Source organism: Streptomyces sp. NPDC093221 (assembly GCF_044753885.1).
GTDB lineage: Bacteria > Actinomycetota > Actinomycetes > Streptomycetales > Streptomycetaceae > Actinacidiphila.
Genome location: NZ_JBIVOA010000002.1, coordinates 1,034,342 through 1,145,664, shown reverse-complemented (window position 1 = coordinate 1,145,664; position 111,323 = coordinate 1,034,342). Strand labels below are relative to the sequence as shown.

Sequence of the window (111,323 nt, the reverse complement as noted above, 5' to 3'; positions counted from 1 at the left end):
GACCGTAGAACTCCCGGCCGAGATCTTCGACGCCAAGGTCAGCATCCCGCTGATCCACCAGGTCGTCGTCGCGCAGCTCGCCGCCGCCCGCCAGGGCACGCACAAGGTGAAGACGCGTGGCGAGGTCCGCGGTGGTGGCCGCAAGCCGTACCGCCAGAAGGGCACCGGCCGCGCCCGTCAGGGCTCGACCCGCGCCCCGCAGTTCGCCGGCGGTGGCGTCGTCCACGGTCCCGTACCGCGTGACTACTCGCAGCGCACCCCCAAGAAGATGGTCAAGGCCGCCCTCCGCGGCGCCCTGACCGACCGTGCGCGGCACAACCGCATCCACGTCGTCTCCGGCGTCGTCGAGGGCTCCGCCCCGTCGACGAAGGCCGCCAAGAGCCTGCTCGGCAAGATCAGCGAGCGCAAGAACGTGCTCCTGGTCATCGAGCGCGCCGACGAGGCCGCGTGGCTTTCCGCCCGCAACCTGCCCCAGGTGCACATCCTGGACGCAGGCCAGCTCAACACGTACGACGTGCTCGTCTCCGACGACGTGGTCTTCACCAAGGACGCCTTCGAGCGTTTCGTGGCGGGATCCGGTCCTGAGTCGGCCTCCGGCAAGGCCGTCGCCTCCGAGGATGAGCTCGAAGGGAGCGAAGCCTGATGAGCGACGACACGACCACCACCGGACCCGTGATCACCAGCAAGACGTACACGGACCCCCGTGACCTCTTGATCAAGCCGGTGGTCTCGGAGAAGAGCTACGCGCTGCTGGACGAGAACAAGTACACGTTCGTCGTCGACCCGCGCGCGAACAAGACCCAGATCAAGCAGGCCGTCGAGGCGGTCTTCTCGGTCAAGGTCACCGGGGTCAACACGATCAACCGGCAGGGCAAGCGCAAGCGCACCCGCACCGGTTTCGGCAAGCGCGCCAACACCAAGCGCGCCATCGTGACCCTTGCCGAGGGCGACCGAATCGACATCTTCGGCGGCCCGGTCTCCTAACGGAGGCCGGATCGTGTCGAAGTCCTGAATTCATCCGAGGACTGAGAAATGGGTATCCGCAAGTACAAGCCGACGACTCCGGGCCGTCGTGGCTCCAGCGTCGCCGACTTTGTCGAGATCACGCGGTCCACGCCGGAGAAGTCGCTGGTCCGCCCGCTGCACAGCAAGGGCGGCCGTAACAACGCCGGTCGTGTGACCGTCCGCCACCAAGGCGGTGGCCACAAGCGCGCCTACCGTGTCATCGACTTCCGTCGCCATGACAAGGACGGCGTGCCCGCCAAGGTCGCGCACATCGAGTACGACCCCAACCGCACCGCGCGCATCGCGCTGCTGCACTACGCGGACGGCGAGAAGCGCTACATCCTCGCCCCCGCGAAGCTCCAGCAGGGTGACCGGATCGAGAACGGCCCCAACGCCGACATCAAGCCGGGCAACAACCTGCCGCTGCGCAACATCCCGGTGGGTACGACGATCCACGCGATCGAGCTGCGGCCCGGTGGCGGCGCGAAGATCTCCCGCTCCGCGGGCGCTTCCGTCCAGCTACTGGCGAAGGAAGGCACCATGGCCACCCTTCGCATGCCGTCCGGTGAAGTCCGCATGGTCGACGTCCGCTGCCGCGCCACGATCGGCGAGGTCGGCAACGCCGAGCAGTCGAACATCAACTGGGGCAAGGCCGGCCGCATGCGCTGGAAGGGCGTCCGCCCGACCGTCCGCGGTGTCGCCATGAACCCGGTGGACCACCCGCACGGTGGTGGTGAGGGCAAGACCTCCGGTGGTCGCCACCCGGTCTCCCCGTGGGGTCAGAAGGAAGGTCGTACTCGCTCGCCGAAGAAGGCATCGAGCAAGTACATCGTCCGCCGCCGCAAGACGAACAAGAAGCGCTAGGAGCGGGTTTAGATGCCGCGCAGTCTCAAGAAGGGGCCCTTCGTCGACGACCACCTGATCAAGAAGGTGGACGTACAGAACGAAGCAGGCACCAAGAACGTCATCAAGACCTGGTCCCGCCGCTCGATGATCATCCCGGCGATGCTGGGTCACACGATCGCGGTGCACGACGGCCGTAAGCACGTCCCGGTGTTCGTCACTGAGTCGATGGTCGGCCACAAGCTCGGCGAGTTCGCACCGACCCGCACCTTCCGCGGGCACGAGAAGGACGACCGCAAGTCGCGGCGTCGCTGAGCGGGCTGAACCGTGACGACGAAGACAGACACTGAAGGGACAACCATGGAAGCCAGGGCCCAGGCGCGGTACATCCGCGTCACGCCCATGAAGGCCCGCCGCGTGGTGGACCTCATCCGTGGCATGGACGCCACGGAGGCTCAGGCGGTCCTGCGTTTCACCCCGCAGGCCGCGAGCGTGCCGGTCGGCAAGGTGCTGGACAGCGCCATTGCCAACGCCGCGCACAACTACGACCACACCGACGCCGAGTCGCTGTTCATCAGCGAGGCGTATGTGGACGAGGGTCCGACCCTCAAGCGGTTCCGGCCGCGCGCCCAGGGCCGCGCCTACCGCATCCGCAAGCGGACCAGCCACATCACCGTGGTCGTCGCCAGCAAGGGAGAGACCCGGTAATGGGCCAGAAGGTAAACCCGTACGGGTTCCGCCTCGGCATCACCACGGACTTCAAGTCCCGCTGGTACGCCGACAAGCTGTACAAGGACTACGTCAAGGAAGACGTGGCCATCCGCAAGATGATGACGCAGGGCATGGAGCGCGCCGGTATCTCCAAGGTGGAGATCGAGCGCACCCGTGACCGCGTCCGCGTCGACATCCACACCGCCCGGCCGGGCATCGTCATCGGCCGTCGCGGCGCGGAGGCCGACCGCATCCGCGGTGACCTGGAGAAGCTGACCGGCAAGCAGGTCCAGCTCAACATCCTCGAGGTCAAGAACCCGGAGATGGACGCTCAGTTGGTGGCCCAGGCCGTCGCCGAGCAGCTCTCCTCGCGCGTCTCCTTCCGCCGTGCCATGCGCAAGAGCATGCAGGGCACCATGAAGGCCGGCGCCAAGGGCATCAAGATCCAGTGCGGTGGCCGCCTCGGCGGCGCCGAGATGTCCCGCTCCGAGTTCTACCGCGAGGGCCGTGTCCCGCTGCACACCCTGCGCGCCAACGTGGACTACGGCTTCTTCGAGGCCAAGACCACCTTCGGCCGTATCGGTGTCAAGGTGTGGATCTACAAGGGCGACGTCAAGAACATCGCCGAGGTCCGCGCCGACAACGCCGCGGCCCGTGCGGGCAACCGCCCGGCGCGTGGTGGCGGCAACGAGCGTCCGCAGCGCCGCGGTGGCGAGCGCGGTGGCCGCGGTGGCGGTGGCGGCCGTCGTCCTCAGACCGACGGCGCGTCCGGCTCCCCGGCCTCCAAGACGGATGTTCCTGCCGTCGAGGCCCCGGCAGCAGCCGCGGAGACCCCCGGAACGGAAGGCTAAGTACCATGCTGATCCCCCGTAGGGTCAAGCACCGCAAGCAGCACCACCCCGGGCGCGACGGAATGGCCAAGGGCGGCACGGAGCTGGCGTTCGGCGAGTACGGCCTTCAGGCCGTCACGCCCGCCTACGTGACCAACCGGCAGATCGAGTCCGCTCGTATCTCCATCACCCGTCACATCAAGCGCGGCGGCAAGGTCTGGATCAACATCTACCCGGACCGCCCGCTGACCAAGAAGCCCGCCGAGACCCGCATGGGTTCCGGTAAGGGTTCTCCCGAGTGGTGGATCGCGAACGTCAAGCCCGGTCGGGTGATGTTCGAGCTGTCATTCCCGAACGAGAAGGTTGCTCGTGAGGCGCTGACCCGCGCCGCGCACAAGCTTCCGATGAAGTGCCGCATCGTGCGGCGCGAGGCAGGTGAGTCGTGATGGCGGCCGGTACCAAGGCTTCCGAGCTGCGCCAGCTTGGTGACGAGGAGCTCGTCAACAAGCTGCGCGAGGCGAAGGAGGAGCTGTTCAACCTCCGCTTCCAAGGGGCCACCGGGCAGCTCGAGAACAACAGCCGGCTCAAGGTGGTCCGCAAGGACATCGCCCGGATCTACACGTTGATGCACGAGCGTGAGCTGGGCATCGAGACTGTGGAGACGGTGGAGAGCGCCTGATGAGCGAGAAGAATGTGACTGAGACGACCGACGAGCAGCGCGGCTTCCGCAAGACCCGCGAGGGCCTTGTGGTCAGCGACAAGATGGACAAGACCGTAGTGGTCGCCGTCGAGGACCGTGTGAAGCACGCCCTGTACGGCAAGGTCATCCGCCGCACCAACAAGCTCAAGGCGCACGACGAGCAGAACGCCGCGGGCATCGGCGACCGGGTCCTCCTCATGGAGACCCGGCCGACCTCCGCGACCAAGCGGTGGCGCGTCGTCGAGATCCTCGAGAAGGCCAAGTAATCCCTGAGGGCACTCCCTCAGGACCGTTCCGTCAGGCTCGGCGGTGGCCCGCTCCCCGTGAGTGGGCCCCGCCGGGAACCGACGCGACAAACAGGAGATAGACGTGATCCAGCAGGAGTCGCGACTTCGTGTCGCCGACAACACTGGTGCCAAGGAGATCCTTTGCATCCGTGTTCTCGGTGGCTCGGGTCGCCGCTACGCGGGAATCGGTGACGTCATCGTCGCCACCGTCAAGGACGCGATCCCCGGTGGCAACGTGAAGAAGGGCGAGGTCGTCAAGGCGGTCATCGTCCGGACCGTCAAGGAGCGCCGTCGCGCCGACGGCTCGTACATCCGGTTCGACGAGAACGCCGCCGTCATCCTCAAGAACGACGGCGACCCCCGCGGCACCCGTATCTTCGGCCCGGTGGGCCGTGAGCTGCGCGAGAAGAAGTTCATGAAGATCGTCTCGCTCGCGCCGGAGGTGCTGTAACCGATGAAGATCAAGAAGGGCGACCTGGTCCAGGTCATCACCGGTAAGGACAAGGGCAAGCAGGGCAAGGTCATCGTTGCCTACCCCGCGCTCGACCGTGTCCTCGTCGAGGGTGTCAACCGGGTCAAGAAGCACACCAAGGCCGGCCAGACCGACCGCGGTTCGAAGACCGGCGGCATCATCACCACCGAGGCGCCCATCCACGTCAGCAACGTGCAGCTCGTTGTTGAGAAGGACGGCAACAAGGTCGTGACCCGCGTCGGCTACCGGTTCGACGACGAGGGCAACAAGATCCGCGTTGCCAAGCGGACCGGTGAGGACATCTGATGACTGACACCGCTACGACGCACGCACAGCCGCGTCTCAAGACGCGCTACCGCGAGGAGATCGCGGGCAAGCTGCGCGACGAGTTCTCGTACGAGAACGTCATGCAGATTCCCGGTCTCACCAAGATCGTGGTCAACATGGGTGTGGGCGACGCCGCCCGCGACTCCAAGCTGATCGAGGGCGCCATCCGCGACCTCGCCACGATCACCGGCCAGAAGCCGCAGGTCACCAAGGCCCGGAAGTCCATCGCGCAGTTCAAGCTGCGTGAGGGTCAGCCGATCGGCGCCCACGTCACCCTCCGCGGTGACCGCATGTGGGAGTTCCTGGACCGCCTGCTGTCGCTCGCGCTCCCGCGTATCCGCGACTTCCGCGGTCTGTCGCCGAAGCAGTTCGACGGCCGGGGCAACTACACCTTCGGTCTCACGGAGCAGGTCATGTTCCACGAGATCGACCAGGACAAGATCGACCGCGTCCGGGGTATGGACATCACCGTGGTCACCACGGCGACCAACGACGATGAGGGCCGCGCCCTCCTTCGTCACCTCGGCTTCCCGTTCAAGGAGGCGTGAGCCGTGGCGAAGAAGGCTCTCATTGCCAAGGCCGCTCGTAAGCCGAAGTTCGCTGTGCGCGCGTACAACCGCTGCCAGCGCTGCGGCCGGCCGCACTCCGTCTACCGCAAGTTCGGCCTGTGCCGCGTGTGCCTTCGTGAGATGGCCCACCGTGGCGAGCTGCCGGGCGTGACCAAGAGCTCCTGGTAGTCCGGGCAATCCGGATCACCAGGAACTCTCGGTAAGCATCTGGACGGTCGGGGGCCCAACCTTTTTCCCGTAAGGTAGAAGGGTTGGGCGTCCGCCGCCCGATTCGACTTACTACGCCGTAGGTCCCCGTACCGCACCCGTCCCGACGTGTCCGCCACCGCGCGGCGCACCTCTCGGGGAGAGGGATGGCACAGATAGGAAACCCCGGCGAGAGAGGCCCAGGGCCAACTCATGACCATGACCGACCCCATCGCGGACATGCTGACCCGTCTGCGTAACGCCAACTCGGCGTACCACGACGACGTCGAGATGCCGTTCAGCAAGATCAAGTCGCACATCGCGGAGATCCTCCAGCAGGAGGGTTACATCACCGGCTGGAAGGTCGAGGACGCCGAGGTCGGCAAGAACCTCATCCTCGAGCTGAAGTTCGGTCCGGAGCGGCAGCGCTCCATCGCCGGGATCAAGCGGATCAGCAAGCCTGGTCTGCGGGTCTACGCGAAGTCCACCAACCTGCCGAAGGTGCTCGGCGGCCTGGGCGTGGCGATCATCTCCACGTCCCACGGGCTGCTCACCGGCCAGCAGGCGCAGAAGAAGGGCGTGGGTGGGGAAGTCCTCGCCTACGTCTGGTAACCGGGAAAGCGAGGTATAGCAATGTCGCGCATCGGCAAGCTGCCCATCTCGGTTCCCGCCGGAGTGGACGTCACCATCGACGGCCGCACGGTCGCTGTGAAGGGCCCCAAGGGTTCCCTTTCGCACACCGTTGCCGCGCCGATCGAGATCGCCAAGGGCGAGGACGGCACTCTGCTGGTCACCCGCCCCAACGACGAGCGTGTCTCGAAGGCCCTGCACGGCCTGTCCCGCACGCTGGTGGCGAACATGATCACCGGCGTGACCGCGGGCTACAGCAAGCAGCTCGAAATCAGCGGTGTCGGCTACCGCGTCCAGGCGAAGGGCTCCAACCTGGAGTTCGCCCTGGGCTACAGCCACCCGATTCTCGTCGAGGCCCCCGAGGGGATCTCCTTCAAGGTCGAGAACCCGACGAAGTTCTCCGTCGAGGGCATCGACAAGCAGAAGGTCGGCGAGGTGGCCGCCAACATCCGCAAGCTGCGGAAGCCCGACCCGTACAAGGCCAAGGGCGTCAAGTACGCCGGCGAGGTCATCCGCCGCAAGGTCGGAAAGGCTGGTAAGTAGCCATGGCATACGGTGTGAAGATCGCCAAGGGCAAGGCGTACAAGGGTGCGGCACTCAAGCGTCGCCACATCCGCGTCCGCAAGCGGGTCTCGGGCACGGAGGCGCGTCCGCGTCTGGTCGTGACCCGTTCCAACCGTGGCATCGTGGCGCAGGTCATCGACGATCTCGCGGGCCACACGCTCGCGTCCGCGTCGACCCTCGACGCGTCCATCCGCGGCGGCGAAGGCGACAAGAGCGCCAAGGCCAAGCAGGTCGGCCAGCTCGTGGCCGAGCGTGCGAAGGCCAAGGGCGTCGAGGCTGTCGTGTTCGACCGTGGCGGCAACCAGTACGCGGGGCGCATCGCCGCCCTGGCGGACGCCGCCCGCGAAGCCGGACTGAAGTTCTGATCCGGTTCCGTAGCTAGCGGAAAACGAAGAGAGGTAATTCCAATGGCTGGACCCCAGCGCCGCGGAAGCGGTGCCGGTGGCGGCGAGCGACGGGACCGTAAGGACCGGCGGGACGGCGGCCAGCAGGCCGAGAAGACCGCCTATGTCGAGCGTGTCGTCGCGATCAATCGCGTCGCCAAGGTTGTGAAGGGTGGTCGTCGCTTCAGCTTCACCGCGCTGGTCGTGGTGGGCGACGGTGACGGCACCGTGGGTGTCGGTTACGGCAAGGCCAAGGAGGTGCCGGCCGCCATCGCCAAGGGTGTGGAGGAGGCCAAGAAGCACTTCTTCAAGGTCCCCCGTATCCAGGGCACCATCCCGCACCCGATCCAGGGCGAGAAGGCCGCGGGCGTCGTCCTGCTCAAGCCCGCTTCCCCCGGTACCGGTGTGATCGCCGGTGGCCCGGTGCGCGCCGTCCTGGAGTGCGCCGGTATCCACGACGTGCTGTCCAAGAGCCTCGGCTCGGACAACGCGATCAACATCGTGCACGCCACGGTGGCCGCGCTCCAGGGGCTTCAGCGCCCCGAGGAGATCGCCGCCCGCCGCGGTCTGCCGATCGAGGACGTCGCGCCCGCCGCCCTGCTGCGTGCGCGTGCCGGGGTGGGTGCGTAATGGCTCGCCTCAAGGTCACCCAGACCAAGTCCTACATCGGCAGCAAGCAGAACCACCGTGACACCCTGCGGTCGCTCGGCCTGAAGCGGCTGAACGACGTGGTGGTCAAGGAGGACCGGCCGGAGATCCGCGGCATGGTCCAGACCGTCCGCCACCTCGTCACGGTCGAGGAGGTCGACTGATCATGGGTAACGAAAGCCCGATCAAGATCCACAACCTCCGTCCGGCCCCCGGCGCCAAGACCGCCAAGACCCGTGTGGGTCGTGGCGAGGCGTCGAAGGGCAAGACGGCCGGTCGTGGCACCAAGGGCACCAAGGCCCGCTACCAGGTTCCGGAGCGCTTCGAGGGCGGGCAGATGCCCCTCCACATGCGTCTCCCGAAGCTCAAGGGCTTCAAGAACCCGTTCCGCACCGAGTACCAGGTCGTCAACCTGGACAAGCTCGCGACCCTCTACCCCGAGGGTGGCGAGGTCACGGTGGCCGATCTGGTCGCCAAGGGCGCGGTACGCAAGAACCAGCTCGTCAAGGTGCTCGGCACCGGCGAGGTGACCGTGGCGCTCCAGGTGACCGTGGACGCGGTTTCCGGGTCCGCCCAGCAGAAGATCACCGCCGCCGGCGGTACCGTGACCGAACTCATCTGAGTCAGATGTCACACGACGACCGGGGATGCCCAGCACCTAGGGGCATCCCCGGTCGTTGTTTCCTTGTATTTCCTTGGCCGATTGGTCATTCCTAGGGAGCCCGCCTCGCGGGTAGGGTGACGTCGGTTGTTACTGTTCGCAGAGCCTGTGTGCTTTCGCGGGTGGTACAGCCGTATGGCCAGCGCCGTATCTGCCCGTATCAGTCAGTACCTCATCAGACCGTCCTTCCGCCGTGCGCGGGGGGTGCAGGAGGCACCGTGCTCACCGCGTTCGCACGGGCGTTCAGGACGCCCGACCTGCGGAAGAAGCTGCTGTTCACGTTGGGCATCGTGGTGATCTATCGCCTCGGTGCGCATGTTCCGGTGCCGGGGATCGACTACTCGGTGGTCAACCAGTGCATTAAGGACACGAAGAGCAGCAACAGCCTCTTCGGCCTGGTGAACATGTTCAGCGGCGGCGCTCTTCTCCAGCTCACGATCTTCGCGCTCGGGATCATGCCGTACATCACGGCGAGCATCATCCTGCAGCTCCTCACGGTGGTGATCCCACGCCTGGAGGCCCTCAAGAAGGAGGGCCAGGCGGGCACCACCAAGATCACGCAGTACACCCGGTACCTGACCGTCGCGCTCGCGGTCCTCCAGGGCACCGGCCTCGTCGCCACCGCCCGCTCCGGCAGCCTGTTCTCCAGTTGCCAGAACAAGTTCGACATCGTGCCGAACCAGTCGATCTTCACCACCGTGACCATGGTGACCACCATGACCGCGGGCACCGTGATGATCATGTGGCTCGGCGAGCTGATCACCGACAAGGGCATCGGCAACGGCATGTCGATCCTGATGTTCGTGGCCATCGCCGCCGGATTCCCCGGCTCGCTGTGGGCGATCAAGGTCTCCGGCAAGATCGCCGGCGGCTGGGTGGAGTTCCTCGCGGTGATCGCCGTCGGTCTCGCGATGGTCGGCCTGGTGGTCTTCGTCGAACAGGCCCAGCGCCGAATTCCGGTGCAGTACGCGAAGCGCATGATCGGCCGCCGCTCGTACGGCGGCACCTCCACGTACATCCCCCTGAAGGTCAATCAGGCGGGTGTGATCCCGGTCATCTTCGCGTCGTCGCTGCTCTACATCCCGGCGCTGATCGTGCAGTTCTCCGGGTCGACCGCGGGCTGGGCGCAGTGGATCAGCCGCAACATGACCAAGGGCGACCACCCGATCTACATGGCCGCCTACTTCCTGCTGATCGTGTTCTTCGCCTTCTTCTACGTCGCTATCTCGTTTAACCCCGAGGAAGTGGCGGATAATATGAAGAAGTACGGTGGCTTCATCCCCGGCATCCGGGCCGGCCGCCCCACCGCGGAGTACCTGAGTTACGTGCTGAATCGCATCACGTGGCCGGGATCGCTGTATCTGGGTCTCATCGCTCTCGTGCCAACGGTCGCCATCGCGGTCTTCAACGGGAGCAACGGCAGCTTCCCGCTGGGCGGCACCAGCATCCTGATCATCGTGGGTGTCGGTCTGGAGACGGTGAAGCAGATCGAGAGCCAGCTCCAGCAGCGTAACTACGAAGGGTTCCTCCGCTGATGCGAATCGTCCTGGTCGGTCCCCCCGGCGCGGGCAAGGGGACGCAGGCCGCGTTCCTCGCCAAGAACCTGTCGATCCCGCACATCTCCACGGGAGACCTGTTCCGCGCCAACATCAGTCAAGGGACCGACCTGGGCAAGCAGGCGAAGGCGTTCATGGACGCCGGTGACCTGGTACCTGACGAGATCACCATCGGCATGGCGGAGGACCGCCTGGAGCAGGCGGACGCGGCGGAGGGCTTCCTGCTCGACGGCTTTCCGCGCAATGAGTTCCAGGCCCGCGCGCTGGACGCGTACATGGCCGGGCACGGGATCGCGCTCGACGGTGTGCTCGACCTGGAGGTCCCCGAGGACGAGGTCGTCAAGCGGATCGCCGGCCGCCGGGTGTGCCGCAACAACAGCGCGCACGTCTTCCATGTCGAGTACAGCAAGCCCGCCACCGAGGGCGTCTGCGACGTCTGCGGCGGCGAGCTGTACCAGCGCAGCGACGACGCGGAGGACAAGGTCCGCAACCGGATCGAGGTCTACCACCGCGAGACCGAGCCGATCATCGACTACTACAAGCAGCAGGACCTTGTGGTGACGATCTCGGCGCTCGGCCCGGTGGCCGAGGTCACGCAGCGCGCGATGGACGCGCTGCGCGCGGGCGAGCGGCGGTAGCCGCCGCAGAGCACGGCATCGGCCGTGGTGCCCTGACGGGCGCCACGGCCGTATCGTTGAGTGGGCACATGCCGTCCCCGAGGGGGCGGGCGGTGCCCGAGCACTGACGTACACAAGGAAGGCGCCAGCCGTCATGGTGGAGATCAAGACCCCCGAGCAGATCGCCAAGATGCGCGAGGCCGGGTTGGTCGTGGCGGCGATCCACCGGGCGACGCGCGCCGCGGCGGTGCCCGGCGCCACCACCAAGGACCTGGACGAGGTCGCCGCGAAGGTGATCGCCGACCACGGCGCCAAGCCGAACTTCCTGGGGTACGGCGGCTTCCCCGGCAACATCTGCACGTCGGTCAACGACGTGGTGGTGCACGGCATCCCGGACCGCGAGACGGTGCTCAAGGACGGCGACATGATCGCCATCGACGCCGGCGCCATCGTGGACGGCTGGCACGGCGACGCGGCCTTCACGTGCTTCGTGGGCAGCGGGCACGCGCCGGAGCTGATCGAGCTGAGCCGGGTCACCGAGGAGTCCATGTGGGCGGGCATCGCCGCCTTCCGCAAGGGCAACCGGTTGGAGGACATCTCCAAGGCGATCGAGGGCTACATCCGCCGCCAGCCGCGGCCCGCCTCCGGCAAGTACGGCATCGTCGAGGACTACGGGGGCCACGGCATCGGCACCCAGATGCACATGGACCCGCACCTGCTGAACTACGTCACCAAGAAGCGCGGGCGCGGCATCAAGCTGATCCCCGGTGTCTGCCTCGCCATCGAGCCGATGGTCACCCTCGGCACCCCCCGCACCCACGTCCTCGCCGACGAGTGGACGGTCAAGTCCGACGACGGCTCCTGGTCCTCCCACTGGGAGCACTCCATCGCCCTCACCGAAGACGGCCCCCTCGTCCTGACCGCCGAGGACTGTGGCAAGGCCAAACTGGCCGAGTACGGCATCACGACCGCCCCAGACCCGCTTGCTTAAGGATCTTCGGGGCAGGGCATACATCCCTGATTCGTCTTTCCGGGTGGCGTGACGTAGACTGACACGTCGGCTCTCGCGTGTCTTTTGGCATGTCTGGGGCCGACCAAGGTAGCCGATCCCGAAAGCAGGACATGGCCAAAAAGCAAGGCGCCATCGAAATCGAGGGCACCGTGATCGAGTCTCTGCCGAACGCGATGTTCAAGGTGGAGCTGCAGAACGGTCACAAGGTCCTCGCGCACATCAGCGGCAAGATGCGGATGCACTACATCCGCATCCTCCCGGATGACCGGGTCGTTGTGGAGCTCTCTCCGTACGACCTGACGCGCGGACGGATCGTCTACCGATACAAGTAGCAACGAGTAGATCTCAAGACCCGGAGAACCTCACCTCATGAAGGTCAAGCCGAGCGTCAAGAAGATCTGCGACAAGTGCAAGGTGATCCGCCGTCACGGCCGGGTCATGGTCATCTGCGACAACCTGCGCCACAAGCAGCGCCAGGGCTGACGCACGCCGACCTACCTGCATCCGCAGAACTTCGCGCGACGCACACACGTACATACGCAGTGCCCATCTCCTGCCACAAGGGGATGACACCTCCGGCGGAGGCCGGGGACCTGGTCGTACCACCGTTCAGCACACGAGCGGTCGGCGGTCAGGAGCCGGTACTGCGGAAGACCTCCGAAACCATCAGGAGCCAAGAAAATGGCACGCCTTTCAGGCGTTGACCTCCCGCGTGAGAAGCGCGTGGAGATCGCCCTCACCTACGTCTTCGGCATCGGGCGCTCCCGCTCCCAGCAGGTGCTGAAGGAGACCGGTGTGAACCCCGACATCCGCGTCCGCGACCTGGCCGAGGAAGACCTCGTCAAGCTGCGCGAGTACGTCGATGCCAACTTCAAGACCGAGGGTGACCTCCGTCGCGAGGTGCAGGCCGACATCCGCCGCAAGGTGGAAATCGGCTGCTACCAGGGTCTGCGCCACCGTCGTGGCCTGCCGGTCCACGGTCAGCGCACTCACACCAACGCCCGTACCCGCAAGGGTCCGCGTCGCGCCATCGCCGGTAAGAAGAAGCCGGGCAAGAAGTAGTCCTCAGCGGACGCTCATCAGCGGTCTTCGCTGTAGGACCGACCACCTCCACCGGGAGAAGTTGACACATGCCTCCTAAGGGCCGTCAGGGCGCAGCCAAGAAGGTGCGCCGCAAGGAAAAGAAGAACGTCGCTCATGGGCACGCCCACATCAAGAGCACGTTCAACAACACGATCGTCTCGATCACCGACCCCGCGGGCAACGTGATCTCCTGGGCCTCCGCCGGCCACGTCGGCTTCAAGGGCTCGCGCAAGTCCACCCCCTTCGCCGCGCAGATGGCCGCCGAGTCGGCCGCCCGCCGGGCGCAGGAGCACGGCATGCGCAAGGTCGACGTCTTCGTGAAGGGTCCCGGCTCCGGCCGCGAGACCGCGATCCGCTCCCTCCAGGCCACGGGCCTCGAGGTCGGTTCGATCCAGGACGTCACCCCGACCCCGCACAACGGCTGCCGCCCGCCCAAGCGCCGCCGCGTCTGACAAGCTGATACAGGAGACACGAGACAATGGCGCGTTACACCGGGGCCGACTGCAAGCGTTGCCGTCGGGAGAAGCAGAAGCTCTTCCTCAAGGGGAGCAAGTGCGAGAGCGCGAAGTGCCCGATCGAGATCCGTCCTTACCCCCCGGGTGAGCACGGACGCGGGCGCACCAAGGACAGCGAGTACCTTCTCCAGCTTCGTGAGAAGCAGAAGTGCGCGCGCATCTACGGTGTCCTCGAGAAGCAGTTCGTGAACTACTACAAGGAAGCGAACCAGAAGTCCGGCAAGACCGGTGAGAACCTTCTGCGCATCCTTGAGACCCGCCTCGACAACGTGGTGTACCGGGCCGGCTTCGCCAAGTCCCGCGACCACGCGCGGCAGCTCGTCCGTCACGGACACATCACCGTCAACGGCCGCAAGACCGACATCCCGTCGGCCCGTGTGTCCGTGAGCGACATCGTCGAGGTCCGCGAGTCGTCCCGCAACCTGACCCCGTTCGCGGTGGCCCAGGGCGAGGCCGGCGACAAGACCGTGCCCGCGTGGCTCGAAGCCAACGCCGGCAAGCTGCGGATCCTCGTGCACAGCCTGCCCGAGCGCCAGGTGATCGACACCCAGGTGCAGGAGCAGCTCATCGTCGAGCTGTACTCGAAGTAAGCAATTACTTCGGCGTACGGACCGAGGCGATGCCGGGCGGTACGACGGGCGACCGTCGTACCGCCCGTATCCTCGTAGTACAGGGGGCGTCAAATAGCGGGCGCCCACGAATGAAGGACCGACACTCATGCTGATCGCTCAGCGTCCCTCGTTGACCGAAGAGGTCGTCGACGAATTCCGCTCCCGGTTCGTGATCGAGCCGCTGGAGCCGGGCTTCGGCTACACCCTCGGCAACTCGCTCCGCCGTACGCTCCTCTCCTCGATCCCCGGTGCCGCTGTCACCAGCATCCGGGTCGACGGTGTCCTGCACGAGTTCACCACCGTGCCGGGCGTCAAGGAGGACGTGACCGACGTCATCCTCAACATCAAGCAGCTCGTCGTCTCCTCGGAGCACGACGAGCCGGTCGTGATGTACCTGCGCAAGCAGGGCCCGGGTGTCGTCACCGCCGCCGACATCGCGCCCCCGGCCGGTGTCGAGGTGCACAACCCCGACCTGGTCCTGGCGACGCTGAACGCCAAGGGCAAGCTGGAGATGGAGCTGACCGTCGAGCGCGGTCGCGGCTACGTCTCCGCGGTGCAGAACAAGCAGCAGGGCCAGGAGATCGGCCGCATCCCGGTCGACTCCATCTACAGCCCGGTGCTCAAGGTCACCTACAAGGTCGAGGCGACCCGTGTCGAGCAGCGCACCGACTTCGACAAGCTGATCGTCGACGTCGAGACCAAGCAGGCCATGCGCCCCCGTGACGCCATGGCGTCCGCGGGCAAGACCCTGGTCGAGCTGTTCGGCCTGGCCCGCGAGCTGAACGTCGACGCCGAGGGCATCGACATGGGCCCGTCCCCCACGGACGCCGCCCTGGCCGCTGACCTGGCGCTGCCGATCGAGGAGCTGGAACTCACCGTCCGCTCCTACAACTGCCTCAAGCGCGAGGGCATCCACTCCGTGGGTGAGCTCGTGGCACGCTCCGAGGCCGACCTGCTCGACATCCGCAACTTCGGCGCGAAGTCGATCGACGAGGTCAAGGCGAAGCTGGCCGGCATGGGCCTGGCCCTCAAGGACAGCCCGCCCGGATTCGACCCCACCGCCGCCGCCGACGCCTTCGGCGCCGACGACGACGTGGACGCCGGTTTCGTGGAGACCGAGCAGTACTGATCGCCTCCGGCGCGGCCGGGACCCCTGGTCCCGGCCGTCGCCGGGCGCCTTCCCGGTTCGCACCGAACGGGGAGGGCACCGGGGCCCCGCCCCGGACCCCCATCGAGCTGGCAGCCGCCAGTTCGCACTGACATCGGTACCTCGTACGGCCGGTGCAGCGGAGAAGGAGAAAGACCATGCCTCAGCCCGCGAAGGGTGCCCGCCTCGGCGGCGGCGCCGCGCACGAGAAGCTGCTGCTCGCGAACCTCGCGAAGTCGCTGTTCGAGCACGGCAGGATCAAGACCACCGAGGCCAAGGCGCGCCGTCTGCGTCCGGTCGCGGAGCGGCTGATCACCAAGGCGAAGAAGGGCGACATGCACAACCGTCGCCAGGTGCTGCAGACGATCACGGACAAGAGCGTCGTCCACACGCTCTTCACCGAGATCGCGCCGCGGTACGAGAACCGCCCGGGTGGCTACACCCGGATCACCAAGGTCGGTAACCGCCGCGGCGACAACGCGCCGATGGCCGTCATCGAGCTGGTCGAGGCGCTGACCGTGGCGCAGGCCGCCACGGGCGAGGCCGAGGCCGCCACCAAGCGTTCCGCCAAGGACCGCGCCGGTGACGAGGCTCTGGCCGACCTCAAGAAGGACTCCGAGCCGGCGGACGCCACGCCCGAGACCGCGGACGACGCGGTCGAGGACGCCGCTCCGGCCGACGAGGAGCCCAAGGAGTCCAAGGACGCCTGAGCGTTCTGAGACCCCGGGAGCGACCCCGCGGGCCCGTACCCCTCTGCCGGAGGGGTACGGGCCCGTTCCGCTGGTCCCCGCGATCCCCGGCCCCCGAAGTCCCCAGAGTCCCCAGAGTCCCCTGATCCCGCTGAGAGGAATGCGCGCGTGAGCGACGAGGTGGCGCCCGGCGCCGTACGGGTGCGGCTGGATCTGGCCTACGACGGTACGGACTTCTCCGGGTGGGCCAAGCAGCGCACCCGGCGGACCGTGCAGGGGGAGTTGGAGGCGGCGATCCCGACGGTGCTGCGGATGGCCGAGCCGGTGGAGCTGACCGTCGCGGGGCGCACCGACGCCGGGGTGCACGCGCGCGGACAGGTGGCGCACGTGGACCTGCCCGCGGACGTGTGGGCGGCCGAGGGCGGCAATCTGCGCCGGCGGCTGGCCGGACGGCTGCCGTGGGACGTACGCGTCTGGGACGTCTCGGCGGCACCCGCCGGGTTCAACGCGCGGTTCTCGGCGGTCTGGCGGCGGTACGCCTACCGCGTCGGCGACCACCCCGGCGGTGTGGACCCGCTGCTGCGCGGCCACGTGCTGTGGCACGACCGTCCGGTGGACGTCGACCGGATGAACGCGGCGGCCGAACTCCTGCTCGGCGAGCACGACTTCGCCGCGTACTGCAAGAAGCGCGAGGGCGCCACGACCATCCGCACCCTGCTCGACCTGCGCTGGGAGCGTACGGCCGACGGTCTCGCGGTCGCCACGGTCCGCGCCGACGCCTTCTGCCACAACATGGTGCGCGCGCTGATCGGCGCGATGATCCTGGTCGGCGACGGCCACCGCCCGGTCGGCTTCCCCGGCGAGGTCCTGGCCGGGCGCGAGCGCCACTCCGCCGTCAAGGTCCTGCGCCCGCACGGCCTCACCCTGGAAGAGGTCGGCTACCCGGCGGACGACCAGCTGGCCGCCCGCTCGGTGGAGGCCCGCAACAGACGGACCCTGCCGTGCGCCCCCGCCGCGCCCGCCGCCGCCGTTACGGGGTAGCGGCGCTCGCGGCGTCGCGGCCGCGCTGGATGACGCGCTGGAAGGCGAAGTCGGAGGCGTCGTTGGCGGCCTGCCTGGCGGTGGTGTCGGCCTTGGTGAGGGTCTTGCCGGTCTTGAAGCCGGAGATGGTGAAGTAGGCGTAGCGGCCGACGGCGTTGGACGTCATCTGGCAGGCGACGGCGTGGCAGAAGTCCTTGATGCCGCCGCCGTTGAGCGGGCCGAGGTAGTGGGCGGTCTTCTGCACCTTCGCCGCGTGGGCGGTGTCGTCGAAGACGGCGACGCCGACGGTGACGGCCACGCCGCCGCGTACGTAGGTGGCGCGGATCAGCTTGCGGCAGCCGTTGGCGGTGAGGGCGGCGGCCAGCTCGCTGCGGGCGCCGTCGGCGCACTTGGCGGTGGTGGCGGCGGCGGTCTGGGAGTAGACGTTGCCGCCGATCCGGAACTGCTTGCCGGGGAAGAGGCCGCCCACGGTGATCGGGGCGGTGTCCTTGGCAGCGGTGGAGATGAAGTCCAGCGGGTTGGGCGGCGGCGGGGGAGCGACCGAGGAGAACGAGGGCGCGGGCGGCAGCGGCGACTGCGACGTGGCGCCGCTGGTGGCCGAGGACGGCCCGGCCACCGGCTCGTCGTCCGAGCCGCCCGACATGACGACGGCGGTGGCGACGCCGCCCGCTATCACCGCGACGGCGACGATCCCGCCGCCGAGCATCATCAGCTTGCGCCGCTTGGCGCCGCTGGCGGCCTGCTGCTCGGCGAGCGCGCCCCAGTCGGGTGTCCCGGCCGAGGGCGGGCCGCCCGGCCCTGAGGCGGGCGTGTGCGCCCCTTGCCGACGCTGTCCCGCGCCGCGCTGCTGGCGCGGGAAGGGCTGACGGTGGGTGCCCATGCCGGGCGCGCCCTGCGGGGCGCCCTGGGGGCTCTGCGACGGGCTTCGGGGTGCGCCCTGGGCGGGGGCCTGGGGCGTGCTCCGGGGCGCGGCCTGGGCGGCCGGCCGCGGGCCTGTCGGGCCGGTGGGCCGCGCGGGGGCGGGGCCGGGCGGCGGCGCGGGAGCCGCGGGGGTCTCGGCGGCACCCGGCGCCGCGGCGGCGGGCGGCAGCGAGGCGTGCGGGCGGGCCGCGCCCTGGCCGGGGACGCCGGGCCGTACCTGGTACGCGCCCGGCTGCTCGGCCTGCGGCGACCACGCGGGACCGGAGGACGGCGCCTGCGGCTGCGACTGTCCCGGCTCGTGGCGGAACCCGCGCCGCGGGTCGTCCGCGTAGCCCCCCGGCGGCCCGGCCGGCTGGTCGGCGGCCGGGCCCGACGGCGGCTGCGGGCCCTGCGGCGCCTGCGCGTCGTACGGCGACGGCTGCTGCGGGGGTGCCTGGGCGGCGGCGTGGCGCGGCTGGGGCCGAGAGGGGATGACGCGTCCCTCAAGGACCTCGCGCTCGCCCTCGGGGGCGCTCGTGGGGGGTTCCTGCGGAGGCTGCGGCTGCTGTCCGGGCCCATCAGTCATGCCGCGCATCATATTGCCGGTCAGGCCGCGCACATATTCCGGTGAACACACCGGAGAACGCACCGGTGAACGCGCCGGTGGAGACCTCACGAAAACGAGTTGGGGCGGATCGCGCCCCACAGGGAGAATCCAGGACATGGGACATGTGGAAGCAGCGCACTTGGAGTACTACCTGCCGGATGGGCGGGCGCTGCTCGGCGACGTCTCGTTCCGGGTGGGCGACGGCGCCGTGGTCGCGCTGGTCGGCGCCAACGGCGCGGGCAAGACCACGCTGCTGCGGCTGATCTCCGGCGAGATCAAGCCGCACGGCGGCACGGTCACGGTCAGCGGCGGCCTCGGCGTGATGCGGCAGTTCGTCGGCAGCGTCCGCGACGACCGCACCGTACGTGACCTGCTGGTCTCCGTCGCGCACCCGCGGATCCGGACCGCCGCCAAGGCGGTCGACGCGGCCGAGCTGGCGATCATGGCGCAGGACGACGAACCGGCGCAGATGGCGTACGCGCACGCCCTGGCCGAATGGGCCGAGGCGCGCGGCTACGAGGCCGAGACCCTGTGGGACATGTGCACGATGGCCGCGCTCGGCGTGCCGTACGAGCGGGCGCAGTGGCGCGAGGTGAAGACGCTCTCGGGCGGTGAGCAGAAACGGCTGGTTCTGGAGGCCCTGCTGCGCGGCCCCGACGAGACGCTGCTGCTCGACGAGCCGGACAACTACCTGGACGTACCGGGCAAGCGCTGGCTGGAGGAGCAGCTCGCCCTCACCAAGAAGACCGTGCTGTTCGTCAGCCACGACCGGGAGCTGCTGGCCCGCAGCGCGCAGAAGATCGTCGCCGTCGAGACCGGCCCCGCCGGGTCCACGGTGTGGGTGCACGGCGGCGGTTTCGACACCTTCCACGAGGCCCGCAAGGAGCGCTTCGCGCGCTTCGAGGAGCTGCGGCGGCGCTGGGAGGAGGAGCACGCCAAGCTCAAGGCGATGGTGCTGCGGCTGCGCCAGCAGGCGGCGAACAGCCCCGACATGGCGTCCCGCTACCACGCGGCGCAGACCCGGCTGAAGCGGTTCGAGGACGCGGGCGCCCCGCAGGAGCCGCCGCGCGAGCAGGACATCCGGATGCGGCTGCGCGGCGGACGTACCGGCGTACGGGCGGTGACCTGCGAGAAGCTGGAGCTGACCGGTCTGATGAAGCCGTTCGACCTGGAGGTCTACTACGGCGAGCGGGTCGCGGTGCTCGGCTCCAACGGCTCGGGGAAGTCGCACTTCCTGCGGCTGCTCGCCGGGGACGGGAGCGTCGCGCACACCGGGGCGTTCAAGCTCGGCGCGCGGGTGGTGCCCGGCCACTTCGCGCAGACCCACGCGCACCCGGAACTGCTCGGCCGCACCCTGGTCGACATCCTGTGGGGCGACCACGCGCACGACCGGGGCCGCGCCATGGGCGTCCTGCGGCGGTACGAGCTGGAGCGGCAGGGCGACCAGCCCTTCGACAAGCTCTCCGGCGGGCAGCAGGCCCGCTTCCAGATCCTGCTCATGGAGCTGGCCGGGACCACCGCGCTGCTGCTGGACGAGCCCACGGACAACCTCGACCTGGAGAGCGCCGAGGCCCTTCAGGAGGGCCTGGAGTCGTACGACGGCACGGTGCTCGCGGTGACGCACGACCGGTGGTTCGCGCGCAGTTTCGACCGCTATCTGGTCTTCGGGTCCGACGGTCTGGTCAGGGAGTCCACCGAGCCGGTCTGGGACGAGCGGCGGGTCGAGCGCAAGCGGTAGGGCCCGGCGGACGCCCGGTCCCCACGGGTCCCGAACGGCCCCTCCCGGCCCGGGAATCCGACGCGTTTTGACCCGTACGGGGGCGCGCGGGTATTCTTCGATGTCGTTATGCGTATTGGCTTGCTCTATCTCACGTGAGGGGCCCTTACGCCGGTCCACCGGGCCGATGACCAGCGGCAGGCAGACGGGTTGCGTCCCCGAATGCCGCCAGGGCTGGCCTGATCGTCCGGGTGGCCTTGTACAAGGACCCGTTTCCCCGGCCCCTCACGGGCTCGTGGAGACACCATCACTGAAGAAGCGAAGGCGACCGTGCGTACGTTCAGCCCCAAGCCCGGCGATGTCACCCGCCAGTGGCACGTAATCGACGCGCAGGACGTTGTCCTGGGCCGTCTGGCCACCCAGGCCGCGACCCTCCTGCGGGGCAAGCACAAGCCCATCTACGCCCCGCACGTCGACACCGGTGACTTCGTCATCATCATCAACGCCGACAAGGTGCACCTGTCGGGCAACAAGAAGACCCAGAAGATGGCGTACCGCCACTCCGGGTACCCGGGCGGCCTGCGCTCCGTGCGCTACGACGAGCTGCTCGACAAGAACCCGGAGAAGGCCGTGGAGAAGGCCATCAAGGGCATGCTCCCGAAGAACACCCTGGGCCGTCAGATGCTCTCGAAGCTGAAGGTCTACTCGGGCGACCAGCACCCGCACGCTGCCCAGCAGCCGGTGCCGTTCGAGATCACCCAGGTCGCGCAGTAGTACCGGCCACCAGCTACCAGAAAGAATCTGAGGAGAATCGTGGCTGAGACCACTGCCGAGACCGTCGTCGAGGGTGAAGAGACCTTCGAGGAGATCACGACCTTCGAGTCCGAGACCCCCGAGTCGGAGTACACCTCCGAGTCGCTCGCCTCGCGCTTCGGCGACCCGCAGCCGGCCGCCGGCACCGGCCGCCGCAAGCAGTCCATCGCCCGTGTCCGGATCGTTCCGGGCAGCGGCAAGTGGAAGATCAACGGCCGCACCCTTGAGGGCTACTTCCCCAACAAGGTGCACCAGCAGGAAGTCAACGAGCCCTTCAAGGTGCTCGAGCTGGACAACCGGTACGACGTCGTGGCCCGCATCAGCGGCGGCGGCATCTCCGGCCAGGCCGGTGCCCTGCGCCTGGGCGTCGCCCGCGCGCTCAACGAGGCGGACGTGGACAACAACCGCGGCCCGCTGAAGAAGGCCGGCTTCCTGACCCGTGACGACCGCGCGGTCGAGCGGAAGAAGGCCGGTCTGAAGAAGGCCCGCAAGGCCCCGCAGTTCAGCAAGCGCTAAGTCGCCTCCGGCGCGGGAACCAAACCCGCGCCGGGCGCATCGAACGCCTCGGAGACACTTTGTGCCTCCGAGGCGTTCGCATTCCTGGGAATCGGCACATTTGTCTGTTGATATGGCTCTGAGCCCTGGATGGTGGAGCCATGTCCCCGCACCGGGGGCGCGGACCGCGGGGCACGGGAGGCCCGGCGGCACAGGGATCGTCGCGTCCCGGGACGGCCGCACGACCGCACGGATCATCGGAGGAAACACTGTGGGACGACTCTTCGGCACCGACGGCGTGCGGGGCATGGCCAACGCCGACCTCACCGCCGAGCTTGCTCTCGGCCTGTCGGTCGCGGCGGCACACGTGCTCGGCGAAGCGGGCAGCTTCGCGGGCCACCGGCCGGTGGCGGTCGTGGGGCGCGACCCGCGCGCCTCGGGCGAATTCCTGGAGGCGGCCGTCGTGGCGGGCCTCGCGAGCGCGGGCGTGGACGTCCTGCGGGTCGGTGTGCTGCCCACCCCGGCGGTGGCGTATCTCACCGGCGCGCTGGGCGCCGACCTCGGCGTGATGCTCTCCGCGAGCCACAACGCGATGCCGGACAACGGCGTGAAGTTCCTGGCGCGCGGCGGCCACAAGCTCGACGACGAGCTGGAGGAGCGGATCGAGGCGATCTACGAGGAGCACCGCACCGGCGCCCCCTGGAACCGCCCGACCGGCGGCGGCGTCGGCCGGGTCCGCGACTACGACGAGGGCTTCGACCAGTACGTGGCCCACCTCATCGCGGTGCTGCCCAACCGCCTCGACGGCCTGAAGGTCGTCCTGGACGAGGCGCACGGCGCGGCCTCCCGCGTCTCGCCCGAGGCGTTCTCGCGCGCCGGTGCCGAGATCATCACCATCGGCGCCCAGCCCGACGGGCTCAACATCAACGACGGCTGCGGCTCCACCCATCTGGAGCTGCTGAAGGCCGCCGTGGTCGAGCACGGCGCCGACTTCGGCATCGCGCACGACGGCGACGCCGACCGCTGCCTGGCCGTCGACGCCACCGGTGAGGAGGTCGACGGCGACCAGATCCTCGCGATCCTCGCCCTGTCGCTGCGCGAGCGCGGCGCCCTGCGCGAGAACACCGTCGTCGGCACCGTGATGTCCAACCTCGGCTTCAAGCTGGCGATGGAACGCGAAGGCATCGAGATGGTGCAGACCGCCGTCGGCGACCGCTACGTCCTGGAAGCGATGAAGGAGCACGGGTACGCGCTCGGCGGCGAGCAGTCCGGGCACGTCATCGTGCTCGACCACGCCACCACCGGCGACGGCACCCTGACCGGTCTGCTGCTGGCCGCCCGCGTCGCCGCCACCAAGCGCACCCTGGCCGACCTGGCCGGGGTCATGGTGCGGCTGCCGCAGGTGCTGGTCAATGTGCCGGACGTCGACAAGAGCCGGGTCGACTCCACGCCCGAGCTGCTGACCGCCGTCGCCGAGGCCGAGACCGAGCTGGGCACCACCGGCCGGGTCCTGCTGCGGCCCTCCGGCACCGAGCCGCTGGTGCGCGTGATGGTCGAGGCCGCCGACATCGACCACGCCCAGTCCGTCGCCGGGCGGCTGGCCGACGTCGTCAAGTCCACCCTGGGCTGAGCCGCCCCGCGCGGGGGCCGACCGTACGTCGTCAGGCGGCGGGTACGTGCCGCTTCGCCCAGAGCCACTTCTGGGCGAGCAGCGTCAACGTGCCCGCCACCGCGATGCCCGCCAGGTTGATCACGAGCTGCAAGGTGGAGCCCCACGCCTCGCCCCAGGCCCCGTAGCTGATCCCCAGGGCGGCGTTCGCGGCGGCCGGCACCGTCGTCACCGAGATCGCCACACCCACCAGCGCGCCCGACTTGGACGAGGTCAGGGAGAGGATTCCGGCGATCCCGGCGAGGAACGCGACGACGAACGAATCCCACGTCGGCTGCCAGATGAACTCCGTCGCCGGGTGCGGCGCGTCGAACCGCGCCTGCGTGAACAGCCCGAACAGGCTCATCAGGTCGCTGAACCCGCCGGTGATCAGCATCGCCACCGGGAAGCCGATCAGCAGCGCCGCCACCGACCGCCCCACCAGGCGGCGCTGACGCCGCACCACCCCCGTACAGATCCCGGCCAGCGGCCCGAACTCCGGCCCGACCACCATCGCGCCGACGATCAGGATCGAGCTGTCCAGCATCACGCCGTACGCGGCCAGCATCGTCGCCACCGTCAGGAACGCGATGTACGTGACCGTCAGCGTCGACTCCTCGTGCGTCTCCTCGACCAGCGACTCCCACAGCACCGCGTCCGCGCCCTCGCCCGGCGCGTCCTCCTCGGCCTTCTCCGCGCTCGTCGACAGCGTCAGGTCGATGTTCTCGACCGCGATCGAACCGGTCTCCGCCACGCCCAGCTCACGCAGCCCGACCAGCAGGCCGTCGGCCGCCTCCCGCGCCACGTCGCAGGTCAGCACGTCGCCGAGCGGGTCGTACGCGGCGCCGCGCATCACCGTCAGATGGGTGGCGCCGAGGGTCGCGCCGACCAGTCGCGCGACCTCCTCGGTGCGGTCGGCGGGCACGATCATCCGCAGGTGCAGCACGGCGGGGCTCCCGTTTCCTCGACATCTGGTGGCCGCGTCGGGCGAGCCGCGTCATGTGACCGGCGCCGGGTGACCGGCGTCAGAGCTTGCGCAGCGACAGGCGCTGCACCTTGTGCCCCGGTCCCTTGCGGAGCACCAGCGTCGCCCGGCTGCGGGTGGGCAGCACATTCTGCTGCAAGTTGGGCTGATTGACGGTGCGCCACATCAGCCGGGCGTACTCCAGCGCCTCGTCCTCCGAGACCTGGGTGTACTTGCGGAAGTACGAGTGCGGGTCCTGGAAGGCGGTCTCGCGCAGTTTCCTGAACCGCCCCAGGTACCACTGCTCGATGTCCTCGGTGCGCGCGTCCACGTACACGCTGAAGTCGAAGTGGTCGGCCAGGCCGATCCTCGTCCTGCCGTCCTTGCCGGGCAGCGCCGGCTGGAGGACGTTCAGGCCCTCCACGATGAGGATGTCCGGGCGGCGGACCGTCAGCGTCTCGCCGGGCACGATGTCGTAGATCAGGTGCGAGTAGACCGGCGCGGTGACCTCGTCGCGGCCGGCCTTCACGTCCGCCACGAAGCGGGTCAGCGCGCGGCGGTCGTACGACTCGGGGAAGCCCTTGCGGGACATCAGGCCGCGCCGGTGCAGCTCCGCGTTGGGCAGCAGGAAGCCGTCGGTGGTGACCAGTTCGACCCGCGGGTGCTCGGGCCAGCGGGCCAGCAGCGCCTGGAGCAGCCGGGCCGTGGTCGACTTGCCCACCGCCACGCTGCCCGCCACCCCGATCACGAACGGCGTCCCCGGCTGCGCGTGGTGCCCTCCCCCTGCCTTCGGCGGAGGCGCCCCCACCGCGTCCCCCAGGAAGGTGTTCAGCGCGCCGCGCAGCCGGTTGTGCGCGGCCACGTACAGATTCAGCAGCCGGGACAGCGGCAGATAGACGTCCACCACCTCGTCCAGGTCGATCACGTCGCCCAGGCCGCGCAGCCGCTCCACCTCCTCGGCGGTCAGCGGCAGCGGCGTGCGCTCGCGCAGCGCACTCCACTCCTCGCGGGTCAGGTCGACATAGGGACTGGTCGCGGCTGGGGTCGTCGGCACGGGCCCCATTGTCCAGACGTACGTGTACGGAGCGCGGGCGGGGGGTGCGGCGCGCGGGCGGGGTGTGGAGCGCGGCCGGGGGTGCGGCGTGCGGCCGGGGGCACGGCGGGTGGGGGCACGGCCTAAGCTGGCCGGCATGAACGGCACGTCGGGCGAAGGGGATGGCCAGTGATCGTCGGGGTCGGGATCGACGTCGCCGAGATCGACCGCTTCGCCGCCGCCCTGGAGCGCACGCCCGGCATGGCCGACCGGCTCTTCCTCCCCGGCGAACTGCTGCTGCCGACCGGCGAGCGGCGCGGTGTCGCCTCGCTGGCCGCCCGGTTCGCGGCCAAGGAAGCGCTCGCCAAGGCCCTGGGCGCTCCCGCCGGGCTGCACTGGCTCGACGCCGAGATCACCACGGAGCCGTCCGGCCGGCCCCGGCTGACCGTCACCGGGACCGTGGCCGCGCGGGCCGCGGAGCTGGGGGTACGCGGCTGGCACGTCTCCCTCAGCCATGACGCCGGGGTCGCGTCCGCGGTGGTCATCGCGGAGGGCTGACCCGCGGGCGGGTGGCGGGGGCGGGTCGGGCGGATGCGTCTGGCGCGTCCGGTGCGCCTGGTCGGGGGGCTGGGTGTGCCGGTCCGCCTGGTCGGGGGGCTGGGTGCGCGCCGGGCGCGTAGTGTCCGTTGAGGCTGTTTCCGTCGAGCCCTGCCGGAGGACTTTCCATGAGGTACGCGCACGCGGTGGAGACCGTACGGGCCGCCGAGGGCGAGTTGATGGCCCGGCTGCCCGAGGGCGCGCTCATGCAGCGCGCGGCGGCCGGGCTCGCGGGGGCGTGCCGGGACCTGCTCGGGCGTACGTACGGCGCGCGCGTCGTCGTCCTCGCCGGGAGCGGCGACAACGGCGGTGACGCGCTGTACGCCGGTGCCCGGCTGGCCCGCCGCGGCGCCGCCGTGCACGCCGTGCTGTTGGCCCCCGAACGCGCCCACCGCGGCGGCCTCGCCGCCCTGCTGGCCGCCGGGGGCCGCGCCGCCGCCGCGGAGGACGCCGAGGCGCTGATCGGGCGGGCCGACCTCGTGCTCGACGGGATCGTCGGCATCGGCGGCAAGGGCGGCCTGCGGCCCGGCGCCGTACCGCTCGCCGAGGCCGCCGGGGCCTCCCGCGCCCTCGTCGTCGCCGTCGACCTGCCCAGCGGCGTCGACGCCGACACCGGGGAAGTCCTCGGGGACGCCGTGCACGCCGACGCGACCGTCACCTTCGGTACGTACAAGCCGGGGCTGCTCATCGACCCGGCCGCCACCTTCGCCGGGGCGCCCCGGCTCGTCGACATCGGCCTCGGGCCGTACCTCGGCGAACCCGAACTGGAGGCGCTCCAGCACGCGGACGTCGCCGCCGCGCTGCCGCGGCCGGGGGAGTCGAGCGACAAGTACCGGCGCGGTGTCGTCGGCGTCGTCGCCGGGTCCGGGCGGTATCCGGGGGCCGCCGTCCTCGCCGTCTCCGGCGCGCTGCGGGGCGGCGCCGGTGCGGTGCGCTACGTCGGGCCCGGCGGCGACGCCGTGCTCGCCCGGCACCCCGAGGTGCTGGTGTCCACCGGGTCCCCGCACAGCGCCGGGCGCGTTCAGTCCTGGGTGGTCGGGCCCGGCATCGGCGACTCCCCGGAGGCGCGGCAGGCCGTCACCGACGTGCTCGCCACCTCGGTGCCGGTCCTCGTCGACGCCGACGCCTTGCGCTTCCTCTCGCCCGCCGCCGTACGGGAGCGGAGCGCCCCCACCGTCCTCACCCCGCACGCCGGGGAGGCCGCCGCGCTGCTCGGCTGGGCGCGGGAGGAGGTCGAGGCGCGGCGCCTCGACGCCGTGCGGGGGCTGGCCGGGCGGTTCGGTGCCACCGTTCTGCTCAAGGGGGCCACCACGTTGGTGGCTTCGCCGTCGCCCCGGGCGCCCGTTCGCGTCAATCCGACGGGGGTCGCGTGGCTGGCGACGGCGGGGAGTGGGGACGTGCTGTCCGGGCTTACGGGGTCGTTGCTCGCGGCGGGGCTTGCGCCGATGGACGCGGCTGCTTGTGGGGCGTACCTGCATGGGCTCGCTGCGCGGCTGGAGTCGGGGGGAGCGCCGCTTGCGGCGTTGGATGTGGCCGCCGCCGTTCCCACTGCGTGGCGCAGCCTTTAGCTTGTCTTTCCCGCCCGCCCACCCCTGCGGGTGTTTTCTTCGTCTGCGGGTGCCGCTTGTGCCTGGTCGGTGCCGGGCCGGGGCACCTCCTCGGGCGACGAACGTGCCCGCACTTCGATGACGTCCAGCCCCTTTCCGTTCGTCCCCCTGCGGGGGCACCCCGGCCCGTCCCCTCCCGGTACGTCGGCGTCCGCCTGTCCGTGGGGGTGGCGGAGGGGGTGGGTGGGCTCGGGTGCGTCGGTGTCCGACGGTCCGGTGGGGGTGGGCGGGGTGCTCGTCCGGGGGCGGGGGCAGGTGAGGCGGGGGATCGGGGGGGCTTGGGGTGGGGGGTAGGATCTGCGGGCCTTGTCGGGGTGTGCCGGTGGGGGTGGGCTGGTCCTGTGGGGGGATTGTCGATGACGTTCCGGCTGCGTGCTGTGCGCGCGTTGGTGTTGCTGGTCGGGTTCGTGTTGTTGGGGTTTGTGCTGTTGGCGGCGATGGCGGCGCTGGACTGGCTGCTGGTGACGCGGTGGTTCGCGGCGGGGGCGGCGTGGTTCGAGGGCACGATTTTGATGGTCACGGCGTTGGTGGCGGTGGCGATCGTGCGGGGGATGCTGGCGTTTCTGCGGGCCGGGCGGCTGGGGTCGGTGCCGGACGGGGTGGCGGTCACGGCGCAGGAGCAGCCCGAGTTGTGGGAGCAGGTGCGGGCGGCGGCGGAGGTGGCGGGGGAGCGGGCGCCGGACGAGCTGTACCTGGTTTCCGAGGTCAACGCGGGGGTGGCGGAACAGAGCCGTCTGCTGGGCCTGTTGCCGGGGCGGCGCCGTCTGCTGCTGGGCCTGCCGCTGCTCGCGGGGCTGACCGTGCCCCGGCTGCGGGCCGTTCTGGCGCATGAGTTCGGCCACTACGGCAATCGCGACACCCGGCTCGGCGGCCTCACCCTGCGCGGCCGGGCGGCCGTACTGCACACGGTGGAGGTGTTCAGCGAGGGCACCACGCGGATGCATTACGTGGTCGGGGCCGTCTACGTCGGCTACGCCCGGATGTTCCTGCGGACCTCGCAGTCCGTCGCCCGCCAGCAGGAGTTCGCCGCCGATGAGTCGGCCGCCCGGTACGCGGGCCGTGACGCGACGGTCGGCGCACTGCGCGCCATGCCGGTCATCGACGCCGCGTACGACCACTACGTGGACACGTACGCCGGGATGGGCGGCCCCGTGGGGGCGCTGCCTCCGGTCGGCGAGCTCCTCGGCGGATTCTCGCGACTGCTCGCCGCCCGGCCGGGGGAGAGGCTCGCCGCGCTCGCGGACGGTCGGCGTCCGCCGAAGCCGCACCCGTACGACTCCCACCCGCCGCTCCAGGATCGGATAGCCCGGATCGAGCGGCTGCCCGCCGACGGTGCGACGGACGAAGCTGAGGGGGAGGCGAACGCGCTGTCCCTGCTGCGGGACCAGAGCCAGGTGTTCGCCGCTCTGGAGGCGCGCACGCTGCCCCCGGAGGCGGCCGAGCGCCCGCGTCTGGCCTGGGACGACCTGGTCATGGCCCGCGCCTCGGCGGATGCCGAGGGCTGGTCCCGACCGCTGCTGCTCGCGGTCGCCAGGGCGCTGCGCGCGGAGTCGCCGGACCAGGACGGCGCGGCCCGTACGTCCCGCCGCGCGTCCTCCGAGACGGTGACGGACACCGATCTGCCCACCCTGGAGGACGTGCTCGACGCCTTCGACCACGGCCTGCTGTGGATGGCGGTCGCCGACCGTATCCCCAAGCCGCCGCAGGCGGGCCGCCTGACCGGCGCGTCGGCGCGCAACTTCATCCGGCCCGTGGTCTTCGACGGGCTGGCCGGTCTCATCCAGCTCCGTCTCATCGAGTCCGGACTCGCCGCCCCCGACATCGCCTGGACCGGCCGCCCCGGACTTGTTCTCCCGCCGGCCTGGGAGAACGGCATGGACGACGCCATCGACGCGGCCATCGCCGACAGCCCCGACACGGCCCCCCTCCGCACGCTCCTCGCCGCCGCCGACCGGGAGGTCGTCCCGTAGCCGTGGCGGGGGTCAGGCCGGGCGAACGCAGAAGGGGTGCCCGGCCGGACTGGCGTAGACCCGGGCACCCTCGCGGTCGGCGGGGCCGACATCGCCGGTCGGCCGCAGTCGGCGCCCGCCCGCCGCGAGCACCCGCGTGTCGGCGCTCTCCATGTCGTCCGTCGCGAGGTCGAAGTGCATCTGCTGGGAGGTCCCGTCGGGCCACCGCGGCATGACATGCCCCGGAACCCGCTGGACCACGAGCACGGGGAATCCGTCGCTGCGCAGGAAGTGGTGCGTGGCCGTCCGGGTGACCGAGCCGCCGAGCAGGCGGTGCCAGAACGCGCCTTCGCTCTCCGGGTCCGCGGCGTCCACGATCAGTGATGTCAGGCTGAAGGTCACAGTGTCTCTCCTCGGAATCGCTGGGGCTCAGACGGTGGGGATGATGCCGCCGTCGACCCTGAACTGGGCGCCGGTGAGCCATTTGGCGCGGTCGGACGCGAGGAACGCGATCATCTCGGCGACGTCCTCGGGTTCGCCGGGCCGTCCCATCGGCAGCTTCAGGTGCTCCACGATCCGCTGCGTGACGTCGTCGACGCCGATGCCCTCACTGTCGGCCATCCGCCGGAGGTGGCCGGCGGCTCCCTCGGTGACGACGAAGCCCGGCAGCACGCACACCACGCGTACGCCGTGGCCGCCCACCGCCGTCGCCAGTTCGCGGCTGTAGGCGTTGAGCGCCGCCTTCGACGCGGCGTACGACGCCTCGGCGGGCTGGGGGAGGTGGCTGGCGATGGACGAGACGTGCACCACGACGCCCGAGCCGCGCTCGACCATCCCCGGAACCAACGCCCGGTCGAGCCGGACCGCGCTGAGCAGATTCATCTCCAGGTCGGCGAGCCACGACGCGTCGGACCGCTCCAGAGTCGGCATCGGCCCGGTCGCGGCTCCCGCGTTGTCCACCAGGACGTCAACGCCTCCGACGCTGTCCAGCACGCGCTGCCCCAGCTCCCGCACCCCCTCCTCGGACCGCAGGTCGGCCGGGATGAAGGCGGCGTCCAGGTCGTCCGGCGGCGCGGTGCGCGAGGCCGTCAGCACCGTGGCGCCCGCGGCGGCGAAGCGGCGGGCCGTCGCCTCCCCGAGCCCTCGGCTGCCGCCGGTCACCAGCACACGCAGGCCGTCAAGCCCCTCGTTCTCGATCGTCACGGACGTTCTCCCCAGTAAAGTGAACCCGACTCCGGAAACTGTACACAAGCGGAGTCCGATTCACCTTATGGAGGACTGTTGCCGTCACCACGCCCGTTGCGCGCCGACGCCCGCCGCAACCGCGAAGCGCTCCTCGCCGCCGCGCGCGAAGCACTCCTCTCCGACGACGACGCCCACGTCGAGGAGATCGCCCGCCGTGCCGGTGTGGCCGTCGGCACGCTGTACCGCCACTTCGACACCCGCGAAGCCCTTGTCGCCGACGTGTACCGCCAAGAGGTCGCCGACCTCTGCGCGGCCCCCTCCCGGCTGCTCGCCCAGCACGCCCCCGACGAAGCCCTGCGCGCCTTCCTCCTGCTGCTCGTGGAGCACGCGGCGGTCGGCCGCGGCATGGGCGAAGTGCTGGAGAGCATCATGGCGACCGACTCGCCCGTCTTCGACGACACCCGCGCCGAGATGGCCCGTGCCCTGGACCACCTCCTCACCGCCGGCGCCGCCGCCGGCCTCATCCGCGAGGACGTCAGCGGCCGCCTCCTCCTCCGCGCCCTCGGCGGCATCTGCGGCCTGCGCTCCGAAGGCTGGCAGGACGACGCCGTACGCATCGCCTCACTCCTCTACAACGGCCTCCGCCTCCCCACCTAGCGCCTGTCCGGCGAATCACGAACGGCCTCCTTCGTCCCTGCCCCGCTCCGCCACCACAGCCCACCGTCGGCCGCCGACGCACCCGAGCCCACCCACCCCCACCGGACAGGCGGCCGCCGACGCACCGGAAGCGGCCGAGCCCCCACCCACCCCCCTCCGCCACCCCCACCGGACGGGCGGACGCCGACGTACCCGAGCCCACCCACCCCCCTTCCCCGGCCACCCCCACCGGCGGGCGGACGCCGACGTACCGGGAGGGGACGGGCCGGGGTGCCCCCGCAGGGGGACGAACGGACAAGGGCTGGACGTCATCGAAGTGGGTGCACGTTCGTCGCCCGAGGAGGTGCCCCGGACCGGCACCGACCCAGGCACAAGCGGCACCCGCAGACGAAGAAAACACCCGCACGGGTGGGCGGGCGGGCGGGAAAGACACGCCCAGCACCCGACCTGAGACACTGACCGCAATGGACGAGAAGCGGATGCGCGGCTGGGCACAAGTGGACCTGACCGCGCTGCGAGCAAACGTGAGAGCGCTGCGCGCAAAGGCACCCACGGCCGCGTTCATGGCCGTCGTGAAGGCCGACGCCTACGGCCACGGAATGGTCCCGTGCGCCAAGGCGGCCGTCGAGGCCGGAGCGACCTGGCTCGGCGTGGCCACCCCCGAGGAAGCCCTGACCCTGCGGGCAGCGGGCCTGAAGGCCCGCACCCTGTGCTGGCTGTGGACCCCCGGAGGGCCCTGGCGGGAGTGCGTCGAAGCCGACATCGACGTGACGGTGAGCGCGATGTGGGCGCTCCGCGAAGCCACGGCGGCGGCCGAGGCGGCCGGCCGCCCGGCCAGAGTGCAGCTCAAGATCGACGCGGGCCTCGGCCGCAACGGCGCCCAGCCCGCCCAGTGGCCCGAACTGGTCGCACGGGCCCGCGCGGCCGAGCGCGACGGCCTCATCCGGGTGACAGGAGTGTGGGCGCACTTCAGCTGCGCCGACGAACCGGGCCACCCCTCCATCGAGCGGGAGCTGAACGTCTTCAAGGAGGCGCTGGCGCAGGCCGAGGCGGCGGGCCTCACCCCCGAGGTGCGGCACCTCGCGAATTCGCCGGGCACCTTGACGCTGCCGGAGGCGCACTTCGACCTGGTGCGGCCGGGCGTGGCGATGTACGGCATCTCGCCGGTGCCCGAGATCGGCGGTTCCGCGGACTTCGGGCTGCGGCCGGTGATGACGGTCGTCGGCCGCCTGGCGTCGGTGAAGCGGGTGCCGGGCGGGCACGGGGTGAGCTACGGGCACAAGTACGTGACGCCGGGCGAGACGACGTTGGCGCTGGTGCCGCTGGGCTACGCGGACGGCGTGCCGCGGCACGCCTCGGGCACGGGCCCGGTGCTGGTCGCGGGCAAGTGGCGGACGGTCGCGGGCCGGGTCGCGATGGACCAGTTCGTGGTGGACCTCGGCGGCGACGCGGCCGAGCCCGGCGACGAGGCGGTGCTGTTCGGCCCCGGCGACCAGGGCGAGCCGACCGCCGAGGACTGGGCGCGGGCGTGCGGCACGATCGCGTACGAGATCGTCACCCGCATCGGCGCGCGGGTCCCGCGGGTATACGTGGGCGCCAGCGACGGCGCGCCGTGCCCGTAGGCGTGACCGGCCCCCTGGTCTCGGCGGGCGAGACCACAGGCGGCAGCGACGGCGCCCCGTGTCCCACGGCGTGATCGGCGCGCGGGTCCCGCGGGTATACGTGGGGGAAGGCGCCGGTCCCGGCGCAGGCGACAGCGATGGAGCACCGTGCCAGAAGGCGTGAAGTGGGAGAAGGCAGGGCTGGTCGGCGCGGCGATCGGGGTGGTCGCGGCGGGCGCCGCGGCGGGCGTGGCGATCGAGCGGGTGACCGTCGGCCGCGGGATGCGCCGCCGCGCCCGGCTGGCGCTGGACTCGGCGGGCCCGTACGGAACGCTGCGCGGGCAGCCCGGCACGGTCGCGGCGGAGGACGGCACGGAGCTGTACTACGAGACCGAGGACGTCGCGCCGCCCGAGCCCGAGCCGCAGACACCGTCCTCGCGCCGCAGCCGCGGCTGGCTGCGCCGCCGCGCCGAGGCGCCGCAGCCGGTGACGGTGGTGTTCTCGCACGGGTACTGCCTGAACCAGGACTCCTGGCACTTCCAGCGGGCGGCGCTGCGCGGCACCGTACGGGCGGTGTACTGGGACCAGCGCAGTCACGGCCGCAGCGAGCGCGGCCGGGACCAGGTGGCGGGCGGGCCCGCCACCATCGACCAGCTGGGCCGCGACCTGAAGGCGGTGCTGGACGCGGCGGTGCCCGAGGGCCCGGTGGTGCTGGTCGGGCACTCGATGGGCGGGATGACGGTGATGGCGTTCGCCGACCAGTTCCCCGAGTACGTCGAGGAGCGGGTCGTCGGCGTCGCGTTCGTCTCGACGTCGGCGGGGAAGCTGGCCGCGGTGACGCTGGGGCTGCCCGCCGCGGGCGCGCGGGCGTTCCGGGCGCTGGCGCCCGCGGTGCTGCGGGCGCTGGGCAGCCAGGCGGATCTGGTCGAGCGGGGGCGGCAGGCCACCGCCGACCTGTTCGCGGGGATCATCAAGCGGTACTCGTTCGGCTCCGACGTGGACCCGGCGGTCGGCCGGTTCGCCGAGCGGCTGATCGAGTCGACGCCGATCGACGTGGTCGCCGAGTTCTATCCGGCGTTCACCGACCACGACAAGGGCGACGCGCTGTCGGTGCTCGACGGGCTGCCCGGTCTCGTACTGGCGGGGGACAAGGACCTGTTGACGCCGAGCGCGCACAGTACGGAGATCGCCGAGAAGCTGCCGGACGCCGAACTGGTGATCGTGGAGGGCGCGGGGCACCTGGTCATCATGGAGCGCCCCGAGGTGGTGAACGCGGCGCTCGCGCTGCTGATCGCGCAGGCCGCGGACTCGGTGCGCGCACCGGTCCCGCAGGTGCTGCGCGACCTGGCGGCGGCGCGGGCGTCGACCCGTACGACGGCCGCCGACGCGTAACATTCGCGTTCATGGCCACACCGCACGATGCCACGCCGCCGCACGAGACCGCCGCGCAGAACGCCGCCGAGCACGAGGCGGTGCGGCGCGGCGCGACACCGCACGAACCGGGCTCCGTGGGGATCACCGTCCCCACCCCCGACCTGATGCGCGACCTGGGCCGCCGCCTGGCCGCGCTGCTCGCCCCCGGCGACCTGGTGCTGCTCAGCGGCGAGCTGGGCGCGGGCAAGACCACGCTGGCCCGCGGCCTCGGCGAGGGTCTGGGCGTACGCGGCGCCGTCACCTCCCCGACCTTCGTGATCGCCCGCGTCCACCCCTCCCTGACCGCGGGTCCCGCGCTGGTGCACGTGGACGCGTACCGCCTGGGCGGCGGCCTGGACGAGATGGAGGACCTGGACCTCGACGTGTCGCTCCCCGAGTCCGTGGTCGTCGTGGAGTGGGGCGACGGCAAGGTCGAGGAGCTGTCGGAGGCGCGGCTCCAGGTCGTCATCGCCCGTACGGTCGGCGCCCCGGCGGACGGGGACGGCGAGGGCGACGACGTACGCGAGGTGACCGTCACCGGCGTCGGCCCGCGCTGGACCGGCCAGGACCTCACCGCGCTGCGCGCCTGACCCTCGCTCCGATCCCCCGTTCGGCCCCCGCTCCGCCCTCCGTTCCGACAGGCTGTCGGCAAGATGTTGCGCGAGGGCGGCCGGGCGTGGTCTGCTGGTTGCGGGTACCTGGTTAGGGCGCCCTAACTACGTCTCTTCGGGGAGGCGCACATGCCGGCCCAGATCCGGACCCAGGACACGCGGGACCCGCGGCGGGACACCCCGCCGCCCAACGTCGGCGCCCTGCTGGCCGCCGGAGCCGCGGCCCGCACACTGTCGACCCCGCCGGACGACGGCGAGGAGCCCGCGCCGGCGGACGCGCAGGTCACCACGGCGACGGGCAGGACGACGGACGCGCCGGAGGCAGAAACCGGCGCGTGAGACGCGCGGCTACTTCACAGGGCGGCTACTTCACAGGGCGGCCACTTCACGGCGCGGCTACGTCACGACGCGGCTACTTCGCGCGGCTACTTCACCGCGTGCCTACTTCACGACGAAAACACTGCTGCCGATCGTCGCGATCTGCCACAGCGCCGTGCCGTCGAGCCGCGTCTCGCGGATCGCCGCCGTCTGCTTCGAGGGATCAGGCTTCGCCAGCGACCCGTCCGCGGCCGCGCTGAAGCCGACGTTTATCCCGTCGGTCGTCGCGAAGAGCACCACGTGCTCGACCTGGGCGCCGTCGCCTCCTATGCCGGAGGCGCGCCGCGAGAAGACGCGGTGTATCCCCACGCTCGGCGCCACATTGCCCGCGACCACCGCGTAGGTGCGGTCGACCTTCTCCGCGTCACCGACCAGCCACACCCGCTTGGCGGAGATGCTGTAGACCACGCGCCTGCCGGTGCCGGAGGCGGCGGGCAGCGGATACGTCTTCGGCGTCGGCTTCGTGCTGGGCGACTTCACGGCCGAGGTGGAGGGCCTGGCCTGCGGCGGCTGGTCGGGCGCGGAGCCCGCCGCCTGCGCGGCGAGCACGGCGATGACGACCAGGGCAGCCGCAGTGAGCCCCGAGACCAGGGTGCTCGACTTGATCCGCGCCACGGTTGTCCTCCGGATGGGGTTCGCACATGCTCCCGGTTGACGGTAGCAGCCGCGCCGCCCGCGGCCACGACCGTACGGGCGCGCGCCGTACCCTTGGGGACGTGCTGCTGCTTGCCTTCGATACCGCCACACCCGCCGTCACCGCCGCCCTGCACGACGGGGAGCGGGTCCTCGCCGAGTCGACCGTCGTCGACGCGCGCCGGCACGGCGAGTTGCTGATGCCCGCGATCGACCGGGTCCTGGTCGCCGCCGACCGTACGCTCGCCCACGTCACCGGCGTCGTGGTCGGCGTCGGCCCGGGACCGTACACCGGGCTGCGCGTCGGCCTGGTGACGGCCGCGTCCTTCGGGGACGCGCTGGGCGTCCCCGTGCACGGCGTGTGCACCCTGGACGGGCTGGCCTGGGCCGCGGGCGCGGCCGGGCTCGACGGGCCGTTCACCGTGGCCACCGACGCCCGCCGCAAAGAGGTGTACTGGGCGCGCTACGACGACCCGCGGCACCGCGCCACCGAGCCCGCCGTGGACCGCCCGGCCGACATCGCGGACGCGGTACGCGGCCTGCCGTCGGTCGGCGCGGGCGCCGCGCTGTACCCGGAGGTCTTCACCGACCGCCGTCAGGGCACCGAGGACCAGTCGGCGGGCGCGCTCGCGGCGCTGGCCGCGTACCGGCTGGCCGCCGACGAGCCCTTCGACCCGCCGCTGCCGCTGTACCTGCGGCGGCCGGACGCGCAGGTGCCCGCCGGGTACAAGGCGGTACTGCCGAAGTGACCGGGGCCGCTCACGGGAGCGCCACCGCCGTGACGCTGCGCGAGATGCGCTGGTGGGACCTGGACGCCGTACTGGCCCTGGAACACGACCTGTTCCCCGAGGACGCCTGGTCGCGCGCGATGTTCTGGTCGGAGCTGGCCGACGCCCGGCACCCGGCCGCGACCCGCTTCTACGTGGTCGCGCAGGACGCCGGGGGACGGCTCGTCGGCTACGCGGGGCTCGCCGCCATCGCCGGAACGGGTGATGTGCAGACCATCGCCGCCGCCCGCGACCACTGGGGCACCGGGCTCGGCGCCCGGCTTCTCACCACACTGCTGCGCGCCGCCACCGACGCCGAGTGCCACGAGGTGCTGCTTGAGGTACGGGTCGACAACACCCGCGCCCAGCGGCTCTACCAGCGCTTCGGCTTCGAGCCGATCGGCCTCCGCAAGGGCTACTACCAGCCGGGCAACGTGGACGCCCTCGTCATGCGGCTCGCCGACCCGGCCGCCACCCCCGTCGCCCCCGCCGCCTTCGCGCAGACCGACGAAACCGACCCGGCCGCCCCGCCTCCCACCCGTACAGGAAACTGAGATCCATGGCTGACGAACCCCTTGTCCTCGGCATCGAGACCTCGTGCGACGAGACCGGCGTCGGCATCGTGCGCGGCCACACGCTGCTGGCCGACGCGGTCGCCTCCAGCGTCGACGAGCACGCCCGGTACGGCGGTGTGGTCCCCGAAGTGGCCAGCCGCGCGCACCTGGAGGCGATGGTCCCCACCATCCAGCGCGCGCTGAAGGACGCCGGGGTCGCCGCGAGCGACCTGGACGGCATCGCGGTCACGGCGGGCCCCGGACTCGCGGGCGCGCTGCTGGTCGGGGTGTCGGCGGCGAAGGCGTACGCGTACGCGCTCGGCAAGCCGCTGTACGGCGTCAACCACCTGGCCTCGCACATCTGCGTCGACCAGCTCGAACACGGCGCGCTGCCCGAGCCGACGATGGCGCTGCTGGTGTCCGGCGGGCACTCGTCGCTGCTGCTCGCGCCCGACATCACCAGCGACGTACGGCCGTTGGGCGCGACCATCGACGACGCGGCGGGCGAGGCGTTCGACAAGGTCGCCAGGGTGCTGGGGCTCGGCTTCCCCGGCGGCCCGGCGATCGACCGGCACGCCCGCGAGGGCGACCCCGGGGCCATCGCCTTCCCGCGCGGCCTGACCGGCGGGCGCGACCCGGTCTACGACTTCTCCTTCTCCGGCCTGAAGACCGCCGTGGCGCGCTGGGTCGAGGCCCGGCGCAGGGACGGCCAGGACGTGCCGATCGCCGATGTGGCCGCGTCCTTCCAGGAGGCCGTGGTGGACGTGCTGACCCGCAAGGCGATCCGCGCCTGCCGGGACAACGGCGTCGACCACCTGATGATCGGCGGCGGTGTCGCCGCCAACTCCCGCCTGCGGTCACTGGCGTTGGAGCGCTGCGAGGACGCGGGCATCCGGCTGCGGGTGCCGCGCCCCGGCCTGTGCACCGACAACGGCGCGATGGTCGCGGCCCTCGGCGCCGAGATGGTCGCGCGCGGCCGGGCCTCCTCCACCCTCGACCTGCCTGCCGACTCCTCGCTGCCGGTCACGGAGGTGTCGGTGCCCGGCCACACCCACCCCGGCCCGCACGGCCACGGGCCGGGCCACGCGCACCCGCACGCACACGACCACGGGCCGGGCCACGCGCACGACCACGACCATGTGCACGAGCTGAGCAAGGACAACCTGTACGGATGACCGTCACGCTGATGTGGGAGGCCGCCGCCGCAGAAGGCCGCGGCCCCGACCTCCTCGACTGGGCCAGGAAGCAGGCCCGTACGCTCCCCGGCACGCCGACCCGCCGCGAATTCCTCACCGCGCCCGACGACCGGGTGCTCATCCTCACGTGGTGGGACGCGCCCTACGACGCCGTACTGCCGGAACTGCCCGACCCGGACGGGGCGTTGGTGCGCCGCCAGGTGCACCGCTGGCGCTTCACCTCGGTGTCGGTGGAACCCGGCGCCTGAAAGTCGCATCAGCCAGGGTGTGCACCACGATCCCCTGACCCCCGTCCCCACCCGCGCCCGTCGCCGCCCCGGCGGTCGCCCGGCCCGTACCGGCAGCAGGGCCGCTCTCCCGCTGCTGGCGGCGGCCTGCCTGCTGCTCGTCGCGGGCTGCTCGGGCAGCAGCCCGACGTCCGCCTCGACGCCCGGCCCGTCCGCGCCGACGGGCACGGCCACGAGCGCGGGCGGCACCGGGAAGCCCACCACGCCAGGCGGCTCCGCGCAGGCCGAGCGCGCCGCCGCCTTCCGCAAGTGGGGCATACCCGTGCTCGCGGACCCGCCCCCGCCGCCCGCGGTGAAGCCGGTCAAGACCGGCAAGGGGCTGCTGCCGGTGGTCAGCGACGTCCCGACGACGCGGAAGATCGTCTTCGTCACCTTCGACGACGGCGCGGAGAAGGACCCGAAGTTCGTGCGGATGATGCAGGACCTGAAGATCCCCTTCACCATGTTCCTGACGAACGCGATCATCCAGAACGACTACGGCTTCTTCAAACCGCTCCAGGCGCTGGGCAACTCGATCGAGAACCACACCCTGACCCACCCCAACCTGAACACCGAGTCGCTCGCCGCGCAGAAGCACGAGATCTGCGGCCAGCAGACGAAACTCACCCACGAGTACGGCACCGCGCCCGGCCTCTTCCGCCCGCCCTACGGCAACCACAACGCCGCCACCAAGGAGGCGGTGCGGTCCTGCGGTGGCCTGCGCGCGATCATCCTGTGGCGCGAGTCGATGCAGATCAAGAAGGTGCAGTTCCAGCGGCCCGACCACACGTTCCACCCCGGCGACATCATCCTGGCGCACTTCCGCGGGCCCAGTGAGCTCAAGGGCGAGTCGATGACGAAGATGACCGCGAACATGCTCCGGCAGATCGCCCAACAGGGCTTCACCGTGGCCCGGTTGGAGGACTACGTCTGAGAGGTCCCGATCACCGGCCGCCCGAGCAGCATCGAGGGCGCGCCCGCCACCCGGGTCAGGAACACGGTCGCCGCGTGCGGCCCCCGCGGCTTGACCCGGCGCCGCACCTCCTCGGGCTCCACCGCCGACCCGCGCTTCTTCACCGTCAGCACGCCGACCTCGCGCTCCCGCAGCAGCGCCTTGAGCCGCTTCAGCCCGAACGGCAGCACATCGCCGATCTCGTACGCCGTCGCGTACGGCGTCGGCCGCAGCTCGTCCGCCGTCACGTACGCGATGGTCTCGTCGATCAGGCCGCCGTCCAGCGGGGCCGCCGCCTCCGCCACCAGATGCGCGCGGATCACCGCGCCGTCCGGCTCGTACAGATACCGGCCGACCGGGCGGACCTCCGGGTCGGGCAGCGGCGCCGCCGTGCGCAGACTGGCCCCGCCGGGCAGCAGCGTGGCGCGTACGGCGCCGGGCTCGGTGCCGAACCACAGCGCCGCCTCCTTCACGTCACCGCGGTCCGAGACCCACTCCGCCTCGGCCTCCGGCGGCACCGCCTCGTGCGGAATGCCGGGCGCGACCTTCACCGCGGCGAACGGCACCGCACGGGCCGCGGCCAACGCCCAGGACAGCGGCGGCGCGTACGCCTCGGGGTCGAAGGTCCGCCCGCCCGTCGCCCGGCCGCCACCCCTCATCGACGTGCCGCGCGCGGCCCCGCCCGGTCCGCCGGTCCGGCGCGCCGGGTCCACGAACACCGCGTCGAACCCGGCGGTGTCCACCTCCGTCACGTCCGCGCAGCGCACCTCGATCAGGTCGGCCAGGCCCAGCGCCGCCGCGTTCGCCCGCGCCGCCGCGCACGCCAACGGGTCCCGGTCCACGGCCAGCACCTCGATCCCGGCCCGCGCCAGCGCGAGGGCGTCCCCGCCGATGCCCCCGCACAGATCCGCCAGCCGCCGCACGCCGAGCGCCCTGAAGCGCTCCGCGCGGTGCGTCGCGACACTCTTCCGGGTGGACTGCTCCACGCCGTTCGGCGTGAAGTACATCCGGTACGCGTCCTCCTCGCCGAATTTCGCCACGGCCCGCTGCCGCAGCCGCGCCTGCCCCAGCGCCGCCGACACCAGCCCGGCGTCGTACGTGCGCCGCAGCCGGGTGGCCGCCGCCAGCTCGTCGGCGGGGCTGTGCTCCCGCAACTCCGCGAGCAGCGCCTGTCCGTCGCCGGACAGCAGCCCGGCAAATCCTTGGAGGTCCACCCGGCCATTGTCCCCGCCCGCCATGCGCCGGACGACGGGGCCTGGTACCCCCGAGGGGTACCCCTTTGGAGGGCGTCGCCTGGCACTCCGCTTGACCGAGTGCTAAGCGCGTCCTAGTCTCGGTTCTGGCACTCGGCACCGCTGAGTGCCAGCACTCAGCGACGGGCAGGTCCGGCACCCGCGACGACGGGCCTACCAGGTCGCCGACCCAGACAGACACTCTTCCGTGAGCCCTTTGAAGGGGGAGGTCGGATCGTGACGACCGCCAGCACCAAGGTTGCCATCAAGCCGCTCGAGGACCGCATCGTGGTCCAGCCGCTGGATGCCGAGCAGACCACGGCCTCCGGCCTGGTCATCCCGGACACCGCCAAGGAGAAGCCCCAGGAGGGCGTCGTCCTGGCCGTCGGTCCGGGCCGCTTCGAGGACGGCAACCGCCTGCCGCTCGACGTCTCCGTGGGCGACGTCGTGCTCTACAGCAAGTACGGCGGCACCGAGGTGAAGTACAACGGCGAGGAGTACCTCGTCCTCTCGGCTCGCGACGTCCTCGCGATCGTCGAGAAGTAAGCACCGCTTTTACCGCAGCAGTGATCCCGCCCCGGGTTTCCGCGTCCTACGGACCGGGCGCCCGGGGTGGTTTCGTTGCCTGCTCCTGCCGTCCTTGACGACGTGATTTGACGAGTAGACGAGGTAGTTCACAGGCATGGCCAAGACCCTGAAGTTCGACGAGGACGCCCGTCGCGCCCTTGAGCGCGGCGTCAACAAGCTCGCCGACACCGTGAAGGTGACGATCGGTCCCAAGGGCCGCAACGTCGTCATCGACAAGAAGTTCGGCGCCCCCACCATCACCAACGACGGCGTGACCATCGCCCGTGAGGTGGAGCTGGAGGACGCCTACGAGAACCTGGGCGCCCAGCTCGTCAAGGAGGTGGCGACCAAGACCAACGACATCGCGGGTGACGGCACCACCACCGCGACCGTGCTGGCCCAGGCCCTGGTCCGCGAGGGCCTGCGCAACGTGGCCGCGGGCGCCTCCCCGGCCGCCCTGAAGAAGGGCATCGACGCCGCCGTCAAGGCCGTGTCCGAGGAGCTGCTCGCCACCGCCCGCGCGATCGAGGGCAAGGAGGACATCGCCGCCGTCGCCGCGCTGTCCGCGCAGGACAAGCAGGTCGGCGACCTGATCGCCGAGGCGATGGACAAGGTCGGCAAGGACGGTGTCATCACCGTCGAGGAGTCCAACACCTTCGGCCTGGAGCTGGACTTCACCGAGGGCATGGCGTTCGACAAGGGCTACCTGTCGCCGTACTTCGTCACCGACCAGGAGCGGATGGAAGCGGTCCTCGACGACCCCTACGTCCTCATCCACCAGGGCAAGATCTCCTCGATCCAGGACCTGCTGCCGCTGCTGGAGAAGGTCATCCAGTCCGGCGCGTCCAAGCCGCTGCTGATCATCGCCGAGGACGTCGAGGGCGAGGCCCTGTCGACCCTGGTCGTCAACAAGATCCGCGGCACGTTCAACGCCGTCGCCGTCAAGGCGCCCGGCTTCGGTGACCGCCGCAAGGCCATGCTGGGCGACATCGCGACGCTGACCGGCGCCACGGTCATCGCCGAGGAGGTCGGCCTCAAGCTCGACCAGGCCGGTCTCGACCTGCTCGGCACCGCCCGCCGCATCACCGTCACCAAGGACGACACCACGATCGTCGACGGCGCCGGTGACAAGGCCGAGATCGAGGGCCGCGTCAACCAGATCAAGGCCGAGATCGGCACCACCGACTCGGACTGGGACCGCGAGAAGCTCCAGGAGCGCCTGGCCAAGCTCGCCGGCGGCGTCTGCGTCATCAAGGTCGGCGCGGCCACCGAGGTCGAGCTCAAGGAGAAGAAGCACCGTCTGGAGGACGCCATCTCCGCGACCCGCGCCGCGGTCGAGGAAGGCATCGTCTCCGGCGGCGGCTCCGCGCTCGTCCACGCCGTCAAGGTCCTGGAGGGCAACCTCGGCAAGACCGGTGACGAGGCGACCGGTGTCGCCGTCGTCCGCCGCGCCGCCGTCGAGCCGCTGCGCTGGATCGCCGAGAACGCCGGTCTCGAGGGCTACGTCATCACCGCCAAGGTGGCCGAGCTGGAGAAGAACCACGGCTTCAACGCCGCCTCCGGTGAGTACGGCGACCTCGTCAAGGCCGGCGTCATCGACCCGGTCAAGGTCACGCGCTCCGCGCTGGAGAACGCGGCCTCGATCGCGTCGCTGCTGCTGACGACGGAGACGCTGGTCGTGGAGAAGAAGGAAGAGGAGCCCGCTGACGCGGGGCACGGTGGGCACGGTCACTCCCACTGAGTGACGTCCGTCGGTTCCACCGGGGCGGCCCCGGCACCCTCACGAGGGTGCCGGGGCCGCCCCCTTTCCCCACCCCGGCCCTACGTCGCCTCCCCGACAGACGGCACACCGCCTTCCCCGTGGCGCCCCCCCGGACGGCTCCCTTGCGCGGGGCGTCACGCCGATCTTTTTCGGGGCGCGCCCCCGGGGCGGTTCTTCTGCCGAGGCGGCACGCCGTGTAGTTAGGGGCGCGGGGAACTGCGCGCTCAGCCACGGCGCTGGTGCGCCGTGAAAACCGGCCCCAGCGGGGCAGTCGCTGTTGTTCTCGGGCTGAAAGCCCGGTGGGGGCTGGTCGCGCAGTTCCCCGCGCCCCTAAAAGCAGGCCCTGCGTCGGCCCGGCGCGCGTAGCTGCGGCCCTGGGGGCGTGAGCTGAGGGATTGGCTTACCCACGGGGGTCGAAGCGGCGGCCGGCGCGGGTGGAGGCGGCTGCGTAGAGGCCGGGAGGAAGGTGCCGGGCAAGGGACACGGCGAGTTTGTAGCGGGCGGAGGGCACGCTGAGAATGCGCCGACGGGCGAGATCACGCAGGGCCGCCGTGACCACGGCATCGGCGTCGAGCCAGGCGAAGGAGGGCAGCCGGGAGGCGTCCATCCCGGCCCGGGCGTGGAATTCGGTGCGGACGAAGCCGGGGCACAGGGCGAGGAGCCGCACGCCGGACCCGGCCGTCTCGGCGGCCACGCCCTCGGTGAAGTGGACGATCCACGCCTTGCTGGCCCCGTACGTGCCGCGAGGCATGTAGGCCGCGACGGACGAGACGTTGATCACGTACCCGCGCCCCCGCGGACGCATGGTCTCGATGGCCGCGCCGGTGAGGCGCAGCACGGCCTCGCAGTGCAGCTTGAGCATGCGCAGCTCGTCGGACATGGGGGCGTCGAGGAAGGTGCCGTGGTTGCCGAAACCGGCGTTGTTGACGAGGACGTCGACGGGCCGTTCCCGGTCGCGCAGCCGCGCTTCCACGGCGGCGATCCCGTCGTCGGTGGTGAGGTCGGCGGGGAGCACCTCGACGTCGGCCCCGTACAACTCGCGCAGCCCGGCCGCGGTGTCGGCGAGCCGCTGTTCGTCGCGGGCGACGAGGACGAGGGCGTGTCCGTCGGCGGCGAGCCGTCGTACGAAGGCCGCTCCGATGCCGGAGGTCGCGCCGGTGACCAGTGAAGTCGTCATCCCGGCAGCGTACGGGCCGCCGCCGGCCCCTTCGTCAACGCGCCGGACTCAAGCGGCTGTTGACCGCCTCCAGATACGTACGGTTCATGGTGTCGGCCGCGGCCATGACCCGCGGCAGCAGCTCGGACTCCAGGGTCATCGCCCGGAAGAGGAAGGCGACGGTGACCTCGTGGTCCGGCCGGTGCACGACCTCGACCGGGTCCCCGGCGCGGACCTCGCCCGGTGTGATCACCCGCAGGAACGGGCCAGGCAGCCCCTCCCGGGTGAACCGCTTGACCCATCCGCGTTCGTCCAGCCACCCGGCGAAGGTGCGGCACGGGATGCGGGGCGAGGTCACTTCGAGGACGAGCCCCGCGGCGCCGATCCGCCAGCGCTCGCCGATCAGCGCGGCGTTGACGTCGATGCCGGTGGTGGTCAGATTCTCGCCGAAGCGGCCGTCGGGCAGCTCGCGCCCCAGCCGCCGCTCCCAGCGGTCGAGATCCTCGCGGGCGTACGCGTACACCGCCTGTTCGTCGCCGCCGTGGAAGCGCAGGTCGCAGACGGTGTCCCCGGCGAGGCCGCCGCCCGCGACGCCGCGCGGTCCGGGCGCCGTGACGGCGACGGGTCCGGTCACCGGGAGCTTCCCGATGCCGGTGAGGCCGCCTTCGCCGTCGGTGTAGGGCACGACGAGGGGGCGGGCGACGTTCACGGAGCGCACTTGGGACATGGGAGGCAGCCTATTTCGCGTCGCGGGCGAGGCGGCGGCGGATCGCGTCGCGGTCCTCGCGGGGGAGGGCGTCGAGGCCGGTCAGCAGCGGCAGCAGCTCGGGCTCGGTGGTGAAGGCCCGGAAGGACAGCGCGACGGTGACCTCGTGGTCCGGCCGGTGCACGACCTCGACCGGGTCCCCGGCGCGGATCTCGCCCGGCTCGATCACCCGCAGATACGGGCCCGGCAGCGCCGCGTCGGTGAAGCGCCGCAGCCACCGGTTCTCGCCGAGCCAGCCCGCGAAGGTCGCGCACGGGATGCGCGGGCAGGACACCTCCAGGAGGGGTCCGCGCGCGCCGATCCGCCAGCGCTCGCCGATCAGCGAGGCGTTGACGTCGATGCCGGAGGTGGTCAGATTCTCGCCGAAGAAGCCGTTGGCGAAGGTACGGCCCAGCTCGCGGCCCCAGTGGTCGAGGTCTTCGCGGGCGTACGCGTAGACGGCCTGGTCGGCGCCGCCGTGGTGCTTGACGTCGTGCGCGCGGTCACCGGCCAGACCGACCGCGCCGTCCCCCTTCGGACCCGGCGCGGTGACCCGTACCGGGCCGGTGACCGGCCGTTTGTCGATACCGGTCGCCGGCAGCCGCTTCCACGGGTTGGGGCGCGGGTGGCCGATGTTGACGCTCAGCAGCAGTCCCATGCGGGGCGCGCCTCCGCTCTCAGGGCTGGTAGAGGTACGGGGTGGTGACGCTCAGGGCGCTGAAGCCGAGGCGCTGGAGGATGGGGCGGCTGGCGTCCATCGCGTCGACCTGGAGGTAGCGGTAGCCGCGGGCGGCGGCGATACGGGCCCGGTGGGCGATCAGCGCGCGGTAGACGCCGCGCCCTCGCCACTCGGCGACGGTCCCGCCGCCCCACAGGCTCGCGAAGTCCTTGCCCGGCGGCATCTCCATGCGGGCCCCGCAGACCGGCCGGTCGCCCGCCATCGCCAGCACCAGCGCGATCTCGTCCGGCGCCTGCGCGAGCGCGTCCAGCAGCCGCTCGCGCAGCCGCTCCGCGCCCGTACCGAACGCCTCCTCGTGCACGGCGGCCAGCAGGTCCACCCCGGCGGCGTCGGTCACCTCCACCAGCCGTACGCCGTCCGGCGGGACGGGCTCGCCGGGCAGCGCCGCGACCTCCGCGACCATCAGCGTCTCCGGCTCCTCCGGCACGAACCCCGCCGCGCGCAGCCGCTCGCCCAGATCCGCCGGCCGGTCGTGCGAGTAGAGCTTCCACTCGAACTCCCGGCCCGCCCCCTCGGGCGACTTCAGCCACGCGAGCTGCGCCTGGACCGCGGGGCCCGCGCTGTCCTCGTCCAGCTCCGACCAGAGCACCCCGCTCCAGTCGTGCATCGCGGCCCCCACCTGCCGCACCACCCCGCCGCTCCGCTCCACCCGCGTCCCCGCCCCCTCCGGCGGAGCGTCCCGCCGCATCTGAGCATCGAACAACCCGAGTACATAAGCGCGATCCATCCCCCCATCCCAACACGCCCACCCCCCCCACCCCCAACCGATTTCCCCCCGCGACGCGCCCCGCCGGGTCCGGTGGGCTCACGCGACCGAGGAGCCTCCGCCCGGAGCCGGTTCGTCGGATCGCTCGTCGGTATGGGCGGTGAAGACGAAGGTGGAGGTGTCGCCGTCGAGGTTGATGCTCAAGGACGCGTCCAACGCCTTCGCGAGCCGCGTCAGCAACGGCAGTGTCGGTACGGAGTCGCCGCCCTCGATCGTGGAGATCTGCGGCTGGTTCATGTCCGCGCGCCGCGCGAGGTCGGTCTGGGTCAGACCGAGTTCCGTACGCCGGTCGTACACGGCCTGGCCGAGGGCGAACGCGTAACCGGCCGCCCTGTACGCGGGGGACTCCTCCACCTCTTCGCCGAGAAGCTTCCGGTCCCGCCGGGTCTTCCACGCCGCGTGGTTCATGCCGTCTCCTCCTTCACCCGGTCATAGCTGTGCCGGGCGAGCCCGTGGTCCGCCTCGCACACCTTCTGCGCCTGCTGCGCGCGTTCGACTTCGGCGTCCTCGCGCTGCCTGGTCTTACGGAACACCGTCAGCAGGACGATGCGCCTTCCCGGCGCGAGCCAGTAGGTGACGCGCACCGCGTTGCCGTCCATGACGAATCGCAGCTCGCGCACTTTTCCGCCCAGATGACGCGAATACGGCTCCCCGAGCGTGGTGGGTCGCGCCGCAAGCATGTCGGCGGCCCGCTCGGCCTTGTCGTAGTGCTGATCGGGCAGAAGTTCCAGCCATTGTCGAACTTCCGGTTCGATTTCGATCCGCCATAAACCGTCCACCGTCGCGACTATACACATATCTATATGCGGCGCCGGAGCGGTCGTACCAGGTCAGGCGAGGGATTCGAGGGTGTGGTCGATGTCGGAGGGGTGTTGTAGAGGTGGAAGGCGAAGCGGAGGGAGGTGGTGGGGGTGGAGAAGCGGACGGCGGCGGCGGTGAGGCGGGCGGGGGCGGTCGGGGGGAGGGCGACGGTGACGGTGGCGGAGGGGCCGGGGACGGGGGTGTGGCCGAGGGCGGTGAGGCCGTCGCGGAAGCGGGCGGCGAGGGCGGTGTCGTGGGCGTGGATCGCGGGGACGCCGATCTCCTCGATCAGGGAGAGGGAGGCGGCGGCGCCGACGAGGGGGAGGTAGGCGGGGCGGGCGTCGAAGCGGCGGGCGCCGGGGGCCAGCCGGGTGACGGGGCCGTAGCACCACTCCCAGGGGTCGTCGGCGGCGTACCAGCCCGCGAAGCCGGGGGAGAGGGTCGGCTCGGCGCCCGCGCGCACGGTCAGGAAGCAGGCGTCGTGCGGGCTGAGCAGCCACTTGTAGGCGTGGCAGACCACGTAGTCGTAGTCGTCGGCGCACAGCGGGAGCCAGCCGACGGACTGGGTGCCGTCCAGGAGTGTACGGGCGCCGTGGGCCGCGGCGGCGGCGCGGATCGCGGGCAGGTCGGCGACCCGGCCGTCGGCGGACTGCACGGCGCTGACGGCGACCAGCGCGGTGCCCGGCCGCACCGCGTCGGCGAGCGCGTCCAGCGGCACGATCCGCAGATCCAGGTCCTCGCGGGCGGCGAAGGGCTGCACGAGGGAGCTGAAGTCCCGGTCGGCGACGACCACTTCGGCGCCGGGCGGCAGCCGCGCCGCGATCAGCCCGACGCTCTCGGCGACCGTGCTGGCCAGCGCCACCCGCTCCACCGCCACCCCGACGATCCGGGCGTAGGCGGCGCGCGCCGAGACGACGGCCGCCTCGAAGGCGTCGGTGTCGGGGCGGCCCGCCGCCCACTCGTCGACGGCCCCGCGCAGCGCCGCCGCGGTGCGGGCCGGGAGCAGCCCGACGGTGGCGGTGTTGAGGTAGGGCGCGGCGGGGTCGAGGTCCGGATACTCGGCACGGATGAGGCGGTTCGCGGCGAGGCCGTCCCCCGAGGCGCCGCCGCCCGCGCCCGTACCCCTGCCCGCGCCCGTACCGCTGCCTGTACCGCTGCCTGTGCCTGTGCTGCCGAATGCGATGGCGTCCATGGCTCCTCAGCGTGGCGCGGGCCCGCCTCAAAGTCCATTACCGATATCTGTCGGGTATCCCTAAGTTCCGCTTATGGTGGGCGGATGATCGAGGCACGTCATCTCCGGGTGCTGCGGGCCGTCGCCCGCACCGGTTCGTTCTCCGCGGCGGCCCGCGAACTGGGCTGCACCCAGCCCGCCGTCAGCCAGCAGATGAAGGCGCTGGAGCACTCCGCGGGCACCCCGCTGCTGGTCCGCGGCGCCCGCGAGACCCGGCTGACGGAGGCGGGTGACGTGCTGGTCAGGCACGCCGTCGGCATCCTGGCCGGGCTGACGGCGGCCGAGGAGGAGGTCGCGGCGATCGCGGGGCTGCGGGCCGGACGCGTACGCCTCACCTCGTTCCCCTCGGGCAGCTCCACGGTGGTGCCGGGCGCGGTCGCGGCGATGCGCGCGCAGTACCCGGGCACGAAGGTGTCGCTGGAGGAGGCCGAGCCGCCGCGCTCGGTGGAGATGCTGCGCGCGGGCGACTGCGACATCACCCTGGCGTTCCGCTACGTGGATCTGCCGACCCCGGCCGAGGAGTCGTGGGACGACCTCGTCGTGCGCCCGCTGCTCACCGACCGGCTGGTCGGCGTCGTCCCGGAGGGGCACGCGCTCGCCGTCGGCGGGCGCCCGGTGGAGATCGCGGAGCTGGAGCAGGAGCAGTGGATCGCGGGGTGCGCGCGCTGCCGCCGCCACCTCGTGGAGGTGTGCGAGCGGGCCGGGTTCACCCCGCGGATCGACTTCGCGACCGACGACTACCCGGCGGTGGTCGGCCTGGTGGCGGCCGGTCTCGGGGTCGCGGTGCTGCCGGAGCTGGCGCTGGAGTCGGTACGTCCCAAGGGCGTCGCCGTGGTGGAGGTGCGTCCGGCCGTGCAGCGCGAGGTGGTCGCCCTCACGCTGCCCGATCTGGCGAACGTCCCGGCGGTGGACATGATGCTCGGCCGCCTCGCGCAGGCGGCGGCCCGCTGATCTCAGGGCACCGGTCGCCCGTCAGCCGGGCCCGGCGGGCGGCGCGCCGCGCGTGCCGTACGCGGCAGGGCGGACGGGGCCGACGCGGCCGACGGGGCCGACGGGGCCGATGGAACCGGGAGTGCCGACGGCACCGGGAGTGCAGGAACGATTCTGCTGGCGTCTCGCGGAAGCGCGCTCACACGTGGGACGCGTCGCGGATGTCGGACGCGTCGTGCAGGTCGGCGTCGTGCAGGCCAGAATCGTGCAGGTCAGAGTCGTGCAGGTCAGAATCGTGCAGGTCGGCGTCGTGCAGCTCGGACCTGTCGTCCAAGTCGGCGTCGTGCAGGTCGGTCGCGTCGTGCACGTCCGACGGCTCGCGCTCGGAGCGGGCCGCTTCGGCGTCCGCCGACGGCATCCGCGACCGCGAGCGGCCCATCATCGCCTCGCGCTCGTCCTCGGTGAGGCCGCCCCAGACCCCGTAGGGCTCGCGGACGGCGAGGGCGTGGGTGGCGCATTCGGCCCGTACGGGACAGCGCATGCACACCTCCTTGGCGGAGGCCTCGCGCGCGCTCCGGGCGGCGCCCCGCTCGCCCTCGGGGTGGAAGAAGAGCGAGCTGTCGACGCCTCGGCAGGCGGCCACGAGCTGCCAGTCCCAGAGGTCGGCGTTGGGGCCGGGAAGGCGGGAGAAGTCTGCCATTGCTTATCCCCTCGGAGGGTGTGTGTCGGTCTGGGAGGCCGTGAAGAGTCAGCGTCTCGACCGTACATCTACTGTCGTAGTAGATGTAAATATGACTCATCGCCAATCTAGTGGCGAATAGCCCACAAGGCGCGAAAGAGCGTCCAAACAGTGAAAAATCTGGCATAACACCCGTTCGGCAGCATCCGGGCAGGGCCGCTCGGCCGTAGAGGAATCGTTCCGCCTCCGAAATACCGGCTCTCTCACCCGTCTGACCTGCGGCCTGGGCGATCCGTGTGCGCATGATCACGTAGAGTGCCGATGACCGTCGGCAAACTTCGTAACTCTTTCGGGTGAGGGTCGTTGAGTCTGGCGGAAGCGGTTGGCGGACAAGTGAATCGGGCAGGTGCCCGAGGCCGTCAGCCTCAACGGTGAACATTCGTACAGCCTGGAGGCACAACGTGACGCGGTTCAGCTGCGGAGGGCGGTCATGACTTCTGTCCTCGTCTGCGACGACTCCCCGCTCGCCCGAGAGGCCCTGCGCCGCGCGGTGGCCACCGTGCCCGGTGTCGAGCGCGTAACCACCGCGGCCAACGGCGAGGAAGTCCTCCGCCGCTGGGGTGCCGACCGGTCGGACCTGATCCTGATGGACGTCCGCATGCCCGGCCTCGGCGGCGTCGAGACCGTACGGCGGCTGCTGTCGGCCGACCCCGGCGCCCGGATCATCATGCTCACGGTCGCCGAGGACCTGGACGGCGTGGCGCTCGCCGTCGCCGCCGGTGCCCGCGGCTACCTGCACAAGGACGCCTCGCGCGCCGAACTGCGGGCGACCGTGACGCAGGCGCTGGCCGACCCCACCTGGCGGCTCGCCCCGCGGCGGCTGCGCTCGGCCGAGATGGGCGCCGCGCCCACCCTCACCGCCCGCGAGATCCAGGTGCTCGAAGGCATGAGCCACGGACGCTCCAACGCCGAGATCGGCCGCGAGCTGTTCCTCTCCGAGGACACCGTGAAGACGCACGCCAGGCGGCTGTTCAAGAAGCTCGGCGCGTCCGACCGGGCCCACGCCGTGGCGCTCGGCTTCCGCTGGGGCCTGGTTCGCTGAGCCGTCGTGTCGTACGCCCGAGAGGGCGGCCGTTCCGGCGAAGTCGCCCACAAGTCCTCGGTTTCCCGGGGGAGGACGCATGCTTGACGTATGGACTTCCTCGGGGATCGGCGGGGGCCTCACATGGCGGAGATGACAGCGTCGGGTTCGGCCGCTCATAACGCTTCGGTGCAGAAGTACGGCCGCGATGACGCGGATCGCGCCGCGGCGAGGCACCATGGGTGGATGCGCGACGACGACACTCCGGCCATCGGTGCCCTTGTCCGGCGCGCAGTCGACGGCGACGAGCAGGCGACACACGACCTGCTCGCGCATGTCCACCCGCTCGCCGAGCGGTACTGCCGCACCAAACTGTCCCGTCTTCCGGGCGACGCCCGGCACTTCGTCGACGACCTCGCCCAAGAGGTCTGTCTCGCGGTGCTGTGCGCCCTGCCCCGCTACCGCGACCTGGGGCGGCCGTTCGAGGCCTTCGTGGTCTCCATCGCCGCCCACAAGGTCGCCGATCTGCAACGGGCCGCCATGCGCGGGCCCGGCAGCACCGCCGTTCCGTCCGACGAGATGCCGGAGAAACCGGACGATTCGCTCGGCCCCGAGGAGCGCGCGCTGCTCAACAGCGACGCCGCCTGGGCCAAGAAGCTGCTCGACAACCTCCCTGACCACCTGCGCGAGTTGGTGCTGCTGCGGGTCGCCGTCGGGCTGAGCGCCGAGGAGACCGGCCAGGTGCTCGGCATGTCGCCGGGGGCCGTACGGGTGGCGCAGCACCGCGCGCTCAGCCGGCTGCGCGCCATCGCGGAACAGACGGCGGGGGCGCCCGCCGCCGGGGACGCGCCGGGTCTCTCGGCGTAGGACACGCGGAAACGGACGGGCGGGCCCGGCACCGGGCCCGGCACCCGGGTGCGACGGCGCGGTCCGGCCGCGCGGTCCGACCGCTGGTGACCGTACGGGTGTACGGGCCCGGCCGAGGGCGTCATGGGAATAGCGGCGAAGCCACTACCATTGAACAACTCGCCGGGCAAGACCATTCGGGAAGGTGTCATGACGCTGAACGCCGACGGAGTAGCTGAGAAGTTCGCCACACTCGGGCTGACCTATGACGATGTGCTGCTGCTTCCGGGGGCGTCAGAGGTGCTGCCCAACCAGGTGGACACCTCCTCCCTCATCTCCCGCAACGTCCGGGTGAACATCCCGCTGCTGTCCGCCGCCATGGACAAGGTCACTGAGGCCCGGATGGCCATCGCGATGGCCCGCCAGGGCGGCGTCGGCGTGCTGCACCGCAATCTGTCGATCGAGGACCAGGTCAACCAGGTCGACCTGGTGAAGCGGTCCGAGTCCGGCATGGTCACCGACCCGATCACCGTCAGGCCCGACGCGACGCTCGCCGACGCGGACGCGCTCTGCGCGAAGTTCCGGATCAGCGGCGTGCCCGTCACCGACGCGTCCGGGCGGCTGCTCGGCATCGTCACCAACCGCGACATGGCCTTCGAGAGCGACCGCTCCCGCCAGGTCCGCGAGGTCATGACCCCGATGCCGCTGGTCACCGGCCAGGTCGGGATCTCCGGGGTCGACGCGATGGCGCTGCTGCGCCGCCACAAGATCGAGAAGCTGCCGCTGGTCGACGCCGACGGCAAGCTCAGCGGGCTCATCACCGTCAAGGACTTCGTCAAGGCCGAGCAGTACCCGAACGCGGCGAAGGACTCCGAGGGCCGGCTGCTGGTCGGCGCCGCCGTCGGCGCCAGCCCCGAGGCGCTGGACCGCGCCCAGGCGCTGGTCGGCGCGGGTGTCGACTTCCTCGTCGTGGACACCTCGCACGGCCACAACAGCAACGCGCTGAACTGGATGGCGAAGATCAAGTCCAGCGTCGGCGGGGTCGACGTGGTCGGCGGCAACATCGCCACCCGTGACGGCGCCCGCGCCCTCATCGACGCCGGTGTCGACGGCGTCAAGGTCGGTGTCGGACCCGGCTCCATCTGCACCACCCGCGTCGTCGCGGGCATCGGCGTCCCGCAGGTCACCGCGATCTACGAGGCCGCGCAGGCGTGCATCGAGGCCGGGGTGCCGGTCATCGGCGACGGCGGCCTCCAGTACAGCGGCGACATCGGCAAGGCGCTCGCCGCGGGCGCCAGCAGCGTCATGCTCGGCAGCCTGCTCGCCGGGTGCGAGGAGTCCCCCGGGGAGCTGCTCTTCATCAACGGCAAGCAGTTCAAGTCCTACCGGGGCATGGGGTCGCTCGGCGCGATGCAGTCCCGCGGCCAGGGCCGCTCCTACTCCAAGGACCGCTACTTCCAGGCCGAGGTCTCCTCCGACGACAAGCTCGTGCCCGAGGGGATCGAGGGCCAGGTGCCGTACCGCGGACCGCTGTCCGCCGTCCTCCACCAGCTCATCGGCGGTCTCCGGCAGACCATGGGCTACGTCGGCGCCGCCGCCGTCTCCGAGATGGAGTCCAAGGGGCGGTTCGTCCGCATCACCGCCGCCGGGCTCAAGGAGTCCCACCCCCACGACATCCAGATGACCGTAGAGGCCCCCAACTACCACGGCTGACGCCGCGCTTGCGCGGGACCTGGTCCTCCGGGCCGCGGCCCCGTGCGGTTCTTCTCCCCGCGCCTCCACGGGGCACAGGTCCTGTGCCGAGGCAGCGCGCGGGGGCGCATCCCCGACGGGGCACGGGCCGCCCGCGGGCCGAACGGGGATACTGAGGGGCCGCAGGTCAAAAGAAAGGCGCAGGACGTGACAGAGATCGAGATCGGTCGGGGCAAGCGAGGCCGCAGGGCGTACTCGTTCGACGACATCGCCGTCGTGCCGAGCCGGCGCACCCGGGACCCGAAGGAGGTCTCGATCGCGTGGCAGATCGACGCGTACCGCTTCGAGCTGCCGTTCCTCGCGGCGCCCATGGACTCGGTGGTGTCGCCGGAGACGGCGATCAGGATCGGGAACCTCGGCGGCCTCGGGGTGCTGAACCTCGAAGGGCTGTGGACCCGGTACGACGACCCGGAGCCGCTGCTCGCGGAGATCTCGGAGCTGGACGACACCCGGGCGACGGCCCGCCTCCAGGAGATCTACGCGGCGCCGATCCGCGAGGAGCTGATCGGGCAGCGGATCAAGGAGGTCCGGGACGCGGGCGTCGTGACGGCCGCCGCGCTGTCGCCGCAGCGCACCGCGCAGTTCTCGAAGGCGGTCGTGGACGCGGGCGTCGACCTGTTCGTGATCCGCGGCACCACGGTCTCCGCCGAGCACGTCTCCGGCTCGCACGAGCCGCTGAACCTCAAGCAGTTCATCTACGAACTCGACGTGCCGGTGATCGTCGGGGGCTGCGCCACGTACACGGCGGCGCTGCACCTGATGCGGACCGGCGCCGCGGGCGTCCTCGTCGGCTTCGGCGGCGGCGCCGCGCACACCACGCGCAATGTGCTGGGCATCCAGGTGCCGATGGCGACCGCGGTGGCCGATGTCGCCGCCGCCCGCAGGGACTACATGGACGAGTCCGGCGGCCGGTACGTGCACGTCATCGCGGACGGCGGCTTCGGCGCCAGCGGTGACCTGCCCAAGGCGGTCGCGTGCGGCGCGGACGCCGTGATGATGGGCTCCCCGCTGGCCCGCGCCACCGACGCGCCGGGCCGCGGTTTCCACTGGGGCATGGAGGCGGTCAATACCGAACTGCCGCGCGGCAAGCGGATGAACCTCGGCACCGCGGGCACCACCGAGCAGATCCTGCTCGGCCCGTCCCACGCGCCCGACGGCTCGATGAACTTCTTCGGCGCCCTGCGCCGCTCGATGGCCACCACCGGCTACTCGGACCTGAAGGAGTTCCAGCGCGTCGAGGTGACGGTCTCCCCGACCCACCACCGCTAGGGCGCACACGCCGGAGAACGCACGAGGGGCCGTACCGCGCAGGCGGTACGGCCCCTCGTCGCGTCACGGCGCGGTACGCGTCACCGCGCCGGGGCGGTTGTCGTCAGTTGTCGCCCGCGTGCTTCGCGACGCCGAAGGAGATGAACGCGGCGACGGCGAGGAAGAGGAAGCGCATGAAGCTGAAGTCCTGCTTCCACGAGTCGAGCAGGTCGCCGAAGTGGTGGAAGAAGATGTCGGTGACCGGCATCGAGCCGCCCTGGCCCGACACGTAGTGGCTGATCACCAGGGCGCCGCCGAAGAGTTCGCCGAAGACGACCGCGAACAGCGCGAGCAGGACGGCCACGAACGGCAGGGCCGGGTTGCGTCCGCCGGCCTTGCCGACGGCGAGGCCGACGAGCGCGCCGACGCCGATCGCCATCAGCCGGAATTCGTGGGTGCTGCCGTCGTCGCTGGACAGCGCGCGCAGGATGCCGCCGTACGCGAGCGCGGCGACGATCGCGGCCAGCAGGCCGACCAGGAAGCCGAGTCCGGGGTTGTCGCGGCGGGCGACCGGCACCGGCGGCGGGTAGGCGGCCGGGTTGAAGGCGCCGGGCGCGGGCGGCGCGCCCCACTGCTGCTGGGGCTGCTGACCGTAGGGCGCCTGGGGCTGCTGGCCGTACGGGGCCTGGGGCTGCTGCGGGTAGCCGTATCCGGCGCCCGGCGGCGGTCCGTACGGATTCTGGCCGCCGGGCTGCTGCGGCTGCTGCGGCGGCGGGTAGTTGGCGCTCATGGGGTCCCCCGGGATACGGCATTCGACGATGGACGCCGAAATCTAGCAGCAGGGGGTGACAATCGGACAAGTTGTTCTTCCGGTCGTTACATGACCACTACACGCGGATCGGGAACCCCGCCGCGGCGGGCCGCTACAGCCGCGCCGCCGCACCCGCCGGCGTCGCCCCCCGTGTGTCCAGCAGGAGTTGCGCCTTGACCGCCAGACCCTGGAGGTCGTACGTGCGGTGGTGCTGGAGCAGCACCGTCAGATCGGCCTCGGAGGCTGCCTCCCACAGGGAGTCGGCGCGCGGCACCGGACGGTCGAGAACGCGCCACTGCGGTACGTAGGGGTCGTGGTAGCACAGCTGCGCGCCGAGTTCGATGAGCCGGGTGCCGATCTCGCGGGCGGGGGCGCCCTCCTGGGAGGCCAGGTCGGCCTTGTAGGTGACGCCGAGCAGCAGGACGCGGGCGCCGCGCAGGGACTTGCCGTGCTCGTTGAGCAGCGCGGCGGCGCGCTGGACGACGTAGCGCGGCATGCGGGAGTTGACCTCCTGGGCCAGTTCGACCATCCGCAGCGGGTGGCCGAGCATGCGGACCTGGCCCTGGGCGGGCATGGCGGCGAAGAGCGGGACGGCGTTGGGGTCGAGGGCGGCGGCCGGGCCGCCGACACCGGGTCCCGGTCGGAACGCCTGGAAGCCGAACGGCTTGGTCTCGGCGCAGCGGATCACGTCCCACAGATCGACGCCGAGGTCGTGGCAGAAGACCGCCATCTCGTTGGCGAAGGCGATGTTGACGTGCCGGTAGTTGGTCTCCAGCAGATTGACCGCCTCGGCCTCGCGGGGGCCGCGGGCGCGCACGATGCGTTCGGTGAAGCGGCCGTAGAAGGCGGCGGCGGCCTCGGTGCAGGCGGGGGTGCAACCGCCGATCACCTTGGGGGTGTTGGCGAGGTGGAAGTCCCGGTTGCCGGGGTCGAGGCGGCTGGGGGAGTAGGCGAGGTGGAAGTCCCGGCCCGCGCGCAGCCCGTCGGCCTCCAGCAGCGGGCGCAGGAACCCCTCGGTGGTGCCGGGGTAGACCGCCGACTCCAGGACGACGGTGGTGTGCGGGCGCAGGTGCCCGGCGAGCGCGCGGGCGGCGGCGGACACCGCCGTCAGGTCCAGGGCGCGGTCCTCGCCGAGCGGGGTGGGCGCGCAGATCACGGCGGTCCTGACCCGGCCGAGCACCGCCGGGTCCGCGGTCGCGCGGAAGCCGCCCGCGAGCATCCGGCGCAGGTCGGCGGCGGCGAGCGTGCCCGGCGGTACGCGGCCCGCGTTGATGTCGGCCGCGGCGGCCGGGTCGGGTTCGTAGCCGATGACGCCGACGCCCGCGGCGGTCGCCGCCTGGGCGAGGGGAAGTCCGGTGCGGCCGAGTCCGAGCACTGCGAGGTCTGCGGGCATGCGGTTCAGTCCTCTCCCTTGCGACCACCACGGGGACTCCACGGATGGCTCCACGGATGGCTTTAAATCAGGCTAACCAGACAAATGACTGATATGACCGCACGGCGCGCCGTGCAGTCATCCGGGTTACGGGCAGAAGAGGCACGGGATCGCCGGGTAGGAGAGGGACGGCCCGGACGCCCTGCCCGCAGGGCGTTCACCGCCTCGCCGCACCGCGGGCGCGCCCCGGCACCCCCCTCGACGGCGGGTCAAGGGTGGCCGCTCGCGGCGGTGGCGGTCACTATCGAGTGGAGGGCTATCCACCGCGGCGGCACGCGAGAGCGCCGCCACCATGGGAGGCACACGGATGCGTACGTCAACACTGGGCCCCGCCGAGCGGGCCGGGGCACTGGCCCGGATGGCCGAGCACGAGCTGGACCTGCTGGTCGTGGGCGGCGGGGTGGTCGGCGCGGGAACAGCGCTGGACGCCGTCACCCGTGGCCTGTCCACCGGTCTGGTCGAGGCCCGCGACTGGGCGTCCGGCACGTCGAGCCGGTCGAGCAAGCTGATCCACGGCGGCCTGCGCTACCTGGAGATGCTGGACTTCGCGCTGGTCCGCGAGGCCCTCAAGGAGCGCGGCCTGCTCCTGGAACGCCTCGCCCCGCACCTGGTGCGGCCGGTCCCGTTCCTCTACCCCTTGCAGCACAAGGCGTGGGAGCGGCTCTACGCGGGCTCCGGCGTCGCGCTGTACGACACCATGTCGGTCTCCTCCGCGCACGGCCGCGGCCTGCCGGTGCACCGCCACCTCACCCGTAAGCACGCCCTCCAGGTCGCGCCCGCGCTGCGCAAGGACGCGCTGGTCGGCGCGCTCCAGTACTACGACGCGCAGGTCGACGACGCGCGCTTCGTCACCACCCTGGTGCGTACCGCCGCCTCCTACGGCGCGCAGGTCGCCAACCAGGCGCGGGTGATCGGCTTCCTCCGCGAGGGCGAGCGCGTCGTCGGCGCGCGGGTGCAGGACGGCGAGCAGGGCGGCGAGTACGAGATCCGCGCCAAGCAGATCGTCAACGCCACCGGGGTGTGGACCGACGACACGCAGGCGCTGATCGGCGAGCGCGGCCAGTTCCACGTCCGCGCGTCCAAGGGCATCCACCTGGTGGTCCCCAAGGACCGGATCCACTCCACCACCGGGCTCATCCTGCGGACCGAGAAGAGCGTGCTCTTCGTCATCCCCTGGGGCAGGCACTGGATCATCGGCACCACCGACACCGACTGGGACCTGGACAAGGCCCACCCGGCGGCGTCCAGCGCCGACATCGACTACCTGCTCGAACACGTCAACTCGGTGCTGTCCACCCCGCTGACCAGGGACGACGTCCAGGGCGTCTACGCGGGCCTGCGTCCGCTGCTGGCCGGGGAGTCGGACGCCACCAGCAAGCTCTCGCGCGAGCACACCGTGGCGCACCCGGTGCCGGGACTCGTGGTGGTCGCGGGCGGCAAGTACACGACGTACCGCGTGATGGCCAAGGACGCGGTCGACGAGGCCGTGCACGGCCTGGACCACCGGGTGGCCGAGTGCTGCACGGAGGATGTGCCGCTGGTCGGCGCCGAGGGCTACCACGCGCTGTGGAACGCCCGCGCCCGCACCGCCGCCCGCACCGGACTGCACGTCGCCCGGGTGGAGCACCTGCTCAACCGGTACGGCTCGCTCGCCGAGGAGGTGCTCGCGCTGATCGCCGAGGACCCGTCGCTGGGCGCCCCGCTGACCTCGGCCGACGACTACCTGCGGGCCGAGATCGTCTACGCGGCGATGTACGAGAGCGCCCGCCACCTGGACGACGTGCTCGCCCGCAGGACCCGGATCTCGATCGAGACCTTCGACCGCGGCACCCGCAGCGCCCGCGAGGCCGCCGAGTTGATGGCACCCGTCCTGGGCTGGGACAAGGACCAGATCGACAAGGAAGTGGCCTACTACGAGAAGCGCGTGGAGGCCGAGCGCGAGTCGCAGCTCCAGCCCGATGATCTGACCGCGGATGCGGCCAGGCTGGGCGCGCCCGATATCGTTCCCCTCTAGGCACGGTGCGTCTCGGGGGAGACGCGGCGCGCGTCGGGGGAGCGGGCGGAAGGGCGCGAGATGACGGGACAGGCCGACGAGGGGCGGTTGGTCGCGGGCCGGTACCGGCTGCTCGAACGCATCGGCCGGGGCGGCATGGGCACCGTGTGGCGGGCCGAGGACGAACTCCTCGGCCGGCAGGTCGCGGTGAAGAAGCTGCACCCGCCCCAGCCGCACATGCACGACGACGAGTTGGCCACCCTCTTCGAACGCACCCGCCGCGAGGCGCGCGCCGCCGCCCGGATCAGCCACCCCAACGTGGTGGTCGTGCACGACGTCGTGGACGACGAGGGACTGCCGTCCATCGTCATGGAGTACGTCCCGTCGGTCACGCTCGGCGAACAGCTCAAGAAGCACGGACCGCTGCCGGTCGCCGAAGTCGCCAGGATCGGCCGCGGCATGGTCGCCGCGCTGCGGGCCGCGCACCGCGCCGGAGTGCTGCACCGCGACGTCAAGCCGGGCAACGTCCTGCTCGGCGTCGAGGGCGGCGCACCCGTCGAGGGCGCTTCCGCGGAACAGGGCTACGGCAGCGGGCGCGTGGTCCTCACCGACTTCGGCATCGCCCAGGCGTCCGGCACCTCCACCCTCACCCGGACCGGCGAACTCATCGGCTCCATCGACTTCCTGTCGCCCGAGCGGATCAGGGGCGCCCTGCCCGGACCCGAGGCCGACCTGTGGGCGCTGGGCGCCACCCTCTACCAGGCCGTCCAGGGCGAGTCGCCCTTCCGGCGGCCGACCGCGATCGAGACCGCGTACGCCATCGCCGAGGAGCCGGTGCTGCCGGCCGCCAACGCGGGCGCGCTGACCCAGGTGATCGCCGGGCTGCTCGCCAAGGAACCGGCCGAGCGGCTGTCCGCGGCCGAGACCGAGCGGCTGCTGCGGATTCCGCTGGCAGAACCCGACACCGGGCAGGTCGACACCGACCGGTTCACCTACCCCGCGGGCGACGGCCGGACCGCCACCGTGACCCAGGTGCCCGGCGCCCCGCCCCCCGGCGGCGCGCACTCCCCTCCGTACGCCGACTCCTTCGGGCCCCCTCCGCCCTACTCCACGGGAACCGGTACGGGAACGGCCGCCGGTTTCGGTACGGGCGCGGGCGGTTCAGGCCCCGACACCGGCCCGCACTCCGGCGCGCACCGCCCCGAACGGCCGCGCCGCCGTACCGGAGCGTGGATCGCGGGCGTCGCCGTCGTCGCCCTCGTGGCCGCGGGCACCGCCTTCGCCGTCATCCACAACGGCGGCTCCGGTACGGACGCGAGCCCCGGCCCCACCACGGCGGTCAGCACACCGCCCACCGGCACCACGTCCTCGGCCGGTCCCACGCCGAGCACCACGGCGCCGCCCCCGCCGGTCCCCGACGGCTACCACCTGGTCACGGAGGCCGACCACGGTTACGCGGTGCCGGTGCCCGACGGCTGGACGCGGCAGGTCAAGAACGACGGCGACGAGGTCGACTTCATCGACCCGACCGGCAAGATCGGCCTGAAGATCAGCTCGCTGGACTTCGGCAGCGACGACCCGTACGAGCACTGGCTGACTCTGGAGCCGCAGACCCAGGAGCAGGTTGACGAGTACCACCGTGAACGGATGATCCGCACCGTGCAGTTGGGGATGCCCGCCGCGCTGTGGGAGTTCACCTTCCAGGGCTCGGTCCGCAAGTTCCATGCGATCGACCTCGGATTCGGCAAGCCGGGTGGTCGTGAGTACGCGGTCTACCTGTCGGCTCCGGACGCCGAATGGGACACCTACCGACCGGTGTTCACGAACGCTGTGGCCGGTTTCCGGCTATCGAACCCATAAGCCGGGTTCGCTTCCGCGTCCCCCGTTCGGGGATGATGGGTGTTTACACGTCCAGCACTCCAGAGGGATCCCATGAGCGAGGTCGAAAGTACCGACGGACGCGTGCTCGCCGACCGGTACCGCCTCGGCGAAGTCCTCGGCAAAGGCGGCATGGGCACGGTGTGGCGCGCCGTCGACGAGACGCTGGGCCGTACCGTCGCGGTCAAAGAGCTGCGTTTCCCCGGCAACGTCGACGAGGACGAGAAGCAGCGCCTGGTCACCAGGACCCTGCGCGAGGCCAAGGCCACCGCGCGGATTCGCAACACCGGCGCGATCACCGTCTTCGACGTGGTCAAGGAGGACGACCGGCCGTGGATCGTCATGGAGCTGGTCGAGGGCCGCTCGCTGTCCGACGCGATCCGTGAGGACGGCCCGCTCACGCCCAAGCGCGCCGCCGAGGTCGGCCTCGTCATACTCGACGTCCTCAAGGCCGCCCACAACGCCGGCATCCTGCACCGCGACGTGAAACCCTCCAACGTCCTGCTCGCCGACCGCGGTTCGGACCCCGCGGGCCGCGGCGCCGGGCGCGTGGTCCTCAGCGACTTCGGCATCGCCCAGATCGACGGCGACCCGTCCGTCACCTCCACCGGCATGCTCGTCGGCGCCCCCTCGTACATCTCGCCGGAACGCGCGCGCGGCCAGAAGCCGGGCCCGCCCGCCGACCTGTGGTCGCTCGGCGCGCTGCTCTACGCCTCGGTCGAGGGCCGCCCGCCCTACGACAAGGGGTCGGCCATCGCCACCCTGACCGCGGTGATGACCGAGCCGGTCGGGCCGATGACCAACGCCGGGCCGCTCGCCGAGGCGATCAAGGGCCTGCTGGTCAAGGACCCGGCCCAACGCCTCGACCACGACGCCGCGTACGCCCTGCTGTCCACCGTCGCGCACGCCCCCGAACGCCCGGTCGCGCCGCCCACCTCCGACGCCCGTACCGTCGTGCTGAACGTGGACCCGCAGCCCACCCCGACCGACGCTCCCGCTGCCTCCGGCGGGGGGACCCCCACCGCCGGAGGCGAAGCCGCCGCCGACCAGGCCCGGGTCCGCGACGCACTGCGCTCGGTCCGCAAGGCCGCCGCCGCCAAGATCCCCGCGAAGCCCGCGACATCGGCCGCCGCCCCTGAGCCCGGCGGCCCCGTCCCGCCGCGCGCGTCGCTCACCGACGTCGTACCGCGCCGCACGATGGTCATCGTGGCCGCGGCGATCGTGATCGTCCTGCTGGGCACGGTGATCGGCATAGCGCTCGCCAACTCCGGTGGCGGCGACGGCGGGAACGGATCGGCGTCGAAGCCGAAGGGCGGGGCCTCGGCCTCCGCGTCCGCGTCGACCGGCGCGAAGAACGACGACGACAGCAAGGGCGGCACGGACGACAGCAAGTCGCCGTCGTCGCCGGGCAGTTCGGCCTCCGCGCCGACCACCCCCGCCTCGTCCCCGCCGGCCACCGGCGGCTCGGACGCCGTACCGGCGGGCTTCTACCGCTACGACGACTCCGAGGGCTTCTCGATAGCCCTGCCCAACGGCTGGAAGCGCGTGGGGGACAACGGGTACGGCAGCGGCTCGAAGTTCCGGGGCTCGGACGGCAGCGAGTTGCTCGTGGACTGGACGCATTCGCCGGGGCCGAGCGCGCTCAAGGACTGGCAGAACGCGGCGAAGACCGCCAAGTCCGGCCGGAACGGCATGCCCGGCTACCAGGAACTCAAGGTGGCCCAGACGCAGTACCGCTCGTACGACGCGGCCGACTGGGAGTACAAGCGGGACGTGAAGGGTAAGCAGGTACACGTCCTGAATCGCGGCATGGTGACGGACCCGAAGCACGGGTACGCCATCATGTTCACGACTCCGGCCGACGCGTGGACCAGCGATACCAGCACCAAGGCCCTCACGACCTTCTTCGCTACCTTCAAACCGGCCAAGTGAGCCTTCCGCAGCACGTATTGTGAGTAGCCGTGGACTGTCCGCAGCCGGATTCCGTTCGGATCGGACCGCTTCGGGTACAAGGTGGGGTGCGGGCGAGGGTTCCCGCACGGATGGCATCGGGTCGGGAAGGGCCGGAGAGGGGGCGTCGTGGACGAATACGCGGGCCGCGTGCTCGCCGACCGGTACCGGCTGCCCCGGCCGCCCGCCGACGAGTTCGAACTGGTCGAGACGCGCGCCTTCGACACCTACAGCGGCCAGGAGGTCCTGGTCCGGCAGGTGCTGCTGCCCGAGGTCGTCACGGCCGAGGACCCGGGCGACGACCGGGGATACGGCGACCAGGACGCGCTGAGCGACAGCGCCCGGCGCGCCCTTGAGGCCGCCCGCGCGGCGGCGGCGATACCCGACCACCCCCGCCTGGTCCAGGTCTTCGACATCTTCATCGAGGGCGGCAGTCTCTGGATCGCGAGCGAACTGGTGTCCGCCCGGCCGCTCGCCGCGTTACTCGCCGACCGGCCGCTGGACGCCTACCGTGCCGCCGAGGTCGCCTCCGACGTGCTCACCGCGCTGCGCGCCGTGCACGCGTACGGCTGGACGCACCGCAATGTGACCGCGAGCACCGTGCTGGTCTGCGACGACGGCCGGGCGATGCTCGCCGGGCTCGCCGCGGGCGCCGCCCAGGAGGCGCTGTGCGGCTACGACCCCGTGCCGCAGCACATCCAGGTCCTCGCGGGCGGCGGCCTGTCGGGCGCGGGTGAGGACCAGTCGTGGCACGGCCCCGAGTCCGCCCTCGAACAGGAGCGGGCCCGGCAGAACCGGATCACCGTCATCGGCGCCGTCACCGAGCGCTGGGCGCCGGAGCAGGCGCACGAGGTGCACGAGAACTGGCGGCTGTCGCCGCCGGTCGGCCCGGCCGCCGACCTGTGGGCGCTCGGCTCGCTGCTCTTCCGTACCGTGCAGGGGCATCCGCCGTTCCCCGAGGAGAGCGCCGCCGAACTGGTGCAGATGGTGTGCGCCGAGCCGCCCGCCTTCGCCGAGGAGTGCGGCGCGCTGCGGCCGATCGTCGAGTCGCTGCTCCGGCCCGACCCCGAGGAGCGGCCGGAGGCCGAGGAGTTGGGCGGCTGGCTGCGGTCGCTGATCCGCTCCGCGCCCGAGCCGGATCTCGGCCTCGACATGGTCCAGGTGCCGACGGATCCGGCCAAATTGCCGATCGTGCGCCGCAAGGGCGAGTTGGTACGGCGGCGGCGCCGCAAGGCCGCCGCCGAGGCCGACGTCGCCGGGATTCAGCACCGCAGGCACGCCCGCGGCAAGCAGGCCAGGGTCACCAAGGCCAAGCGCGAGCAGGCGCGGCGCAGCGAGATGCGGCAGGAGCAGATCCACCAGGAGCAGGAGGTCGTCTACCGCAAGCCTCCGCGCGGCGGCGACGAGGCACCGCGCAAGCTGGGCGTGCGGCTGCTGATCGCGGTCCTGGTGGTGCTCGCGGCCGTCGTCGCGTACGCGGTGCTCGCCATGCCAGGCAACGGCGACACGTCGGACAACGGGGCCAAGGGCGGCGACCGTACGGTCCCGGCCGAGGTGCCGGGCGGGCACAGCGGCGGCAAGAAGCCGACGCCGACGCCCACTCGTACGACCGCGGCGCCGACGACGAAGCCGGCCACCACGAAGCCGGCCCCGCCGCCGAGTACGGCGGTGCCGCCGCCGGACCTCGGCAGCGACTTCGTCATGCGGACCGACTCCGCCGGGTTCACCGTCGCCGTCCACACCGGGTGGCAGCGCTCCGGCAAGAACGGTCAGGGGCAGGTCCGTTACTCCGGCAGCGACCTCCAGCTCACCGTCGTGCCCGGCCGTGACAAGGTCTCCGACCACGGCAGCGATCCGCTCGCCTACCAGCTCGAAGAGCCCGAACTGGCCGCCTTCCGCGGCTCCTCCTGGTCCGCCGCCTCCGGTCTCCACACGCTCGACCTGCGCGGGCACAGTGCCGCCGAGGGCGAGTACAGCTACCGCGACGCCAACGACACGCAGATCTACGCCCTCAATCTCGCCGTCATCATCGACGGCTCCTACCATGTCGTCGTCGTCAGCGGGCCGGACGCTCGGCGCGCCGATGTCCAGCGTGCCTTCGACAAAGCCGTCGAAACCTACGCGGCGAGCTGACGCCCGCCCCACGCCAAGGGCTCGCCGCCCCGGCCCGTTCACCTTGCGCGGTGGGGTCCGCCCCGTCAGGGGCGCGGGGAACTGCGCGATCAACCCACCACCGGCCGGTGGTCCGGAGACAACCGAACTGCCCCGCTGGGGCGGGATCTTCGCCCGCGCCACTGCCAGCGGCTGCTCGCGCAGTTCCCCGGAGGGGATTCCTCAGAACGCACGTGACGTGCGGGAGGGGTAGGCGGACCATGGAGAGCATGTACGCGACGGCTATTGCTGGCGATGACGGCGGCGGGGGCCGTGCGGGCGGGCGCGGTCGTGGTCGGGGTAGGAGGGCGCGGATTCCGGCGGGGCCGGTGACGGCTTATGACGGGTGTGGGAAGTGTCTGGTGGCGGTGCGCAGTCTGAGCCGGAAGAAGGACGCGACGTCGTCGCCGGAGAGGCAGGAGGCTCAGGACCTCAAGGCGGCGGCGAGAGTCGGTGGTCACATCATCGCTTGGGCGGACGACTGGGAGGGCCCGCATGCCGGGCGGTCCACTCCGCACGCGCCGCCACAAGCAGGGGGTATACCTCGCGGTCGAGGTAGTCGGCCTGAGCGCGCAGTTGGGCGGCGAACGTCGCCAGGCCGGTCGGATCGAGCCCGTTGACCCAGTAGTCGTCAACGATCCAGACGTTCGCCACCGGAAGACGCCCCGCAGTGTCTTCGGCGTACGGCGTGCAGTCGATGGTCCCGCTGAACACCGCCGACTCCTCGCCCGGTTCGCGGGCATGCGCGACGCGCATCCGCTGACCGTCGAAGTGAGCCTGGTGGCACATGTCTCCCAGCAGGACGAAGAGCCGTGCGAGCGATACGCCGGACGTGCTCGGATCGTCCTCGGCCCAGGTCGGCAGGTAACCCGTGGCGGTGTAGTTGTCCGTGCTGGCGATCTCCCACGTCCGGCCAGGGCGTGCGGGAACGTCGGTTTCGGCGGCAGGGCCACGGGAGACGGTCTTCATTCCGCTCACCGGCCCGGCACCTCGCCCTCGGCGTCCGCGTCGTCCTGCGCGACCACCGCCCATACCCGCTTTCCGACGCCTTCTCGCGCGCTCACACCCCAACGTGCCCCGGTAATCGCGTCCACCAGCGCCAGCCCCCGGCCGCACTCCGCGTCCGCCGACGGCTCCCGGAGTACGGGCCAGGACTCGTTGGCGTCATGCACCTCGATCTGCACGCCGCCGTCGAGGCGTTCGTACCGCGTCTCGATCAGCCGCCCCTGCGGGGAACGCGCATGGCGCAGAGAATTGGTCAGTAACTCCGAGAGGACGACCTCAGCGCGGTCGGCGAGCGTGGGCATCCCCCAAGCTCCCAAATGCCCCCGCAGCGCATGCCGAGCCACCGGTACACACCTCGGATGGTGGGCCCACCGCTTCACGACCAGGGAACGCCCCTCCGCAGCGGGCGGCACAGTCAACGTCACCGCACTGCCCCCACCCACACGAACGAACGCCGGTTAAACTCACGCATGTCAGCCTGCTCTCTCAGGTTGGCCACGCCCCGGACCGTTCACGCGGTTGCGGGGGTCGTACGGCGAATCCGCCAGGAGCGCGGCTTGCACGTCCTGACCCGAGTAGCGTTGCTTGTCGGCAAAGTCCGGTGCAGTAGTTACGTGTCCGCGCTCGTCCGCACCTCTGCGGACACGGCGGACAGCGGAGGACTCATGAGCGAGTCATTCGGTCAGGCGTTGAAGCGGCTTCGCGGAAGCCGGTCGCTTCGAGACGTAGCCCGATTAGCAAGTGTCAGCAAGAGTCAGGTGTCTGATCTCGAAAACGGTCGGCGTAAGCCAACCGCACAGTCAGCGGCGGCACTTGATTGGGCGTTGGAGGCACACGGAGAGCTGGTGGTCCTGGCCGAAGCGGAGTCCGGTCCGTCGTCACTTGAGCAAGCGGACTCCTTGCAACGCGGGCTGCACGAAGCCTTCGCCGCTGGTCCCCTCTCAGGTGTGAGCCTGGACGAGGTGGAATGGACGGTCGCACGCCACGGCAGAGCCACCCGATACCGTCCGGAGTCCGAGCTGTTGCCAGATCTGATCACCGACTTCGCAGATCTCCGCCTCTTAATGACGGGGCGTCAGTCGGAGCGCGTACGTAAGCGGCTCACCATCGCCGCCGCACGTATGTCCGGTCTCGTCGCCCTGACATTGCTCAAGATGGGAGACGAGCGAGCGAAGAGTTGGTGGCGCACGGGGCGTGCCGCAGCGGCGTCCGCCGAAGACCGGGCCACCCTCTCGTGGATCTACGCGCAGGAGGCGTACCAGCTCTACTACAGCGGTGACCTCTACGGGGCGGTCGAACTGGCTGTACGGGCCCAGCATTGGGCCGGTGGCCTCCCTTGCGTCGGGCCTGCTCTCGCCGCGCCGCTTGAAGCACGTGCCCACGCCTTGCTCTCCCGACCCAACGCCACGGCGGTGGCGCTGGCTCATGCTCAAGATGCGCTGAACCGGCTTCCGGACGAAGACCGGGAGGAGTCCGCGTTCAGCTACTCCGAATCGCAGATGGCCTTCCACGCCGGGAACGCCTGGACGCACCTTGAAGACACCGACCGTGCCAGCGCGGAGTTGACCCGCGCTCTCGATCTCTACCCATGCTCCGATCACACGGACCGGGCTCTCGTCCGGCTGGACTTGGCCATGTGCACGGCGATTGCGGGCGATCCCGCCTCGGCCGCCGAACAGGCCATGAACACCGTGGTCGAGTTGCCCGAGGAGCACAGGACCGCACTGATCATGTGCCGCGCCCGAGATGTCGCCGATAGGGTGCCGGAGGCTCGAAGAGTGCTGGAGGTGAAGGCGCTGCGTGAGATCCTCGCGCAACCTTCGGAGTGAGAAAGGGCGGGCGCGGTGCAGATCAGCGAGGCGACCGAGGCGGACACGGACGAAATCTCCGTGATCCTCGGAGAGATAGAGCACTACTACGGCGGCGAGCCGACCGCCGCCGATCCCGAGCAGATCCGCCGGGCCCTGTTCTCCTCCGGGCCCGCCGCGACCGTTCTCCTCGCCCGGAATGATGGCAACGTCGTCGGGCTCGCGTCCTACACGTTCCTCTGGCCCGCAGCGGGCGCGGACACGTCGCTGTACCTCAAGGAGCTTTACGTACGCGAGAGCGCTCAGCGTCGCGGCGTAGGTCGTGCGCTGCTGGCTGAGCTGAAGAGGATCGCCGCCGAATCCGCGTGCTCCCGGATCGAATGGACGGCAGACACCGACAACCCCCCGGCCCTCGCGTTCTACGAGGCACTGGGCGTGGAACAGAAGGCGGGGAAGGTCTTCTACCGCCTCGGCCTGTAGCACTAGATGTTGCCGTCGACGGACCGCACACCGGTTCAAGAGGCTACGGCTGATGGGCGGCTGATCGGGGCTTTAGGCAGCCACCATGGGGCGAGCCTCTAAGATCGGGGCCCACTTCGGGCTATTGCGGGCAGGTCCACAGCCTGCCCGAGTCGCGCGAGCTTACGGGCCCCGATCTCTCGCCCCATGGCAGCTCCCGCCCAAAGCCCCGCCCAGCCGCCATCCCGCACGCGCACCCAGCAATGCGCGCACCCCAACTGACCAGCGCGAATGCCTCATTTTGCCTGTTCAGAGCGACTTCTCGCCGGTAGAACGGGCCTTGTCTTTAGGCGAAGTCCCCCCGCGCCCCTGAGGAACAGGCCCCGCGCAAAGGGGGGGCGCGCTGGGGAGGAGGCCCTGGAGGGTGGGCCGGGGTGGGGAGGGTGGATAGCCTGGGGGGTATGGGGAGTGACGGGGGGTGGACGGCGGAGGCGGAGCCTCGGGATGTGGTGGCGGGGAGGTACCGCATCACGGGGCGGCTCGGCCGCGGCGGGATGGGGACGGTGTGGCGGGCGGAGGACGAGCTGCTGCACCGACCGGTGGCGGTCAAGGAGCTGCACCTGCCCGAGGGCGGCCAGGACCGGGCACTGCGCGAAGCGCGCAGCGTGGCCAGGATCAGGCACCCGCATGTGATCGTCGTGTACGACGTGCTGGAGCAGGACGGCCGCCCGTGGATCGTGATGGAGCTGGTGGACGGCCGTTCGCTGGCGGACGTGCTGGCACAGGACGGCCCCCTGGAACCGCGGGAGGCGGCGCGGATCGGCGCGGCCGTGGCGGGCGCGCTGCGGGCGGCGCACGCGAGCGAGGTCCAGCACCGTGACGTGAAACCGGCGAACGTACTGATCGAGCGCGGCACCGGACGCGTCGTGCTGACGGACTTCGGAATCGCCCGGGTCGCGGGCAGCGCGACGATCAGCGAGACCGGGTCCTTCGTGGGGTCGCCGGAGTACACCTCGCCCGAGCGGATGTCGGGCCGTGCGGCGGGCCCGGAGTCCGACCTGTGGTCGCTCGGCGCGCTGCTGTGCGCGGCGGTGGACGGCGAGTCCCCGTTCCACCGCGAGTCGATAGGCGAGATCGTGCACGCGGTCGCGATCGACACGATCAGGACGCCCGAGGCGGCGGAGCCGCTGCTGCCGGTGGTCACGGCGCTGCTCGACCGGGACCCGGGCCGCCGGATGGGCGCGGCGCGGGCGCAGACGCTGCTGACGGCGTACGCGGAGACCGGTGAGCCGCCGCCCGCCCAGCACGTACCGGTGGTCCCGGCGGTCGAACCCCCGCGTGACGCGGAGCCCGAGCCGCGGGCGACCCCCCGCCCGAAGGGCCGCAGGCGCCGTGTCCTCGCCGCCGCCGTGAGCGTGGCGGCCCTCGCGGTCGGCGGCGGCGCGCTGGCCGCGGTGCTGGTCGTCCGGCACGACGACGGCGGCGCCCGCGCCGCGTCGCCCCCGCCGAGCACGGCGCCGGTGACGGGCACGACCCCGCCGCCCACGACGCCGAGCCCGACGACACCCCCGCCGACGGCCCCGGCCCTCCCGGCCGGGTACGAGCGCGTCACCGATCCGACCGGCTTCTCGCTGGCGCTGCCCGCCGGATACGTACGCGACGCGCAGCGCGACAGCAGCGGCGTCCTGCGGGTGTACTACTGGTCGCCCGACCGCGCCTTCCGCTTCGGCGAGCGCGAGCAGTCGCCCGACCCGCGCGGCCCGTACGCGGTGCTGCGCGACCAGGATCTGGCCGGTCCCCGGGCGGGCAGTGTCTATCCGGGGTACCGGGACGGCGTGATCACCGAGACCACGCAGCGCGGGCGGCCCGCCGCGCTGTGGCAGTTCACGTACGACGGTTTCGCGGACGGCAACGGCGCGCGCCGGACGTTCGACCTGTGCTGGACGGAGGGCGGCCGGATGTACGACATGTGGCTGTCGGCGCCGATCGAGCAGGTCGAGCGGGCGCGGGACACCTTCGACGCGGCGCGCGCCGCCTTCCGTCCGCACTGATGTTCCACCGACACGTACGCGCCCCGCGGGCGCCCGGCACCTGCCGCCACTGCCCCTCCGGGCAACCCACGTGACCTGCGAAGATCCGTACGACGCCACCGATTGCTGGCTTAGTTGCACGGATCACGAGGAAAATACTTACTCACGGGTATCCAATCGGTGCCGGACGGTCGTAATCTCACCGGCATGACGGATTCGCTGGAGCGCAGCACGCCCCCCGCAGACGGCCGCCCCACCGACGGCCCCACCGACGGAAACCCGGTCGCGCCCACCACGGCGCGCGGCCCGAAGGACGTCGTCACCCCCGATCTGGTCGCCCGCCTCACCCGCGACGTCATCGGCTGGGGGTCCCCCCGCTGGCAAGCAGGGGGAGGCCGTACCGCCAGCCACACCCCGCTGACCGGCGACAAGCTCGCCGACCTGCCGGAGACCACGCCCGAGGAGGTCGCGGAGGCGTTCGCGCGCGCCCGCACGGCGCAGAAGGCGTGGGCCGCCACCCCCGTACGGCAGCGCGCGGCGGTCCTGCTCCGCTTCCACGACCTGGTGCTCGCCCGGCAGGCCGAGGTGCTCGACCTGATCCAGGTGGAGACCGGCAAGGCGCGCATGCACGCGCACGAAGAGGTGCAGGTGGTCGCGATGGCGGCCCGGCACTACGGCCGCAAGGCCCCCGCGTACCTGAAGCCCAAGCGGCACACCGGCGCCATCCCGACGCTGACCAAGGCCGTGGAGCTGCGGCAGCCGCGCGGGGTCGTCGGCCAGATCGCGCCCTGGAACTACCCGCTGGAGCTGTCCGTCGGCGACGCGCTGCCCGGACTCGTGGCGGGCAACGCCCTGGTGATGAAGCCGGACACCGAGACCGCGCTGACCGCGCTGTGGGCGCGCGAGCAGTTGGTCGAGGCGGGGCTGCCCGCCGACGTGTGGCAGATCGTGATCGGCGAGGGCCCGGTCGTCGGCCCGGCCCTGGTCGAGCACGCCGACTACGTGTCCTTCACCGGCTCGACGCGCACCGGCCGCGACGTGGCCCAGCGCGCCGCCGCCCGGCTGATCGGGGCCTCCCTCGAACTCGGCGGCAAGAACCCCCTGTTGGTGCTGCGCGACGCCGACCTCGACAAGGCCGCCGACGGCGCCGTCCGCGCCTGCTTCGCCTCCGCCGGTCAACTCTGCGTCTCCGTCGAGCGGTTGCTGGTGGACGAGTCGGTCGCCGACGCGTTCCTGGAGAAGTTCGCCGCGCGCACGAAGGCGATCAGGCTCGGCACGGCCCTCGCGTACGGCGCGGGCATGGGATCGCTGGCCGGGGAACGGCAGTTGGAGACCGTCGTCCGGCACGTCGAGGAGGCCCGCGAGAAGGGCGCCACGGTAATGGCCGGCGGCCGGGCCCGCCCCGACATCGGCCCGTACGTCTACGAGCCGACGATCCTGGACGGCGTCGAGGCCCCGATGGCCGTCTGCGCGCAGGAGACCTTCGGCCCCGTCGTGTCCGTCTACCGCTTCCGCGACGAGGAGGAGGCGATCGAGCGCGCCAACGACACCGACTACGGCCTCAACGCCAGTGTGTGGACCAAGGACACCCGGCGCGGCGCGCGGATCGCGGCCCGGCTGCGCTCCGGCACGGTCAACATCAACGAGGCGTACGCCGCCGCGTACGGCAGTGTCCGGGCGCCGATGGGCGGCATGAAGGACTCCGGGCTCGGCCGCAGGCACGGCTCCGAGGGCATCCTCAAGCACACCGAGGCCCAGACCGTCGCCACCCAGCGCCTTCTGCCGATGGCGCCCTCGCTCGGCATGACCGACGAGACGTACGCGAAGTTCCTCACCGTCTCGCTGAAGGCGATGAAGGCCCTGCGGATGCGCTGACCCCCGCCCGCCCGCGCGCTGCCCGGCCCTCGCCCGCCGCCCGCGCCCCGCCCACGCCCTGCCCGCCGACCCGGCCGGACCGGACGAGTTCCGCACCGACGCACGGAGGATCACGTGTCACAGGAAGACGGCTACGACTACGACGTCGTCGTCATCGGCTCCGGCTTCGGCGGCTCCGTCTCCGCGCTGCGGCTGACCGAGAAGGGCTACCGGGTCGGCGTGCTGGAGGCCGGCCGCCGCTTCGCCCGCGACGAACTGCCGAAGAACTCCTGGGACGTCCGCAACTACCTGTGGGCGCCCGCGCTCGGCCTCTACGGCATCCAGCGCATCCACGTCCTCGGCAACGTCCTGGTGCTGGCGGGCGCGGGCGTCGGCGGCGGCTCGCTGAACTACGCCAACACCCTGTACGTGCCCCCGAAGGCGTTCTTCGAGGACCGGCAGTGGGGCGCGATCACCGACTGGCAGCAGGAGTTGGCGCCGTACTACGACCAGGCCCAGCGGATGCTCGGGGTGCGCACCAACCCCACGCTCACCCCCTCGGACGAGCATCTGAAGGCGGCGGCCGAGCGGATGGGCGTCGGCGACAGCTTCCACCTCGCGCCGGTCGGGGTGTTCTTCGGCGACGGCCAGGACGCGGGCGGCGCGTCGAAGGCGGCGCCCGGCGGCGAGGTGCCCGACCCGTACTTCGGCGGAACCGGCCCCGCGCGGCGGGCCTGCACCGAGTGCGGCGAGTGCATGACCGGCTGCCGGCACGGCGCGAAGAACACCCTCACGGAGAACTATCTGCACCTCGCCGAGCGCGCGGGCGCCGTCATCCACCCGATGACCACCGTCACCGACCTCACCGAGGACCCCGAGGGCGGCTACCGTGTCACCGCCGTCCCCACCGACCAGCGCAAGAAGGGCGAGCGGGCGGTGCTGAGGGCCCGTCAGGTCGTGGTCGCGGCGGGCACGTACGGGACGCAGACGCTGCTGCACGCGATGCGCGACGGCGGCCGGCTGCCCGGCATCTCGGCGAAGCTCGGCGAGCTGACCCGTACCAACTCCGAGGCGCTGGTGGGCGCGCAGACCTCCACCCGCCGCTACCGCAAGCGGCACCCGGACCGCGCGCTGGACTTCACCAAGGGCGTCGCGATCACCTCGTCCGTGCACCCCAACGACCACACCCACATCGAGCCGGTCCGCTACGGCAAGGGCTCCAACGCGATGGGGAATCTGTCGATCATGGCGGCGCCGTACGGCGGGAAGGTGCCGCGCTGGGCCGAATTCGCCGTCAACTACCTGCGCCACCCGGCGGTCGGCCTCCGCTCGCTGTCCAACTTCCACTGGTCGGAGCGGACGATCATCGGCCTGGTCATGCAGACCAGCGACAATTCGCTGACCACCTACCGCAAGGCCAAGGGCCTGGGCAAAGGGCTGCTGACGGCCCGTCAGGGCCACGGCGCTCCCAACCCGACGCACATCCCGGAGGGCGCGCGGGCCGCGGAGTTGATAGCCGAGGAGATCAACGGCTTCGCGGGCAGCAATGTCGGCGAGGCCACCGAACGCCCCATGACCGCGCACTTCCTGGGCGGCTGCCCGATCGGCGAGGACGCGGACCACGGCGTCATCGACCCGTACCACCGGCTCTACGGGCACCCGGGCATCCATGTGGTCGACGGTTCGGCCGTCTCGGCGAATCTCGGCGTCAATCCGTCGCTGACGATCACCGCGCAGGCGGAGCGCGCGATGTCGCTGTGGCCCAACAAGGGCGAGGCGGACCCGCGTCCGGCCCAGGGCGAGGGCTACCGCAGGATCGCCGCGGTACGGCCCGCCGCCCCGGTGGTGCCGGAGGGAGCCTTCGGCGCGCTGCGGCTTCCGATGCTGCCGGTCCCCGCGGTGCCGCCCAGGTCCGCGGCAGAGTGACGCGGCTGAACCGGCTGAACCGGCTGAACTACCTGAACCGGCTGAACTGCCTGAACTGACTGCGGTGACTGACGCGTTCGGGTGACGCGTCCGCGCGCGCCGACGCGTACCCGTGCGCACGGGCACGCGCTGTGTCACCCGATCGTGGACGGGAAGTCCGTGCCGGGAGCCGTACATGAGTAATGTGGGTTCTCGCAGAGCGGCCGGATCCAAGCGTCCCCGGAGCCGACCGCCTCTTTGAGTCGTGACCGGGCTGCTGTCCCCTGCCGTCCGGTCACATAGCACCGACACGAGGTCCCACGGCGACCGCACACCTGCGGTCGCCTCATCGCATCGGTCACACCCCGCCTAGCTGCGTCTAGGCGGTGTCCAGTTCCACGCGTGGTGTTGGGTTACCGCCCCTGGATGGCACGGACACCACCTCCAACGAAGCCATCGCGGGCCGGTCACGTGCCGTACGGGTGATGCCGCTCGAAAGGGCGAAACGTCACGCCTCGCGGGCCGCTCCGGCCGCGCCGCTCACACCTTGCCGCGGCACAGTTCCAGCAGCGTCATCGCCAGTGACGTGCCCGGCCTCCCCAACTCCGCGCTGTAGTGCGTCAGCACCTCCATCTCGCGGTTCAGACTCACCCGGCGACCGCCGGACGTCATGCGGGCGCGCTGGATGTCGGCCGACTCGGTCATCCGTTCCCTGACCAGGCCGATGATCCGGGTGTCGAGATCGTCGATCCGCCGCCGCTTGCGCGCGATGACCGCGTCCGCGGACTCCGGGACGCCGTGGGCGTCCGGGCCGTCCGGGACGCTCTCGGTGCCCGCGGACGCGGTCGCGGGGGCCGGGACGGAGATAGGTGTCGGGGTCGGGGTCGTCATGTCTGCTCTCCTCGGGAGGGGCGGGCGGCGCCGCGGGCCTCGGGTCCCGGGGGAGCGAAACGACAGGCGCCCCGGGCCGTCCGGCCCGGGGCGCCTGGGAAGTCGCTCGTCAGCTCACGCGACGCGACCATGGCAGCCGGACCAGCCGGTGCCATAGGTAAACGTGACGCTGCGCGTGTGCATGGCGTCAGTGTGCCCCCCTCGCCTCCCGCGGGGCAAGCCGGGGGAAGGAGGGAGTCCGCCGCCCCGGTAGAATCGGGTCCTATCCCCGTTGGAACCGCCGGAAGGCACACCGTGGTAACGCCAGTCGCCCCCGCCCCCTCGTCGGGCACACCGGATACACCGGACCTGGTCCTGGTCGTGGACTTCGGTGCGCAGTACGCGCAACTGATCGCGCGCCGGGTCCGTGAGGCCCGGGTGTACAGCGAGATCGTGCCCTCCACGACGCCGGTGAGCGAGATGCTGGCGAAGCGGCCGAGCGCGATCATCCTGTCCGGCGGCCCGTCCTCGGTCTACGAGCCGGGCGCCCCCACCCTGGACCCGGCGATCTTCACGGCGGGCGTCCCCGTCTTCGGCATGTGCTACGGCTTCCAGCTCATGGCGACGGCGCTCGGCGGGACCGTCGACAACACCGGGGCGCGGGAGTACGGCCGCACCGCGCTGGCCGTCTCCAAGCCCGGCTCCACCCTCTTCGAGGGCACCCCCGCCGAGCAGTCGGTGTGGATGTCGCACGGCGACGCCTGCTCGGCCGCGCCCGAGGGCTTCGCCGTGACGGCGTCCACCGACGTGGTGCCGGTCGCCGCGTTCGAGAACGACGAGAAGCGGCTGTACGGCGTCCAGTACCACCCCGAGGTGCTGCACTCCACGCACGGCCAGCAGATCCTGGAGCACTTCCTCTACCGCGGCGCGGGCCTCGCGCCGACGTGGACGACCGTCAATGTCGTGGACGAGCAGATCGCCATGATCCGCGAGCAGGTCGGCAGCAGCCGGGCCATCTGCGGGCTGTCCGGCGGCGTGGACTCCGCGGTCGCCGCCGCCCTCGTCCAGAAGGCCATCGGTGACCGGCTCACCTGCGTGTACGTCGACCACGGACTGATGCGCAAGGGCGAGACCGAGCAGGTCGAGAAGGACTTCGTGGCCGCGACCGGCGTCCAGCTCAAGGTCGTGGACGCCACCGACCGCTTCCTGGACGCGCTCGCCGGGGTCAGCGACCCGGAGCAGAAGCGGAAGATCATCGGCCGGGAGTTCATCCGGGTCTTCGAGCAGGCGCAGGCGGAGATCGTCGCCGAGGCCCCCGGCGACGAGCCGGTGGAGTTCCTGGTCCAGGGCACCCTCTACCCGGACGTGGTCGAGTCCGGCGGCGGCACCGGCACCGCGAACATCAAGTCGCACCACAATGTCGGCGGCCTGCCCGAAGACCTCCAGTTCACGCTCGTCGAGCCGCTGCGCAAGCTGTTCAAGGACGAGGTGCGAATGGTCGGCCAGGAGCTGGGCCTGCCCGAGGAGATCGTGCAGCGGCAGCCGTTCCCCGGCCCCGGGCTCGGCATCCGGATCGTCGGCGAGGTCACCCGCGACCGGCTCGACCTGCTGCGCGAGGCCGACGCCATCGCCCGCGAGGAGCTGACCGCGGCCGGGCTCGACCGCGACATCTGGCAGTGCCCGGTGGTGCTGCTCGCCGACGTCCGCTCCGTCGGCGTCCAGGGCGACGGCCGCACCTACGGCCACCCGATCGTGCTGCGCCCGGTCTCCTCCGAGGACGCCATGACCGCGGACTGGTCGCGGCTGCCGTACGAGGTGCTGGCGAAGATCTCCACCCGGATCACCAACGAGGTGGCCGACGTCAACCGCGTGGTGCTCGACGTGACGAGCAAGCCGCCGGGCACCATCGAGTGGGAGTGACGCGCGGTCAGTGCGCCGCCAGGCTCTCGCGGGCCGCGGTGACGTAGCGGCTCCTGGCCGCCTTGTACTCCTCCCACGCGCTGTCCGGGATCTCGTCCATGTCGTAGAAGGACCGGATGCGGCCGACCAGGGCCTTCGCCTCGGTGAGCGGGCCGCCGCCCTCGATGTCCAGCACATTGAGGGCGGCCTGGGTCCTGCCGTACGCGGCCTCCGTACGCTCCAGGAGGTCGGCCCTGTCGGTGTGGTCGCCCTGCCTGCGGTGCCAGACGACGGACGCCTCCTCGTCGGTCGCGGTGAGGAAGTCCGCGTAGTCGTCGCGGTGGGCCAGGTAGATCGTCAGGTCGTACGGCAACTCGGATACCTCCACCCGTCGGGTCCGTGCGATGCCTGAGTATCGGGGGCGGGGCCGCGTACTGCCAGAGACGTGCGGGTCTTTCTGCGGTCCCGCGCTTTCTGCCCGCCGCCTTGAGTGACAGCCGCCGGGCGTACGTATGTCCCCCCGAGGGCGCCGTACCGGCAGAATCGTTCTCATCAGGGAACGCACGGGCGGCGGGATTGGCGGAACACGATGCTCGAACGGCTCGACGTCCGGCGGGACACCGCCCGTCGCTACGCACTGCTGCCGCTGCGGATCTTCCTCGGCGTCACGTTCATCTACGCCGGGCTCGACAAGCTGACCAGCGACACCTTCTTCACCGACTCCGCGAACGGCTCGCTGGTGCAGATCCTGCACGGCGCCCACGACACCGCGGCGATCCCCGCGATGATCGACCTCGCGCTGAAGGCGCCGCACGGCTTCGGTTACGCCATCGCGCTCGGTGAGACAGCGGCGGGGCTCGGCACGCTGTTCGGGCTCCTCGGCCGGGTCGCCGCCCTCGGCGGCGCGCTGGTCTCGCTCAGTCTGTGGCTGACGGTGAGCTGGTCCTCGACGCCGTACTACTACGGCAACGACCTCGCGTATCTGATGGCCTGGCTGCCGCTGGTGCTCGCGGGCACGCCCTATCTGTCGCTGGACGCGCTGCTCGCGCGGCGGCGCGGCAAGGGCGGCGACGCGGTGCCGGGTCCCGGCGCGCACGCCGCCGACGGCTCGGGCTCCGCTACGCGCGGCGGCGCTTCCGGCGCCCCCGTACCGCCCTCACGACCTGTGTGACGATCGCGGTGGCCACCGTCAGGGCCAGACCGCTGACGACGAGCGGGACGGAGTCCTCGGGCCGCAGGTCCCAGACCTGGCAGGCGTCGAGGATGAAGCACGCCGTCAGCCAGAGCAGCACCAGGCCCATGACCAGGACGGCGGGTTCGAAGCGGTGCCTTCTCATCGGTTCACCTGTCCTGCGGGCGGGCCGGGCACGCCGGGTACGGGCACGTGGCGCGCGCCGGGTACGGCGGGCGCGGTCGGCGCGAGCGGGGCCGTCCCCGTACCGGTCCCGGCCGTGGCGCGCTCGATCCGCAGGTCACCGGCGCCGATCCGCACGTGGACGTTGACCGTGCCGGTGTTCATGGTGCCCGCGGGCGGGGCGAAGACGACCGGCACGGCCCCTTCGCTGTTGACGTTCAGCCCGCCGTGGTCCTTCTCCGGCAGGCGGATGGCGCCGACGGCGACGTGGTAGGTCAGGTGCACGGTCGCGTCCTTGGGCAGTCTGATCAGCACTTCGCCGACGCGCAGGTCGACCCGTGTGTTGACCGTCCTGCCGTCGAGCGTCAGGTCGGTCAGGTCGAGGACGCCCTGTCCGCTGCCGCGTTCGTACGTCGGCTGGACGGCGGCGGCGGTCATCGGCCTCCAGGTGTCGCGCCACCCGGCGTTGTCGTGCGGCACCGACGCGGTGCCGATCAGCCCGGCGAGGGTCAGCAGGGTGAAGAAGACGGTGCCGCCGCGCGCCCGCCCGGCGAACGACGCGACGACGAAGGCCAGGCCGAAGACGCCGAGCACCGCGATCAGGCCGATCTCGACGCTCACGGCGGGAGACTGGTACGGCGCCGCGGCCCCGGTGCCGATCGCGCCCGCCGCCACGACCAGCACGAAGACGGTCAGACCGAAGACCCACGAGCTCTCCTTCTTGCGGGCCGCGCGCTTGCGCTCCCGCCAGGCGACCTTGTCCTCGTCGCCGTAGGGGCCGTCGTCCGGGCCCCACAGATACGACGGCTCCTTGGTCAGCGGGCCGCGCCACCAGGACGCGGAGCCGCCGGGCTCCGGCGGCGCCTGCACGGCGGGCGGCGCGTCCACCACCGCGCTCGCCGCGCCCGACGGGGAGGCGGCCTCGCCCGCGGCCTGCCGACGCCGTACCTGGGCCCAGTAGTAGACGGCGCCGGTCGTCGCGGCCAGCAGGATCAGTGAGAACGCCTGGTCGTCGCCGTTGTCCAGCATCGAGGCGTACAGCCCGCAGCCGACCAGCGCCATCAGCACGGCGGTCAGCGGCGCGCCCTCGATCCGGCCGGACAGCAGCCGCTGCGCCTCGCTCTGCCGCTCGCCCTCCAGCGGGATGACCAGCCAGCCCATGCCGTAGATGATCAGACCTATGCCGCCGGTGAGGGAGAGAACGGCCAGCACCACGCGGAAGATCACCGGGTCGATGTCGAAGTAGCGGCCCGCCCCGTCGCACACGCCCGCGAGGACTTTGTGGTCGCGGCCACGGGTCAGCCGCCGCTTGGGCGCGGCGCTGTCGCCGTCCGGGCCGCCGGTGCCGAGGCCGCTGCCGTCGGCGTCGCTGGCGCGCGGTGCACTCGGCCGGTCGCGCGGCTCGTCGCTCGGCTCTTCGGGTGGCTGGTCCGTCATACGACCATGGTGACGGTTCACGGGGGCGGCCGGCATCGGCCCCGACCCTGGTACGTCCCTGATCCGTACCCTGCCCTACCCCTGGGGGGACAACCCTGATGCCCCGGGCGGCCCGGACGTGTGACGATCGGGGTATGTCAGCGAGCAGCCCGGCCGGAGCGTCCGGCATGCCCGGAGCGTCCCGTATGCCGGGCGGGTCCGGCGGACCCGGCGTGCCGGGCGGCCCCGGTCCCGGCGGGCCCGGCCCGGGCGGCTCCGGTGGTCCCGGTCTCGGCGGGCCCGGTGCTCCGCGCGGTCCCGGCGGTCCCAGCGGGGCGTCCTTCCTCTCCTCGCCCCTGTCCTCGCACGAGCCGGGGGACTCCGGGGTGCGCAAGCTCTACCGCAGCTCCGAGGGGCGGATGGTCGGCGGCGTCGCGCGCGGCCTGGCCGGGCACTTCGGCCTGCCCGTGCTGTGGGTACGCGGCCTGTTCGTGCTGCTCGCCTGCTTCAACGGCATCGGCGTGCTCCTCTACGCCGTCTTCTGGTTCTTCGTACCGCTCGGCGTCGGCGGTGTCGCCATGGCCAAGGAGCCGCGCGACGCCCGCTCGTGGCTGGCGGGCAAGCGGCCCGACAAGGGCCAGATCATGGCCCTGATCGCGCTGGCCGTCGGCGCGGGCATCCTCATCGACAACCTCAACCTCGGCGCCGCCAACCGCGCCGTGTGGCCGCTGCTGGTCATCGGCCTCGGTGTCGCGCTGGTCTGGCGGCAGGCCGACAACGCCCGCAAGGCCCGCTGGGTCGAGATGAGCCACGGCAAGCGGTTCTGGCCGCTGGCCCGCGCGGCGGCCGGTGTCGCCCTGGTCGTCGCGGGCGTCACCGGCTTCATCGTGGTGCGCGGCTCCGGCAGCCACCTCGGCGGCATCCTCCAGGCCGCGCTCGCCGTCCTCGTCGGCGTCGCCCTGATCGCGGGCCCGTACCTGGTCCGTATGACACAGGACCTGTCGGCGGAGCGGCTGATGCGCATCCGCGCCCAGGAGCGCGCCGAGGTCGCCGCCCACGTCCACGACTCGGTCCTGCACACCCTGACCCTCATCCAGCGGCACGCCGACGAACCCCGCGAGGTCAACCGGCTGGCCCGCGCCCAGGAACGCGAGCTGCGCGCCTGGCTCTACCGCCCCGAGGGCACCGGGCGCGACGACGAGCCGACGACGGTCGCCGAGGGCGTACGCGCCGCCGCCGCCGAGGTCGAGGACGCGCACGGCGTCCCGGTCGAGGTCGTCTGCGTCGGCGACTGCCCGCTGGACGAGAAGCTGGCGGCGCAGATGCAGGCCGCGCGGGAGGCGATGGTGAACGCGGCCAAGTACGGTGGCAGCGGACCCGTTCAGGTCTACGCGGAGGTGGAGGGCGTCAAGGTGTTCGTCTCCGTGCGCGACCACGGCCCCGGATTCGACCTCGACCAGGTGCCGGACGACCGCATGGGCGTCCGCGAGTCGATCATCGGCCGAATGCAGCGCAACGGCGGCGAGGCCCGGCTGCGGGCCGCACCCGGCGGCGGTACGGAAGTCGAACTGGAGATGGAGAGGGTGGCGGCATGAGCACACCGAGTGCGCCTTTGGCGGGGGAGCGGCGGGTACGGGTGGTGCTCGTCGACGACCACCGGATGTTCCGTACCGGGGTCCAGGCGGAGATCGGCGCCACCGAGGAGACCGGTGTCGAGGTCGTCGGCGAGGCCGCCGACGTCGACCAGGCGGTCAGTGTCGTCACCGCGACCCGGCCCGAGGTCGTCCTCCTCGACGTGCACCTGCCCGGCGGCGGCGGTGTCGAAGTCCTGCGCCGCTGCGCCCCGTTGGCCGCCGACCCCGACAACCCGGTGCGTTTCCTGGCCCTTTCGGTCTCCGACGCGGCCGACGACGTCATCGGTGTCATCCGGGGCGGCGCGCGCGGTTATGTCACCAAGACCATCACCGGGCCCGACCTGATCAACTCGATCTTCCGGGTGCGCGACGGAGACGCCGTCTTCTCCCCGCGGCTGGCCGGTTTCGTCCTGGACGCCTTCGCGTCCACCGACGCCCCGCCGGTCGACGAGGACCTGGACCGGCTCACCCAGCGCGAGCGCGAGGTCCTGCGCCTGATCGCGCGCGGCTACGCGTACAAGGAGATCGCCAAGCAGCTCTTCATCTCGGTCAAGACCGTCGAGTCCCATGTCTCGGCCGTCCTGCGCAAGCTCCAGCTCTCCAACCGCCATGAGCTCACGCGGTGGGCGACGGCACGGCGCCTGGTCTGAGCCGGGCGCGCATGCCGGAGCCCGCAGGAGAGCCCGTACGCGAACCTGGCCGCGAGCCCGCACGCGAGCGTCGCGTCACGCCCGGGCGTGTGCTGTGGCTGGCGTGCCTGGTCCTCGTGTGGGCGCTGCTCCTGCTGGCCGGGGTGCTGGACGTCGTCGCCTTCGTCGCCAGCGCGTCCGACACCCCTTACCAGGGCCGGGCCGACGACCGTACCGCCGCCTGGTGGACGCTCTTCGGCCTGGTGATCCCGCTGGCCTTCCTGGCCGCCGTCCTGACCTCCCTGGAACGACGCGCCGCCGTCGCCGCGGCGGTCCGCCGGGCGGTGACCGCAGGTCGCTGACGGACGGCAGCGTCGGATAAGCGGTGTCAGAGGGCGGCGATACGGTCGCCCGCATGACGGAATCCACCGACCTGACGGACATCCGCGCGGCCTACGACACCGTCGCCGACAGCTACGCCGACCTGCTGCGGGACGCGCTGGCGGCCGGCGTCCTGGACCGCGCGACGCTGGGGGCGTTCGCCGAACTGGCCCAGCGGGGACGGCCGGTGGCGGACATCGGATGCGGCCCCGGACGGATCACCGGGTATCTGGCGGAGCTGGGACTCGACGTCTTCGGCGTCGACCTCTCGCCCGAGATGGTCGCCGTGGCCCGCCGCGATCTGCCCGGACTGCGCTTCGACGTCGGCTCGATGACCGACCTGGACCTCCCGGACGGCTCCCTCGGCGGCCTCGTCGCCTGGTACTCGATCATCCACCTGCCCCCGCGCCTGCTGCCGCGCGTCTTCGCCGAATTCCACCGCGTCCTGGCCCCCGGCGCCCCGCTCGCCGTGGCCTACAAGATCGGCGACACCCGCCACCACCTCTCCCACGGCTACGGCCACCCCATCTCCCTCGACGTCTACTGGCATCCCCCCGCCCGTATCACCGCCCTCGCCGAATCCGCCGGCCTCACCGTCACCGCCACCACGACCCGCGCTCCGGCCCCGGACGAACGCCAGCCCCAGGGCTACCTGTTGGCGGCCAGGCCCGTCTGAAGGGCGGGGGTCAGGCCAGGGCGACGGTGATGATCTCGCGGCTGGCCGGGGTGACCGGGGTGCGGGGCCAGTCGCCGTAGCGGGACTCGGTGCGGAAGCCCGCGGCGGTGAGGAAGGCGTCGAGGGCGGGCTCGGAGAGGAAGCGGAGGGTGGAGCGGTCGGTGTGGAGGGGGGTGCCGTCCGGGGCGGCGGTGGTGGTGGTGAAGGTGACGAGGTCGGGGGTGACGGAGTCGACGCTGTGCCAGACGCGGAGCGGACCGGCGGTGGGGTGGGTGGTCGTGACGGGGTGACCGGGGGTCCAGGACAGCCAGGCGCGGGCCTGGGGGTGGCGGGTCTCGAAGACGAAACGGCCGCCGGGGCGCAGGGCGGCGCGGACGGCGGCGAGCGAGTCGCGGATGTCGTCGTCGGTGAGCAGGCACTGGAAGGCGTGCCCGGTCATGATCGCCAGGTCGAAACCGGCGCCGGGCGGGGCGTCGGCGGCGCGGCCGTCGAGCCACTCGATGTCGGTACGGCGCCGGGCCCGGCGCAGGGACGGGGGGTGCGGGTCGAGGCCGACCAGACGGCCGCGGTGGCCCAGCGCCCGCGCGTGATGCAGCGTCATGCCGGTGCCGCAGCCCACGTCGAGAACGGAGTCGGCGGCCATGACCAGGTCGGTGTAGAACCGGTCGCCGGGTGACCGCTCGGGGTCCCACTGATTGAGCAGGTCGTAGAGCACGGCATCGTCGTCGTCGGTGAACATCGGGACAGTATTGAGGCGCGGCCGTCCGCGGCCAACCGGTTATTCCAGCCGCCGGGAAGGTGCCCCCGGCACGTATGCCTTTCCGGCGCGCTCCGCTATTCGGCCGGCCTCGCCGTTCCCGCGCCAATCCTTACGAACACGGGGGTTCGTAGTCACCACCCGGCGACCGGTGATTCGATACGCGGCTGTAGGTATCGCTGAGCGTGGGGTGGGGGAAATGGCTCGGGGTGGAGCGGGGCTGTTCGGCGTGCGCGAGGGGCGGTTGAGGCCGCGCGCGGCGGGTGCGGTGCGTGTGAGCGCCGCCGTACCGCCGACGAGGGGAGCCATTCCGGGAGTGCCGCCCCTGCCGACGTCACCTACGGATTCCGGCCGTCCGGATTCCGCCGCTCCGGATTCCGGCTATACGGATTCTGCCCGTCCGGATTCCGCCCGTCCGGATTCCCGCGCGAATACAAAAGCGTCCACGGCTTCCGCCCCGCCCGGGACCGTCGCCTCGCGAACGGCCCTCTCCTCCGGCGGCGGCGACACGGCCGGGGCGGCGGCGCGTCGGGAACGGGCCGCCGCGGCCGTCGGCGGGTGACGGCCGCCGGGCGGGGCGGGACGGACCGGCCCGGCCGGGCGCGTGGTGATCGTTCGTGGGGTTGTACGGCCGCGGGGCGGGATGTCCGTCCGCGGCCGGTGTCGGGACTGCTCGTGCCGCGGTGCTCCGGTCCGCGGCCGTCATTCACCAGGGGGTTGTCATCGTGAGATCGGGATTCGCCGGCCGCGGGCGGCGGGCACGCGCCCGCGCGTACCTGCCGGGCAGGCGCGCCAAGCTGTTCGTCGTGGCGCTCGCCGCCGCGCTGACCGTGCCGGTCGGGCTGAGCCCGCTCGCCCACGCCGCGCCGGGGCCGCTGGGCCGCCCCGATCTGCCCGCGCCGCGCAACGGCACGGTGCACACCGCGGGCCTCGGCGCGCAGCAGGCCCGCGCGAAGGCCGCGGCGGGCAAGGCGGCCGACGACCGGAGCGCGCGGCGCGCGCTCGCCGAGCAGCACACGACCTGGCCCAAGGGCAGCACCCTCAAGAGCGCCGCGTCCGGCACCTCCGAGGTCACCGTCCTGGACCGGGCCGCGACGGACGCGGCAGGCGTACGAGGTGTGCTGCTCGCCGTCACACCGCGGGCGCGCGACGCGAGTTCGGCCTCCGCCGCGCACACCGGCCCGGCCGGCGCACGCGTCCACGTCTCCGTCGACTACTCCTCCTTCGCCTCCGCCTACGGCGGCGACTGGTCCGGCCGCCTGCGCCTGGTGCGGCTCCCGGCGTGCGCCCTGACCACCCCGCAGAAGGCGCGGTGCAGGACCCGGACCCCGGTCCCTTCGTCCGTCAACGACCTTGCCCGGCAGACGATTTCGGCCGACGTCAGCGCCGATGCCGGTGCCGGTGCCAGTGGTGACGCCGGTGCTGACGCCACCGACGACGCCCCCGCCACGGCCGGTACCGACGCCGGTACCCTGAGCGCCTTCGCCGTCACCGCCGACAGCGGCGAGTCCGCCAAGGGCAGTGGCGACTACGGCGCCACCCCCCTGTCGGCGTCCTCCAAGTGGTCGGCGGGCACCTCCTCCGGCTCCTTCGACTGGTCGTACCCGATGGAGGTCACCCCGTCCGTCGCGGGCCCGGTGCCCGCGGTGACGCTCACCTACGACTCCGGCAGCATCGACGGCCGCACCGCCTCGACCAACAACCAGGGCTCGCAGCTCGGTGAGGGCTTCACCGTCTCCGCCGACTCCTACGTCGAGCGCCAGTACGGCGGTTGCGACAAGGACGGGCACGCCGAGGTCTTCGACCAGTGCTGGAAGTTCGACAACGCCTCGGTCGTCCTGAACGGCAAGTCCACGGAGCTGGTCAAGGACGACACCACGGGGAAGTGGCGGCTGGCCGACGACGACGCCTCCACCGTCACCCACTCCACGGGCGCCGACAACGGCGACGAGGGCGACAGCGTGGACGGCGCGGGCGAGTACTGGACGGTGACGACCGGCGACGGCACCCAGTACGTCTTCGGCCTCAACAAGCTCACCGGCGCGGGCACGCAGCGCACCAACTCCGTATGGACCGTCCCGGTGTTCGGCGACGACTCCGGCGAGCCCGGCTACGCCAAGGGCAGCGCCTTCGCCGACCGCTCCTACAACCAGGCGTGGCGCTGGAACCTCGACTACGTCGTCGACACCCACGGCAACGCCGAGTCGTACTGGTACACGGCGGAGTCCAACTTCTACAAGAAGAACGGCTCGAAGACCGCCAACGCCTCCTACACGCGCGGCGGTCACCTCGACAAGATCCTCTACGGGCAGCGCTCCGACACGCTCTTCAGCGCCACCGCGCCCTACGAGGTGACCTTCGGCTACACCGAGCGCTGCACCGCCTCGGACTGCTCGAAGCTGACCAAGGACACCGCGCACAACTGGCCCGACGTGCCCTTCGACGCGATCTGCGCCTCCGGCGCGTCCGACACCGACTGCGCCGCCCAGGCGCCGTCGTTCTTCACCCGCAAGCGCCTCACCTCGGTGCAGGCCCTGGTGCTCTCGGGGACCTCGTACACGCCCGTCGACACCTGGGCGCTGGCGGAGAAGTACCTGGACGCCGGTGACCTCGGCGACAGCAGCGACCAGACGCTGGTGCTCGACTCGATCAAGCGGACCGGCGAGGCCGGCACCGCGGTCCCGCTGGACCCGGTGTCGTTCACCTACCAGATGCTGGCGAACCGGGTCGACGCCACCGACGACATCCTGCCGCTGCACCGGCCCCGCATCCAGTCGGTCACCTCGGAGACCGGCGCGGTCACCAGCGTCACGATGTCGACGCCGGAGTGCGTGCGCGGCTCGCACATGCCCGCCGCCGAGGACAGCGACACCATGAACTGCTATCCGCAGTACTGGCACATCAACGGCGCCGAGGACGCCGGGCTCGACTGGTTCCACAAGTACCGCGTCGTGGACGTCACCACCTCCGACCCGGCGGGCAACAACGAGGCGCTGGAGCAGAGTTACGTCTACACCGACCCGGCCTGGCACTACAACGACAGCCCGTTCACACCCGACGACGAGCGCACCTGGTCGGTCTTCCGCGGCTACGGCACGGTCACCTCGTACTCCGGGACCGGCGCGGGCAACCGGCTCAGGACCGTCACCCGCTACATGCAGGGCATGAACGGCGACAAGGTGAAGGCGGGCGGCACCCGTACGGTCACCGTGGCGGGGCTGACCGTGCCGGGACTGACCACGGCGGCGCTCACCGACTCCGACCAGTACGCGGGCTTCCAGCGCCAACAGGTCACCTACAACGGGGACACGCCCGTCTCGGCGACCGTCAACGACCCGTGGTCGGTCAGGACCGCCACGCAGCACAAGTCGTACGCCGACGTCGAGGCGTACTACGTGCGCACCGCGAAGACGTACTCCGACACCTATCTGACCGTGCCCGCCAAGTGGCGCACCAGCACCACGGCCAGCACCTACGACTCCTACGGCATGCCGGTCACGGTCGACGACGCGGGCGACACCGCCAAGAGCGGCGACGAGACCTGCACCCGCACCTGGTACGCCCGCAACGACAGCGCGGGCATCAACTCCCTGACCTCCAGGGTCCGTACGGTCGGCCAGCCGTGCGGCACCGCCGACGCGTCGCTGTCGCTGCCCGCGAACAGCACCACGCGCGGCGATGTGCTCGCCGACACCGCGACCGTCTACGACAGTTCGGCCGCGACGGCCTGGACCGCGAACCAGAGCCCGGCCAAGGGCGACGCGATGTGGAAGGGCCGGGCCGCCGCGTACCCGGCGGGCGCGGACGCCAACGGCGACCGCAACCCCAGTAGTTGGCAGACCACCGGCACCTCGGCCTACGACACCCTCGGCCGGATGACCCTCGCCAAGGACGGCGCGGGCAACCCGACGTCCAACACCTACACCCCGACCGGCGCGGGCGTCCCGACCCGTTCGGTGATCACCAACGCCAAGAGCCAGAAGACCACGACCTTCTACGACGGTCTGCGCGGCCTGCCGACCACCACCTACGACGTCAACACCAAGAAGACCGAGCTGACCTACGACGGTCTGGGACGGCTGACCGGCGTGTGGCAGCCGGGCCGCGTCAAGTCGGCGGGCGACAGCGCCAGCATCGTCTACGGCTACCACATGGAGCGCGGCTCGGCGCCGTACGTCAGCACCTCCACGCTCGGCCCGAACAACGTCCGCAGGGTCACCTACCAGATCGACGACGCGCTGCTGCGCCCGCTCCAGACGCAGTCGCCGAGCCCGCTGGGCGGCCGGGTCCTCACCGACACCCGTTACGACTCACGGGGGTTGGCGTACGAGACCTTCGCCGGGATCTTCGACCAGGACCACACGCCGAGCGGCACGTACGCCCGCGCCGAATACGGCGGCGCGCCCACCCAGCACGAGATCACCTTCGACGGCGCGGGCCGCACCACCTCCGACAAGCTGCTCGTCTACGGCGTGCAGAAGGGCGTCACCGTCACCTCGACGTACACCGGTGACTCGACGGCCACCAGCGCCCAGCCGGGCGGCACCGCCTCCCGCGTGATCACCGACGCGCTCGGCCGCACCGTCGAGCGCCGCGACTACTCGGGCGCCTCGCCCGCCGACGCGGACTACGGCGGCGCCGCCCCGCTGCCCGCGCACACCAGCACCCTGTACGGCCTGACCAGGGACGGCAAGCAGTCCACCGCCACCGGCCCCGACAACGCCAAGTGGAGCTGGGGCTACGACCTGTTCGGCCGTCAGGTCTCCGCGAACGACCCGGACATGGGCGCCACGTCGACCACGTACAACGCGCTCGACCAGATCGCCACGACGACCGGCTCCACGCACAAGACGCTGCTGTTCGATTACGACACGCTCGGCCGCAAGACCGGCGAGTGGGAGACGGCCAGGACCGACGCGACGAAGATCGCCGCGTGGACGTACGACACGGCCGCCGCGGGACAGCTCGACACCTCCACCCGCTACGACGGCGGACTGGCCGGGAAGGCGTACACCCAGAAGGTCACCGCGTACGACGACGCCTACCACGTCACCGGCAGCGAGATCGACCTCGACGCCAACGACCCGCTGGTGAAGTCCGGTGCGGCGAAGGCCAGTTACAGCTACTCCGCCTACTACAACGTCGACGGCAGCCTCCAGCACACCACCGAGCCCGCCGTCGGCGGCCTGCCGCAGGAGTCCGTCAGCTACGGCTACACGCCGACCGGCCAGATCGAGACCGCCACCGGCACCAGCGGCTACCTCCAGGACACCTCCTACTCCGCGCTCGGCGAACCGCAGCAACTCACCCTGGCCACCGCGGCGTCCGGGGTGAAGAAGGCGTACATCACCAACGTCTACGAGGAGGGCACCAGCCGGCTGACCCGCTCCTCGGTCACCGACCAGACCCACGCGTACATGACGCAGGACCTCAACTACAGCTACGACGACGCCGGGAACGTCACCAAGATCGCCGACCCGACCACGCAGGGCGGCACCGCGCAGGCCGACACGCAGTGCTTCGGCTACGACGGCTACCAGCGGATGACCAGCGCCTGGACGCCCGCCAACGCCGACTGCGCGAGCACCACGACCGGCGGCGCGGCCCCGTACTCCACCGGCTGGACCTACAACCCGGCGGGGCTGCGGCTCACCCGGACCCAGCACACCGCGACCGGCGACAGCACCGCCCAGTCCTGCTACAACGACTCCGCCCACCCGCACGCCCTGACCACCGTCACGGCGGCGGCGAGCTGCACCGGGGCGACCGCCACGTACGGCTACGACGAGGCGGGCGACACCACCAAGCGGCCCGGCCCGAGCGGCACTTCGCAGACGCTGGCCTGGAACAGCGAGGGCGACCTGACCAGGACCACCGAGGGCGCCAAGGTCACCGACTACCTCTACGACGCGGGTGACAACCTGCTGATCCGCCGGGCGTCCGCGGGCGACGGCGAGAGCGTCGTCTACCTGGGCGCCACCGAGATCCACAGCAAGGTCAGCGCCGGGAAGACCACCACCTGGGCGGTCCGCACGTACACCGCGGGCGCCGGGGGACCGGCGATCGCGGTGCGCTCCACCCAGTCCGGCGCCACCACTCTGACCTGGCTCGCGGGCGACAACCACGGCACCAGCAGCCTCGCGGTGGACGCCGGCACGCAGGCCGTCACCAAGCGCTACACCGACCCGTTCGGCGCCGCCCGCGGCAGCGCGCCCGCGACGGCGTGGCCCGACGACAAGACCTTCCTCGGCAAGCCCGCGGACACCGGCACCGGACTCGTCCACATCGGCGCCCGCGAGTACGACCCGTCGACCGGCCGCTTCATCAGCGTCGACCCGCTGCTCCAGACCGACAAGGCGCAGACCCTCAACGGCTACGCCTACGCCGCCGACAATCCCACCGGGCTCGCCGACCCGACCGGCGAGGGCGTTCCCGAGTGCATGACCGGTGTCATCACCGGCTGCCACAACGGCGTGCCCGGCAAGGGCTCGGTCTACCACCCGGACCGCGACCCGGGGAACCGGCCGTCCCACAGCGGCGGCAAAGGCAACGGCAACAGCAACAGCAGTGGCAGCGGCGGCTGCGACCGGGCCTGCCAGAACGCGCTCGCCGCGCTCCAGCAGAACACCTGGAAGGACGACAAGAACGAGAAGAACGTCCACGCGGCGCTGGCCAAGGAACTGCGCGACTACGTCCTCGCCCTCGCCGGGAACACCAACCCCTGCAAGGTCGGCGCGTCCGTGACCTCCGGCACCATGGCCGCCTGCAACCAGATGGGCGGCAACTCGCCGCAACTGACCTGGACCGACCTGCTGCAACTGTGGCTCGGCGGCAAGGGCGCCAATGTGCCCTTCGACGCGAACAGCCTGCTCACCAAGCAGTTGGCGTTCAACGGCCACAGTCTCCAGATCATCAAGAATCTGGCCAGGGCGGTCTCGGACGCCGACTTCGGGGCCGACATTGACGCGCTCGGAGGCCAGGACGACTATGTCGACGGGAAGAACCTCGGGGAGAAGATGAAGAACCTGCCCAAGGACCTCAGCGGCATGGCCACCAGGGGGCGCGTGGGCACCAAGGTCCCCGAAGCCTTCACCGGCGGCTACGACCTCGTGTACCAGGTGATCAACCAGAACAAGAAGGACCACTCCATGACCGTGGCCTTCGCCGCGTTCAACGACACCGGCACCGCGTCCGCCTTCCACTTCGGGGTCCCGGACATCAAGCAGGGCTACGGAGGAGCGAGCGTGTACCAGGAGTACTACTGGTCCGTCACGGTGAGCGTCGAGTGACCACCGGTCCGCAGGCCACGCTCCCCGCCGCACCGGACGGCGGGGAGCCCGGGGGGCCGGGCTCCGGCGGTCACGGCTCCGGGCCCGCCGCCCGGCTCGACCGGCTCTGGGGGCCCGCCCGCTGGGTGCTGCTGGCCGTGCTGGTGCTGTCGTTCGCCACCGTCCTGCTGCGAATCGTGCCGGGCGGCGGGTCGACCGGCGCCCTGGCACGGGACATCGAGGCCGGGCGGACCCACTCGGTACGGGTCGACGACCAGGGCTCCGACGGGATCACCGTCCGCTGGAGCGCCGGGCCGCTGACCGAACGGCAGTACACCTACCGGCCCGCGAACCCCTTCCCCGGCGGCCGGAACGGTGTCGTCGGGGAGTTCACCGCGGACATCAGGCGGCAGGCGGGACCCGCGGCCGACGGCCTCGCCGTACGGAGCTTCGACAGCTCCTACGGCGCCGGGGGCCTGACGCTGCTGGTGCCCGTCGCCTATGTCCTGCTCACTCCGTGGGCGTGGCTGCGGGTGGCGGCGCTGCTCGCCGGTCTCCTGGTGGTCGTACGGACGCTGGCGGTGACCCGGCACCGGCGCGCGAGCGGCCCCGCGTGGCTGCTGGCGTGCGCGGTGACGGGGGCCGGTTTCTTCGGCTACCTGTGGGCGGAGCCGGGAGGCGGCCCCGGCACCGGCACCTCGGGGGACGGGTCCGTACGGGCGCCGCGGTGGACGCGGGCCTGGCTGGCGTCGCTCGCCTCGGCGGCCGGGCTGGCCGTCCTCGGCGCGCTGCTGCTGCTCGTCGCCGGGCGGTACTGACCCGGCGACCGGTGGAGGCGTACGGCCGCGGGCGCGCGCTCAGCGCAGAATGCCCGCGGCCGTCGCCGTGCTCAGCGCAGGATGCCCGCGGCCGTCGCGGACTTCAGCCAGGTCGGGAACTCGGTGAGCAGGCGGTCGTAGAGCTCGGCGTCGGAGAGGCTGGCGATGTCGTCGACGGCGAAGAAGCCGACATTGTCCACGCGGCGGCCGGTCATGGTGTCGAAGCGCTCCAGGACGCCGTAGTTGGACTGGCCGAGTCCGACGAACTGCCAGAACAGCGGCTCCTCGACGGCCCCGCGCAGCTCGTGCTCGATCTCCGCGTTGCGGTAGACACCGCCGTCGGAGAAGAAGAGCACGAGGGTCGGGGCGGCGGACGGCTCGCCGCGCACGTAGTCCCGTACCTGCGCGATGACCTTCTGCTCCTCGTTGCCGAAGCCGACCAGCTTCATGTCCACCTGGCCGTTCGGAGACGGCTTGCGGCGCTTGAAGATGCCGATCGCGCCGACCCGGACGTGCAGTTCCAGCCACTGCGGCAGCGAGCCGAGGTCGAGGTCGGGCAGCCGCGCCGGGTTGCTGGCGAAGGTCCACGCCTGCATGACGCCGTCCGGTACGAGCGCGGCGGCCACGGCCGCCATCCGCTCCACCACGTCGTGCACCACGCGCCGCGAGTACAGGTGGGACATCGACCCCGACGCGTCCAGCACGATGATCACCCGCGCCCGGACGTTGTCGGCGCCGTGCTTGCGCAGGCTCACCGCGACCTGCTCCTTGCGCAGCGACAGCCGCTTGCGCATGTCGACCGGCAGGTGCTCCTCGCCCTTGACGAGCGAGGGCGCACCGGAGTTGGGGGCAGGCGCCGACGCGTATCCGGACGCGGGCTGCGCGCCGTACGCAGAGCCGTACGGGGAAGCGGGTTGCGCGGGCGCAGAGCCGTACGGCGAGGGCGCCGCGTACGGGGACGCGGGCGGCGGGGGCGCGGCGGGCATCGGCGGCGCGGCGGCGGGCGCCGTCACGGGAACGGGCGCCGCTTCCTCCTCCTCCGCGTCCACGCTGATGCCGAAATCGGTGGCGAGCCCCGCGAGGCCCGAGGCGTACCCCTGGCCGATCGCGCGGAATTTCCAGCCGTCCCCGCGCCGGTACAGCTCACCCGCGACGAGCGCCGTCTCGGATGTCGCGGTGACCGGGAAGTACGCCAGTTCGGCGCCGGACGCCGCGTCCAGCAGCCGCAGCCCGAGGCCGGTCATCGCGCCGAAGGTGCCGCCGTCGGCGGACGCGCACAGCATGATCCGCTCGATCCCCGGCTCGACGCGCGCCAGGTCCACCTCGATGGTGTCGGTGACCACGGCCGCCTGCCGCTTCCCCGCGTGCCGTACGGCCCCCGACGCGTGTCCTGGCTGGTTGTAGAAGACGAAGTCGGCGTCGTCCCGCACCTTCCCGCCGCCCGCCAGCAGCAGCGCCGACGCGTCGGCGTCGGGCCCGCCGCCCGCTCCCCAGGCCAGTTCGGCCCGTACGGCGGGCACGGCGACCGGCACATTCGCACCCTTGCTCAGCGGCGTAGACGTCATGGGGCAAGTCTGCCCGGAGTCGGGCGGTTCGTCAGGAGAAGAGCTTGTCCGGATTTCGTATCAACATCTGACGTACGGACCGGTGGGCGGGGCGGACGGGCCGACGGCCGGGCTCAGCGGGCGGGCGGCCTCGGTCAGGTGGGGCGGGTGGCTCCCGCGAAGGGCATCTCGGAGATCGGGGCGATACGGACCGGGGCGCCCGGGTGCGGGGCGTGGATCATCTGGCCGTTGCCGATGTAGAGGCCCACGTGGCTGATGCCGGAGTAGAAGAAGACCAGGTCACCGGGTTGGAGCTGGGACTCGGAGACCCGGGTGCCCGCGTTGATCTGGGTGTACGTGGTGCGCGGGAGCGAGACGCCCGCGGCCCTCCAGGCGGCCTGGGTGAGGCCGGAACAGTCGTACGAGTGGGGCCCGGTGGAGCCCCAGACGTACGGCAGGCCGAGCGCGCGGTAGGCGAAGGCGACGGCCTGGGCGGCGCGCGAGGACGGCGCGGCGACGGGCGTCGTGTCGCCGGGCAGCGGCGTACGGGCGCTGGCGCGGGTCGCGGCGGCCGGTCCCGACGACGGGGTGTCGGCGGCCTCGACGGCCGCGCGCTGGGCGGCCGTCAGCCGGTCGAGCAGCGCCCGCGCCGCCCGCAGCTTGCCCTGCACGGTCGCCTTGCGCGCGGCCAGCTTGGACTGCGCCTCCTTGAGCGCGTCGAGTTTCGCGTCGGCCGCGTCATGGGTACGGGTGACGTCCCGCTGCTCCTCGGTGAGCTGCGCGAGCGCGGTCGCCGTCCGCGAGTCGAGGCGGTTGAGCATCCCGGCCCGGTCCAGATACGTGTCGGGCGAGGAGCTGAGCGCGAGCTGCACGCTGGGGTCGAGCGAGCCGGTGCGGTACTGCGCCGCCGCGAGGGCGCCGATCGTGTCGCGGGTGGCGTTCAGCCGCGCGGTCTTGCGGGCCAGTTCGTTCTGCAGATCGGCGACCGCGGCGCGGGCCTGATCGGCCTGCTCCTTCGCGCCGTTGTACTGCTCGGTGGCGGCCTCCGCCTGCCGGTAGAGCATGTCGACCTGGTCCTTCACCTCGCTGAGCGAGGCCGGTGCCTGCGGCCGCGGGTCCGCGAGGGCGGATTCGCCGAGCAGGCTCACGGAGGCGGCGGACGCGAGCGCCACGGTGAGGGCGGCGCGGGTCGCGGTGAGCGCCGACGTGCGGGCGGACGTACGCGCCGCCGAGGTTCTGCGGTGTGAGGCGGGACTGTGGGAGGCCATGCGGCCGTCATTCCTTCCAGTGCTCCGACGGGCCCGCGCGGAGGCCCGGCGACGCCTGCACGGGGGAGCAGAGCGCCGCCGGACCTTCGGCGGGGGTGACCGCGCCGCCACGGTCCTGACGGCTGTGGGGATCGGTCACCTGGGGAGCGACGCTAAACCTGACCGGGGGTGCGCCAGGGGAAGGAGACCGGGACTGCTCCGATTCGACCGGCCCGTGACCGTAAACGACCGCCGTTCGACGGGTGACCCGGTCATATGCGCGCGCCTGCTGACCAAAGTGCCCGGTCGGGAGGTCCGACCGGGCACGGGGTGCTATGCGGGGCTGTGAGCCCGGCGGTCCTGAGGCTCCGCGGACGCGGGTTCAGACTGCACGGGCTCAGGCGATACGGGCTCAGACTGCACGGGTTCAGGCGGTGCGGGCCCTGGTGATACGGCTCAGGCGATGCGGCGGGCCGCCGCGAAGGGCATCCAGCTCATCGGGGCGACCTCGACGACCGCACCGCTGTGCGGGGCGTGCACGATCTGGCCGTTGCCGATGTACATGCCGACGTGGCTGATGCTGGAGTAGAAGAACACCAGGTCGCCGGGGCGCAGGTCGGACTGCGAGACCGCCGTGCCGTCCTTGACCTGGTCCCACGTGGTGCGGCCGATGGAGATACCGGCGGCGCGGTAGGCGGCCTGGGTGAGCCCGGAGCAGTCGTACGCGTCGGGGCCGGTGCGGCCGGAGCCGTACGGCTTGCCGCGCTGCGACATCGCGAACTGGATGGCGGCGGCGGCGCGGCCGGACGCCGGGCCGTTGTAGGTGTAACTGACGTTGCTCGCCGTGGAGTTCGAGGAGTTCGAGGAATTCGAGGAGCCCGCGGTGTTGGTCGGGGCGGTGGGCCGCATCGCGGCGAGCTTGGCGCGCTCCTGCGCGTTGAGGCTGTTGAGCAGCTTCTGCGCGGCGGCCAGCTTCGTCTGGACGTTCTTCTTCGCCGCCGCGAGCTTGTTCTGCGCGCTGGTCAGCTCGTTGAGGCTCTTGGTGGCCTGCGCGCGCTGGATGGACGCCTGCTCCTGCTGGACCTTGAAGGTCTCCAGCGCCTGTTCCTGCGTGGTGGAGATGCGGTCCATCATGTGCGACTGGTCGAAGAACTTCTGGGGGTCGTCCGTCAGCAGCAACTGCGTCGTCTGGTCGAGGCCGCCGTCGCGGTACTGCGCGGTGGCGTACTGCCCGAGCACCCGCCGCGTCTCGTTCATCTTCGCGGTCTTCTGCGCGACCTGCTCCAGGAGCTGATTGGCCTTGGCCCGCTGGTTGTCGGTCTTCTCCTTGGCGGCGTCGAAGTGCTGCGTCGCTACCTCGGCGTCCTGGTTGAGCTGGTCGATCTGCGCCTTGACCTCGGTGATCGAGGGCTTCGCGGGCGCCGCGCTGGCGCTCTCGCTGAGCAGGGTGACCGACGCGAGGGCCGCTGTGGTGATCCCGACGGCGGCCCGTGGACCGGCCGTGGACAGTATGCGATTGCGCGGCTTGCGGTGCGACGCCAAGGGAGGCGACTCCTTCCGAATACCGCCGACCGGGTTAGCTGACGGGTTCGGGCTGAAGGTCGCCCTACGGTCCCGACGCCTGCTGCGGCGTCCGTTCCGATTCACCCCACGTGCTGTTGGGTCCCCGGCTCCGGCCTGGGCCGGATTGAGCGGAGGTGATTCGCTGTCGGCTCTTCAGCCGACGGGGAAGCTCACCACCTAGCGGGCTACCGTAGTCAACTTGTGCGAGCCTTGGGAAGTTTGGATTGCAATGTGACCGAAATCGCTTTGTGATCTTACCGTTTGTGAGCGCGGCGGCGTCCGGACAAGTCGGACTATGCCGGGTGGACTATGCGGGACGGACCGCCCCGTAGAACGGCATTTCGGTAATCGGGGCGATCTTGACCACGGTGCCGGTGTGCGGCGCGTGGATCATCTGGCCGCCGCCGATGTAGAGGCCGACGTGGCTGATGTCGCTGTAGAAGAAGATCAGGTCGCCCGGCCGGAGATTCGACTCCGACACCCGCGTGCCGACGTTCACCTGGTCCCAGGTCGTGCGCGGCAGATCGACCCCGGCCGCCTTCCACGCCGCCTGGGTGAGCCCCGAGCAGTCGTACGACGTCGGCCCGGTCGCGCCCCACACGTACGGCTTGCCGAGCTGCTTGCGCGCGAAGGCGATGGCGTCGTCGGCCTTCGAGGAACCCGTGCTCGGCACGGTCGGCGTCGAGGAGTCCTTCGCGGCCTTCGCCGCGGCCTCGGCCGCCGCCTTCTCCTTGGCCGCGATGGCGGCGGCCTTGACGCGCGCCTCTTCCTCCTGCTTGGCCCGCAGCGCCGCGAGCCGCGCCTTCTCCTGCGCGTTGAGGCTGTTGAGCAGCTTCTGCGCCTCGCCCAGTTTGGCCTGCACATCCCGCTTGGCGGTGCGCAGTTCGCCCTGCTGGGTGGTGAGCGTCGCCAGGCTCTTGGCCGCCTCGATGCGCTGCTGCGTGGCCGCGGCCTGCTGCACCCGGTACGACTCGACGGCCTTCTGCTGCCGCTTGCCGAGCACGTCCGACAGGTGCACCTGGTCGAGCATCGACTGCGGGTCGGTGGCCAGCAGGTAGCGGCCGGTCGAGTCGTCGCCCCCGGTGCGGTACTGCGCGGCGGCGTACTGCCCGAGGACCCGGCGCGAGTCGTTCAGCGCCTGCGTCTTCTTCGCCGCCTGCTCCAGGAGCCGGTTGACCTTCGCGTTCTGCGCGTCGGTCGACTCCTTGATGCCGTTGTACTTCTCCGTGGCGACCTCGGCCTGGTGCGTCAGCCCGTCGACCTTCGCCTTCACCTCGGCGATGCTCGGCTGCTTCGGCTTGGCCGGCTCGGCGCTGGCGCTCTCCGCGAAGAGGGTCACGGTGGCCAGCGCGGCCGTCGTGATCCCCACGGCCGCACGCGGGCCGGGGGTGCTGAGGATCGCGGCGCGAGCCTTACGGTGTGTCGCCATGGCGCGCGAACTCCTTTCGGACGCCCATCCGGACGCTGCTGGAGCGAGACCGTAGCCAACGCTCCGGGCTGCTGGGAAGAGCGGTGTCCGATAGGCCCGATACCTTTTCGTAATCATTTCCCATTGTCACGGTGCGTGGTAACGGGACTACGGGGTAAAGGTACGTGGTTGCCCCGGAGGCGACCGTCGGGCGGGGAGCCGGGAGTGTCGGCCGGGGTTCCGGGCGAAGGGGTTGGGGTGTCGGCCGGGGGACCGTCGTACGGAGGTCGTGGGGGGTCGGCCGGGGGCTGTGCGGGGAAGGGCCGTGGGCTGTCGGTGCCGGGCTCTAGACTCGGGGAGCGATGAGCAGCCTCTTTGACGACAACTTCCTGAACGGTCTGCATGTGGCCCCCGAGCCCGCTGACCCCACCGCTCCGCCGCCCCCGGAGGACGGGGGCCCCGGCGGCGAGCACGTACCGGACGACCTGTTCGGCGGCCGGTTCGACGGACCGCCGCCGCAGGCCACCGGGCGGGACGCGTATTACCGTGACGGCGCCCCGCGGCCCGCCACCGACCCCGCGCAGCTCCTGGAAGGGCTCAACGAGCAGCAGCGCGCCGCCGTCGAGCACGCGGGCGGCCCGCTGCTCATCGTCGCGGGCGCGGGCTCCGGCAAGACCCGGGTGCTCACCCACCGGATCGCCTATCTGCTCGGCGCCCGGCACGTGCACCCCGGCTCCATCCTCGCCATCACCTTCACCAACAAGGCCGCGGGCGAGATGAAGGAGCGCGTCGAGGAGCTGGTCGGCCCGCGCGCCAATGTGATGTGGGTCTCCACCTTCCACAGCGCGTGCGTGCGCATCCTGCGCCGCGAGTCCAAGTCGCTCGGTTTCACCTCGTCGTTCTCGATCTACGACGCCGCCGACTCCAAGCGGCTGATGGCGCTGGTCTGCCGGGACCTCGACCTGGACCCCAAGCAGTACCCGCCGAAGTCGTTCAGCGCGAAGATCTCGAATCTGAAGAACGAGCTGATCGACGAGGAGACCTTCGCGGCCACCGCGGAGAACCCCTTCGAGAAGAAGCTCGCCGAGGCGTACGCGATGTACCAGTCGCGGCTGCGGGACGCCAACGCGCTCGACTTCGACGACATCATCATGACCACCGTCAATCTGCTCCAGGCGTTCCCCGACGTCGCCGAGCACTACCGGCGGCGCTTCCGGCACGTCCTGGTCGACGAGTACCAGGACACCAACATCGCCCAGTACACGCTGGTCCGCGAGCTGGTCGGCACCGACCAGGACGAGGACGCGGCCGAGCTGTGCGTGGTCGGTGACGCCGACCAGTCGATCTACGCCTTCCGCGGTGCGACGATCCGCAACATCCTCCAGTTCGAGGAGGACTACCCGCAGGCCCGCACGATCCTGCTGGAGCAGAACTACCGCTCCACGCAGACGATCCTCACGGCCGCCAACGCCGTCATCGAGCGCAACGCGGGGCGGCGGGCGAAGAACCTGTGGACCGAGTCCGGCGACGGCCCGGTCATCGTCGGCTACGTCGCCGACCAGGAGCACGAGGAAGCGCAGTTCATCGCCGAGGAGATCGACCGGCTCACGGACGCGGGCGACGCCCGCCCCAGCGACGTCGCCGTCTTCTACCGCACCAACGCGCAGTCCCGTGTCTTCGAGGAAGTCTTCATCCGCGTCGGCCTGCCCTACAAGGTCGTCGGCGGCGTCCGCTTCTACGAGCGGCGCGAGGTCCGCGACGTCCTGGCGTATCTGCGGGTGCTGTCCAACCCCGAGGACACCGTGCCGCTGCGCCGCATCCTCAACGTGCCCAAGCGCGGCATCGGCGACCGCGCCGAGGCGATGATCGACGCGCTGGCCGCGCGCGAGCGGATCACCTTCCCGCAGGCGCTGCGGCGGGTGGACGAGGCGTACGGGATGGCGGCCCGCTCGGCGAACGCCGTCAAGCGCTTCAACACGCTCCTGGAGGAGCTGCGCACCATCGTGGAGTCCGGCGCGGGCCCCGCGGTCGTCCTGGAGGCCGTGCTGGAACGCACGGGCTATCTGGCCGAGTTGCAGGCGTCCACCGACCCGCAGGACGAGACCCGCGTGGAGAACCTCCAGGAACTGGCCGCCGTGGCCCTGGAGTTCGAGCAGGAGCGGGACGCGGACGAGCCGGGCACCCTCGCCGACTTCCTGGAACGGGTCGCGCTGGTCGCCGACTCCGACCAGATCCCCGACGAGGACGACTCCGGCGGCGTCATCACCCTCATGACCCTGCACACCGCCAAGGGCCTGGAATTCCCCGTGGTGTTCCTCACCGGCATGGAGGACGGCGTCTTCCCGCACATGCGGGCGCTCGGCCAGGTCAAGGAGCTGGAGGAGGAGCGGCGGCTCGCCTACGTCGGCATCACCCGCGCCCGCGAACGGCTCTACCTGACCCGCTCGACGATGCGCAGCGCCTGGGGCCAGCCCTCCTACAACCCGCCGTCGCGCTTCCTGGAGGAGATTCCGCCGACGCTGATCGAATGGAAGCGGCTCGGCTCCGCCGGGGGGTCCTCGGGGCCCATGACCAAGTCCGCCTCCGCGGCCTCCTCCGTCACCGCCCGCGGCCGGTCCGGCGCCGCCGGCGGCTTCGCCACCCGCCGCTCCTCCGGTGACCGCCCCGTCATCTCCCTCAAGGTCGGCGACCGCGTCACCCACGACCAGTTCGGCCTCGGCACCGTCATCTCCGTCACCGGCCAGCCGGGCGACGAAAAGGCCACCATCGATTTCGGCGACGAACGCCCCAAACAGCTTCTTCTCCGCTACGCCCCCGTAGAAAAGCTCTAGCCCCTCCCGCGCGGGGCCTGGTCTTTAGGGGCGCGGCCCCCGTGGGGTTCACCTTGCGCGGGGCCTGGTTTTTAGGGGCGCGGGGAACTGCGCGACAAGCCCCCACCGGCGGGTGGTCCGGGGACAACCGGACTGCCCCGCCGGGGCGGGTGGTGACCTGCGGGAGCGCGGCGGCCGGCCGCGCAGTTCCTCCCCCAACCTCCGGCCGGGGGTGCCCCCGGCGCCCCAGACGGGGCACAGCCCACCCGCAGGGTGAACGCACAGGGGCCGCGCCCCTGACGGGGCGCACCGTCATGCGCAGGGTGGACGTCGCGAGTGGGCCCGCCCGCAGGGCGTCAGCGGGGGTCGAGCCCGTGGGCCAGAAGCCAGGGCAGCGGATCGATCGGAGATCCCCCGTGGGGCCGCACCTCGAGGTGCAGGTGCGGACCGGTGGTGTTGCCGGTGTTGCCGGAGTAGGCGATGACGGTGCCCGCCTTGACCGACCCACTGCGAATCTTCGTACTGCTGAGGTGGCAGTACCACGTCTCCGTGCCGTCGGCCGCCGTGACGATCGCCATGTTGCCGTAGGAGCTGTTCCACTGCGTGCGGACGGTGCCGTCCGTGACCGCCATGACCGGCGTCCCCACCGACACGGGGAAGTCGATGCCGGTGTGCAGCGCCATCCAGTTGACGCCGGCCTGGCCGAAGTACGCGCTGAGGCCCTTCTCCGTCACCGGCAGCAGGAACTTCGGCCGCAGCGCCTCCTTGCGGGCCGCCGCGTCCGCCTTGGCCTTCTTCGCCGCCGCCTCGCGGTCCTTGAGGTCGATCCGCTCCTGCGTCCGGCTCGCGCGGTCCGCGAAGTCGTTCGCGTCGGCGCTCACCCCGGCGAGCTGCCGGTCGAACTGCGTCGTCGGCGCGTTCGCGTCCGTCGCCGCGCTCCCGCCGTCGGCCTGCGTCTTCGAGGATTCGGCGACGCCGACCCCGGAGACCGCCGCCGCGCCCACGGCCGCCACGCCCATCACCGCGACGGAGGGGACCGCCACGGTCAGCAGCGCCGACCGCCGGGCGGGCTTTCGTCGTCGGCTGCGCGCCACCGGCTCGCCGTCCGCCGGGAACGCGTCCGCGTAGGCGTGCTCCACGGCGGGCTCGTCGTCGCGGGCCGCCTCGGCCGTCGCCGTCGCCGTCACGGGCTCGACCGCGTCGACCGCCTCGAACTCGGCCGTCATCGCGGCGGGTTCCGCCACCGGCTCCTCGACCCGCGGGTGCGGCTGCGGCTCCTCGTGGACCGGCGCCATCTGCTCGTACACACCGGTGTCGCCGCTGGCGTCGTAGCCGTACCCGTAGCCGTACGTCGGATACGCGCCCGAGTCCCAGTCCTGCTGCGGCTGTTGGGCCGGAGCCTGCGGCTCCTGATACGGCTGCTGGTAGAACGCCGTGCTGTCGTACGTCCCCGTGTCGTAGTACGTCCCCGCGGCCTGCGTCGCGTACGGGTCGTACGCCGCGTAGCCGCCGGTGTCGTACGTCCCGGTCCCGGCCGCGTACATGCCGGTGTCGTAGACGCCCGTGTCGTACGTGCCCGTGTCGTACGAGGTGTACGTGCCGGTGTCGTACGCGTCGGCGGGCTGGGACTGCGCCGGTACGTGGGGCTGCTGGACCTGGGTCTGGGCCTGCGGCTGCCCCTGGTCGTAGCCGTAACCGGTGTCGTAGCCGTACCCGTGTGTGTACTGCGGGGGCTGCGGGGCATACGCGTAACTACCGGTCGCGTCGGGCGCGTGGCCGTACAGCGGATCGGCGTCAGCGAAGGTGGTGCCGACGGTCTGGTAGGCGCCCGTGGAATAAGCGTCGTACCCGTAGGCGTCGTAGTCGGGGACGTACCCCGACGCAGGACGTTCGTTCACCGCCAGCTTCTCTTTCGCCTAGGCAGCAGGAGAATTAGCGGTGACTGTAGCTCCCCGTACGGGGAGCCGACAATCTTCTGCGGTGACCTGGCGTCCGCCTTGCCCGGTGTTCGGTTGATATTCGACCGTTACGTGTCCGTTATGCGGCGTCGATCGCGCCCCTCCAGAGCTCCTTCCCGCTCAGCGCTTGCCGTATCTCGGCGGCCACACCCCGGTGCACGGGCAGTGCCAGGTGGCCGATCCCGCTCACCCGGATGTTCTCCGCCGAAAGATCCGGGTGTTCGAGGCGCGCCGCGGCCACCGGGACCATCAATTGGTCGAGGTCGCTCCAGAACGACACAAAGCGCGTCCCGCACCCCCGCGCGGGCTGCGACAGCTCCTCCAGCAGCGCCGACCCCGGCCGCATCTGCCGCACGATCGGCAGCGGCGTCAGCAGCGGCACCACCCTGGTCCCGGTGTGCGGCGTCCCCAGCGTGACCAGCGTCCGCACCCGCGCGTCACCGCCCAGCCGCTGCACGTAGTACCGGGCGATCAGCCCGCCCAGGCTGTGTCCCACCAGGTCGACCCGGCTGTGCCCGGACTCCGCGCAGATCCGCTCGACGTGCCGCCCCAGCAGCTCGGCCGCTCCGCGTATGTCACAGGTCAACGGTGAGTAGTTCAGCGCGTCGACCCGTGTCCAGCCGTGGTGCAGCAGGGAGCGGCGCAGCAGGGTGAAGACCGACCGGTTGTCCACGAAGCCGTGCAGCATCACCACGGGCGGGTGGGCCCTGCCCTCGGTCGGCAGCCGCAGCGCCCCGCCGGGCGCCCGGCCTATCGCGGGTGTCTTCGGTGAGGGGGCGGCCGTCCGCGCGGGGAGTATCCCCGTGGGGTAGAGCAGCAGGTGGCCCGCCAGGATCGCCAGGTCGAACGCGGTGGCCTTGACCAGCGCCGCGCCGTGCAGCAGCCGGGCCAGCGGGGCCGTCGCCGCCCCGGCGGACGGACGGTCCGCCTGCGGGTCCTCCGCGGCCCGCGGAGGGCCGGTGGCGGCCGGGGTGCCGGCCGGTGTCGTGGCGTCCGGCGAATCGGCTGGTCCGACGGTCATGGCCCACCTCCCGTCACGGCACGCTCCGTGCGGCCCGGTGGCCCGGCGTGCCCTGTCGAGGGCCGGAGCGGAGGCCGTGTCCCCGTGCTCTGCGGCTGCGAGCGCGGGAACACGGCATCCTGGCAGCGGCTCCTCCACAGCGGGCCGGACCGGTGAGCGACGGCTCCGGCGTGTCCCACACCGTGACGAGCCGTTTCCCGGGGTCCCACCCGTGGTGAATGTGTCCCACTGTGTGATTTCCCCCTCCCTGGGTCCCGCGAAACTGTCGGGCGGCGGAGCGGGGCGATAACGTTCGTTCACACTGTGGGACGCTCTCCGCGACCGCAGCCCCGAATTCCCGGCCCGCGAGCCGTACGCATGGAGGCAGTGATGGGAGTGTCCGGTCCGATCCGCGTGGTGGTGGCCAAGCCGGGTCTCGACGGCCACGATCGCGGGGCCAAGGTCATCGCCCGCGCCCTGCGGGACGCCGGTATGGAGGTCATCTACACCGGCCTGCACCAGACGCCCGAGCAGGTCGTCGACACCGCCATCCAGGAGGACGCCGACGCGATCGGCCTGTCGATCCTGTCCGGCGCCCATATGACGCTCTTCGCGAAGGTCCTCGAACTGCTCAAGGAGCGCGACGCCCTGGACATCAAGGTCTTCGGCGGCGGCATCATCCCCGAGGCCGACATCGCGCCCCTCAAGGAACTCGGCGTCGCCGCGATCTTCACCCCCGGCACCCCGACCACGGCCGCCGTGGACTGGGTGCGCGCCAACGTCCACCAGGCCACCGGCGCCTGACCGCCGCCGCCCCGTCCGCCCGAGCCCGCCGGGCCCTCCGAGCCGCGCCAGGCCCCGGAGCGCCCGGGCCGCGGTGCGCACCGCCCGCCGTACCGTCCGCATGATCACTCACCCCCGTCCCCCGGCGCCCCGGGGGCGGTGGCCTCGCCGCGCAGCTCGGCCAGCATCACCGCGCGCAGCCGCAGCGTGCCCGTCAGCCGCTGGAACGCCTCCGACCAGTACGCGCCCGCGCCCGGCGAACCGTCCGGCGGCTCCTCCGCCGCCGCGCTGAGCACCCCGACCTGGTCGGCCGCCGCCGGGTCGAGACAGCGCTCCGCCAGACCCATCACGCCGCTGAAGCTCCACGGGTAACTGCCCGCGTCCCGCGCGATGTCCAGGGCGTCCACCACGGCCCGGCCCAGCGGCTCCGACCACGGCACCGCGCACACGCCCAGCATCTGGAACGCCTCGGACAGCCCGTGCGTGGCGATGAACTCCGCCACCCACGTGGCCCGTTCGTCCTCCGGCAGGATCGACAGCAGCTTCGCCGGGTCGCCGACCGCCGCCACCGGCGAGGACGGCGCCGGGGGAGGGCCGAGCAGGGCCCGCGCCCAGCCCGTGTCGTGCTGCCGTACCGCCGCCCGGCACCAGGCGGCGTGCAGATCGGCCTGCCAGTCGTCCAGGACCGGGAGCGCGATGATCTGCTCCGGGTCGCGGTCGCCGAACCGCGCGCCCCAGGTCGCCAGCGGCGCCGCGTCCACCAACTGGCCCAGCCACCAGGCCCTTTCACCACGCCCGCTCGGCGGCTTGGGAGCCACCCCGTCCCGTTCCATCCCCGCGTCGCACTCGTACGGCGCCTCCACCGTGATGCCGTCGGGGCCCAGCGACACACAGCTCCTGGCCCGGTCCGCCATCCGCCCGGCCAGCGCCGACTCGGGCAGCGCGGCCAGCAACTCGGCCGCCGTCGAGCGGACATTGCGGCTGCGGTCGGTCAACGCCTGTTCCAGGAAAGGCTCGTCGGCCCCCGACAGGCCCACCCGCAGCGAGTCCAGGAACATCAGCCGGTCCTCGGCCCGCTCGCCGCTCCAGGTGGACACCAGCAGCGCCAGCGCGCGGGCCGGGTCGGCCAGCCTGATCCGGGTGAGCAGCGCGACCCGCTCCGCGAACAGGCCCTCCTCCCACAGCCGTTCGGCCGCGTCCGGGTCCTCGGGCGCCGCCGCCAGGCCCCGGTGGCCCGAGCGCAGCACGAACTTCCAGTCCGGATTCAGCCCGGCCAGCCACAGCCCGCGCGGTCCCGCCAGCGCCACCGCGTCCGTCCGCAGGTCCGTCCGCGCCCTGGCGGCGTCCAGCAGCGCGGGCAGCAGCGCGGGCGGCGCCCCGTACCCGAGGAGGTTGGCCTCCGCGAGCCACTGCGGCAGCAGCTCGGCCAGATTCGGCGCCGACCCCCGCCGGTTGCCGGAACCGCCGCCGGTGCGGTCCGTCAGCAGCCGGTCCAGCCGCTGCCGGGCGGCCTCGGGCAGCGGCCGTCGTGTGTCGGGCGGCGCCAATCCCGGCCGCTCCCGAGCCACCCCAGGCCGTACACCGGCACGCCGCCGCACCACCCCGGCCGCCGCCGCGTCCAGCAGCCCCGCCGCCGCCTCGTCCGCGTCGCCCGCCACGATCGCGGGCCGCCGCCGCTCGGTGCCCAGCAGCGCGCTGCCGACCAGATCGTCCCAACCGATGCTCATCACATTCCCCCTTCGCACTCCACGACGTCGCCTCGCGGATCTCCTCCGCGTCGTCCGCTTCCCCTGCGCTGATGCCGCTGATCCCGCTGCTGCCTGCTGCCTGATGCCGCTGCTCCGGCCGGGCCAGGCCCGCCGGGTTCCCGCGCGCGGCTGCCCCCTCCGCAGTCGCGCACCGTCCCCCGGGCGGGCCGCCCCGCGCCCCCGTACCCGTCCCCCCGTAAACCGTGCGTTCCACGCCGGGCCCTGCTCCGGGCCCCCGCGCTTCCGGCGCGGTTAGAGCGGCACCGTCTCCCCGCCGTCCGGCCAGACCGCCAGCGCGCGCAGGCCCGTCGGACCCAACTCACCGAAGACGGTGACCGGGTGGCCGCCGGAGACCGAGGCGAGGCGCCACAGGCCGGTGGTGGCCGGGGTGAGCGGGACGGCGTCCTGCCCTTCCCTGTGCGCCAGTTGCCAGCGGTTCGGCCCCGGTATGGGGACGACTCCCGACAGGACGACGGGCCACGCGTCGAGCCAGGGGTCGTCCGCGAGCGCGCTGCCGTAGGACGCGAGCGCCGCGTCGATCCCGGTCCCGACCGGTGCGCCGCCCGTACCGCCGCCGGAGGGGCCGCCGCCCGTACCGCCCCCCGTACCGCCGCCGGAGGGGCCGCCTCCCGCGCCGACCGTGCCGTGCCGGGTGCCGAGCGCAGCCCGCAACGGCAGCGCCGCCGGGTGGTAGGCCAGCTCCGCGTCGAGCACCGCGCCCACCGGCAGGGCCAGTTCGGGCGCGCGGCCGACCGCCCCGAAGGACAGGAGCAGCGCGAAACGGCCGGGCTCCCGGTCGTACAGCCAGATCCGCCGAGTCGTCAGCCGCTCGTCCGCGCTGTCGTACTGCGCGAGGACCTGCCAGTGGCCGCGGACGGTCGGCCCGGCCAGCAACTCCGCCGTGTCGACGGTGAATCCGACTCGCGACCTGACCGTGTCGGCCAGCGGCCCCGGCAGCCCCTGGCGGCCGAGGAAACCGCGCGCCAGCAGATGCAGCAGCGCCGTCTCCTCCAGCATCCGCGACGGCCAGTCGCCGCCCGCCGCGACCACCGTCCCCAACTCCCGCACCCGCGTGGCCAGTCCCGGCGCCTGCGCGTCGACCATGCGGGCCGCGATCTCGTCCCACTGCTGATAGCCCGCGCGGTCCGCGCCCGCGAGCCCGCCCCGCAGCAGGTCGGTGAGCCGCTGCTCCAGCTCGGCGGCCCCGCCCTCGACGCGGACCGCGCGCCGCTCGGCCCGCCGCCGCGCCGCCGTCGGGTCCGCGGGGCCCGACTCCGCCCGGACCGCGGCCGTCTCGGCCACCGTCTCGGCCTTCTTCCGCCGGGCGTCGATCCACTGCTCGGCCCACTCCGGCACGTCTCCCGCGCCGACCGGCCCCGCCCCGCCCTCGGACCACAGCAGCAGCAGTCCGAGCGCGTGCTTGCACGGGAATTTCCGGCTCGGGCAACTGCACCGGTACGCGGGCCCGTTCACATCCACGACCGTCTGGTACGGCTTGCTGCCGCTGCCCGCGCACAGCCCCCACACCGCGCCGCCGGCCGTCCCCGCACCGGACCACGGCGCGGGTGTGGCGAGCCGCGCGCCCGCCTTGCGTGATGCGGCGTCAGGCGCGAGCGCCAGGACCTGATCCGCTGTCCACCGTGCTTCCGTCTCCATGTCCCCGAAGGTAGAACCCCCCACTGACAATCGCTCTGACCTGCGCGGATCGCGCGCTGTGACCGATTGTCAGTGGTCGGGTGCATCGTGGAGAACAGCTCGGACCACGCGGGTCCGACGGATGAGTGGGGGAGAGCCATGACCGGTACGACGGGTGCCGAGACCGACAGCGGCACCGGCGCCGAGCAGGCCCTGAGGCCGCACGCGGAGGACGCGTTCGCGGACGAGCTCAAGGCGCTCGCCGCGGCGGACGACCGGCCGCGCCCCGCCCGGTGGAATCTCTCGCCCTGGGCCGTGGCCACCTACCTGCTCGGCGGGACACTGCCCGACGGCACGGTCGTCACACCGAAGTACGTGGGCCCGCGGCGGATCGTCGAGGTGGCCGTGACCACGCTCGCCACCGACCGGGCGCTGCTGCTGCTCGGCGTGCCGGGCACCGCGAAGACCTGGGTGTCGGAACACCTCGCCGCCGCGATCAGCGGCGACTCGACGCTGCTGGTGCAGGGCACCGCGGGCACCCCCGAGGAGGCCATCCGCTACGGGTGGAACTACGCGCAGCTCCTCACCAACGGCCCCAGCAGGGACGCGCTGGTGCCCAGCCCCGTCATGCGGGCGATGGCCGAGGGCCGGCTCGCGCGCGTCGAGGAGCTGACCCGCATCCCGGCGGACGTCCAGGACTCGCTGATCACGATCCTGTCCGAGAAGACCCTGCCGATACCGGAGTTGGGCGCCGAGACACAGGCCGTACGCGGCTTCAACCTCATCGCGACCGCCAACGACCGCGACCGCGGGGTCAACGACCTCTCCAGCGCGCTGCGCCGCCGCTTCAACACGGTCGTGCTGCCGCTGCCCGCCTCCGCCGAGGACGAGATCGACATCGTCTCCCGCCGGGTCGACCAGCTCGGCCGCGGCCTCGACCTCCCGGCCGCCCCGGAGGGCGCCACCGAGATCCGCCGGGTCGTCACCGTCTTCCGCGAACTGCGCGGCGGCGTCACCGAGGACGGCCGCACCAAGCTCAAGTCCCCCTCGGGCACGCTCTCCACGGCCGAGGCGATCTCCGTGGTCACCAACGGCCTCGCGCTCGCGGCCCACTTCGGGGACGGCGTGCTGCGGGCCGGTGATGTCGCCGCGGGCATCCTCGGCGCCGTCGTCCGCGACCCGGCCGCCGACCGGCTGATCTGGCACGAGTATCTGGAGACGGTCGTCCGCGAGCGGGACGGCTGGAAGGACTTCTACCGCGCCTGCCGCGAGGTGTCGGCATGACGGTCATGGACGCCGCCACCGGCGGCACGACGACGGGTGACCGCGCGGCGGGCGGCACGCGGACGGCTGACGGTACGGCGGTGCCCGGTCGCGCGGAGGACGGTGCGACGGCGGCCGGAAGCGGGCCGGAGGACCGCACGGCGGAAGGACTCCGGGCCGGGGCGGTGCCCGCCGCCGTCGTCCGCGGCGGTGCGGGCGGCCACTACGGCGACGACCTCGTACTGCTCGGAGTACGGCACCACGGGCCCGGGTCCGCGCGGGCGGTGCGGGCCGCGCTCGACGCGTACCGGCCGCAGGCCGTGCTCATCGAGGGGCCGCCGGAGGCCGACGCGCTGCTCGCGCTGGCCGCCGACCCCGCTATGCGCCCGCCCGTCGCGCTGCTGGCGCACGTGGTGGACGACCCGGCGCGGGCCGGGTTCTGGCCCTTCGCCGAATTCTCGCCCGAGTGGGTGGCGATCCGGTGGGCCGCGCGGGCGGGCGCCGACGTCCGCTTCATCGACCTCCCGGCCGCGCACACCCTCGCGCTGCGCGCCGCCACGGAGGAAGAGGAGGCCGCGTCCGGCGGCCCGGACCCGGAAGGGCCGGTACGGGGGCCGGTGCGAGAAGGAGAGGAAGGGCAGCAGGCCGCCGAGGGGGAGGCGGCCGGAGGGGATACGGACGACGGCGGGGCGGCGGCTGCCGCGCGGATCGACCCGCTGGCCGTCCTCGCCAGGGCCGCCGGGTACGACGACCCGGAGCGCTGGTGGGAGGACGCGGTCGAGCACCGCGGCGGCACGGCGGACGGCGACGGCGACCCGCTCGTCCCCTTCGCGGCGCTCGCCGAGGCCATGGCGGCGATCCGCGAGACCTACGGCGACGGCGGCCACGCCCAGGACCCGCTGCGCGAGGCCCACATGCGGCTGCGGGTCCGCGAGGCGCGCAAGGCGTACGAGCGGACGGCGGTGGTCTGCGGCGCCTGGCACGTGCCCGCCCTCACCGAGCGGACGACGGCCACCGCCGACCGGCAGCTCCTCAAGGGCCTGCCCAAGGCGAAGGTCGAGACGACCTGGGTGCCGTGGACCCACCGGCGGCTGGCCAGGGCCAGCGGCTACGGCGCGGGCATCGACTCGCCGGGCTGGTACCGGCACCTGTTCACCGCGCGGGACCGCCCGGTGACCCGCTGGATGACGAAGGTGGCGGGGCTGCTCAGGGAGGAGGACCTGCCGGTCTCCTCGGCCCACGTCATCGAGGCGGTACGGCTGGCCGACACGCTCGCCGCGATGCGGGGCCGCCCGCTGGCCGGTCTCGGCGAGACCACCGACGCGGTCCGCGCGGTGATGTGCGACGGCTCCGACGTGCCGCTCGCGCTGATCCAGGACCGGCTGGCCGTCGGCGACGTGCTCGGCGAAGTCCCGCCGGACGCGCCCGCGGTGCCGCTCGCCCGTGACCTCGCCCGCGAGCAGCGCAGGCTCCGGCTCAAGCCCGAGGCGCTGGAGAAGGAGCTGGAGCTGGACCTGCGCAAGGAGATGGACGCGGGCCGCAGCCGCCTGCTGCACCGGCTGACGATGCTCGGCATCGGCTGGGGCGAACCGGCCGTCGCCAGGCACGGCAAGGGCACCTTCCGTGAGACGTGGCGGCTGCGCTGGGAGCCGGAGCTGGCGGTACGGATCGCCGAGGCCGGGATCTGGGGAACCACCGTGGGGTCGGCCGCCACGGCCAAGGCCGAGGACGCCGCCGTGCACAGCGACGCGCTGGCCGCCGTCACCTCGGTCGCCGAACAGTGCCTGCTCGCCGGGCTGTCCGACGCGCTCCCCGTCGTCATGCGCGTCCTCGCCGACCGCGCCGCGCTCGACGCCGACGTCTCCCACCTCGCCGCCGCGCTGCCCGCGCTGGTCCGTGCCGTCCGCTACGGCGACGTCCGCGGCACCGACTCCGCCGCCCTCGGCGAGGTCGCGGAGGGCCTGGCCTCCCGTATCTGCGTCGGCTTCCCCCCGGCCTGCGTCGGCCTCGACGCCGACGGCGCGGCGGCGCTGCGCACCCACATGGACGAGGTCCACCGCGCGATCGGCCTCCTCCCCTCCCCGACCCCGCACCCTGCGGTCGGCCCAGGACCTGCGGTTGGCCCGGCCCAGACGGACGCACCCGCACCCGACTCCGAGCCCGCCTCCGCCACCGCACCCGCACCCGCCCCCGGCACCGCACCCGCCTCCGCCACCGCACC

107 protein-coding genes, 2 pseudogenes and 1 riboswitch (1 of these 110 cut by a window edge) are annotated in these 111,323 nt (G+C 71.9%); of the genes and pseudogenes, 75 read left to right on the top strand and 34 right to left on the bottom strand.

Annotation, left to right across the window (positions count from 1 at the left end):
- The 30 genes from rplD to truA form a co-directional block, all read left to right on the top strand.
- Positions 1 to 643, top strand: partial view of a 50S ribosomal protein L4 gene (rplD, locus tag ACIQCJ_RS11070; RefSeq protein WP_355340218.1) — the 3' portion only. The gene continues 44 nt to the left of window position 1, outside the view; the window shows 643 of its 687 coding nt (coding positions 45–687); its start codon lies beyond the left edge, outside the window; the stop codon is at positions 641 to 643.
- Positions 643 to 984, top strand: a complete 342-nt coding sequence (gene rplW / locus ACIQCJ_RS11065) for a 50S ribosomal protein L23 (protein WP_188284643.1) — start codon at positions 643 to 645, stop codon at positions 982 to 984. Before rplD ends, rplW begins: the two co-directional genes overlap by 1 nt.
- A 48-nt stretch (positions 985 to 1,032) precedes the next feature.
- Positions 1,033 to 1,869: a 50S ribosomal protein L2 gene (gene rplB / locus ACIQCJ_RS11060; RefSeq protein ID WP_073492405.1), complete on the top strand. Its 837-nt coding sequence runs from the start codon at positions 1,033 to 1,035 to the stop codon at positions 1,867 to 1,869.
- A gap of 12 nt (positions 1,870 to 1,881) precedes the next feature.
- Positions 1,882 to 2,163, top strand: a complete 282-nt coding sequence (gene rpsS / locus ACIQCJ_RS11055; protein ID WP_033177798.1) for a 30S ribosomal protein S19 — start codon at positions 1,882 to 1,884, stop codon at positions 2,161 to 2,163.
- Between the two features lie 45 nt (positions 2,164 to 2,208).
- Positions 2,209 to 2,556: a 50S ribosomal protein L22 gene (gene rplV / locus ACIQCJ_RS11050; protein ID WP_188284646.1), complete on the top strand. Its 348-nt coding sequence runs from the start codon at positions 2,209 to 2,211 to the stop codon at positions 2,554 to 2,556.
- Positions 2,556 to 3,410: a 30S ribosomal protein S3 gene (gene rpsC, locus ACIQCJ_RS11045; RefSeq protein ID WP_355340213.1), complete on the top strand. Its 855-nt coding sequence runs from the start codon at positions 2,556 to 2,558 to the stop codon at positions 3,408 to 3,410. The genes rplV and rpsC overlap by 1 nt, the downstream gene beginning before the upstream one ends.
- Before the next feature lie 5 nt (positions 3,411 to 3,415).
- Positions 3,416 to 3,835, top strand: coding sequence for a 50S ribosomal protein L16 (rplP, locus tag ACIQCJ_RS11040; RefSeq protein ID WP_188284648.1), 420 nt, complete (start codon positions 3,416 to 3,418; stop codon positions 3,833 to 3,835).
- Positions 3,835 to 4,068 carry a 50S ribosomal protein L29 gene (gene rpmC / locus ACIQCJ_RS11035; RefSeq protein WP_093713214.1) on the top strand — a complete coding sequence of 78 codons (234 nt, stop codon included), beginning with the start codon at positions 3,835 to 3,837 and terminating at the stop codon, positions 4,066 to 4,068. Before rplP ends, rpmC begins: the two co-directional genes overlap by 1 nt.
- The gene (rpsQ, locus tag ACIQCJ_RS11030; RefSeq protein ID WP_188284650.1) at positions 4,068 to 4,355 is read left to right on the top strand and encodes a 30S ribosomal protein S17; all 288 of its coding nucleotides are present in this window, start codon (positions 4,068 to 4,070) and stop codon (positions 4,353 to 4,355) included. The genes rpmC and rpsQ overlap by 1 nt, the downstream gene beginning before the upstream one ends.
- Positions 4,356 to 4,458: 103 nt before the next feature.
- Positions 4,459 to 4,827, top strand: coding sequence for a 50S ribosomal protein L14 (gene rplN, locus ACIQCJ_RS11025; protein ID WP_031524788.1), 369 nt, complete (start codon positions 4,459 to 4,461; stop codon positions 4,825 to 4,827).
- 3 nt (positions 4,828 to 4,830) lie between these two features.
- Positions 4,831 to 5,154, top strand: coding sequence for a 50S ribosomal protein L24 (gene rplX / locus ACIQCJ_RS11020; RefSeq protein ID WP_188284651.1), 324 nt, complete (start codon positions 4,831 to 4,833; stop codon positions 5,152 to 5,154).
- Entirely contained in the window at positions 5,154 to 5,723 is a 570-nt protein-coding gene (rplE, locus tag ACIQCJ_RS11015) for a 50S ribosomal protein L5 (RefSeq protein ID WP_188284652.1), read from the top strand. Before rplX ends, rplE begins: the two co-directional genes overlap by 1 nt.
- 3 nt (positions 5,724 to 5,726) lie before the next feature.
- The gene (locus tag ACIQCJ_RS11010; RefSeq protein WP_030890724.1) at positions 5,727 to 5,912 is read left to right on the top strand and encodes a type Z 30S ribosomal protein S14; all 186 of its coding nucleotides are present in this window, start codon (positions 5,727 to 5,729) and stop codon (positions 5,910 to 5,912) included.
- A 231-nt stretch (positions 5,913 to 6,143) separates the two neighbouring features.
- Complete coding sequence (rpsH, locus tag ACIQCJ_RS11005) at positions 6,144 to 6,542, top strand: 30S ribosomal protein S8 (protein ID WP_355340206.1); 399 nt, start codon at positions 6,144 to 6,146, stop codon at positions 6,540 to 6,542.
- A gap of 21 nt (positions 6,543 to 6,563) precedes the next feature.
- Positions 6,564 to 7,103: a 50S ribosomal protein L6 gene (rplF, locus tag ACIQCJ_RS11000; RefSeq protein ID WP_188284654.1), complete on the top strand. Its 540-nt coding sequence runs from the start codon at positions 6,564 to 6,566 to the stop codon at positions 7,101 to 7,103.
- A gap of 2 nt (positions 7,104 to 7,105) precedes the next feature.
- Complete coding sequence (gene rplR, locus ACIQCJ_RS10995; RefSeq protein ID WP_188284655.1) at positions 7,106 to 7,489, top strand: 50S ribosomal protein L18; 384 nt, start codon at positions 7,106 to 7,108, stop codon at positions 7,487 to 7,489.
- A gap of 42 nt (positions 7,490 to 7,531) precedes the next feature.
- On the top strand, positions 7,532 to 8,137 hold the full coding sequence (gene rpsE / locus ACIQCJ_RS10990) for a 30S ribosomal protein S5 (RefSeq protein ID WP_093713222.1): 606 nt from the start codon (positions 7,532 to 7,534) through the stop codon (positions 8,135 to 8,137).
- Entirely contained in the window at positions 8,137 to 8,319 is a 183-nt protein-coding gene (rpmD, locus tag ACIQCJ_RS10985) for a 50S ribosomal protein L30 (RefSeq protein ID WP_030890715.1), read from the top strand. Before rpsE ends, rpmD begins: the two co-directional genes overlap by 1 nt.
- A gap of 2 nt (positions 8,320 to 8,321) precedes the next feature.
- Positions 8,322 to 8,777, top strand: a complete 456-nt coding sequence (rplO, locus tag ACIQCJ_RS10980) for a 50S ribosomal protein L15 (protein WP_355340200.1) — start codon at positions 8,322 to 8,324, stop codon at positions 8,775 to 8,777.
- A gap of 257 nt (positions 8,778 to 9,034) precedes the next feature.
- The gene (gene secY / locus ACIQCJ_RS10975; protein ID WP_093713225.1) at positions 9,035 to 10,351 is read left to right on the top strand and encodes a preprotein translocase subunit SecY; all 1,317 of its coding nucleotides are present in this window, start codon (positions 9,035 to 9,037) and stop codon (positions 10,349 to 10,351) included.
- Positions 10,351 to 11,010 (top strand): adenylate kinase, encoded by a 660-nt coding sequence (locus ACIQCJ_RS10970; RefSeq protein ID WP_355340197.1) that lies wholly within the window; start codon positions 10,351 to 10,353, stop codon positions 11,008 to 11,010. Before secY ends, ACIQCJ_RS10970 begins: the two co-directional genes overlap by 1 nt.
- Positions 11,011 to 11,143: 133 nt before the next feature.
- The gene (map, locus tag ACIQCJ_RS10965; RefSeq protein ID WP_355340194.1) at positions 11,144 to 11,980 is read left to right on the top strand and encodes a type I methionyl aminopeptidase; all 837 of its coding nucleotides are present in this window, start codon (positions 11,144 to 11,146) and stop codon (positions 11,978 to 11,980) included.
- A 131-nt stretch (positions 11,981 to 12,111) separates the two neighbouring features.
- Positions 12,112 to 12,333 (top strand): translation initiation factor IF-1, encoded by a 222-nt coding sequence (infA, locus tag ACIQCJ_RS10960; RefSeq protein ID WP_003956442.1) that lies wholly within the window; start codon positions 12,112 to 12,114, stop codon positions 12,331 to 12,333.
- 37 nt (positions 12,334 to 12,370) lie between these two features.
- Positions 12,371 to 12,484, top strand: coding sequence for a 50S ribosomal protein L36 (gene rpmJ, locus ACIQCJ_RS10955; RefSeq protein ID WP_003956441.1), 114 nt, complete (start codon positions 12,371 to 12,373; stop codon positions 12,482 to 12,484).
- Positions 12,485 to 12,682: 198 nt separating this feature from the next.
- The gene (gene rpsM, locus ACIQCJ_RS10950) at positions 12,683 to 13,063 is read left to right on the top strand and encodes a 30S ribosomal protein S13 (protein WP_188284659.1); all 381 of its coding nucleotides are present in this window, start codon (positions 12,683 to 12,685) and stop codon (positions 13,061 to 13,063) included.
- Positions 13,064 to 13,131: 68 nt separating this feature from the next.
- The gene (gene rpsK, locus ACIQCJ_RS10945) at positions 13,132 to 13,536 is read left to right on the top strand and encodes a 30S ribosomal protein S11 (protein ID WP_006376016.1); all 405 of its coding nucleotides are present in this window, start codon (positions 13,132 to 13,134) and stop codon (positions 13,534 to 13,536) included.
- Between the two features lie 26 nt (positions 13,537 to 13,562).
- Complete coding sequence (gene rpsD, locus ACIQCJ_RS10940) at positions 13,563 to 14,189, top strand: 30S ribosomal protein S4 (RefSeq protein WP_355340190.1); 627 nt, start codon at positions 13,563 to 13,565, stop codon at positions 14,187 to 14,189.
- 127 nt (positions 14,190 to 14,316) lie between these two features.
- Positions 14,317 to 15,339: a DNA-directed RNA polymerase subunit alpha gene (locus ACIQCJ_RS10935; protein ID WP_033177813.1), complete on the top strand. Its 1,023-nt coding sequence runs from the start codon at positions 14,317 to 14,319 to the stop codon at positions 15,337 to 15,339.
- 176 nt (positions 15,340 to 15,515) lie between these two features.
- Entirely contained in the window at positions 15,516 to 16,067 is a 552-nt protein-coding gene (gene rplQ, locus ACIQCJ_RS10930; RefSeq protein ID WP_355340186.1) for a 50S ribosomal protein L17, read from the top strand.
- Between the two features lie 147 nt (positions 16,068 to 16,214).
- A complete protein-coding gene (gene truA, locus ACIQCJ_RS10925; protein ID WP_355340183.1) occupies positions 16,215 to 17,087 on the top strand; it encodes a tRNA pseudouridine(38-40) synthase TruA in 873 nt (290 codons plus the stop codon).
- Here truA and ACIQCJ_RS10920 read toward each other — a convergent pair.
- A complete protein-coding gene (locus ACIQCJ_RS10920; RefSeq protein ID WP_391163434.1) occupies positions 17,077 to 18,573 on the bottom strand; it encodes a hypothetical protein in 1,497 nt (498 codons plus the stop codon). The genes truA and ACIQCJ_RS10920 overlap by 11 nt on opposite strands.
- 136 nt (positions 18,574 to 18,709) lie before the next feature.
- On the opposite strand from ACIQCJ_RS10920, the gene ACIQCJ_RS10915 reads away from it, so the two are divergent.
- The 4 genes from ACIQCJ_RS10915 to glmM all read left to right on the top strand — a co-directional run bounded on the left by ACIQCJ_RS10915 (position 18,710) and on the right by glmM (position 23,249).
- Positions 18,710 to 20,332, top strand: a complete 1,623-nt coding sequence (locus ACIQCJ_RS10915; RefSeq protein ID WP_355340178.1) for an ATP-binding cassette domain-containing protein — start codon at positions 18,710 to 18,712, stop codon at positions 20,330 to 20,332.
- A 309-nt stretch (positions 20,333 to 20,641) separates the two neighbouring features.
- Complete coding sequence (rplM, locus tag ACIQCJ_RS10910) at positions 20,642 to 21,085, top strand: 50S ribosomal protein L13 (protein WP_355340175.1); 444 nt, start codon at positions 20,642 to 20,644, stop codon at positions 21,083 to 21,085.
- A 39-nt stretch (positions 21,086 to 21,124) separates the two neighbouring features.
- Entirely contained in the window at positions 21,125 to 21,640 is a 516-nt protein-coding gene (rpsI, locus tag ACIQCJ_RS10905) for a 30S ribosomal protein S9 (protein ID WP_188283331.1), read from the top strand.
- 250 nt (positions 21,641 to 21,890) lie between these two features.
- Positions 21,891 to 23,249 (top strand): phosphoglucosamine mutase, encoded by a 1,359-nt coding sequence (glmM, locus tag ACIQCJ_RS10900; RefSeq protein WP_355340172.1) that lies wholly within the window; start codon positions 21,891 to 21,893, stop codon positions 23,247 to 23,249.
- A gap of 31 nt (positions 23,250 to 23,280) precedes the next feature.
- Here glmM and ACIQCJ_RS10895 read toward each other — a convergent pair whose 3' ends face one another.
- On the bottom strand, positions 23,281 to 24,213 hold the full coding sequence (locus ACIQCJ_RS10895) for a DUF389 domain-containing protein (RefSeq protein WP_402711201.1): 933 nt from the start codon (positions 24,211 to 24,213) through the stop codon (positions 23,281 to 23,283).
- Positions 24,214 to 24,292: 79 nt separating this feature from the next.
- Entirely contained in the window at positions 24,293 to 25,294 is a 1,002-nt protein-coding gene (gene coaA, locus ACIQCJ_RS10890; protein ID WP_391050427.1) for a type I pantothenate kinase, read from the bottom strand.
- 159 nt (positions 25,295 to 25,453) lie between these two features.
- On the opposite strand from coaA, the gene ACIQCJ_RS10885 reads away from it, so the two are divergent.
- From ACIQCJ_RS10885 to ACIQCJ_RS10875, 3 genes are all read left to right on the top strand, one after another.
- Complete coding sequence (locus ACIQCJ_RS10885) at positions 25,454 to 25,822, top strand: holo-ACP synthase (protein WP_355340163.1); 369 nt, start codon at positions 25,454 to 25,456, stop codon at positions 25,820 to 25,822.
- A 167-nt stretch (positions 25,823 to 25,989) separates the two neighbouring features.
- Positions 25,990 to 27,429, top strand: coding sequence for an NAD(P)H-hydrate dehydratase (locus tag ACIQCJ_RS10880; RefSeq protein WP_402711200.1), 1,440 nt, complete (start codon positions 25,990 to 25,992; stop codon positions 27,427 to 27,429).
- A 446-nt stretch (positions 27,430 to 27,875) separates the two neighbouring features.
- Entirely contained in the window at positions 27,876 to 29,438 is a 1,563-nt protein-coding gene (locus ACIQCJ_RS10875) for a M48 family metalloprotease (protein WP_402711199.1), read from the top strand.
- Between the two features lie 12 nt (positions 29,439 to 29,450).
- Here ACIQCJ_RS10875 and ACIQCJ_RS10870 read toward each other — a convergent pair whose 3' ends face one another.
- Positions 29,451 to 29,819 carry a VOC family protein gene (locus ACIQCJ_RS10870; RefSeq protein ID WP_401309246.1) on the bottom strand — a complete coding sequence of 123 codons (369 nt, stop codon included), beginning with the start codon at positions 29,817 to 29,819 and terminating at the stop codon, positions 29,451 to 29,453.
- A gap of 27 nt (positions 29,820 to 29,846) precedes the next feature.
- Positions 29,847 to 30,620 carry an oxidoreductase gene (locus ACIQCJ_RS10865; protein WP_402711198.1) on the bottom strand — a complete coding sequence of 258 codons (774 nt, stop codon included), beginning with the start codon at positions 30,618 to 30,620 and terminating at the stop codon, positions 29,847 to 29,849.
- Positions 30,621 to 30,698: 78 nt separating this feature from the next.
- Between ACIQCJ_RS10865 and ACIQCJ_RS10860 the strand changes: the two genes are divergently transcribed.
- The 5 genes from ACIQCJ_RS10860 (at position 30,699) to ACIQCJ_RS10840 (ending at position 35,223) form a co-directional block, all read left to right on the top strand.
- Positions 30,699 to 31,259, top strand: a complete 561-nt coding sequence (locus ACIQCJ_RS10860) for a TetR/AcrR family transcriptional regulator (protein WP_355350359.1) — start codon at positions 30,699 to 30,701, stop codon at positions 31,257 to 31,259.
- 464 nt (positions 31,260 to 31,723) lie between these two features.
- Positions 31,724 to 32,881: an alanine racemase gene (alr, locus tag ACIQCJ_RS10855; protein WP_391050431.1), complete on the top strand. Its 1,158-nt coding sequence runs from the start codon at positions 31,724 to 31,726 to the stop codon at positions 32,879 to 32,881.
- A gap of 147 nt (positions 32,882 to 33,028) precedes the next feature.
- Entirely contained in the window at positions 33,029 to 34,252 is a 1,224-nt protein-coding gene (locus ACIQCJ_RS10850) for an alpha/beta fold hydrolase (protein ID WP_402711197.1), read from the top strand.
- 11 nt (positions 34,253 to 34,263) lie between these two features.
- Positions 34,264 to 34,863: a tRNA (adenosine(37)-N6)-threonylcarbamoyltransferase complex ATPase subunit type 1 TsaE gene (gene tsaE, locus ACIQCJ_RS10845; protein WP_402711196.1), complete on the top strand. Its 600-nt coding sequence runs from the start codon at positions 34,264 to 34,266 to the stop codon at positions 34,861 to 34,863.
- A 150-nt stretch (positions 34,864 to 35,013) separates the two neighbouring features.
- Positions 35,014 to 35,223 carry a hypothetical protein gene (locus ACIQCJ_RS10840; RefSeq protein WP_402711195.1) on the top strand — a complete coding sequence of 70 codons (210 nt, stop codon included), beginning with the start codon at positions 35,014 to 35,016 and terminating at the stop codon, positions 35,221 to 35,223.
- Between the two features lie 102 nt (positions 35,224 to 35,325).
- On the opposite strand, the gene ACIQCJ_RS10835 is transcribed toward ACIQCJ_RS10840, so the two are convergent.
- Positions 35,326 to 35,877 (bottom strand): hypothetical protein, encoded by a 552-nt coding sequence (locus ACIQCJ_RS10835; protein WP_355336785.1) that lies wholly within the window; start codon positions 35,875 to 35,877, stop codon positions 35,326 to 35,328.
- Between the two features lie 101 nt (positions 35,878 to 35,978).
- On the opposite strand from ACIQCJ_RS10835, the gene tsaB reads away from it, so the two are divergent.
- From tsaB to ACIQCJ_RS10810, 5 genes are read left to right on the top strand one after another with little or no spacing between them, the layout of a single operon-like run.
- Positions 35,979 to 36,644, top strand: coding sequence for a tRNA (adenosine(37)-N6)-threonylcarbamoyltransferase complex dimerization subunit type 1 TsaB (tsaB, locus tag ACIQCJ_RS10830; RefSeq protein ID WP_355336786.1), 666 nt, complete (start codon positions 35,979 to 35,981; stop codon positions 36,642 to 36,644).
- A gap of 44 nt (positions 36,645 to 36,688) precedes the next feature.
- On the top strand, positions 36,689 to 37,216 hold the full coding sequence (gene rimI, locus ACIQCJ_RS10825; protein ID WP_402711289.1) for a ribosomal protein S18-alanine N-acetyltransferase: 528 nt from the start codon (positions 36,689 to 36,691) through the stop codon (positions 37,214 to 37,216).
- 5 nt (positions 37,217 to 37,221) lie between these two features.
- The gene (gene tsaD / locus ACIQCJ_RS10820; RefSeq protein WP_401855570.1) at positions 37,222 to 38,391 is read left to right on the top strand and encodes a tRNA (adenosine(37)-N6)-threonylcarbamoyltransferase complex transferase subunit TsaD; all 1,170 of its coding nucleotides are present in this window, start codon (positions 37,222 to 37,224) and stop codon (positions 38,389 to 38,391) included.
- Positions 38,388 to 38,660 carry a hypothetical protein gene (locus tag ACIQCJ_RS10815; protein WP_355336788.1) on the top strand — a complete coding sequence of 91 codons (273 nt, stop codon included), beginning with the start codon at positions 38,388 to 38,390 and terminating at the stop codon, positions 38,658 to 38,660. The genes tsaD and ACIQCJ_RS10815 overlap by 4 nt, the downstream gene beginning before the upstream one ends.
- A 19-nt stretch (positions 38,661 to 38,679) precedes the next feature.
- Complete coding sequence (locus ACIQCJ_RS10810; protein WP_402711194.1) at positions 38,680 to 39,612, top strand: polysaccharide deacetylase family protein; 933 nt, start codon at positions 38,680 to 38,682, stop codon at positions 39,610 to 39,612.
- Here ACIQCJ_RS10810 and ACIQCJ_RS10805 read toward each other — a convergent pair.
- The gene (locus tag ACIQCJ_RS10805; RefSeq protein WP_402711193.1) at positions 39,603 to 40,868 is read right to left on the bottom strand and encodes a methyltransferase domain-containing protein; all 1,266 of its coding nucleotides are present in this window, start codon (positions 40,866 to 40,868) and stop codon (positions 39,603 to 39,605) included. The two genes, ACIQCJ_RS10810 and ACIQCJ_RS10805, sit on opposite strands and share 10 nt — an antisense overlap.
- A 231-nt stretch (positions 40,869 to 41,099) precedes the next feature.
- Here ACIQCJ_RS10805 and groES point away from each other — a divergent pair, with 231 nt between their 5' ends.
- Both groES and groL read left to right on the top strand, forming a co-directional pair.
- Positions 41,100 to 41,408, top strand: coding sequence for a co-chaperone GroES (gene groES, locus ACIQCJ_RS10800; RefSeq protein WP_093740451.1), 309 nt, complete (start codon positions 41,100 to 41,102; stop codon positions 41,406 to 41,408).
- Positions 41,409 to 41,544: 136 nt separating this feature from the next.
- The gene (groL, locus tag ACIQCJ_RS10795; protein WP_355336791.1) at positions 41,545 to 43,170 is read left to right on the top strand and encodes a chaperonin GroEL; all 1,626 of its coding nucleotides are present in this window, start codon (positions 41,545 to 41,547) and stop codon (positions 43,168 to 43,170) included.
- A gap of 421 nt (positions 43,171 to 43,591) precedes the next feature.
- Here the strand turns inward: groL and ACIQCJ_RS10790 are convergent, their stop codons facing one another.
- The 7 genes from ACIQCJ_RS10790 to ACIQCJ_RS10760 all read right to left on the bottom strand — a co-directional run bounded on the left by ACIQCJ_RS10790 (position 43,592) and on the right by ACIQCJ_RS10760 (position 48,590).
- Complete coding sequence (locus ACIQCJ_RS10790) at positions 43,592 to 44,368, bottom strand: SDR family NAD(P)-dependent oxidoreductase (RefSeq protein WP_391050436.1); 777 nt, start codon at positions 44,366 to 44,368, stop codon at positions 43,592 to 43,594.
- A 34-nt stretch (positions 44,369 to 44,402) separates the two neighbouring features.
- Complete coding sequence (locus ACIQCJ_RS10785; RefSeq protein ID WP_402711192.1) at positions 44,403 to 45,074, bottom strand: MOSC domain-containing protein; 672 nt, start codon at positions 45,072 to 45,074, stop codon at positions 44,403 to 44,405.
- A 10-nt stretch (positions 45,075 to 45,084) separates the two neighbouring features.
- On the bottom strand, positions 45,085 to 45,750 hold the full coding sequence (locus ACIQCJ_RS10780) for an MOSC domain-containing protein (protein WP_391050438.1): 666 nt from the start codon (positions 45,748 to 45,750) through the stop codon (positions 45,085 to 45,087).
- Positions 45,751 to 45,769: 19 nt separating this feature from the next.
- Complete coding sequence (locus ACIQCJ_RS10775; RefSeq protein WP_402711191.1) at positions 45,770 to 46,558, bottom strand: GNAT family N-acetyltransferase; 789 nt, start codon at positions 46,556 to 46,558, stop codon at positions 45,770 to 45,772.
- Positions 46,559 to 46,636: 78 nt separating this feature from the next.
- Positions 46,637 to 47,005 (bottom strand): helix-turn-helix domain-containing protein, encoded by a 369-nt coding sequence (locus tag ACIQCJ_RS10770; protein WP_401855582.1) that lies wholly within the window; start codon positions 47,003 to 47,005, stop codon positions 46,637 to 46,639.
- Positions 47,002 to 47,394, bottom strand: a complete 393-nt coding sequence (locus ACIQCJ_RS10765; RefSeq protein WP_402711190.1) for a type II toxin-antitoxin system RelE/ParE family toxin — start codon at positions 47,392 to 47,394, stop codon at positions 47,002 to 47,004. Before ACIQCJ_RS10765 ends, ACIQCJ_RS10770 begins: the two co-directional genes overlap by 4 nt.
- Positions 47,395 to 47,396: 2 nt before the next feature.
- Positions 47,397 to 48,590: an aminotransferase class V-fold PLP-dependent enzyme gene (locus ACIQCJ_RS10760; protein ID WP_402711189.1), complete on the bottom strand. Its 1,194-nt coding sequence runs from the start codon at positions 48,588 to 48,590 to the stop codon at positions 47,397 to 47,399.
- Between the two features lie 84 nt (positions 48,591 to 48,674).
- On the opposite strand from ACIQCJ_RS10760, the gene ACIQCJ_RS10755 reads away from it, so the two are divergent.
- Positions 48,675 to 49,580, top strand: a complete 906-nt coding sequence (locus ACIQCJ_RS10755) for a LysR family transcriptional regulator (RefSeq protein WP_402711188.1) — start codon at positions 48,675 to 48,677, stop codon at positions 49,578 to 49,580.
- Positions 49,581 to 49,758: 178 nt separating this feature from the next.
- Here ACIQCJ_RS10755 and ACIQCJ_RS10750 read toward each other — a convergent pair whose 3' ends face one another.
- On the bottom strand, positions 49,759 to 49,977 hold the full coding sequence (locus tag ACIQCJ_RS10750) for a pentapeptide repeat-containing protein (RefSeq protein WP_402711288.1): 219 nt from the start codon (positions 49,975 to 49,977) through the stop codon (positions 49,759 to 49,761).
- Positions 49,951 to 50,259, bottom strand: a pseudogene (locus ACIQCJ_RS10745) (WhiB family transcriptional regulator); the annotation flags it as partial. The gene ACIQCJ_RS10750 and the pseudogene ACIQCJ_RS10745, both read right to left, overlap by 27 nt.
- A gap of 469 nt (positions 50,260 to 50,728) precedes the next feature.
- Here ACIQCJ_RS10745 and ACIQCJ_RS10740 point away from each other — a divergent pair.
- The 4 genes from ACIQCJ_RS10740 to ACIQCJ_RS10725 all read left to right on the top strand — a co-directional run bounded on the left by ACIQCJ_RS10740 (position 50,729) and on the right by ACIQCJ_RS10725 (position 55,186).
- Positions 50,729 to 51,340, top strand: a complete 612-nt coding sequence (locus ACIQCJ_RS10740) for a response regulator transcription factor (RefSeq protein WP_003948568.1) — start codon at positions 50,729 to 50,731, stop codon at positions 51,338 to 51,340.
- Positions 51,341 to 51,565: 225 nt separating this feature from the next.
- Positions 51,566 to 52,186, top strand: a complete 621-nt coding sequence (locus tag ACIQCJ_RS10735) for a sigma-70 family RNA polymerase sigma factor (RefSeq protein WP_355336798.1) — start codon at positions 51,566 to 51,568, stop codon at positions 52,184 to 52,186.
- A 189-nt stretch (positions 52,187 to 52,375) separates the two neighbouring features.
- Positions 52,376 to 53,878, top strand: a complete 1,503-nt coding sequence (guaB, locus tag ACIQCJ_RS10730; protein WP_355336799.1) for an IMP dehydrogenase — start codon at positions 52,376 to 52,378, stop codon at positions 53,876 to 53,878.
- A gap of 186 nt (positions 53,879 to 54,064) precedes the next feature.
- Entirely contained in the window at positions 54,065 to 55,186 is a 1,122-nt protein-coding gene (locus ACIQCJ_RS10725) for a GuaB3 family IMP dehydrogenase-related protein (RefSeq protein ID WP_355336800.1), read from the top strand.
- A gap of 103 nt (positions 55,187 to 55,289) precedes the next feature.
- Here the strand turns inward: ACIQCJ_RS10725 and ACIQCJ_RS10720 are convergent, their stop codons facing one another.
- Together ACIQCJ_RS10720 and ACIQCJ_RS10715 are read right to left on the bottom strand one after the other, a co-directional pair.
- Complete coding sequence (locus ACIQCJ_RS10720; protein WP_355336802.1) at positions 55,290 to 55,955, bottom strand: hypothetical protein; 666 nt, start codon at positions 55,953 to 55,955, stop codon at positions 55,290 to 55,292.
- Between the two features lie 133 nt (positions 55,956 to 56,088).
- On the bottom strand, positions 56,089 to 57,369 hold the full coding sequence (locus ACIQCJ_RS10715) for a nucleotide sugar dehydrogenase (protein WP_355336803.1): 1,281 nt from the start codon (positions 57,367 to 57,369) through the stop codon (positions 56,089 to 56,091).
- 346 nt (positions 57,370 to 57,715) lie between these two features.
- Between ACIQCJ_RS10715 and ACIQCJ_RS10710 the strand changes: the two genes are divergently transcribed.
- From ACIQCJ_RS10710 to ACIQCJ_RS10695, 4 genes are all read left to right on the top strand, one after another.
- Positions 57,716 to 59,422, top strand: a complete 1,707-nt coding sequence (locus ACIQCJ_RS10710; RefSeq protein ID WP_188281981.1) for a glycerol-3-phosphate dehydrogenase/oxidase — start codon at positions 57,716 to 57,718, stop codon at positions 59,420 to 59,422.
- A 60-nt stretch (positions 59,423 to 59,482) separates the two neighbouring features.
- Positions 59,483 to 61,261: a serine/threonine-protein kinase gene (locus ACIQCJ_RS10705; protein ID WP_402711186.1), complete on the top strand. Its 1,779-nt coding sequence runs from the start codon at positions 59,483 to 59,485 to the stop codon at positions 61,259 to 61,261.
- 72 nt (positions 61,262 to 61,333) lie between these two features.
- Positions 61,334 to 63,211: a serine/threonine-protein kinase gene (locus ACIQCJ_RS10700; RefSeq protein ID WP_402711185.1), complete on the top strand. Its 1,878-nt coding sequence runs from the start codon at positions 61,334 to 61,336 to the stop codon at positions 63,209 to 63,211.
- 147 nt (positions 63,212 to 63,358) lie between these two features.
- A complete protein-coding gene (locus ACIQCJ_RS10695) occupies positions 63,359 to 65,362 on the top strand; it encodes a protein tyrosine kinase (RefSeq protein ID WP_355336806.1) in 2,004 nt (667 codons plus the stop codon).
- Between the two features lie 480 nt (positions 65,363 to 65,842).
- Here the strand turns inward: ACIQCJ_RS10695 and ACIQCJ_RS10690 are convergent, their stop codons facing one another.
- Both ACIQCJ_RS10690 and ACIQCJ_RS10685 read right to left on the bottom strand, forming a co-directional pair.
- Positions 65,843 to 66,349: a DUF6907 domain-containing protein gene (locus ACIQCJ_RS10690; RefSeq protein WP_401855794.1), complete on the bottom strand. Its 507-nt coding sequence runs from the start codon at positions 66,347 to 66,349 to the stop codon at positions 65,843 to 65,845.
- A 5-nt stretch (positions 66,350 to 66,354) separates the two neighbouring features.
- Complete coding sequence (locus tag ACIQCJ_RS10685; RefSeq protein WP_402711287.1) at positions 66,355 to 66,765, bottom strand: ATP-binding protein; 411 nt, start codon at positions 66,763 to 66,765, stop codon at positions 66,355 to 66,357.
- A 285-nt stretch (positions 66,766 to 67,050) separates the two neighbouring features.
- Between ACIQCJ_RS10685 and ACIQCJ_RS10680 the strand changes: the two genes are divergently transcribed.
- The 5 genes from ACIQCJ_RS10680 (at position 67,051) to ACIQCJ_RS10660 (ending at position 74,462) form a co-directional block, all read left to right on the top strand.
- Positions 67,051 to 68,214, top strand: a complete 1,164-nt coding sequence (locus ACIQCJ_RS10680; protein WP_402711184.1) for a helix-turn-helix domain-containing protein — start codon at positions 67,051 to 67,053, stop codon at positions 68,212 to 68,214.
- A gap of 15 nt (positions 68,215 to 68,229) precedes the next feature.
- The gene (locus ACIQCJ_RS10675; RefSeq protein ID WP_402711183.1) at positions 68,230 to 68,673 is read left to right on the top strand and encodes a GNAT family N-acetyltransferase; all 444 of its coding nucleotides are present in this window, start codon (positions 68,230 to 68,232) and stop codon (positions 68,671 to 68,673) included.
- Positions 68,674 to 69,158: 485 nt separating this feature from the next.
- Positions 69,159 to 70,703 carry a serine/threonine-protein kinase gene (locus ACIQCJ_RS10670; protein WP_402711182.1) on the top strand — a complete coding sequence of 515 codons (1,545 nt, stop codon included), beginning with the start codon at positions 69,159 to 69,161 and terminating at the stop codon, positions 70,701 to 70,703.
- Positions 70,704 to 70,889: 186 nt separating this feature from the next.
- Positions 70,890 to 72,557 carry a succinic semialdehyde dehydrogenase gene (locus ACIQCJ_RS10665; protein WP_402711181.1) on the top strand — a complete coding sequence of 556 codons (1,668 nt, stop codon included), beginning with the start codon at positions 70,890 to 70,892 and terminating at the stop codon, positions 72,555 to 72,557.
- 114 nt (positions 72,558 to 72,671) lie between these two features.
- Positions 72,672 to 74,462 carry a GMC family oxidoreductase N-terminal domain-containing protein gene (locus tag ACIQCJ_RS10660; protein ID WP_391050455.1) on the top strand — a complete coding sequence of 597 codons (1,791 nt, stop codon included), beginning with the start codon at positions 72,672 to 72,674 and terminating at the stop codon, positions 74,460 to 74,462.
- A gap of 519 nt (positions 74,463 to 74,981) precedes the next feature.
- Here the strand turns inward: ACIQCJ_RS10660 and ACIQCJ_RS10655 are convergent.
- Positions 74,982 to 75,332 (bottom strand): chorismate mutase, encoded by a 351-nt coding sequence (locus ACIQCJ_RS10655; RefSeq protein ID WP_402711180.1) that lies wholly within the window; start codon positions 75,330 to 75,332, stop codon positions 74,982 to 74,984.
- A gap of 294 nt (positions 75,333 to 75,626) precedes the next feature.
- On the opposite strand from ACIQCJ_RS10655, the gene guaA reads away from it, so the two are divergent.
- Positions 75,627 to 77,231, top strand: a complete 1,605-nt coding sequence (gene guaA / locus ACIQCJ_RS10650) for a glutamine-hydrolyzing GMP synthase (RefSeq protein WP_402711179.1) — start codon at positions 75,627 to 75,629, stop codon at positions 77,229 to 77,231.
- A 7-nt stretch (positions 77,232 to 77,238) separates the two neighbouring features.
- On the opposite strand, the gene ACIQCJ_RS10645 is transcribed toward guaA, so the two are convergent.
- Positions 77,239 to 77,598 (bottom strand): hypothetical protein, encoded by a 360-nt coding sequence (locus ACIQCJ_RS10645; protein ID WP_355336816.1) that lies wholly within the window; start codon positions 77,596 to 77,598, stop codon positions 77,239 to 77,241.
- A gap of 201 nt (positions 77,599 to 77,799) precedes the next feature.
- Here ACIQCJ_RS10645 and ACIQCJ_RS10640 point away from each other — a divergent pair.
- Positions 77,800 to 78,279 (top strand): annotated as a pseudogene (locus ACIQCJ_RS10640) (DoxX family protein); the annotation flags it as partial.
- A 49-nt stretch (positions 78,280 to 78,328) separates the two neighbouring features.
- On the opposite strand, the gene ACIQCJ_RS10635 reads toward ACIQCJ_RS10640, so the two are convergent.
- A complete protein-coding gene (locus ACIQCJ_RS10635; protein ID WP_355336817.1) occupies positions 78,329 to 78,547 on the bottom strand; it encodes a hypothetical protein in 219 nt (72 codons plus the stop codon).
- Entirely contained in the window at positions 78,544 to 80,001 is a 1,458-nt protein-coding gene (locus ACIQCJ_RS10630) for a PspC domain-containing protein (protein WP_402711178.1), read from the bottom strand. Before ACIQCJ_RS10630 ends, ACIQCJ_RS10635 begins: the two co-directional genes overlap by 4 nt.
- A gap of 134 nt (positions 80,002 to 80,135) precedes the next feature.
- On the opposite strand from ACIQCJ_RS10630, the gene ACIQCJ_RS10625 reads away from it, so the two are divergent.
- The 4 genes from ACIQCJ_RS10625 (at position 80,136) to ACIQCJ_RS10610 (ending at position 83,300) form a co-directional block, all read left to right on the top strand.
- Positions 80,136 to 81,575, top strand: coding sequence for a PspC domain-containing protein (locus tag ACIQCJ_RS10625; protein WP_401724861.1), 1,440 nt, complete (start codon positions 80,136 to 80,138; stop codon positions 81,573 to 81,575).
- The gene (locus tag ACIQCJ_RS10620) at positions 81,572 to 82,264 is read left to right on the top strand and encodes a response regulator transcription factor (protein WP_188281968.1); all 693 of its coding nucleotides are present in this window, start codon (positions 81,572 to 81,574) and stop codon (positions 82,262 to 82,264) included. The genes ACIQCJ_RS10625 and ACIQCJ_RS10620 overlap by 4 nt, the downstream gene beginning before the upstream one ends.
- Positions 82,265 to 82,353: 89 nt before the next feature.
- Entirely contained in the window at positions 82,354 to 82,605 is a 252-nt protein-coding gene (locus ACIQCJ_RS10615; protein ID WP_402711177.1) for a hypothetical protein, read from the top strand.
- Between the two features lie 53 nt (positions 82,606 to 82,658).
- A complete protein-coding gene (locus ACIQCJ_RS10610; protein WP_355336821.1) occupies positions 82,659 to 83,300 on the top strand; it encodes a class I SAM-dependent methyltransferase in 642 nt (213 codons plus the stop codon).
- Between the two features lie 10 nt (positions 83,301 to 83,310).
- Here the strand turns inward: ACIQCJ_RS10610 and ACIQCJ_RS10605 are convergent, their stop codons facing one another.
- Complete coding sequence (locus tag ACIQCJ_RS10605) at positions 83,311 to 84,039, bottom strand: class I SAM-dependent methyltransferase (RefSeq protein WP_402711176.1); 729 nt, start codon at positions 84,037 to 84,039, stop codon at positions 83,311 to 83,313.
- A gap of 743 nt (positions 84,040 to 84,782) precedes the next feature.
- Here ACIQCJ_RS10605 and ACIQCJ_RS10600 point away from each other — a divergent pair.
- Both ACIQCJ_RS10600 and ACIQCJ_RS10595 read left to right on the top strand, forming a co-directional pair.
- A complete protein-coding gene (locus ACIQCJ_RS10600; RefSeq protein WP_402711175.1) occupies positions 84,783 to 91,346 on the top strand; it encodes an RHS repeat-associated core domain-containing protein in 6,564 nt (2,187 codons plus the stop codon).
- On the top strand, positions 91,343 to 92,143 hold the full coding sequence (locus ACIQCJ_RS10595) for a hypothetical protein (protein WP_391050463.1): 801 nt from the start codon (positions 91,343 to 91,345) through the stop codon (positions 92,141 to 92,143). The genes ACIQCJ_RS10600 and ACIQCJ_RS10595 overlap by 4 nt, the downstream gene beginning before the upstream one ends.
- Before the next feature lie 71 nt (positions 92,144 to 92,214).
- Here the strand turns inward: ACIQCJ_RS10595 and ACIQCJ_RS10590 are convergent, their stop codons facing one another.
- The 5 genes from ACIQCJ_RS10590 to ACIQCJ_RS10570 form a co-directional block, all read right to left on the bottom strand.
- Positions 92,215 to 93,708, bottom strand: coding sequence for a VWA domain-containing protein (locus ACIQCJ_RS10590; RefSeq protein WP_402711174.1), 1,494 nt, complete (start codon positions 93,706 to 93,708; stop codon positions 92,215 to 92,217).
- A gap of 134 nt (positions 93,709 to 93,842) precedes the next feature.
- On the bottom strand, positions 93,843 to 94,955 hold the full coding sequence (locus ACIQCJ_RS10585) for an NlpC/P60 family protein (RefSeq protein WP_402711173.1): 1,113 nt from the start codon (positions 94,953 to 94,955) through the stop codon (positions 93,843 to 93,845).
- A gap of 7 nt (positions 94,956 to 94,962) precedes the next feature.
- On the bottom strand, positions 94,963 to 95,094 hold the full coding sequence (locus ACIQCJ_RS10580; protein ID WP_355336827.1) for a hypothetical protein: 132 nt from the start codon (positions 95,092 to 95,094) through the stop codon (positions 94,963 to 94,965).
- Positions 95,095 to 95,390: 296 nt separating this feature from the next.
- The gene (locus ACIQCJ_RS10575; RefSeq protein WP_401309338.1) at positions 95,391 to 96,476 is read right to left on the bottom strand and encodes an NlpC/P60 family protein; all 1,086 of its coding nucleotides are present in this window, start codon (positions 96,474 to 96,476) and stop codon (positions 95,391 to 95,393) included.
- 7 nt (positions 96,477 to 96,483) lie between these two features.
- Positions 96,484 to 96,638: riboswitch (cyclic di-AMP (ydaO/yuaA leader) on the bottom strand.
- Between the two features lie 166 nt (positions 96,639 to 96,804).
- Positions 96,805 to 97,926, bottom strand: coding sequence for an NlpC/P60 family protein (locus tag ACIQCJ_RS10570; RefSeq protein WP_402711172.1), 1,122 nt, complete (start codon positions 97,924 to 97,926; stop codon positions 96,805 to 96,807).
- 341 nt (positions 97,927 to 98,267) lie between these two features.
- On the opposite strand from ACIQCJ_RS10570, the gene pcrA reads away from it, so the two are divergent.
- Positions 98,268 to 100,736, top strand: coding sequence for a DNA helicase PcrA (gene pcrA / locus ACIQCJ_RS10565; RefSeq protein ID WP_391123490.1), 2,469 nt, complete (start codon positions 98,268 to 98,270; stop codon positions 100,734 to 100,736).
- Positions 100,737 to 101,071: 335 nt separating this feature from the next.
- Here the strand turns inward: pcrA and ACIQCJ_RS10560 are convergent, their stop codons facing one another.
- Both ACIQCJ_RS10560 and ACIQCJ_RS10555 read right to left on the bottom strand, forming a co-directional pair.
- Positions 101,072 to 102,613 carry a M23 family metallopeptidase gene (locus tag ACIQCJ_RS10560; RefSeq protein WP_402711171.1) on the bottom strand — a complete coding sequence of 514 codons (1,542 nt, stop codon included), beginning with the start codon at positions 102,611 to 102,613 and terminating at the stop codon, positions 101,072 to 101,074.
- Between the two features lie 139 nt (positions 102,614 to 102,752).
- The gene (locus tag ACIQCJ_RS10555) at positions 102,753 to 103,694 is read right to left on the bottom strand and encodes an alpha/beta fold hydrolase (RefSeq protein ID WP_355336832.1); all 942 of its coding nucleotides are present in this window, start codon (positions 103,692 to 103,694) and stop codon (positions 102,753 to 102,755) included.
- Positions 103,695 to 104,063: 369 nt separating this feature from the next.
- Here ACIQCJ_RS10555 and ACIQCJ_RS10550 point away from each other — a divergent pair, with 369 nt between their 5' ends.
- The gene (locus ACIQCJ_RS10550; RefSeq protein WP_355336833.1) at positions 104,064 to 104,477 is read left to right on the top strand and encodes a cobalamin B12-binding domain-containing protein; all 414 of its coding nucleotides are present in this window, start codon (positions 104,064 to 104,066) and stop codon (positions 104,475 to 104,477) included.
- Between the two features lie 104 nt (positions 104,478 to 104,581).
- Here ACIQCJ_RS10550 and ACIQCJ_RS10545 read toward each other — a convergent pair whose 3' ends face one another.
- Positions 104,582 to 106,183 carry a DUF5691 domain-containing protein gene (locus tag ACIQCJ_RS10545; RefSeq protein WP_391050470.1) on the bottom strand — a complete coding sequence of 534 codons (1,602 nt, stop codon included), beginning with the start codon at positions 106,181 to 106,183 and terminating at the stop codon, positions 104,582 to 104,584.
- A gap of 273 nt (positions 106,184 to 106,456) precedes the next feature.
- Positions 106,457 to 107,860, bottom strand: a complete 1,404-nt coding sequence (locus tag ACIQCJ_RS10540) for an SWIM zinc finger family protein (protein ID WP_402711170.1) — start codon at positions 107,858 to 107,860, stop codon at positions 106,457 to 106,459.
- Positions 107,861 to 107,998: 138 nt separating this feature from the next.
- On the opposite strand from ACIQCJ_RS10540, the gene ACIQCJ_RS10535 reads away from it, so the two are divergent.
- Positions 107,999 to 109,123 (top strand): AAA family ATPase, encoded by a 1,125-nt coding sequence (locus tag ACIQCJ_RS10535; protein WP_355336836.1) that lies wholly within the window; start codon positions 107,999 to 108,001, stop codon positions 109,121 to 109,123.
- Positions 109,120 to 111,323 (top strand): DUF5682 family protein (locus ACIQCJ_RS10530; protein WP_402711169.1); only part of this gene is annotated, 2,204 nt, incomplete at its 3' end. The genes ACIQCJ_RS10535 and ACIQCJ_RS10530, both read left to right, overlap by 4 nt.

What these genes read in the sequence shown, in the direction of transcription:
- rplW (WP_188284643.1), top strand. Translation starts at nt 643, where the DNA reads ATGAGCGACGACACGACCACCACCGGACCCGTGATCACCAGCAAGACG.
- rplB (WP_073492405.1), top strand. Translation starts at nt 1,033, where the DNA reads ATGGGTATCCGCAAGTACAAGCCGACGACTCCGGGCCGTCGTGGCTCC.
- rpsS (WP_033177798.1), top strand. Translation starts at nt 1,882, where the DNA reads ATGCCGCGCAGTCTCAAGAAGGGGCCCTTCGTCGACGACCACCTGATC.
- rplV (WP_188284646.1), top strand. Translation starts at nt 2,209, where the DNA reads ATGGAAGCCAGGGCCCAGGCGCGGTACATCCGCGTCACGCCCATGAAG.
- rpsC (WP_355340213.1), top strand. Translation starts at nt 2,556, where the DNA reads ATGGGCCAGAAGGTAAACCCGTACGGGTTCCGCCTCGGCATCACCACG.
- rplP (WP_188284648.1), top strand. Translation starts at nt 3,416, where the DNA reads ATGCTGATCCCCCGTAGGGTCAAGCACCGCAAGCAGCACCACCCCGGG.
- rpmC (WP_093713214.1), top strand. Translation starts at nt 3,835, where the DNA reads ATGGCGGCCGGTACCAAGGCTTCCGAGCTGCGCCAGCTTGGTGACGAG.
- rpsQ (WP_188284650.1), top strand. Translation starts at nt 4,068, where the DNA reads ATGAGCGAGAAGAATGTGACTGAGACGACCGACGAGCAGCGCGGCTTC.
- rplX (WP_188284651.1), top strand. Translation starts at nt 4,831, where the DNA reads ATGAAGATCAAGAAGGGCGACCTGGTCCAGGTCATCACCGGTAAGGAC.
- rplE (WP_188284652.1), top strand. Translation starts at nt 5,154, where the DNA reads ATGACTGACACCGCTACGACGCACGCACAGCCGCGTCTCAAGACGCGC.
- rpsH (WP_355340206.1), top strand. Translation starts at nt 6,144, where the DNA reads ATGACCATGACCGACCCCATCGCGGACATGCTGACCCGTCTGCGTAAC.
- rplF (WP_188284654.1), top strand. Translation starts at nt 6,564, where the DNA reads ATGTCGCGCATCGGCAAGCTGCCCATCTCGGTTCCCGCCGGAGTGGAC.
- rplR (WP_188284655.1), top strand. Translation starts at nt 7,106, where the DNA reads ATGGCATACGGTGTGAAGATCGCCAAGGGCAAGGCGTACAAGGGTGCG.
- rpsE (WP_093713222.1), top strand. Translation starts at nt 7,532, where the DNA reads ATGGCTGGACCCCAGCGCCGCGGAAGCGGTGCCGGTGGCGGCGAGCGA.
- rpmD (WP_030890715.1), top strand. Translation starts at nt 8,137, where the DNA reads ATGGCTCGCCTCAAGGTCACCCAGACCAAGTCCTACATCGGCAGCAAG.
- rplO (WP_355340200.1), top strand. Translation starts at nt 8,322, where the DNA reads ATGGGTAACGAAAGCCCGATCAAGATCCACAACCTCCGTCCGGCCCCC.
- ACIQCJ_RS10970 (WP_355340197.1), top strand. Translation starts at nt 10,351, where the DNA reads ATGCGAATCGTCCTGGTCGGTCCCCCCGGCGCGGGCAAGGGGACGCAG.
- map (WP_355340194.1), top strand. Translation starts at nt 11,144, where the DNA reads ATGGTGGAGATCAAGACCCCCGAGCAGATCGCCAAGATGCGCGAGGCC.
- infA (WP_003956442.1), top strand. Translation starts at nt 12,112, where the DNA reads ATGGCCAAAAAGCAAGGCGCCATCGAAATCGAGGGCACCGTGATCGAG.
- rpmJ (WP_003956441.1), top strand. Translation starts at nt 12,371, where the DNA reads ATGAAGGTCAAGCCGAGCGTCAAGAAGATCTGCGACAAGTGCAAGGTG.
- rpsM (WP_188284659.1), top strand. Translation starts at nt 12,683, where the DNA reads ATGGCACGCCTTTCAGGCGTTGACCTCCCGCGTGAGAAGCGCGTGGAG.
- rpsK (WP_006376016.1), top strand. Translation starts at nt 13,132, where the DNA reads ATGCCTCCTAAGGGCCGTCAGGGCGCAGCCAAGAAGGTGCGCCGCAAG.
- rpsD (WP_355340190.1), top strand. Translation starts at nt 13,563, where the DNA reads ATGGCGCGTTACACCGGGGCCGACTGCAAGCGTTGCCGTCGGGAGAAG.
- ACIQCJ_RS10935 (WP_033177813.1), top strand. Translation starts at nt 14,317, where the DNA reads ATGCTGATCGCTCAGCGTCCCTCGTTGACCGAAGAGGTCGTCGACGAA.
- rplQ (WP_355340186.1), top strand. Translation starts at nt 15,516, where the DNA reads ATGCCTCAGCCCGCGAAGGGTGCCCGCCTCGGCGGCGGCGCCGCGCAC.
- ACIQCJ_RS10920 (WP_391163434.1), bottom strand. Translation starts at nt 18,573, where the DNA reads ATGACTGATGGGCCCGGACAGCAGCCGCAGCCTCCGCAGGAACCCCCC.
- ACIQCJ_RS10915 (WP_355340178.1), top strand. Translation starts at nt 18,710, where the DNA reads ATGGGACATGTGGAAGCAGCGCACTTGGAGTACTACCTGCCGGATGGG.
- coaA (WP_391050427.1), bottom strand. Translation starts at nt 25,294, where the DNA reads ATGGGGCCCGTGCCGACGACCCCAGCCGCGACCAGTCCCTATGTCGAC.
- ACIQCJ_RS10880 (WP_402711200.1), top strand. Translation starts at nt 25,990, where the DNA reads ATGAGGTACGCGCACGCGGTGGAGACCGTACGGGCCGCCGAGGGCGAG.
- alr (WP_391050431.1), top strand. Translation starts at nt 31,724, where the DNA reads ATGGACGAGAAGCGGATGCGCGGCTGGGCACAAGTGGACCTGACCGCG.
- tsaE (WP_402711196.1), top strand. Translation starts at nt 34,264, where the DNA reads ATGGCCACACCGCACGATGCCACGCCGCCGCACGAGACCGCCGCGCAG.
- ACIQCJ_RS10840 (WP_402711195.1), top strand. Translation starts at nt 35,014, where the DNA reads ATGCCGGCCCAGATCCGGACCCAGGACACGCGGGACCCGCGGCGGGAC.
- rimI (WP_402711289.1), top strand. Translation starts at nt 36,689, where the DNA reads ATGCGCTGGTGGGACCTGGACGCCGTACTGGCCCTGGAACACGACCTG.
- tsaD (WP_401855570.1), top strand. Translation starts at nt 37,222, where the DNA reads ATGGCTGACGAACCCCTTGTCCTCGGCATCGAGACCTCGTGCGACGAG.
- ACIQCJ_RS10815 (WP_355336788.1), top strand. Translation starts at nt 38,388, where the DNA reads ATGACCGTCACGCTGATGTGGGAGGCCGCCGCCGCAGAAGGCCGCGGC.
- ACIQCJ_RS10805 (WP_402711193.1), bottom strand. Translation starts at nt 40,868, where the DNA reads ATGGCGGGCGGGGACAATGGCCGGGTGGACCTCCAAGGATTTGCCGGG.
- groL (WP_355336791.1), top strand. Translation starts at nt 41,545, where the DNA reads ATGGCCAAGACCCTGAAGTTCGACGAGGACGCCCGTCGCGCCCTTGAG.
- ACIQCJ_RS10790 (WP_391050436.1), bottom strand. Translation starts at nt 44,368, where the DNA reads ATGACGACTTCACTGGTCACCGGCGCGACCTCCGGCATCGGAGCGGCC.
- ACIQCJ_RS10785 (WP_402711192.1), bottom strand. Translation starts at nt 45,074, where the DNA reads ATGTCCCAAGTGCGCTCCGTGAACGTCGCCCGCCCCCTCGTCGTGCCC.
- ACIQCJ_RS10780 (WP_391050438.1), bottom strand. Translation starts at nt 45,750, where the DNA reads ATGGGACTGCTGCTGAGCGTCAACATCGGCCACCCGCGCCCCAACCCG.
- ACIQCJ_RS10775 (WP_402711191.1), bottom strand. Translation starts at nt 46,558, where the DNA reads ATGGATCGCGCTTATGTACTCGGGTTGTTCGATGCTCAGATGCGGCGG.
- ACIQCJ_RS10770 (WP_401855582.1), bottom strand. Translation starts at nt 47,005, where the DNA reads ATGAACCACGCGGCGTGGAAGACCCGGCGGGACCGGAAGCTTCTCGGC.
- ACIQCJ_RS10765 (WP_402711190.1), bottom strand. Translation starts at nt 47,394, where the DNA reads ATGTGTATAGTCGCGACGGTGGACGGTTTATGGCGGATCGAAATCGAA.
- ACIQCJ_RS10760 (WP_402711189.1), bottom strand. Translation starts at nt 48,590, where the DNA reads ATGGACGCCATCGCATTCGGCAGCACAGGCACAGGCAGCGGTACAGGC.
- ACIQCJ_RS10755 (WP_402711188.1), top strand. Translation starts at nt 48,675, where the DNA reads ATGATCGAGGCACGTCATCTCCGGGTGCTGCGGGCCGTCGCCCGCACC.
- ACIQCJ_RS10750 (WP_402711288.1), bottom strand. Translation starts at nt 49,977, where the DNA reads ATGCCGTCGGCGGACGCCGAAGCGGCCCGCTCCGAGCGCGAGCCGTCG.
- ACIQCJ_RS10740 (WP_003948568.1), top strand. Translation starts at nt 50,729, where the DNA reads ATGACTTCTGTCCTCGTCTGCGACGACTCCCCGCTCGCCCGAGAGGCC.
- ACIQCJ_RS10735 (WP_355336798.1), top strand. Translation starts at nt 51,566, where the DNA reads ATGCGCGACGACGACACTCCGGCCATCGGTGCCCTTGTCCGGCGCGCA.
- guaB (WP_355336799.1), top strand. Translation starts at nt 52,376, where the DNA reads ATGACGCTGAACGCCGACGGAGTAGCTGAGAAGTTCGCCACACTCGGG.
- ACIQCJ_RS10720 (WP_355336802.1), bottom strand. Translation starts at nt 55,955, where the DNA reads ATGAGCGCCAACTACCCGCCGCCGCAGCAGCCGCAGCAGCCCGGCGGC.
- ACIQCJ_RS10715 (WP_355336803.1), bottom strand. Translation starts at nt 57,369, where the DNA reads ATGCCCGCAGACCTCGCAGTGCTCGGACTCGGCCGCACCGGACTTCCC.
- ACIQCJ_RS10710 (WP_188281981.1), top strand. Translation starts at nt 57,716, where the DNA reads ATGCGTACGTCAACACTGGGCCCCGCCGAGCGGGCCGGGGCACTGGCC.
- ACIQCJ_RS10705 (WP_402711186.1), top strand. Translation starts at nt 59,483, where the DNA reads ATGACGGGACAGGCCGACGAGGGGCGGTTGGTCGCGGGCCGGTACCGG.
- ACIQCJ_RS10700 (WP_402711185.1), top strand. Translation starts at nt 61,334, where the DNA reads ATGAGCGAGGTCGAAAGTACCGACGGACGCGTGCTCGCCGACCGGTAC.
- ACIQCJ_RS10690 (WP_401855794.1), bottom strand. Translation starts at nt 66,349, where the DNA reads ATGAAGACCGTCTCCCGTGGCCCTGCCGCCGAAACCGACGTTCCCGCA.
- ACIQCJ_RS10680 (WP_402711184.1), top strand. Translation starts at nt 67,051, where the DNA reads ATGAGCGAGTCATTCGGTCAGGCGTTGAAGCGGCTTCGCGGAAGCCGG.
- ACIQCJ_RS10665 (WP_402711181.1), top strand. Translation starts at nt 70,890, where the DNA reads ATGACGGATTCGCTGGAGCGCAGCACGCCCCCCGCAGACGGCCGCCCC.
- ACIQCJ_RS10655 (WP_402711180.1), bottom strand. Translation starts at nt 75,332, where the DNA reads ATGACGACCCCGACCCCGACACCTATCTCCGTCCCGGCCCCCGCGACC.
- ACIQCJ_RS10635 (WP_355336817.1), bottom strand. Translation starts at nt 78,547, where the DNA reads ATGAGAAGGCACCGCTTCGAACCCGCCGTCCTGGTCATGGGCCTGGTG.
- ACIQCJ_RS10630 (WP_402711178.1), bottom strand. Translation starts at nt 80,001, where the DNA reads ATGACGGACCAGCCACCCGAAGAGCCGAGCGACGAGCCGCGCGACCGG.
- ACIQCJ_RS10625 (WP_401724861.1), top strand. Translation starts at nt 80,136, where the DNA reads ATGTCAGCGAGCAGCCCGGCCGGAGCGTCCGGCATGCCCGGAGCGTCC.
- ACIQCJ_RS10620 (WP_188281968.1), top strand. Translation starts at nt 81,572, where the DNA reads ATGAGCACACCGAGTGCGCCTTTGGCGGGGGAGCGGCGGGTACGGGTG.
- ACIQCJ_RS10610 (WP_355336821.1), top strand. Translation starts at nt 82,659, where the DNA reads ATGACGGAATCCACCGACCTGACGGACATCCGCGCGGCCTACGACACC.
- ACIQCJ_RS10605 (WP_402711176.1), bottom strand. Translation starts at nt 84,039, where the DNA reads ATGTTCACCGACGACGACGATGCCGTGCTCTACGACCTGCTCAATCAG.
- ACIQCJ_RS10590 (WP_402711174.1), bottom strand. Translation starts at nt 93,708, where the DNA reads ATGACGTCTACGCCGCTGAGCAAGGGTGCGAATGTGCCGGTCGCCGTG.
- ACIQCJ_RS10585 (WP_402711173.1), bottom strand. Translation starts at nt 94,955, where the DNA reads ATGGCCTCCCACAGTCCCGCCTCACACCGCAGAACCTCGGCGGCGCGT.
- ACIQCJ_RS10570 (WP_402711172.1), bottom strand. Translation starts at nt 97,926, where the DNA reads ATGGCGACACACCGTAAGGCTCGCGCCGCGATCCTCAGCACCCCCGGC.
- pcrA (WP_391123490.1), top strand. Translation starts at nt 98,268, where the DNA reads ATGAGCAGCCTCTTTGACGACAACTTCCTGAACGGTCTGCATGTGGCC.
- ACIQCJ_RS10555 (WP_355336832.1), bottom strand. Translation starts at nt 103,694, where the DNA reads ATGACCGTCGGACCAGCCGATTCGCCGGACGCCACGACACCGGCCGGC.
- ACIQCJ_RS10550 (WP_355336833.1), top strand. Translation starts at nt 104,064, where the DNA reads ATGGGAGTGTCCGGTCCGATCCGCGTGGTGGTGGCCAAGCCGGGTCTC.
- ACIQCJ_RS10545 (WP_391050470.1), bottom strand. Translation starts at nt 106,183, where the DNA reads ATGAGCATCGGTTGGGACGATCTGGTCGGCAGCGCGCTGCTGGGCACC.
- ACIQCJ_RS10540 (WP_402711170.1), bottom strand. Translation starts at nt 107,860, where the DNA reads ATGGAGACGGAAGCACGGTGGACAGCGGATCAGGTCCTGGCGCTCGCG.
- ACIQCJ_RS10535 (WP_355336836.1), top strand. Translation starts at nt 107,999, where the DNA reads ATGACCGGTACGACGGGTGCCGAGACCGACAGCGGCACCGGCGCCGAG.